The organism is Variovorax sp. UMC13, from assembly GCF_014170375.1.
GTDB lineage: Bacteria > Pseudomonadota > Gammaproteobacteria > Burkholderiales > Burkholderiaceae_C > Variovorax.
Window position 1 is genome coordinate 1 of record NZ_LZZW01000024.1, and the last position, 112,870, is coordinate 112,870.

The 112,870-nt window shown below is 69.3% G+C and carries 101 protein-coding genes, 1 tRNA gene and 2 pseudogenes (1 of these 104 cut by a window edge); 40 read left to right on the forward strand and 64 right to left on the reverse strand.

The window, feature by feature from the left end; genetic code table 11:
- Positions 1-250 precede the first annotated feature (250 nt).
- Positions 251-1,126 (reverse strand): SDR family oxidoreductase, encoded by an 876-nt coding sequence (locus A9977_RS19355; protein WP_310936167.1) that lies wholly within the window; start codon positions 1,124-1,126, stop codon positions 251-253.
- Between the two features lie 247 nt (positions 1,127-1,373).
- On the opposite strand from A9977_RS19355, the gene A9977_RS34650 reads away from it, so the two are divergent.
- Both A9977_RS34650 and A9977_RS19365 read left to right on the forward strand, forming a co-directional pair.
- On the forward strand, positions 1,374-3,944 hold the full coding sequence (locus tag A9977_RS34650; RefSeq protein WP_183026513.1) for an autotransporter outer membrane beta-barrel domain-containing protein: 2,571 nt from the start codon (positions 1,374-1,376) through the stop codon (positions 3,942-3,944).
- A gap of 125 nt (positions 3,945-4,069) precedes the next feature.
- Entirely contained in the window at positions 4,070-5,305 is a 1,236-nt protein-coding gene (locus A9977_RS19365) for an MFS transporter (protein ID WP_310936168.1), read from the forward strand.
- Here A9977_RS19365 and A9977_RS19370 read toward each other — a convergent pair.
- Complete coding sequence (locus tag A9977_RS19370) at positions 5,292-5,696, reverse strand: FKBP-type peptidyl-prolyl cis-trans isomerase (protein WP_183026514.1); 405 nt, start codon at positions 5,694-5,696, stop codon at positions 5,292-5,294. The genes A9977_RS19365 and A9977_RS19370 overlap by 14 nt on opposite strands.
- A 139-nt stretch (positions 5,697-5,835) precedes the next feature.
- Between A9977_RS19370 and A9977_RS19375 the strand changes: the two genes are divergently transcribed.
- Complete coding sequence (locus A9977_RS19375; RefSeq protein WP_183026515.1) at positions 5,836-6,084, forward strand: hypothetical protein; 249 nt, start codon at positions 5,836-5,838, stop codon at positions 6,082-6,084.
- Between the two features lie 28 nt (positions 6,085-6,112).
- Positions 6,113-7,042: a DUF6279 family lipoprotein gene (locus A9977_RS19380; protein WP_259652056.1), complete on the forward strand. Its 930-nt coding sequence runs from the start codon at positions 6,113-6,115 to the stop codon at positions 7,040-7,042.
- 7 nt (positions 7,043-7,049) lie between these two features.
- On the opposite strand, the gene A9977_RS19385 is transcribed toward A9977_RS19380, so the two are convergent.
- On the reverse strand, positions 7,050-7,763 hold the full coding sequence (locus A9977_RS19385; RefSeq protein WP_183026516.1) for a hypothetical protein: 714 nt from the start codon (positions 7,761-7,763) through the stop codon (positions 7,050-7,052).
- Positions 7,764-7,858: 95 nt separating this feature from the next.
- Here A9977_RS19385 and A9977_RS19390 point away from each other — a divergent pair, with 95 nt between their 5' ends.
- Positions 7,859-8,437: a peroxidase-related enzyme gene (locus A9977_RS19390; RefSeq protein WP_183026517.1), complete on the forward strand. Its 579-nt coding sequence runs from the start codon at positions 7,859-7,861 to the stop codon at positions 8,435-8,437.
- A gap of 10 nt (positions 8,438-8,447) precedes the next feature.
- On the opposite strand, the gene A9977_RS19395 is transcribed toward A9977_RS19390, so the two are convergent.
- Both A9977_RS19395 and A9977_RS19400 read right to left on the reverse strand, forming a co-directional pair.
- Positions 8,448-10,205 carry a phosphoethanolamine transferase gene (locus tag A9977_RS19395; RefSeq protein ID WP_405054692.1) on the reverse strand — a complete coding sequence of 586 codons (1,758 nt, stop codon included), beginning with the start codon at positions 10,203-10,205 and terminating at the stop codon, positions 8,448-8,450.
- 46 nt (positions 10,206-10,251) lie between these two features.
- Complete coding sequence (locus A9977_RS19400; protein WP_183026518.1) at positions 10,252-10,998, reverse strand: phosphatase PAP2 family protein; 747 nt, start codon at positions 10,996-10,998, stop codon at positions 10,252-10,254.
- Positions 10,999-11,124: 126 nt separating this feature from the next.
- Between A9977_RS19400 and A9977_RS19405 the strand changes: the two genes are divergently transcribed.
- Positions 11,125-11,799, forward strand: coding sequence for a response regulator transcription factor (locus tag A9977_RS19405; protein WP_183026519.1), 675 nt, complete (start codon positions 11,125-11,127; stop codon positions 11,797-11,799).
- Complete coding sequence (locus A9977_RS19410) at positions 11,796-13,154, forward strand: ATP-binding protein (RefSeq protein ID WP_183026520.1); 1,359 nt, start codon at positions 11,796-11,798, stop codon at positions 13,152-13,154. The genes A9977_RS19405 and A9977_RS19410 overlap by 4 nt, the downstream gene beginning before the upstream one ends.
- A gap of 19 nt (positions 13,155-13,173) precedes the next feature.
- Here the strand turns inward: A9977_RS19410 and A9977_RS19415 are convergent, their stop codons facing one another.
- A complete protein-coding gene (locus A9977_RS19415) occupies positions 13,174-13,596 on the reverse strand; it encodes a thioesterase family protein (RefSeq protein WP_183026521.1) in 423 nt (140 codons plus the stop codon).
- Positions 13,597-13,825: 229 nt separating this feature from the next.
- Between A9977_RS19415 and A9977_RS19420 the strand changes: the two genes are divergently transcribed.
- Entirely contained in the window at positions 13,826-15,526 is a 1,701-nt protein-coding gene (locus A9977_RS19420) for an electron transfer flavoprotein-ubiquinone oxidoreductase (protein ID WP_183026522.1), read from the forward strand.
- A gap of 18 nt (positions 15,527-15,544) precedes the next feature.
- Here A9977_RS19420 and cysE read toward each other — a convergent pair whose 3' ends face one another.
- Both cysE and A9977_RS19430 read right to left on the reverse strand, forming a co-directional pair.
- Positions 15,545-16,324, reverse strand: a complete 780-nt coding sequence (cysE, locus tag A9977_RS19425) for a serine O-acetyltransferase (RefSeq protein ID WP_183026523.1) — start codon at positions 16,322-16,324, stop codon at positions 15,545-15,547.
- A 34-nt stretch (positions 16,325-16,358) separates the two neighbouring features.
- Positions 16,359-17,108 carry an RNA methyltransferase gene (locus tag A9977_RS19430; RefSeq protein WP_183026524.1) on the reverse strand — a complete coding sequence of 250 codons (750 nt, stop codon included), beginning with the start codon at positions 17,106-17,108 and terminating at the stop codon, positions 16,359-16,361.
- Positions 17,109-17,301: 193 nt separating this feature from the next.
- Here A9977_RS19430 and A9977_RS19435 point away from each other — a divergent pair, with 193 nt between their 5' ends.
- The 3 genes from A9977_RS19435 to A9977_RS19445 are packed head-to-tail and all read left to right on the forward strand — an operon-like array spanning position 17,302 to position 21,697.
- Positions 17,302-18,354, forward strand: a complete 1,053-nt coding sequence (locus tag A9977_RS19435; protein ID WP_183026525.1) for an inositol monophosphatase family protein — start codon at positions 17,302-17,304, stop codon at positions 18,352-18,354.
- Positions 18,354-20,606: an FUSC family membrane protein gene (locus A9977_RS19440; RefSeq protein ID WP_183026526.1), complete on the forward strand. Its 2,253-nt coding sequence runs from the start codon at positions 18,354-18,356 to the stop codon at positions 20,604-20,606. Before A9977_RS19435 ends, A9977_RS19440 begins: the two co-directional genes overlap by 1 nt.
- The gene (locus A9977_RS19445; RefSeq protein ID WP_183026527.1) at positions 20,603-21,697 is read left to right on the forward strand and encodes a mechanosensitive ion channel family protein; all 1,095 of its coding nucleotides are present in this window, start codon (positions 20,603-20,605) and stop codon (positions 21,695-21,697) included. Before A9977_RS19440 ends, A9977_RS19445 begins: the two co-directional genes overlap by 4 nt.
- Here A9977_RS19445 and A9977_RS19450 read toward each other — a convergent pair.
- The 3 genes from A9977_RS19450 to A9977_RS19460 form a co-directional block, all read right to left on the reverse strand.
- A complete protein-coding gene (locus tag A9977_RS19450; RefSeq protein WP_183026528.1) occupies positions 21,694-22,095 on the reverse strand; it encodes a YgiW/YdeI family stress tolerance OB fold protein in 402 nt (133 codons plus the stop codon). The genes A9977_RS19445 and A9977_RS19450 overlap by 4 nt on opposite strands.
- 92 nt (positions 22,096-22,187) lie before the next feature.
- Positions 22,188-23,564 (reverse strand): ATP-binding protein, encoded by a 1,377-nt coding sequence (locus tag A9977_RS19455; RefSeq protein ID WP_183026529.1) that lies wholly within the window; start codon positions 23,562-23,564, stop codon positions 22,188-22,190.
- Positions 23,564-24,226, reverse strand: a complete 663-nt coding sequence (locus A9977_RS19460) for a response regulator transcription factor (protein WP_183026530.1) — start codon at positions 24,224-24,226, stop codon at positions 23,564-23,566. Before A9977_RS19460 ends, A9977_RS19455 begins: the two co-directional genes overlap by 1 nt.
- Before the next feature lie 115 nt (positions 24,227-24,341).
- Between A9977_RS19460 and A9977_RS19465 the strand changes: the two genes are divergently transcribed.
- Positions 24,342-24,917: a PadR family transcriptional regulator gene (locus A9977_RS19465; RefSeq protein ID WP_183026531.1), complete on the forward strand. Its 576-nt coding sequence runs from the start codon at positions 24,342-24,344 to the stop codon at positions 24,915-24,917.
- A 129-nt stretch (positions 24,918-25,046) separates the two neighbouring features.
- A complete protein-coding gene (locus A9977_RS19470) occupies positions 25,047-25,874 on the forward strand; it encodes a siderophore-interacting protein (RefSeq protein WP_183026532.1) in 828 nt (275 codons plus the stop codon).
- A 4-nt stretch (positions 25,875-25,878) separates the two neighbouring features.
- Here A9977_RS19470 and queG read toward each other — a convergent pair whose 3' ends face one another.
- Positions 25,879-26,946, reverse strand: a complete 1,068-nt coding sequence (gene queG / locus A9977_RS19475; RefSeq protein ID WP_183026533.1) for a tRNA epoxyqueuosine(34) reductase QueG — start codon at positions 26,944-26,946, stop codon at positions 25,879-25,881.
- Here queG and tsaE point away from each other — a divergent pair.
- The 3 genes from tsaE (at position 26,932) to A9977_RS19490 (ending at position 29,262) form a co-directional block, all read left to right on the forward strand.
- Positions 26,932-27,441, forward strand: coding sequence for a tRNA (adenosine(37)-N6)-threonylcarbamoyltransferase complex ATPase subunit type 1 TsaE (gene tsaE, locus A9977_RS19480; protein WP_183026534.1), 510 nt, complete (start codon positions 26,932-26,934; stop codon positions 27,439-27,441). The genes queG and tsaE overlap by 15 nt on opposite strands.
- Positions 27,438-28,862: an N-acetylmuramoyl-L-alanine amidase gene (locus A9977_RS19485; RefSeq protein WP_183026535.1), complete on the forward strand. Its 1,425-nt coding sequence runs from the start codon at positions 27,438-27,440 to the stop codon at positions 28,860-28,862. The genes tsaE and A9977_RS19485 overlap by 4 nt, the downstream gene beginning before the upstream one ends.
- Positions 28,863-28,998: 136 nt before the next feature.
- Positions 28,999-29,262: a glycine zipper domain-containing protein gene (locus A9977_RS19490; protein WP_183026536.1), complete on the forward strand. Its 264-nt coding sequence runs from the start codon at positions 28,999-29,001 to the stop codon at positions 29,260-29,262.
- Positions 29,263-29,411: 149 nt separating this feature from the next.
- On the opposite strand, the gene A9977_RS19495 is transcribed toward A9977_RS19490, so the two are convergent.
- A complete protein-coding gene (locus tag A9977_RS19495; protein WP_183026537.1) occupies positions 29,412-30,074 on the reverse strand; it encodes a DedA family protein in 663 nt (220 codons plus the stop codon).
- Between the two features lie 48 nt (positions 30,075-30,122).
- Between A9977_RS19495 and A9977_RS19500 the strand changes: the two genes are divergently transcribed.
- The 3 genes and pseudogenes from A9977_RS19500 to A9977_RS19510 all read left to right on the forward strand — a co-directional run bounded on the left by A9977_RS19500 (position 30,123) and on the right by A9977_RS19510 (position 32,815).
- Positions 30,123-30,623 (forward strand): GNAT family N-acetyltransferase, encoded by a 501-nt coding sequence (locus A9977_RS19500; RefSeq protein WP_183026538.1) that lies wholly within the window; start codon positions 30,123-30,125, stop codon positions 30,621-30,623.
- Positions 30,624-30,651: 28 nt separating this feature from the next.
- Positions 30,652-31,866: pseudogene (locus A9977_RS19505) on the forward strand (dienelactone hydrolase family protein).
- A gap of 10 nt (positions 31,867-31,876) precedes the next feature.
- Entirely contained in the window at positions 31,877-32,815 is a 939-nt protein-coding gene (locus tag A9977_RS19510; protein WP_183026539.1) for a LysR family transcriptional regulator, read from the forward strand.
- On the opposite strand, the gene A9977_RS19515 is transcribed toward A9977_RS19510, so the two are convergent.
- The 3 genes and pseudogenes from A9977_RS19515 to A9977_RS19530 form a co-directional block, all read right to left on the reverse strand.
- Entirely contained in the window at positions 32,812-34,173 is a 1,362-nt protein-coding gene (locus A9977_RS19515) for an MFS transporter (RefSeq protein ID WP_183026540.1), read from the reverse strand. The genes A9977_RS19510 and A9977_RS19515 overlap by 4 nt on opposite strands.
- A 38-nt stretch (positions 34,174-34,211) precedes the next feature.
- Positions 34,212-35,036 (reverse strand): annotated as a pseudogene (locus A9977_RS34770) (fumarylacetoacetate hydrolase family protein).
- A gap of 102 nt (positions 35,037-35,138) precedes the next feature.
- Entirely contained in the window at positions 35,139-36,926 is a 1,788-nt protein-coding gene (locus tag A9977_RS19530) for an IlvD/Edd family dehydratase (protein ID WP_183026543.1), read from the reverse strand.
- A gap of 158 nt (positions 36,927-37,084) precedes the next feature.
- Between A9977_RS19530 and mutL the strand changes: the two genes are divergently transcribed.
- From mutL to A9977_RS19560, 6 genes are all read left to right on the forward strand, one after another.
- Positions 37,085-38,968, forward strand: coding sequence for a DNA mismatch repair endonuclease MutL (gene mutL / locus A9977_RS19535; RefSeq protein WP_183026544.1), 1,884 nt, complete (start codon positions 37,085-37,087; stop codon positions 38,966-38,968).
- Between the two features lie 108 nt (positions 38,969-39,076).
- Positions 39,077-39,964, forward strand: a complete 888-nt coding sequence (locus tag A9977_RS19540) for an alpha/beta hydrolase (RefSeq protein ID WP_183026545.1) — start codon at positions 39,077-39,079, stop codon at positions 39,962-39,964.
- A 51-nt stretch (positions 39,965-40,015) separates the two neighbouring features.
- Entirely contained in the window at positions 40,016-41,245 is a 1,230-nt protein-coding gene (locus A9977_RS19545) for a multidrug effflux MFS transporter (RefSeq protein WP_183026546.1), read from the forward strand.
- Complete coding sequence (gene miaA / locus A9977_RS19550; protein ID WP_183026547.1) at positions 41,223-42,185, forward strand: tRNA (adenosine(37)-N6)-dimethylallyltransferase MiaA; 963 nt, start codon at positions 41,223-41,225, stop codon at positions 42,183-42,185. Before A9977_RS19545 ends, miaA begins: the two co-directional genes overlap by 23 nt.
- Positions 42,182-42,832, forward strand: coding sequence for an ABC transporter ATP-binding protein (locus A9977_RS19555; RefSeq protein WP_183026548.1), 651 nt, complete (start codon positions 42,182-42,184; stop codon positions 42,830-42,832). The genes miaA and A9977_RS19555 overlap by 4 nt, the downstream gene beginning before the upstream one ends.
- Positions 42,833-42,836: 4 nt before the next feature.
- Positions 42,837-43,529, forward strand: coding sequence for a type II CAAX prenyl endopeptidase Rce1 family protein (locus tag A9977_RS19560; protein WP_183026549.1), 693 nt, complete (start codon positions 42,837-42,839; stop codon positions 43,527-43,529).
- Between the two features lies 1 nt (position 43,530).
- Here A9977_RS19560 and A9977_RS19565 read toward each other — a convergent pair whose 3' ends face one another.
- Genes A9977_RS19565 through A9977_RS19595 form a run of 7 tightly spaced genes read right to left on the reverse strand, consistent with a single transcriptional unit; the run spans position 43,531 to position 51,012 of the window.
- Positions 43,531-44,496, reverse strand: coding sequence for a threo-3-hydroxy-L-aspartate ammonia-lyase (locus tag A9977_RS19565; protein WP_183026550.1), 966 nt, complete (start codon positions 44,494-44,496; stop codon positions 43,531-43,533).
- Between the two features lie 19 nt (positions 44,497-44,515).
- Positions 44,516-45,694, reverse strand: coding sequence for an acyl-CoA dehydrogenase family protein (locus A9977_RS19570; RefSeq protein ID WP_183026551.1), 1,179 nt, complete (start codon positions 45,692-45,694; stop codon positions 44,516-44,518).
- Positions 45,695-45,704: 10 nt separating this feature from the next.
- A complete protein-coding gene (locus tag A9977_RS19575) occupies positions 45,705-46,955 on the reverse strand; it encodes an SfnB family sulfur acquisition oxidoreductase (RefSeq protein WP_183026552.1) in 1,251 nt (416 codons plus the stop codon).
- Positions 46,952-47,605 carry a methionine ABC transporter permease gene (locus tag A9977_RS19580; protein ID WP_183026553.1) on the reverse strand — a complete coding sequence of 218 codons (654 nt, stop codon included), beginning with the start codon at positions 47,603-47,605 and terminating at the stop codon, positions 46,952-46,954. The genes A9977_RS19575 and A9977_RS19580 overlap by 4 nt, the downstream gene beginning before the upstream one ends.
- Positions 47,595-48,737, reverse strand: a complete 1,143-nt coding sequence (locus A9977_RS19585) for an ATP-binding cassette domain-containing protein (protein WP_183026554.1) — start codon at positions 48,735-48,737, stop codon at positions 47,595-47,597. Before A9977_RS19585 ends, A9977_RS19580 begins: the two co-directional genes overlap by 11 nt.
- Positions 48,734-50,134: an LLM class flavin-dependent oxidoreductase gene (locus tag A9977_RS19590; protein WP_405054693.1), complete on the reverse strand. Its 1,401-nt coding sequence runs from the start codon at positions 50,132-50,134 to the stop codon at positions 48,734-48,736. The genes A9977_RS19585 and A9977_RS19590 overlap by 4 nt, the downstream gene beginning before the upstream one ends.
- Positions 50,131-51,012 (reverse strand): MetQ/NlpA family ABC transporter substrate-binding protein, encoded by an 882-nt coding sequence (locus tag A9977_RS19595; RefSeq protein ID WP_259652058.1) that lies wholly within the window; start codon positions 51,010-51,012, stop codon positions 50,131-50,133. The genes A9977_RS19590 and A9977_RS19595 overlap by 4 nt, the downstream gene beginning before the upstream one ends.
- A gap of 151 nt (positions 51,013-51,163) precedes the next feature.
- Between A9977_RS19595 and A9977_RS19600 the strand changes: the two genes are divergently transcribed.
- Together A9977_RS19600 and A9977_RS19605 are read left to right on the forward strand one after the other, a co-directional pair.
- Positions 51,164-51,505, forward strand: coding sequence for a carboxymuconolactone decarboxylase family protein (locus tag A9977_RS19600; RefSeq protein WP_183026555.1), 342 nt, complete (start codon positions 51,164-51,166; stop codon positions 51,503-51,505).
- Between the two features lie 38 nt (positions 51,506-51,543).
- Entirely contained in the window at positions 51,544-54,090 is a 2,547-nt protein-coding gene (locus tag A9977_RS19605; RefSeq protein WP_183026556.1) for an FtsX-like permease family protein, read from the forward strand.
- A gap of 40 nt (positions 54,091-54,130) precedes the next feature.
- On the opposite strand, the gene A9977_RS19610 is transcribed toward A9977_RS19605, so the two are convergent.
- Positions 54,131-56,626, reverse strand: a complete 2,496-nt coding sequence (locus tag A9977_RS19610) for a penicillin acylase family protein (RefSeq protein WP_183026557.1) — start codon at positions 56,624-56,626, stop codon at positions 54,131-54,133.
- A gap of 174 nt (positions 56,627-56,800) precedes the next feature.
- On the opposite strand from A9977_RS19610, the gene A9977_RS19615 reads away from it, so the two are divergent.
- Positions 56,801-57,868: a lipocalin-like domain-containing protein gene (locus A9977_RS19615; protein WP_183026558.1), complete on the forward strand. Its 1,068-nt coding sequence runs from the start codon at positions 56,801-56,803 to the stop codon at positions 57,866-57,868.
- Here the strand turns inward: A9977_RS19615 and A9977_RS19620 are convergent.
- A complete protein-coding gene (locus tag A9977_RS19620; RefSeq protein WP_183026559.1) occupies positions 57,865-58,320 on the reverse strand; it encodes an Lrp/AsnC family transcriptional regulator in 456 nt (151 codons plus the stop codon). The genes A9977_RS19615 and A9977_RS19620 overlap by 4 nt on opposite strands.
- Before the next feature lie 142 nt (positions 58,321-58,462).
- Between A9977_RS19620 and A9977_RS19625 the strand changes: the two genes are divergently transcribed.
- On the forward strand, positions 58,463-59,071 hold the full coding sequence (locus A9977_RS19625) for a glutathione S-transferase (RefSeq protein ID WP_183026560.1): 609 nt from the start codon (positions 58,463-58,465) through the stop codon (positions 59,069-59,071).
- A gap of 395 nt (positions 59,072-59,466) precedes the next feature.
- Here A9977_RS19625 and A9977_RS19630 read toward each other — a convergent pair whose 3' ends face one another.
- From A9977_RS19630 to A9977_RS19680, 11 genes are all read right to left on the reverse strand, one after another.
- Positions 59,467-61,032, reverse strand: a complete 1,566-nt coding sequence (locus A9977_RS19630) for an amidase family protein (RefSeq protein WP_220811934.1) — start codon at positions 61,030-61,032, stop codon at positions 59,467-59,469.
- Between the two features lie 70 nt (positions 61,033-61,102).
- Complete coding sequence (locus A9977_RS19635) at positions 61,103-62,098, reverse strand: branched-chain amino acid ABC transporter permease (protein WP_183026561.1); 996 nt, start codon at positions 62,096-62,098, stop codon at positions 61,103-61,105.
- Between the two features lie 9 nt (positions 62,099-62,107).
- On the reverse strand, positions 62,108-62,983 hold the full coding sequence (locus A9977_RS19640; protein ID WP_183026562.1) for a branched-chain amino acid ABC transporter permease: 876 nt from the start codon (positions 62,981-62,983) through the stop codon (positions 62,108-62,110).
- A 42-nt stretch (positions 62,984-63,025) separates the two neighbouring features.
- A complete protein-coding gene (locus A9977_RS19645; protein ID WP_183026563.1) occupies positions 63,026-64,222 on the reverse strand; it encodes an ABC transporter substrate-binding protein in 1,197 nt (398 codons plus the stop codon).
- Between the two features lie 59 nt (positions 64,223-64,281).
- Positions 64,282-65,478 (reverse strand): ABC transporter substrate-binding protein, encoded by a 1,197-nt coding sequence (locus A9977_RS19650; RefSeq protein ID WP_183026564.1) that lies wholly within the window; start codon positions 65,476-65,478, stop codon positions 64,282-64,284.
- Positions 65,479-65,533: 55 nt separating this feature from the next.
- Positions 65,534-66,241, reverse strand: coding sequence for an ABC transporter ATP-binding protein (locus A9977_RS19655; protein WP_183026565.1), 708 nt, complete (start codon positions 66,239-66,241; stop codon positions 65,534-65,536).
- A gap of 1 nt (position 66,242) precedes the next feature.
- Positions 66,243-67,013 (reverse strand): ABC transporter ATP-binding protein, encoded by a 771-nt coding sequence (locus A9977_RS19660; RefSeq protein WP_183026566.1) that lies wholly within the window; start codon positions 67,011-67,013, stop codon positions 66,243-66,245.
- A gap of 183 nt (positions 67,014-67,196) precedes the next feature.
- On the reverse strand, positions 67,197-68,765 hold the full coding sequence (locus A9977_RS19665; protein ID WP_183026567.1) for a DHA2 family efflux MFS transporter permease subunit: 1,569 nt from the start codon (positions 68,763-68,765) through the stop codon (positions 67,197-67,199).
- Positions 68,766-68,785: 20 nt separating this feature from the next.
- A complete protein-coding gene (locus A9977_RS19670) occupies positions 68,786-70,147 on the reverse strand; it encodes an HlyD family efflux transporter periplasmic adaptor subunit (protein WP_183026568.1) in 1,362 nt (453 codons plus the stop codon).
- Between the two features lie 65 nt (positions 70,148-70,212).
- Positions 70,213-71,694, reverse strand: coding sequence for an efflux transporter outer membrane subunit (locus A9977_RS19675; protein WP_183026569.1), 1,482 nt, complete (start codon positions 71,692-71,694; stop codon positions 70,213-70,215).
- The gene (locus tag A9977_RS19680) at positions 71,691-72,218 is read right to left on the reverse strand and encodes a MarR family winged helix-turn-helix transcriptional regulator (protein WP_259652059.1); all 528 of its coding nucleotides are present in this window, start codon (positions 72,216-72,218) and stop codon (positions 71,691-71,693) included. The genes A9977_RS19675 and A9977_RS19680 overlap by 4 nt, the downstream gene beginning before the upstream one ends.
- A gap of 78 nt (positions 72,219-72,296) precedes the next feature.
- Here A9977_RS19680 and A9977_RS19685 point away from each other — a divergent pair, with 78 nt between their 5' ends.
- The 4 genes from A9977_RS19685 to A9977_RS19700 all read left to right on the forward strand — a co-directional run bounded on the left by A9977_RS19685 (position 72,297) and on the right by A9977_RS19700 (position 77,898).
- The gene (locus tag A9977_RS19685; protein WP_183026570.1) at positions 72,297-74,126 is read left to right on the forward strand and encodes an ABC transporter transmembrane domain-containing protein; all 1,830 of its coding nucleotides are present in this window, start codon (positions 72,297-72,299) and stop codon (positions 74,124-74,126) included.
- A gap of 408 nt (positions 74,127-74,534) precedes the next feature.
- Positions 74,535-76,067: an ATP-binding protein gene (locus tag A9977_RS19690; RefSeq protein WP_183026771.1), complete on the forward strand. Its 1,533-nt coding sequence runs from the start codon at positions 74,535-74,537 to the stop codon at positions 76,065-76,067.
- Positions 76,064-76,744 (forward strand): response regulator, encoded by a 681-nt coding sequence (locus A9977_RS19695; protein WP_183026571.1) that lies wholly within the window; start codon positions 76,064-76,066, stop codon positions 76,742-76,744. Before A9977_RS19690 ends, A9977_RS19695 begins: the two co-directional genes overlap by 4 nt.
- Positions 76,745-76,869: 125 nt before the next feature.
- Complete coding sequence (locus A9977_RS19700; protein WP_183026572.1) at positions 76,870-77,898, forward strand: hypothetical protein; 1,029 nt, start codon at positions 76,870-76,872, stop codon at positions 77,896-77,898.
- A gap of 111 nt (positions 77,899-78,009) precedes the next feature.
- On the opposite strand, the gene bamA is transcribed toward A9977_RS19700, so the two are convergent.
- The 26 genes from bamA to A9977_RS19830 all read right to left on the reverse strand — a co-directional run bounded on the left by bamA (position 78,010) and on the right by A9977_RS19830 (position 104,537).
- A complete protein-coding gene (bamA, locus tag A9977_RS19705; RefSeq protein WP_183026573.1) occupies positions 78,010-80,418 on the reverse strand; it encodes an outer membrane protein assembly factor BamA in 2,409 nt (802 codons plus the stop codon).
- A 74-nt stretch (positions 80,419-80,492) separates the two neighbouring features.
- Positions 80,493-80,930, reverse strand: a complete 438-nt coding sequence (locus tag A9977_RS19710) for a DUF1178 family protein (protein WP_183026574.1) — start codon at positions 80,928-80,930, stop codon at positions 80,493-80,495.
- A gap of 22 nt (positions 80,931-80,952) precedes the next feature.
- Positions 80,953-81,531, reverse strand: coding sequence for an NUDIX domain-containing protein (locus tag A9977_RS19715; protein WP_183026575.1), 579 nt, complete (start codon positions 81,529-81,531; stop codon positions 80,953-80,955).
- A gap of 3 nt (positions 81,532-81,534) precedes the next feature.
- Complete coding sequence (locus tag A9977_RS19720; RefSeq protein ID WP_183026576.1) at positions 81,535-81,843, reverse strand: DUF2818 family protein; 309 nt, start codon at positions 81,841-81,843, stop codon at positions 81,535-81,537.
- A 6-nt stretch (positions 81,844-81,849) separates the two neighbouring features.
- Positions 81,850-83,337, reverse strand: coding sequence for an NADH-quinone oxidoreductase subunit NuoN (gene nuoN, locus A9977_RS19725; RefSeq protein WP_183026577.1), 1,488 nt, complete (start codon positions 83,335-83,337; stop codon positions 81,850-81,852).
- A gap of 24 nt (positions 83,338-83,361) precedes the next feature.
- Complete coding sequence (locus A9977_RS19730) at positions 83,362-84,837, reverse strand: NADH-quinone oxidoreductase subunit M (protein WP_183026578.1); 1,476 nt, start codon at positions 84,835-84,837, stop codon at positions 83,362-83,364.
- Between the two features lie 25 nt (positions 84,838-84,862).
- Positions 84,863-86,893 (reverse strand): NADH-quinone oxidoreductase subunit L, encoded by a 2,031-nt coding sequence (gene nuoL / locus A9977_RS19735; protein WP_183026579.1) that lies wholly within the window; start codon positions 86,891-86,893, stop codon positions 84,863-84,865.
- A 12-nt stretch (positions 86,894-86,905) separates the two neighbouring features.
- Positions 86,906-87,214 carry an NADH-quinone oxidoreductase subunit NuoK gene (gene nuoK, locus A9977_RS19740; protein ID WP_183026580.1) on the reverse strand — a complete coding sequence of 103 codons (309 nt, stop codon included), beginning with the start codon at positions 87,212-87,214 and terminating at the stop codon, positions 86,906-86,908.
- On the reverse strand, positions 87,211-87,876 hold the full coding sequence (locus A9977_RS19745) for an NADH-quinone oxidoreductase subunit J (RefSeq protein ID WP_183026581.1): 666 nt from the start codon (positions 87,874-87,876) through the stop codon (positions 87,211-87,213). Before A9977_RS19745 ends, nuoK begins: the two co-directional genes overlap by 4 nt.
- 26 nt (positions 87,877-87,902) lie before the next feature.
- Positions 87,903-88,415, reverse strand: a complete 513-nt coding sequence (gene nuoI / locus A9977_RS19750) for an NADH-quinone oxidoreductase subunit NuoI (RefSeq protein ID WP_183026582.1) — start codon at positions 88,413-88,415, stop codon at positions 87,903-87,905.
- A 15-nt stretch (positions 88,416-88,430) separates the two neighbouring features.
- Entirely contained in the window at positions 88,431-89,507 is a 1,077-nt protein-coding gene (gene nuoH / locus A9977_RS19755; RefSeq protein WP_183026583.1) for an NADH-quinone oxidoreductase subunit NuoH, read from the reverse strand.
- On the reverse strand, positions 89,504-91,690 hold the full coding sequence (gene nuoG / locus A9977_RS19760) for an NADH-quinone oxidoreductase subunit NuoG (RefSeq protein WP_183026584.1): 2,187 nt from the start codon (positions 91,688-91,690) through the stop codon (positions 89,504-89,506). The genes nuoH and nuoG overlap by 4 nt, the downstream gene beginning before the upstream one ends.
- A 19-nt stretch (positions 91,691-91,709) precedes the next feature.
- Entirely contained in the window at positions 91,710-93,050 is a 1,341-nt protein-coding gene (gene nuoF, locus A9977_RS19765) for an NADH-quinone oxidoreductase subunit NuoF (RefSeq protein WP_183026585.1), read from the reverse strand.
- Positions 93,047-93,583 carry an NADH-quinone oxidoreductase subunit NuoE gene (gene nuoE / locus A9977_RS19770; RefSeq protein ID WP_183026586.1) on the reverse strand — a complete coding sequence of 179 codons (537 nt, stop codon included), beginning with the start codon at positions 93,581-93,583 and terminating at the stop codon, positions 93,047-93,049. The genes nuoF and nuoE overlap by 4 nt, the downstream gene beginning before the upstream one ends.
- Positions 93,580-94,833, reverse strand: a complete 1,254-nt coding sequence (locus A9977_RS19775; protein ID WP_183026587.1) for an NADH-quinone oxidoreductase subunit D — start codon at positions 94,831-94,833, stop codon at positions 93,580-93,582. Before A9977_RS19775 ends, nuoE begins: the two co-directional genes overlap by 4 nt.
- A 9-nt stretch (positions 94,834-94,842) precedes the next feature.
- Entirely contained in the window at positions 94,843-95,454 is a 612-nt protein-coding gene (locus tag A9977_RS19780) for an NADH-quinone oxidoreductase subunit C (RefSeq protein ID WP_183026588.1), read from the reverse strand.
- Between the two features lie 10 nt (positions 95,455-95,464).
- Positions 95,465-95,947 carry an NADH-quinone oxidoreductase subunit B family protein gene (locus A9977_RS19785; protein ID WP_140839331.1) on the reverse strand — a complete coding sequence of 161 codons (483 nt, stop codon included), beginning with the start codon at positions 95,945-95,947 and terminating at the stop codon, positions 95,465-95,467.
- 26 nt (positions 95,948-95,973) lie between these two features.
- Positions 95,974-96,333, reverse strand: a complete 360-nt coding sequence (locus A9977_RS19790) for an NADH-quinone oxidoreductase subunit A (protein WP_183026589.1) — start codon at positions 96,331-96,333, stop codon at positions 95,974-95,976.
- Between the two features lie 65 nt (positions 96,334-96,398).
- A tRNA-Leu gene (locus tag A9977_RS19795) sits at positions 96,399-96,483 on the reverse strand.
- A gap of 116 nt (positions 96,484-96,599) precedes the next feature.
- On the reverse strand, positions 96,600-97,007 hold the full coding sequence (gene secG, locus A9977_RS19800; RefSeq protein WP_183026590.1) for a preprotein translocase subunit SecG: 408 nt from the start codon (positions 97,005-97,007) through the stop codon (positions 96,600-96,602).
- A 32-nt stretch (positions 97,008-97,039) separates the two neighbouring features.
- The gene (tpiA, locus tag A9977_RS19805) at positions 97,040-97,789 is read right to left on the reverse strand and encodes a triose-phosphate isomerase (protein ID WP_183026591.1); all 750 of its coding nucleotides are present in this window, start codon (positions 97,787-97,789) and stop codon (positions 97,040-97,042) included.
- A 17-nt stretch (positions 97,790-97,806) separates the two neighbouring features.
- On the reverse strand, positions 97,807-98,805 hold the full coding sequence (locus tag A9977_RS19810; RefSeq protein ID WP_183026592.1) for an NAD(P)H-quinone oxidoreductase: 999 nt from the start codon (positions 98,803-98,805) through the stop codon (positions 97,807-97,809).
- A 96-nt stretch (positions 98,806-98,901) separates the two neighbouring features.
- Complete coding sequence (gene pnp / locus A9977_RS19815; protein ID WP_183026593.1) at positions 98,902-101,196, reverse strand: polyribonucleotide nucleotidyltransferase; 2,295 nt, start codon at positions 101,194-101,196, stop codon at positions 98,902-98,904.
- A gap of 217 nt (positions 101,197-101,413) precedes the next feature.
- Positions 101,414-101,680 (reverse strand): 30S ribosomal protein S15, encoded by a 267-nt coding sequence (gene rpsO, locus A9977_RS19820; protein WP_183026594.1) that lies wholly within the window; start codon positions 101,678-101,680, stop codon positions 101,414-101,416.
- A 390-nt stretch (positions 101,681-102,070) separates the two neighbouring features.
- The gene (locus tag A9977_RS19825) at positions 102,071-103,234 is read right to left on the reverse strand and encodes a pyridoxal phosphate-dependent aminotransferase (RefSeq protein ID WP_183026595.1); all 1,164 of its coding nucleotides are present in this window, start codon (positions 103,232-103,234) and stop codon (positions 102,071-102,073) included.
- A 19-nt stretch (positions 103,235-103,253) separates the two neighbouring features.
- Positions 103,254-104,537, reverse strand: coding sequence for a branched-chain amino acid ABC transporter substrate-binding protein (locus A9977_RS19830; protein ID WP_183026596.1), 1,284 nt, complete (start codon positions 104,535-104,537; stop codon positions 103,254-103,256).
- Positions 104,538-104,653: 116 nt separating this feature from the next.
- On the opposite strand from A9977_RS19830, the gene A9977_RS19835 reads away from it, so the two are divergent.
- The 3 genes from A9977_RS19835 to A9977_RS19845 all read left to right on the forward strand — a co-directional run bounded on the left by A9977_RS19835 (position 104,654) and on the right by A9977_RS19845 (position 106,621).
- Entirely contained in the window at positions 104,654-105,028 is a 375-nt protein-coding gene (locus A9977_RS19835) for an Hsp20/alpha crystallin family protein (protein ID WP_183026597.1), read from the forward strand.
- 278 nt (positions 105,029-105,306) lie between these two features.
- On the forward strand, positions 105,307-105,954 hold the full coding sequence (locus tag A9977_RS19840; RefSeq protein ID WP_310936170.1) for an alpha/beta hydrolase: 648 nt from the start codon (positions 105,307-105,309) through the stop codon (positions 105,952-105,954).
- Between the two features lie 79 nt (positions 105,955-106,033).
- On the forward strand, positions 106,034-106,621 hold the full coding sequence (locus A9977_RS19845) for a phospholipase D family protein (RefSeq protein WP_183026599.1): 588 nt from the start codon (positions 106,034-106,036) through the stop codon (positions 106,619-106,621).
- Positions 106,622-106,630: 9 nt separating this feature from the next.
- Here the strand turns inward: A9977_RS19845 and tsaD are convergent, their stop codons facing one another.
- Positions 106,631-107,686 (reverse strand): tRNA (adenosine(37)-N6)-threonylcarbamoyltransferase complex transferase subunit TsaD, encoded by a 1,056-nt coding sequence (gene tsaD, locus A9977_RS19850; RefSeq protein WP_183026600.1) that lies wholly within the window; start codon positions 107,684-107,686, stop codon positions 106,631-106,633.
- A 93-nt stretch (positions 107,687-107,779) separates the two neighbouring features.
- On the opposite strand from tsaD, the gene A9977_RS19855 reads away from it, so the two are divergent.
- From A9977_RS19855 to A9977_RS19870, 4 genes are all read left to right on the forward strand, one after another.
- Positions 107,780-109,033 carry a nitrate regulatory protein gene (locus A9977_RS19855; protein WP_183026601.1) on the forward strand — a complete coding sequence of 418 codons (1,254 nt, stop codon included), beginning with the start codon at positions 107,780-107,782 and terminating at the stop codon, positions 109,031-109,033.
- A 288-nt stretch (positions 109,034-109,321) separates the two neighbouring features.
- A complete protein-coding gene (locus tag A9977_RS19860) occupies positions 109,322-110,566 on the forward strand; it encodes a CmpA/NrtA family ABC transporter substrate-binding protein (protein WP_183026602.1) in 1,245 nt (414 codons plus the stop codon).
- 10 nt (positions 110,567-110,576) lie between these two features.
- On the forward strand, positions 110,577-111,488 hold the full coding sequence (gene ntrB, locus A9977_RS19865; protein ID WP_183026603.1) for a nitrate ABC transporter permease: 912 nt from the start codon (positions 110,577-110,579) through the stop codon (positions 111,486-111,488).
- Positions 111,485-112,297, forward strand: coding sequence for an ABC transporter ATP-binding protein (locus tag A9977_RS19870; protein ID WP_183026604.1), 813 nt, complete (start codon positions 111,485-111,487; stop codon positions 112,295-112,297). The genes ntrB and A9977_RS19870 overlap by 4 nt, the downstream gene beginning before the upstream one ends.
- A gap of 13 nt (positions 112,298-112,310) precedes the next feature.
- On the opposite strand, the gene A9977_RS19875 is transcribed toward A9977_RS19870, so the two are convergent.
- On the reverse strand, positions 112,311-112,870 hold the 3' portion of the coding sequence (locus A9977_RS19875; RefSeq protein ID WP_183026605.1) for a 4-carboxy-4-hydroxy-2-oxoadipate aldolase/oxaloacetate decarboxylase. It continues 88 nt past the right edge of the window; the window shows 560 of its 648 coding nt (coding positions 89-648); its start codon lies off the right edge, out of view — the gene reads right to left on this strand; the stop codon is at positions 112,311-112,313.

Below are 112,870 nucleotides of genomic sequence, written 5' to 3' on the forward strand. Positions count from 1 at the left end.
CACCCCCACCACACGCAGCCAAAGCCGCAATCAGCGCAGCGCAGCCCAGCGCGCGTCCCCACGATCTCGACGAACTCATCTTCAGCAACCTTTTTTTCATGTCGTTATGACCGCCAGGACAGCACGGCTGCCTGCGGCGGCCGCGAATCTTAGTGAGCGCACATGAAAGTAAGAAGATGTTTATTGCAATGGATTTTGCTGGGCCATAGCTTTGCCGGATGAGTCTGCGTCGGACACCGCGGTCCACGCTTCAACCCTGGGCATCTTCCATCTCGAAGGCCGGCACCCACCGGCCATCGACGTCGGTAAAGCCGTACGCGGTCGCGAGGTCGGCCACGCGCAGCACCTGGCCGGTGCGGGCGATCACCGCCGGGTCGGCCGCCAGTGCGGCCACGGCGCGGCCCAGGTAGCGGGGCGACTCGGTGCGCGCCAGCGCGGGCCGCTCGGTCCAGTGCGCCTCGTCGGTCTGGTGACCGGCCAACACGAACTCGGTGCGCATCCAGCCCGGCGACACGGCCAGCGAGGTGACCTGGTGCGCGCGCAGCTCCTGCGCCATGCCGAAAGCCAGTCGGGTCATCGCGGCCTTGGCCAGGTCGTAGTACAGGTTGCCGGCGATGTAGTGGCCGCGGTCCCAGAAGGTGGTGGTCACGATCAGGCCGCCGCGCTGCGCCACCATCCGTGGCGCCGCATGGCGGCTGGCCAGCAGGTGGTGGCGCACACCGTGCTCGAACATCGACTCCCAGCTCGACGACAGCGGCCGGGTCCAGAACGGCGCATCGAACACGCCGTCGAAGCTCTGGTGCCCGCCCCAGGCGTTGTTCACCAGCAGGTCGAGCCGGCTCTGCTCGCGCTGCACCCGCTCGAACAGCGCCGCCACCTCGTCGTCCCGGCCGTGGTCGCAGGCCACGGCGATGCCTCGCCCGCCCGCTTGCGCGACCTCCTCGGCGGTCGCGTCGATGCTGCCCGGCAGCGTCGCCAGTTGCGACGGCGCGAGCAGCTGTTCGTAGCCGGCGGCCGGCCGCTCGCGCGTGCTGCGGCCGGTGACATAGACCGTGGCGCCGGCCGCGCCCAGTTCGATCGCGATGCCGCGCCCGGCGCCGCGGCTGGCGCCGGTGACCACGGCCACGCGGCCGGCCAGGGGACGATGGGAGGGGGCATGGGGTTCCTTCGCAGCGGTCAGCCGGATCGAAACAGGTCTGGGGCCCGTGCGCAACCCGGAAATTCCAATGGTGTCTCAATTGTTAACGAGCACTCACAATGCAGCGACCATCCTGGCCGCGACACCTTGAGGAGCCCTCATGCCCGTTGACACGCAGCGCCTTCCCCTCCCCCTCACCACGACGCGCCGACCTGGAGGAAGACCGCGGGCCACGGTGGCCGCCGCACTGGCCGCCCTCACGGGACTGGCCGGCGGCACGGCCGAAGCCGCCTGCGGTCCCACGCTCTTCCCCGGCACCGGCGACAGCGTGGTCTGCCAGGGCAGCACCACCGGCGCGACCAACGTGCAGGCCGCGCCGGGCAGCACCGAGGTCACGATCACCGTCGACACCGGCGCCTCGCTGAGCACCAACGCCACCCAGGCGCTGGTGGTGGGCGACCGCAGCCGCATCACCAACAACGGCAGCATCACGGTCTCGGGCGGCGCGGGCGCCGCGCGGGCCGCCATGGCCGCGACCGGTGACGACAACGTGCTCACGAACAACGGCAGCATCCGCACCACCAGCGGCGGCACCGCGGGCATGGCCACGCCCTCGGGCAGCAGCACGCGCAGCACGCTGACCAACACCGGCAGCATCGCGACCACCGGCGGCAGCTCGCACGGCATCTTCACCTTCGGTCCGGGCAACACCGTGAGCAACAGCGGCAGCATCACGGTCAGCGGTACCGCCTCCAAGGGCGTGTACCTGCAGGGCGGCAACGGGGTGGCCAACGTATTGGTCAACACCGGCACCATTCGAGCCCTGGGCGCCAACACCTCGGCCACCGCGGGCTTCGCCGACGCGGTGCATGCCAACACCGTGGGCGCCGCCAGCTTCTTCTCGCGGGTGGAGAACCGCGCGGGCGGCGTGATCTCGAGCGCGAGTTCCTACGGCTACCGCGGGCAGAACGGCAACGACGTGCTGGTCAACGCCGGCCTGATCGAAGGCGCCGGCGGCGCGGCGCAGGACGGCGCGATCTTCATGGGCCCGCTGGGCACGGGCACGCTGATCCTGCAGACCGGCTCGGCGATCCGCGGCGCGGCCGACGGCGGCGGCGCGCGCAGCGACACCTTCCTCGAAGGCAGCGGCACGGTCGACAACACCTTCCGCAACTTCCAGAACCTCACGATGCGTGGCAGCGACTGGCGCTGGAGCACCGACGCCAGCTTCGCCAACAGCATCCGCGTCGAGAGCGGCCGCTTCGAAGTGACCGGCACACTGAGCAGCCCCGGCATCACCGTGCTGCCCGGCACGGTGGTCGCGGGCACCGGCACCTTCGCGGACAACGTGAGCAACCAGGGCAGCTGGCAGCCCGGGCCCGGCGCGGGCAACGGCTACGGCGCACTCACGGTGCGTGGCAACTACGTGGGCAGCGGCGCGCTGCTGCAGGTCCACAGCGTGCTCGGCAGTGACGGCTCGCCGGCCGACCGGCTGGTGATCGACGGCGGCACGGCCTCGGGCGACACGCGCATCCAGGTCCTCAACCGCGGCGGCGCCGGCGCGGCGACCGTGGCCGACGGCATCGTGCTGGTGCAGGCCGTCAACGGCGCGCGCACCACCGCGAATGCCTTCGCGCTCGCGCAGCCGGTCGAGGCCGGCGCCTATGCCTACCGCCTGTTCCGTGGCGGCGCCAGCGCTTCGACCGGCGACGCCGCGCAGAGCTGGTATCTGCGCACCAACGCACTGGCCGTGGGCGGCACCGTGGTCGGCTCGCCCGAGGAAGCCGCGACCGTGATCGCCGAGGCCGCCGCCGCCAATCCCGCCGCGCCGCCGCTGTCGGTGGCACCCGTCACGCTGTACCGGCCCGAGGTCGCGCTCTACAGCACGATCCCGATCGTCGTGCGCCAGCTCGGCATCGCGCAGCTCGGCAGCTTCAACGAGCGCCAGGGCGACACCGGCCTGCTGCTGCGCGACGCCAACGCGCCCGCCTCCTGGGCCCGCGTCTTCGGGCAGCGCACGAAGCAACAGCTCGATGGCGACACGCGCCCGCAGTTCGACGGTACGCTGAGCGGGCTGCAGCTCGGGCACGACCTGCTCTCGCGCCGCGGCGACGGCGGCAGCAGCGACCGCGCCGGGCTGATGGCCGGCTACACCCGCGGCAGCGGCGACGCGAGCGGCATGGCCGACGGCGCGACCAAGACCAAGGTCGGCCAGCTGGTGGTCGAGGGCTACAGCCTGGGCGCCTACTGGACCCACATCGGCGCCACGGGCTGGTACAGCGATGCGGTGCTCATGGGCACGCGCTACAAGGCCGATGCGCTGTCGACGCTGGGCCGGGGCGGCAAGCCACGCGGCGACCTGTTCACCGCCTCGATCGAGGCCGGCTATCCGGTGGCGCTGGGCGGCAGCGCGGTGCTCGAACCGCAGGCCCAGCTCATCTGGCAGCGCAGTTCGCTCGACGACATCGACGACGGCATCGCCACCGTCCGCTTCGACCACGACAACGCGGTGATGGCGCGGCTGGGCGCGCGGCTGCATGGCACGGTCGGCGCCACCGGCAGCTGGAAGCCCTACCTCAAGCTCAACCTGTGGCATACGCTGCGCGGCAGCACCGACGCGGTGTTCGGCGCCGGCGACACGGTACGGACGCAGCGCAACGCCAGCGCGCTCGAGCTGGGCGCGGGCATCACGGGCCAGGTCGGCAGCGCGGTCTCGCTGTACGCCGGCCTGTCGGCCACGCGCGCGCTGGGCGCCACGGAACTGCGCAGCGTGCAGGGCCAGCTGGGGCTTCGGGTCCACTGGTAGGGACGCCCGGGCGCCGCGATTGTTGGCGCCGGGGAAACACACTGGGGCCGTCCGGTGGCTTGGTCTGAAGCGCCGCGGTGCCCACACTCCAGGGTTTGCACATACGCCCCTCGGAGCCCCTCCCCGTGTCCCCTTCCTGCACCACCTGCGACGACAGCGTCGCCACCCCGGCGCTCGCGCCCGCCGCCGCGGCGCCCCGCTCGGCCTGGCTCGCGGTCGGCTCGATCGCCGTGGGCACCTTCGTGATGGTCACGACCGAGTTCCTGCCGGTCGGCCTGCTCACCGACATCGCGCGTGGCCTGAACGTGTCCGACGGCACCGCGGGCCTGATGGTCACGATGCCGGGCGTGCTGGCCGCCTTCGCCGCGCCGGCGCTGACCGTGGCCGCGGGCCGGCTCGACCGGCGCACCGTGGTGCTGGCGCTGACGGCGCTGCTGCTGGTGTCGAACCTGCTGGCCGCCTTCGCGCCCAGCTTCTCGACCATGCTGGTGGCGCGCCTGCTGCTGGGCCTGTGCGTGGGCGGCTTCTGGTCCTTCGCGCCGGCCGTGGGCACGCAGCTGGTGCCGCCGGCCGACCAGCCGCGCGCGATGTCGATGATCCTGGCCGGCATCTCGGTGGGCACAGTGCTCGGCGTGCCGGCCGGCGCGCTGCTGGGCAGCATCGCGGGCTGGCGCTCGGCCTTCGCGGCCTCGGCGCTGCTGACCGCGGTGGTGCTGGCGGTGCAGCTGTGGCTGCTGCCCGCGCTGCCGGCGCTGCGCGCCATCCGGCCGCGCGACCTGCTCACGCCGCTGACGCGCCGCCTGGCGGCCGTCGGCCTGGCCGCGGTGGTGCTGATGGTGGCCGGGCACTTCGCGGCCTACACCTACCTCAAGCCGCTGCTGCAACAGATCTTCGGCCTCTCGCCGGCACTGGTCACGGCCCTGCTGCTGGTCTACGGCGCGGCGGGCTTCGTGGGCAACTTCATCGGCGGGCGCATCGTGGCGCGCAGCCCGCTGACGGCGGTGATGGCCACCGCCCTGCTGCTGGCAGCTTCGCTGGCCGTCTCGACATTGATCGGCGCGGGCGTGGCCGCGGGTGCGGTGGTGGTGCTGGCCTGGGGCGTGGCCTTCGGCATGGTGCCGGTCTCGGCTACGGGCTGGATGCTCAAGGCGCTGCCCGAGGCGCCGGAAGCAGGCCAGGCCATGCTGGTCACGGCCTTCCAGGTCGCGATCGCCTCGGGCGCGCTGCTGGGCGGCCTGGCGGTCGACGGCCGGGGCATCGCGAGCGCGATGCTGCTGGGCAGCGTGCTGGTGCTCGCAGCCGCCGCGGTGGCGGCCGTGCTGGGGCGCGCGCCGCGCGCCGCCGCGCTCAGCGCCCCTTGACCGAGATCAGCTCGACCTCGAAGTTGAGCGTGGCGTTGGGCGGGATCACGCCGCCCGCGCCGCGCGCACCGTAGGCGATGGCCGGCGGGCACACCAGCTTGGCCTTGCCGCCGGGCTTCATCTTCTGCACGCCTTCGGTCCAGCAGGCGATCACGCCCGACAGCGGAAACTCGATCGGCTCGCCGCGCTTGTAGGAGCTGTCGAACTCCTTGCCGCTGTCGGGGAAGGTGCCGCGGTAGTGCACCTTGACGGTGTCGCTGGCCGTGGGCGAGGCGCCGGTGCCGTCCTTGAGCGACTGGTAGATCAGGCCGCTGGGCGTGGTGACCGGCGCGCTCTGGGCGAAGGCGGCCGAGGAAAGGCACAGGAGGGAAGCACACAGCAGAAATCGCACGGGGTTGTCCTTGGAGGGATGAAAGCCCCATTATTGCGGGCTGGCGTTGCGCCACCACAGGCAGGCGCGGCGGCGGCTGACAGGGCCGGCGCCCGGCAGCGTGTCTAGTCGAGGCTTGGATCAATTTCTGGAGAACCCGATGAAGAAAATGCTGTTCGTGCTCGCTGCCTCCCTCACCGTTTTGACCGCCGGCGCACAGGTCGGCAAGGCCGCCTCGGAAGCCACCGACGCCGCCAAGCACAAGATCGACGAGAAGCGCGCCGACAACGAGGCCAAGAAGAGCGGACCGGTGGGCAAGGCGGTCAACAACGTCAAGTCGGGCTACCACAAGAACCGTTCGCAGAACTCCGCCGACAAGGCCAAGAAGGCCTTGAAGGACGCGGGCTGATCCTTCCCCTTCCCCAGCAGGCACGTCCTTGAAGCGACCGCGGCTCTGGCCCCTGGCCCGGTGGTCGAGGGTCGGTTGCGCGCTGCTCCTGGGCGCGGCACTGGCGGGATGCAGCGCCGTCAAGCTGGCCTACAACAACCTGCCTGAACTTGGCTACTGGTGGCTCGACGGCTATGTGGACTTCAACAGCGGCCAGACGCCCAGGGTGCGCGAACAACTCGCGGCGCTGCTGGAAAGCCATCGGCGCAACGAGCTGCCGAAGTTCCAGTCGCTGCTCGAGAAGGCCGCGGCCCAGGCACCGACCGACGTGACGGCCTCGGAAGTCTGCGCGGTCGGCGACGAGGTCCGGGATCGCCTGCTCGCCACGGCACTCGAGGCCTCGCAAGCTGGCGCCGAACTGGTGGCCAGTCTCGACGAGACGCAGCTGCGCCAGGTCGAGCGCAAGTACGCGAAGAACAATGCGACCTATGCACGCGACTGGCTGGAACGCAGCGTGGCGCAGCAGCACCAGAAGCGCTACCAGGACTTCCTCGACCGCAGCGAGGATTTCTACGGTTCGCTCGACAGCGCCCAGCGCCAGTGGCTGCGCGAAGCGGTGGACCGCTCGATCTTCGACCCGCGCCGCGTCGACGCCGAGCGGCGCCAGCGGCAGCAGGAGTCGCTGGCGCTGCTGCGGCGCTTCAGCCGGCAGGCGGCGCCGGTGCCCGAGGTGCGCGCCGCCATCGACGCCTACGCGCAACGCGTCGCGCATCCGCCGGCCGGGCCGTGGCAGGCCTACCAGCAGGCCCTGCTGCAGGAAAGCTGCGCCAACATCGCGGCGCTGCACCAGCTCACGCGCCCGGACCAGCGCGAACGCGCCGCACGCCGGCTGATGGGCTACGCACGGGATGTGCGCGAGCTGATCGCCACGCCGCGTGCCACCCCGTCGCGCCTGCCGTCGGAACAGCTCGCGCCCTGAGGCCGCCTCAGTGGCCGTTGGCGGCGGACTCGTCGCGCGCGGGGTCCGCGTGCGTGCCGAAGCCGCCGCCCATGCCGCCACCGCCCTGCCCACCGCCCCCTTTGGCTGCGCCCTTCGCCGCGCCGCCAGCCCCGGCCCGCCCGCTGCCGCCACTGACGCGCAGCGGCCCCTGCTTGGGAATGGCCAGCGAGGCCGGGATGACCTCGAGGTCGAGCACGTCGCGGATGAAGCCGCGCAGGGACGCGACCAGCGCGGCGGTCTCGATCGGCCGGCCCGCCACCATGTCGTTGGCTGCCTCGGCGGCCATGCGCACCTGTTCGTGCGTGCCCAGCAGGATCACGTCGGAGAGCGCCGCCTCGACCGCGTCGCGCACCCGGCGACGGCGGTCCGAGCCGGTGTCCTCGCGCACCGTCGGCGCCACGGCCGTCACGCCCTCCGCGGCATCGAGCGCCGCCTGCGCGGCACCGGCGCGCGCACGCAGTTCGCGCAGATGACTCGGGTCGACCGCCAGGTCGCCGGTGAACGAGCCGCCCAGCGTCTTGTAGGCCGCGATCAGCGTCTTGAGCCGCTCGTTGATCTGGCGGTTCTGCCGCTCGCGCCGCTGCTGCACGCTGTGCATCACGACCAGGCGGATGCCGACCGCGATCAGCGACACCAGCACCAGGCCGAGCAGCGTGGAGAGCAGGCCTTGCCAGGAGCTGAAGTCGAGGGCGTTGCGCATGGTGTCGGGTGGAGGCGAGTGGACGGTCCTCGAGGGTAGACCTAAAAGGGGCCTCCACGCTGCCTATGATGGGCGATCAAACGACGGAGACACCCATGACATCACGCTACCCGCTGGCCGAACTGAAGGACCTGCCCGAGGACATCCGCACCGCCGTGCTCGCGGTCCAGGAGAAGGCCGGCTTCGTGCCCAACGTGTTCCTCGCGCTCGCGCGCCGACCGGCCGAATGGCGCGCCTTCTTCGCCTACCACGACGCGCTGATGCTCAAGGAGGAAGGCTCGCTGACCAAGGGCGACCGCGAGATGATCGTCACCACCACCAGCGCGGCCAACCAGTGCCTCTACTGCGTGGTGGCGCACGGCGCGCTGCTGCGCATCTACGAGAAGAAGCCGCTGGTGGCGGACCAGGTGGCGGTGAACTACCGCAAGGCCGACATCACGCCGCGCCAGCGCGCGATGCTCGACTTCGCGATGAAGGTCTGCGACCGCTCGCACGAGGTCGACGACGCGGACTTCGCCGCGCTGCATGCGCACGGCTTCGACGACGAGGACATCTGGGACATCGGCGCGATCACGGCCTTCTTCGGGCTGTCGAACCGGATGGCGAGCTTCACCGGGATGCAGCCGAATCCAGAATTCTTCCTGATGGGCCGCCTGCCAAGAGAAAAGAAATAGCCAGCGCGACTCAGGCCCCGGCGCCCTTGCAGCGTGCAAAGGCGTCGAGCGTGGGCTGGTAGGTCGGCGTCCTGAGGTCGAGCACGCCCAGCAGCGTGTGGTACAGGTTGTCGTGCGTGAGCTCCGCATCGCGGTCGTTGCGCAGGCAGGCGGTCGACAGGTGTTCACGCGCCTTCAGGCCCTCCCCGATCCACGCGACCATGGGCACGTGCTTCTGCACTTCGGGTGCGATGTTGTAGGGCAGGCCGTGCAGGAACAAGCCGTATTCGCCCAGCGACTCGCCATGGTCGCTCATGTAGAGCAGGCCGGTGTCGAAGTTTGGCGACTGGCTCTTGAGCCAGTCGATGGTGCGGGCCAGGAAGCGGTCGGTGTGGGCGATCGAGTTGTCGTAGGCGTTCATGAGCTCGCCATGGCTGCAGTCGGCCAGCACGTTGGTCTTGCACTCGGGCACGAAGCGCTTGGTCTCGGCCGACGAGCGCTTCGCATAGGACGGGCCGTGGCTGCCCATCTGGTGCAGCACCAGCAGCACGCCGCGCTGGCGCCGCTCGGCCGGCAGCGCCGCGATGCGCTGGTCGATGTTCTTGAGCATCACGTCGTCGAGGCACTCGTCGCCGTCGCAGAGCTTGCCCTTCGCTTCGGCGGACAGGCCAACGGCGGCCGAGGTGTGGGGCACGCGGTCGCACACGCCCTTGCAACCGGCCTGGTTGTCGATCCACAGCACAGCCAGGCCCGCGGCCTGCGCCACATCGAGCAGGTTCTCGTAGTCGTCCTTGCGGCCCTCGTAGCCCTTCTTGCCCAGCGAGGAGAACATGCAGGGCACCGAGGCCAGCGTGTTGGTGCCGCAGGAGTGCACGTTGCGCCAGCTCAGCACCTCGCGCGCCGCGAGTGCGGGCGTGGTGTCGCGTGCGTAGCCGTTGAGCGCGAAGTGATCGGAGCGCGCCGTCTCGCCCACCACCATCACGAACAGCGGCGGCCTGGCCTGCGCCGCGTAGCTCGGGCCCAGCGCCGCGCCGGCCGTGATGGGGATCAGCTTGCGGCTGCGCTTGAACAGCGGCCGGATGGCGGCCGTGCCGGCCGAGTAGACCGTGGCCAGCGGGTTCATCATGTAGCGCAGCGTGACGTGGTTGCGCATGAGCGGCGCGACTTCGCGCGACATCGCGGCCGTGGCGGCGATGCCCACCGCCAGCGTCGCGACCAACAGCGCGCCATTGCGCCAGATCTGGCTCCAGGTCCGCATCGGCAGCACGCGCACGCGCAGCAGCCACCAGGCGGGCAGCGCCGTCACCAGCAGCACGTTGAACAGCAGGCGCCAGCTCAGCAGGTCGCGCGTCTCGTGCATGTCGGTCTGCAGCGCGTTGGCGGCCATGGTGGGGTCGATCACCACGCGGTAGGTCAGCATGTAGTGCTGGGCCACGGCCGCGATCAGCACGACGAAGAACCACAGCGGCTTCATCCAGCGCGACCAGGCGGTGAGCGACAGCAGCGCCACGGTGCCGAAGCCGATCATCACGGCCATCGCGCCGACCGAACGCATGTAGACGCTGGGCGCGCCGCCGATGCGCGCGAGTTCCAGCCACAGCGCCCAGTTGGCCGCCAGCAGCAGGTAGAGCGAAAGACCGATCACCACCGCCTGCGCGGAGCGCGGTCGCGCCATCCAGGCATCGAGGGCCAGCAGCCAGGCGGGACGAGGGAGCGACAAGGCGGTCAGCGCGCGCGGCGGTGCGAGGGGCTCGAGTGGCAACGATGCCGTTGGAAGGGAAGCAGTCATCAACCGATGGTGAGAGGCAGGACTGAAACCTGCCTGAACGCCTCGTTCAGCATTCATTCAGCTTGGGCGCCACGGCGCGGGTGCGCCGAAGGCTGTGCGCGAGCAGGTCCCCGAGCCAGCCGACCGACCAGCAGAACCATGCGCTCCACAGCGTGTGGCTCATGTAATGCGCACCGCGCCACTGCTGCGCCAAGCCCAGCGCCAGCCCCAGGACCAGCGCGGCCGCGAGCCAGGAGGCGGCGGCGCGCGGCATGCGCCGCCGCAGCACGAACCAGCCGCCCACATAGGCGAAGGCCGCGGAGGCATGGCCCGCGGGAAAGCAACCGCCCGGACCGCCGTCGTGCACGCCCCAAGCCCAGTGAGAGACATAGGCCGCCGTGCCGCCGAACTCGCGCAGGTCCCAGGGGCAGCTGGAATGGCTGCCGCGCTTGACCAGCGACACGGCGATCACCGAGGCCAGCACGGTCAGCGCGAGCTGCACGCGCTCGGACCGCGCCAGGCGGCGCAGCAGGCCTAAGGGCCATCGGATGGCGGCCAGCAGGCCGGCCACGCACAGCCAGCTCAGCAGCCGCGGCGCCTCATGAAAGACGTTGATGAAGACCGGATCGTCGCGCAGTGCGAAGCCGTGCGCACCGCCGGCCCAGCGGGCCAGCGTGAGGTCGAGCCCGCTCGCGTCCCAGAGCAGCAGCGCGAGCAGGCCGGCGAGCGTGACGATGAGGACCCTGGACCTGCCGATCGAAGTGGCACCGAAGTCGAAGGAGGATGTGACGGGAATGTGGGAACTGAAGAACATGCACAACGGGCGCAAGGCCCATTCGGGAGAAGCCGGTCGACGATGGAGGCGAGCCTAGCGACGCAGGATGAACGGCGCCTGAAGCGCGCGCTTCGCTAGACTTGCGCTCTTTTGGAGGTGCCTTCCGTGCGCGTTCTGCTGGTCGAAGACGATGTCACGCTGTCCGAGGCGGTCTGCGGTTACCTGCGGGCCAAGGCCTTCGTGGTCGATGCCTGTGCCAGCCTGGCCGAGGCCTCGGCCGCGCTGCACTCGGCGCAGTACGCGGCGGTGCTGCTCGACCTGCACCTGGGCGATGGCGACGGCCTGTCGCTGCTGCCGCAGATCCGCGCCATCAAGGAGCGCCCGATCGTGATCGTGCTCACGGCGCGCGACCAGGTCTCCGACCGGATCCGGGGCCTCGATGCCGGCGCCGACGACTACCTCATCAAGCCCTACGACCCCGGCGAGCTGCTGGCCCGGCTGCGCGCCGTCGAGCGACGCCGCAGCGCGGCCAGCGCGCCGATCATCGAGCTGGGCGACCTGCAGATCGACCTGTCGCACGAGCTGGTGCGGCGCAACGGCATGCCGGTCGCGCTGACGCAGAAGGAGTGGTCGCTGCTGCGCGTGATGGCCACCCGGCCCGACCGCATCCACACGCGCGAGAACCTGCAGGACGCGCTCTACGGCTTCGACGACGAGGCCGACAGCAACACGCTCGAGGTCTTCGTCAGCCGGCTGCGCCGCAAGCTGGGCCGCAACCACATCCAGACCCTGCGCGGCCTGGGCTACCGGCTGGTCAACGCAGTCGGTGACGACGAGTGAACACCGCGCTCCCTGCCGCGTCGGCCCCGCGCCAGACCCTGGCCGGCCGCCTGATCCAGACGCTCATCCTGTGGGTCGGCGGGGTCTGGCTGCTGTGCGTGATCGGCGTGGTCTGGTATGTGGACCGCGAGATCAACTACAACTTCGACAACGAGCTGGTCGAGGTCTCGCACCGCATGTTCGACATCGCACTCGACGAGTTCGACCGTCGCGCCGGCGAAGTGCCCGACGGGAAGTTCCTCATCGCGCCGACGCCCACCTTCGCCGATGCCGCGGTGATGTTCCAGGTGGTCGACAAGAACGAGCGGGTGCTGCTGCGGTCGGCCGAAACGCCGGGCAATGTGTTCGACGTGCCGCTGGCCGCGGGCTTCTCCAACGACGAGGCCTGGCGCATCTACACGGTGCGCCATCCCAACCGCGACCTCTACCTGCAGGTGGCCGATCCGCTCGACGAGCGGCGCGTCACGCTCAACCGCACCCTGTTCGGGCTGATCATCCCGCTGGGCGCGGTGCTGCCGGTGCTGGCCTTGGTGCTGCGCAAGATCGCGCGCGAGGAACTGCAGGTGCTGCAGCGCCTGGCGGCGGAGATCGGCGAGCGCAGCGGCGCCGACCTGCGGCCGATCACCCTGCCCGGCCTGCCGCAGGAGCTGCAGTCGGTGGGCGACCATGTGAACCGGCTGCTCGATCGCCTGTCGCAATCGCTGGACGTCGAGCGCGCGCTGGCGGCCAACGCGGCCCACGAACTGCGCACGCCGCTGGCCTCGGCGCGGCTGCGGCTGCAGACGGCGCTGGAGCACGAGCTGCGGCGCGAGGACATCGAGGCCGCGCTCGATGCGCTGCGCGTGCTGAGCCAACGCACCGAGAAGCTGCTGCAGCTGTCGCGCGCCGAATCGGGTGCCTCCTTCTCGCGCGAGCGCGTCGACCTGGCGCAGCTGGCCGCGACCGTGGCGCAGGAGTTCTGGCAGGACGCGCGCGTGCTCGACCGGCTCGACCTGTCGGTGCCCGACAGCGGCGAGCCCCCCGTGGTGCTGGGCGACTTCGACGTGCTGGCGATCGCGCTGCGCAACCTGGTGGAGAACGCGCTGCGCTACGGCGGCGACGGCCCGGTGCAGCTCGCGGTCGAGGCCGACTGCTCGCTGGTGGTGCGCGACGCCGGTCCGGGCGTGAGCGAGGCCGCACTGGGCACGCTGCGCAAGCGCCATGTGCGCCACAGCGCCGAACACGCTGGCTACGGCCTGGGCCTGTCGATCGTCGCGACCATCGTGCAGAAGCACGACGCGCGCCTCGAGCTGCGCTCGCCACCCGCGGGCGCCGCCACGGGCTTCGAGGCCCGCATCGTGCTGCAGCCGGCCTGAGCCCGCGGCGCGTCGCGGCTCAGACCGTGACGATCTCGCGCAGCCAGTCGGGCAGGGTCATGGCCTTCTGCTTCGGGAAGTCGACCCAGATCGTGGTCGCGCCGCCGGCCGCGCAGACCGTCTCGGGCGCCTCGGCACGCGCCATCGTGGCCCAGCTCTCGAAGGTGGTGCGGCCCGGGTCGCTCACGTACATCTTCAGCAGCACGTCGCCCGGGTACTCGATCTGGCGGTAGAAGTTGCAGAAGGCATTGACGATCACCATGCCCTCACCCTTGGGGTCGGGCTCGAAGCCGATCGAGCGCATCCAGTCGATGCGCGCGGTCTCCATGTAGCGGAAGTAGGTGCCGTTGTTGAGGTGGCCCATGGCGTCCATGTCGCCCCAGCGGATGGGAATGGCGGTCTCGTAGACGAGCTTCTTGTGCTCGGGGATTTCAATCTTCATCGGGTAGCGCCTTGAGAAAACGGGAGGCTCGGGGCCAGGCTGCGCCCCCTTCGGAAGCGCGTTGCACATTGTCCACGCGTCCCCGCGGGGACTGCCGGTCGCGCAGGTGACGCTTACCCTGTGCAGCGCGCGCTCGGGGAGCGTGCAAGCAGCCGCATAAAATGTTGCAAGAACGTACGGCTCTGCGGTGCCGGGCCCACTCCCACCCTATCGACGAGACTTCCCACAAATGACCCACGACGAAATCCTTGCCCAGTTCGGACCCCGCGAAGCCATGGAGTACGACGTCGTCGTCGTCGGCGGCGGCCCCGCCGGACTCTCGACCGCCATCCGCCTCAAGCAACTGGCCGCGCAGAACGACAAGGAGATCTCGGTCGTGGTGCTCGAGAAGGGCTCCGAACCCGGCGCCCACATCCTGTCGGGCGCGATCATGGACCCACGCGCGCTGTCGGAACTGATCCCCGACTGGAAGGAACGCGGCGCGCCGCTGAACCAGCCGGTGACGGCCGACACCTTCCTGATGCTCAGCGAGAACGGCGCCACCCGCACGCCCAACTTCATGCTGCCGCACAACTTCCACAACGAAGGCAACTACATCGTCAGCCTCGGCAACGTGGTGAAGTGGCTGGCACAGCAGGCCGAGGAACTGGGCGTGGAGATCTTCCCCGGCTTCCCGGCCGCCGAAGTGCTCTACACCGAAGACGGCAAGGTGCGCGGCGTGGCGACCGGCAACCTCGGCATCGGCAAGGACGGCGAGCCGACCGAGAACTTCCAGCTCGGCATGGAACTGCTGGGCAAGTACACGGTGTTCGCCGAGGGCGCGCGCGGCCACCTGGGCCGCCAGCTGATCGCGAAATACAAGCTCGACGACGGCAAGGACCCGCAGAGCTACGGCATCGGCATCAAGGAGCTGTGGGAGATCGACCCCGCGCGCCACCAGCCCGGCCTGGCGATCCACACGGCCGGCTGGCCGCTGCCCTCGGACGTCTACGGCGGCTCCTTCGTCTACCACGCGGAGAACAACCAGCTGATCATCGGCTACGTGGTCGGCCTCGACTACCAGAACCCGCACCTGAGCCCCTTCGAGGAGTTCCAGCGCTTCAAGACGCACCCGCACATCCGCTGGTACTTCGAAGGCCAGGACAAGGGCCTGAAGGCGCCCAAGCGCCTGAGCTACGGCGCGCGCGCGATCACGGCCGGCGGCCTGCTCTCGCTGCCCAAGACCGTGTTCCCGGGCGGCGCGCTGGTCGGCTGCGAAGCCGGCTACCTCAACGCCAGCCGCATCAAGGGCAGCCATGCCGCGATCAAGACCGGCATGCTCGCGGCCGAAGCCGCCTTCGACGCCGTGACCGCGGGCCGCCAGCACGACGAGCTGGCCGCCTACCCGGCCGCCTTCGAGAACAGCTGGCTGCACACCGAGCTCAACAAGGCGCGCAACTTCAAGCAGTGGTTCAAGAAGGGCCTGACCGTGGGCACGGTGATGACCGGCATCGAGCAGTTCGTGCTGCGCGGCCACATCCCCTGGACCATCCACCGCACCGAGGCCGACCATGCGCGGCTCAAGCCCGCGGCCGCCTGCAAGAAGATCAGCTACGCGCGGCCCGACGGCAAGCTGACCTTCGACCGGCTCTCGAGCGTGTTCATCAGCAACACCAATCACGAAGAGAACCAGCCGGCGCACCTGACGCTCAAGGACGCGTCGGTGCCGGTGAAGGTCAACCTCGCGCAGTACGCGGGCCCAGAGGCGCGCTACTGCCCGGCCGGTGTCTACGAGTTCGTGCCCGACGAGGCCAACGCGGGCAAGGAGCGGCTGCAGATCAACGCGCAGAACTGCGTGCACTGCAAGACCTGCGACATCAAGGACCCGACGCAGAACATCGTCTGGGTCACGCCCGAAGGCGGCGGCGGCCCGAACTACGTGGGCATGTGAGCATGCGGGTCGGGGCCTTCACTTCCCGACCAGCTGCACCAGCTTCTCGGCCTCGAAGCGCTCGCTAAGCGCGGCGTCGCCGGGCACGCAGTCGGCCGCTTCGGGCTGGCGCGCCGACAACTTTTCGATCGCCTGCCAGATCAGCGCGATCTGGTGTTCCTGACCGGCCGCGCTGTCGATCAGGCCGCGCATGGCCTGCGACAGCGGATCGTCCTGTGCCGTGAGGCCATAGGCCGAGAAACCGCGCGCGGCGGTGTCGCTCACGTCGGCGCTGGCGCCACTGGTCGACACGATGATGCGCGCCGGGATGCCCACGGCCGTGGCGCCCGCGGGCACCGGCTTGGTCACGACCGCATTCGAGCCGATCTTGGCGCCGTCGCCCACGGTGAAGCCGCCCAGCACCTTGGCGCCCGCGCCCACCACCACGTCGCGGCCCAGCGTGGGATGCCGCTTGGCGCCCTTGTAGAGCGAGGTGCCGCCCAGGGTCACGCCCTGGTAGATGGTGCAGCCGTCGCCGATCTCGGCGGTCTCGCCCACCACCACGCCCATCGCATGGTCGAAGAACACCCGCTCGCCCAGCTTGGCGCCCGGATGGATCTCGATGCCCGTGACCCAGCGCGAGAACTGCGACACCCAGCGCCCGAGCCATTTGAAGCCATGGGTCCAACAGCCGTGCGCGACGCGGTGCAGCACCACGGCATGCAGGCCGGGGTACAGGGTGAGCACCTCCCAGCGCGTGCGCGCCGCGGGGTCGCGGTCGAGGATGCACTGGATGTCGGAACGCAGACGCGAAAGCATGGATCTTGTCGTGATATCGAAAGGGCCCGGGAGTCTAAGTCGCGCCGTCCTTGCGCGCGGCGGGCGGGGTCTTGGCGTCGGCCATGGCCTTGGCGATGCCGCGCAGGATGTGGATCTCCTCGGGCGTGGGCTGGGCGCGGTTGAACAGCTGCTGCAGCCGCGGCATCAGCTTCTTGGGCGCCTCGGGGTCGAGGAAGCCGATCTGCACCAGCGAGCGTTCCCAATGGTCGAGCATGCCGGCCACGGCCTTGGCATCGGCCGCCTGCGTGGGGGCGACCGACTCGGTGACCGGGAAACCGCCCAGCGCCAGCCGCCATTCGTAGGCGATCAGCTGGATCGCGGCGCCGAGGTTGAGCGAGCCGAACTTGGGATCGGCCGGGATGCTCAGCGCGACGTTGCAGCGGTAGACGTCCTCGTTGCGCATGCCGAAGCGCTCGGAACCGAACAGGAAGCCCACGTGCTGCGGCGGTTCAGCCTTGGCCAGCGGCTCGAGGTGCTCGCGCGGCGTGCGCGTGGGCGGGCCGAAGTCGCGCGGGATCATGGCGGTGGCGCACAGGTGCGTGACGCCGTCGAGCGCCTCGTCGAGCGTGTCGACGATGCGCGCGTTGGCCAGCACGTCGAGCGCGCCGCTGGCCCGCTGGATGGTCTCTTCGCGGCGCAGCACATTGGCCCAGCGCGGCGCCACCAGCACGAGGTCGTCGAAGCCCATGGTCTTCATGGCGCGCGCGGCGGCGCCCACGTTGCCGGCGTGGCTGGTCTGGATCAGGATGAAACGGGTGCGCATGGAAAACGAGGAGAAGGCGTGCGGGAGGGCCCCGATTAGAACGGAAGCGTCGCCATTCCCGCCCGCGCGGCGCCTCCCAAGGCCCGAAAAATGCACCGGATCGCGCCGGACCTGTAAAATCGCGGCCTTCCTGCGTCCCGCATCGCCCGGACGCCTCTTCAGGGCCCCTGCCCCCGCCGCTCTTCCACAATCCATGTCGTCGCCCAACCTCCATCCCATGCTCAACGTGGCCGTCAAGGCCGCACGCGCCGCCGGTGCCATCATCAACCGTGCCGCGCTCGACGTCGAAGCCGTTCGCATCTCGCAGAAGCAGGTCAACGATTTCGTGACCGAGGTGGATCACGCCGCCGAGAAGGTCATCATCGAGACCCTGCTCGCCGCGTACCCGGGCCACGGCATCCTCGCGGAAGAGTCGGGCAGCGAATACGGCGCCAAGGATTCTGACTTCGTCTGGATCATCGACCCGCTCGACGGCACCACCAACTTCATCCACGGCTTCCCGGTCTACTGCGTGTCGATCGCGCTGGCGGTCAAGGGCAAGGTCGAGCAGGCCGTGGTCTACGACCCGAGCCGCAACGACCTGTTCACCGCCACCAAGGGCCGCGGCGCCTACATGAACGACCGGCGCATCCGCGTGAGCAAGCGCACCAAGCTCACCGATTGCCTGATCTCCACCGGCTTCCCCTTCCGCACCGGCGACAACTTCAAGCAGTACCTGGCCATCATGGCCGACCTGATGCCCCGCATGGCCGGCCTGCGCCGCCCGGGCGCGGCGGCGCTGGACCTGGCCTACGTGGCCGCCGGCTTCACCGACGGCTTCTTCGAGACCGGCCTCAACCCCTGGGACGTGGCCGCGGGCTCGCTGCTCGTGACCGAGGCTGGCGGCCTGGTCGGCAACTTCACCGGCGAGCCCGAGTTCCTCGAGCAGCGCGAATGCCTGGCCGGTGCCCCGCGCATCTACGGCCAGCTGGTGCCGCTGCTCGCCAAGTACTCGAAGTTCGCCGGCGTCGACGAAAAGATGCGCGCCAGCCATCGCATGCGCCAGGTCGCGGCCAGCGCCGATCCCGAAGCCGACACCTCGGCTGACCTGTACGCCCGCACCACCAGCGCCAACCTGGACGCGGAAAACGCCGAAGGCGTCGACGAAACGCCCGCGGCCCCGGTCGCGCCGTCGCCGCGCAAGCTGACCCGCATCCGGCGCGACGCCGCCACGCCGCCCGCAGAGGGCGACCCCACCGCCCGCTGATGCAGGCGCCGCGCGCCGCCGTCCTGCGCACCCGCGCCGCGCTGCGGGTCGGCCTCAGCCACTACATCGCGAATGGCCTCTCGGTCGCCTTCGGGCTGTTCCTGATCTCGGCCGGCGTGCATTTCTGGCTGGGCGCGCTGGCCTCGGCGGCCGCGTCGGTCGGCGTGATCGTCACCGCGCCGCCCGACCTGCCCGGCCCGCGCCGCGGCAAGTTCCTGCAGATGCTGCCGGCCCCGCTGATCGGCCTGCCGCTGTTCTTCGCGGTTCAGCTGCTGCACGGCGCGCCGATCCGGCTCGGCCTGCTGATGGTGCCGGCCACCTTCTTCGCCTTCACCGCCATGGCCTGGGGCAAGCGCGGCATCCCGATCGCGATCGCGGTGATGTTCTCGATGATCTTCTCGATGGCCACGCACAAGCCCGAGAACCTCGACGAGGCGATCTACCGCACCCTGATCTTCGGCCTCGGCGCCGGGCTCTACGTGATCTACGCGACGCTGGCCAACCTCGCGCTCAACGGCCGCTACCGCGTGCAGGCCATGGCCGACGTGCTGCTGTCGCTGTCGGCGCTGATGCGCACCGAGGCCAGCCAGTTCAGTTCTCGCGAGGAATCGGGCGACGTGCGCGAGGTGCCCGCGCCCCTGCTGGGCCGCCTGCTGCGCGAGCAGGCCGCGCTGGCCGACCAGCTGCAGGCCACGCGCGACATCGTGCTCGAGTCGCCGCGCACGCCGCAGCGCCAGCGGCTCGCCGGCATGCTGGTGATCGTGCTCGAGATGCGCGACCACCTGCTGGCCAGCGAACTCGACCTCGAGGCCTTGCAGGCCAACCCCTCGCACGCGCCGGCCCTGAACGAAATGCGCCGCGTGCTCGAGGCGCTGGCCGACGACACCGCGGCCCTGGCCGATGCGCTGCTGCTGGGCCGGCGCCCCGAGGCGGTGGCCAACCGCCGGGCGCAGCTGATCGCGGTGCGCCCGCCCGAAGACAACAGCCCCGCCAGCGCCGCGGCCGGCCCCTCGGCCGCCATGCTGGCGCGCGGCCTGGCCAGCCGCATCGGCCACATCAACGACGAGGTGCTGCGGCTCCACGCCATGGCACGCGGCGAGGTGGCACCCGACCTGGCGGTGGTGCGCGCCAACTGGCACATGTTCGTCAGCCCCACGGCCTGGTCGTGGCGCCCCTTCCTCACGCTGTGGCGCTGGGACGCGCCGCCGCTGCGCCATGCGATCCGGGCCTCGCTCGCCATCGCCGCGGGCTACGGCGTGGCGCTGCTGCTGCCCTGGGGTTCGCACGATTACTGGATCCTGCTGACCATCGTGGTGGTGCTGCGCGGCAGCCTGTCGCAGACGCTGGAACGGCGCAACGCGCGGGTCGCCGGCACGCTGCTGGGCTGCGTGCTGGCGGTCGGCCTGCTGTCGGCCCATCCCTCGGCCCTCGCGCTGCTGGCGGCGACCGTGGTGGCGCAGGCGGTGGCGCACGGCTTCGCGGTGCGGCGCTACCTGATCACCGCGGTCGCAGCCACGGTGCTGGGGCTGGTGCAGGCGCACCTGCTCAACACCGGCGCGGCGCCGACCTTCGCGCTGTTCGAGCGCATCGCCGACACCCTGATCGGCGCCGCGCTGGCCTGGGCCTTTTGCTACGTGCTGCCCTCGTGGGAGCGCAGCCAGATCCCGGCGCTGGTGGCGCGCACGCTGCGCGCGCAGGCCCTGCACGCACGGCTCGCGCTGGGCCTGGGCCAGCTGCAGGCGGTCGACAGCAGCCCCGAGCTCGAATGGCGGCTGGCGCGCAAGGAAGCTTTCGACAGCCTCTCGGCGCTGGTGCAAGCCACACAGCGCTCGCTGTCGGAGCCGCGCGCGGTGCGCCCGCCGATCGTGCCGCTGGAACAGCTGCAGGCCCACAGCTACCAGCTGCTGGCCCAGCTGAGCGCGGTGAAATCGATGCTGGTGCTGCGCCGCGACCGGCTCACGCCGGCCGACATCGAAGGGCCGCTGCAGCGCACCGCCGCGCGCATCGAGGCCGCGATCGGCAGCACGCCCGTCGCCGGCAGCGACCTGCCCTCGGGCGCGCCGGCCACCGCGCTGGCCGGCCCGATCCCGCTGCCCGACCCCTTCGACAACGACATCAGCCCCTGGCTGCTGCGCCGGCTCGACCTGGCCACCGGCATCTCGGTGCAGCTGCGCGACGACGCGGCACGCATCCTGCAATCCCTTTCCGACGATTCTCCACCCCCCTCCGCACAAGGAACCCCTGAACGATGACCCAAGACATGCTGCTCGGCCACCCCTGGTTCGCTCCCCTCCTGTCCGCCCTGATCGCCGTCTTTCTCGCGCTGCTCGTGCACCGCGTCGCCTCGGCGGTGCTTCAGAGGGTGACGCGCCACACGCCGGTGCTGCATGCGCTTCTGGTCAACATCAAACCCGCGGCCCGGCTGGTGCTGCCGCTGCTGGCCCTGCAGATGGTCTGGCAGGCCGCGCCCGACGAACTGCGCTTCATCGCGGGCGTGCGGCACCTCAACGGGCTGCTGCTGATCGCCGCGGCCGCCTGGCTCGCGATCCGCGCGGTCAACGGCTTCGCCGACGGCCTGATCGCCAAGCACCCCTACGACGCGGCCGACAACCTGCAGGCGCGGCGCGTGCTCACGCAGACCCGCGTGCTGGCGCGCACCGCCAACAGCATGCTGCTGGTGGCCGGCGGCGCGATGATGCTCATGACCTTCCCCGGCGCGCGCCAGGTCGGTGCCAGCCTGCTGGCCTCGGCCGGCGTGATCGGTATCGTGGCCGGCCTGGCCGCCAAGCCGGTGTTCAGCAACCTGATCGCGGGCCTGCAGATCGCGCTGGCCCAGCCGATCCGCATCGACGACGTGCTGGTGGTCGAAGGCGAATGGGGCCGCGTGGAAGAGATCACCGGCACCTTCGTCGTGCTCAAGATCTGGGACGACCGCCGGCTGATCCTGCCGCTGAGCTACTTCATCGAGAAGCCGTTCCAGAACTGGACCCGGCACAACGCGCAGCTGCTGGGCACGGTGTTCGTCTATGCCGACTACGGCATGCCGCTGGAACCGCTGCGCGCCGAGGTCGAGCGCCTGGTGAAGGCCGCGCCCGAATGGGACGGCCGCTTCTTCAACCTGCGGGTGGTCGACACCACCGAGCGCGCGATGCAGATCCGCGTGCTGTGCACCGCGGCCAACTCGGGCCTGGCCTTCGACCTGCGCTGCACGGTGCGCGAGGGCCTGATCGCCTTCATGCAGCGCGAGTACCCGCAGTTCCTGCCGCGCCTGCGCGTGGAGGACGGCGATGCGGCCGCGCCGCGCGGCGCCGCCGCGCTGCCGCCGCAACAGCAGCCCGTCTAGGGCAGCAGGCGCAGCGACTCGACCTCGAACTCCGTCTTGCGCAGGCCCTTGTCGATCTCGCCCGTCAGCTCGACGCGCTGCTCGGCGCTGACCGGCTGGCCCGGCGGGAAATGCTTGGCCGAAATCTCGACCGTCATGCGGCCGCTGTCGTCGGCGAAGCTGTAGTTCTTGCCGCCGTCGTGCGACACGATGCGGCCCTGCAGCCGCGCGTACTGGTCGTCGCGGCCGGTCTCGAGCAGCTGCTTCACCGTCATCAGCGGCACCGTGCTGGGGCCGGTGTAGGTCGATGCGGCCTGGCCCTTGGCGGCGGGCGACGGGCCGGTGTACTGGGCCAGCACGGGCGCGGTGGCGCCCAGGATGCCGAGCGCGAGAACGAGGGCTGTAGCGGTCTTTTTCATGGTGTCACTCCTTGAGTTGAATGCCCGGCGCCGGAGGCACCGAAGGCATGAGCGCATTGAAACCGCCGAAGCTGAAGGCGATCTGATGCCGCTCAAGCGGCCGGAAAATCCATCACCACGCCCAGTCCCCGGCCCTCGATGCCGGCCTCGAAGCGCAACGTGGCGCCGTGCAGCGCCGCGATGCGCGCCACGATCGACAGGCCCAGGCCGCTGCCGGCCTGGCCGCTGCCCAGCACGCGGTAGAAGCGCTCGGTGAGCCGCGCGCAATCGGCCTCGGACACGCCCGGGCCCTCGTCGCGCACGCTGATGCGCACGCTGCCGTCGACGGACGTGGCCTCGACCTGCACGCGGCCGCCCGGCCCGCCGTAGCGCAGCGCGTTGTCGACCAGGTTGCGCAGCGCGCTCTCGAGCAGCGCGGGATGCGCCTGCAGCAGCAGGCCGCCGCCACCGCACTGCAGGGCCGTGCCCGGCCACGCGGCGGCCAAGCGGCCCATGAGCGCATCGAGATCCACCGCTTCCGTCACCAGGGCCTCCGGCCGCTCGGGGTCGAGCCGGGCCAGCGCGAGCAGGCTCTCGGTCAGCGCGGTGCAGCGGTCGACCTCTTCGCGCAGGCCCTGCAGGTCGACCGGCGCGCCGCCCGGCGCGGCCTGCTGCCGCTGCATCAGCTGGATGCGCATGCGCAGCGCGGCCAGCGGCGTGCGCAGCTCGTGCGCCGCATCGGCGGTGAAGCGCCGCTCGGCCTGCAGCGCATGACCCAGCCGGCCCAGCACCAGGTTGAGCGCCCGCACGATCGGCAGCAGTTCGCGCGGTTCCGCGTCGGCGGCCACTGGGCTCAGGTCGTCGGGCGACTTGGCCGCGATGCGTTCGGCGGTGCGCTCCACCGGCTGCAGCAGCCGGCGGATCGCGAACCAGCAGAAGCCACCGAGCAGCACCAGCAGGCACAGCATCGGCCAGACCAGGTCCTCGGCCATCTCCTCGAGCAGCTCGAGGCGCTCGTCCCAGGGCTGGCCGATCTGCACCTGCGCGCCGCCGTCGGCGGTCCGCAGCAGGTAGACGCGCCAGGCCCGGCCGTCGACCCACACGTTCTCGTAGCCCTTGCGACGATCGAAGGCGCGCGAGAAGGGCTGCGCGGGCGCCTCGTCGGCCCGGTGCAGCACGCGACCGTCGCGCGACACCAGTTGGTAGTGCAGTTCGAGCTTAGCGGCCTGGCGGCGCTCGTCCAGATCGCCGGGCACGCTGCTCGGCGCCTGCGCCGTGCCGAGCACCAACACCAGCCGCGCGCCCTCCTTCAGCGCATCGTCGAACACCTCGCTGGTCTCGCGCCAGGCCACGTGCACCACCACCGCCAGGCTCACCAGCCAGACCGCCACGCTGGCGCCGAGGACCGAGGCGATCAGCCGTCGGCGCAGCGAATAGGCGCCGCGCGCGGCACGGCGCGCGGCGCGCCAGCGCTGGAAACGGGCACGCATCAAGCCACCGCGCCCAGGCCGTAGCCCTGGTTGCGCACGGTCACGATGAACTTGCTGCCCAGCTTCTTGCGCAGGTTGTAGACATGCACCTCGATCGCGTTGCTCTCGACCTCCTCGCCCCAGCCGTAGAGCGCCTCCTCGAGCTGGGCGCGGCTCTGCACCTGGGCACTGCGTCGCATCAGCGCCAGCAGCACCGCGAACTCGCGCGCGGTGAGCGGCACAGGTTCGCCGTCGCGCGTCACGCGCTTGGCGGCCGGGTCGAGCTCGACGCCGCCATGGCGCAGCGTGGGTGCCGGCTCACGCGCCTCGCGGCGCAAGGCGGCACGGATGCGGGCCGAGAGTTCCTCCAGGTCGAAGGGCTTGACCAGGTAGTCGTCGGCGCCCAGGTCCAGGCCTTCGACGCGGTCTTCGAGCGTGTCGCGCGCGGTGATCACGATCACCGGGATCGCCGCCCGCCGCGCCCGCAGCGCCGCGAGCACCGCCTCGCCCGCCATGCCAGGCAGGCCGCGGTCGAGCAGCAGGCACTGGTAGTCGTGCGTGCGCAGCGCCGTGTCGGCCTGGTCGCCGCGGCGCAGCCAGTCGACCGCGTAACCGTCGAGCTGCAGCCACGACTGGACCGTGGCGCCAAGGGAGGGATCGTCTTCGACCAGGAGGATGCGCATGGCGCAAGGCTAGCGCAGCGCGATGAAGCGAATCTGAGGCGCCGGCGCGCGATCCGGTTGACTTAGACTCTATTTAGATATATCGTTATCAAATCAGATAGAACGAAAGAATCCCATGCGACATTCCCACTCCCACCATTCCCACGGCCACCATCACGCGCGCATGGCCCGCAGCGAACACGAGGACGGCCTCGGCGGCGGTCGCGGTCCCCGCGGCGGCGGCGGCCGGATCTTCGGCCACGGCGGCCTGCGCTTCGTGCTGCTGCAGTTGATCGCCGACAAGCCCAGCCACGGCTACGAACTGATCAAGTCGATCGAGGACCGGCTCGGCGGCGCCTACAGCCCCAGCCCGGGCACGGTCTACCCCACGCTCACCCTGATGGAAGAACTGGGCTACCTCACGGTCGAGGAAGCCGATGCCGGCGGCCGCAAGCGCTACCGCATCACCGACACCGGCCAGGCTTTCCTGGCCGAAAACCGCGCCACCGCCGACGCCATGCTGACGCGGATGAACGGTGGCGTCGATGGCGCCGGCCCGCGGGCCGGCCGGCCGCCGCAGGTCATGCGGGCCATCGAGAACCTCAAGCTAGCCATGCGAATGCGACTCGCGCGTGAAGCGCTGACGCCGGCGCAAGCCAATGCCTTCGCCGCGGTGCTCGACCACGCCGCACAACAACTTGAACAGATTTGACCCACCCCCGTTGCTTGCCCACTGCGTGTGGCCGCCTCCCCCCTCAAGGGGGCCACACCGGCGGCCCGGCAAAGCCGGTTCCGCGGTGTGTCTGGCCAAGACCTGTTTCGCCTTTCATGGAGTTTTGATTTGAACGACACCACCAATGCCTCTTTCCCCGACCGCACACCGCAACGCGTGCGGCACCCGCTGCGCTTCCGTGAACTCGAAGTGCGGCAGGTCCAGCGCATCACGCCGCACCTGGTGCGCGTCACCGTCGGCGGCGACGCGCTCGAGGGCTTCACGAGCCCGGGCTTCGACGACCACGTGAAGCTCTTCTTCCCCGACGAGCAGACCGGCGTGCTCGCGCTGCCGACCGCCGGCCCCGAGGGCCCGATCTGGCCCGAGGGCGGCAGGCCCACGATGCGCGACTACACGCCGCGCCGCTTCGACGCCGCCGCGTGCACGCTGGAGATCGACTTCGCGCTGCACGAAGCCGGCCCGGCCACGCGCTGGGCCGAGCGCGCCGCGCCCGGCCACCGTCTCGGCGTGGGCGGACCGCGCGGCTCCTTCATCGTGCCGATGGCCTTCGACTGGCACCTGCTGATCGGCGACGACACCGCGCTGCCCGCGATCGCGCGCCGCCTGGCCGAGCTGCCGAAGGGCGCACGGGCCGTCGTGCTGGCCGAGGTCGAGAGCGAAGCCGATCACGTCGATCTGCCCAGCGAAGCCGACGTCGCCATCACCTGGGTGCACCGCTCGGGCGCCGCCCGCGGCACGCCACCGCTGCTGGCGGCGCTGCATGCGGCACGCCTGCCCACCGGCGCCTTCCATGCCTGGATCGGCTGCGAATCGGCGCACGCAAAGGCGCTGCGCGCCCACCTGATCGACGAGTGCCGCGCCAACCCGAAGTGGATCCGCGCCTCGGGCTACTGGCGCGACGGCAGCGCCGGCACGCACGACTCGCACGACGAGTAAGAACTCAGTCGGCCTGCGCCAGCGCCCATCCCACGTGCTCGCGCACCAGCGCGCTCGGGTGCTCGGCGCGTGAGGCCAGCGCCTCGGCCGCGTCGGCCTCCCCGGCGCGCAGCGCGTTGCCCAGTGCGACCGCGATGTTGCGCAGCCAGCGCTCGTGGCCGATGCGGCGGATCGGGCTGCCTTCGGTGTGGCGCAGGAATTCTTCCTCGCTCCACGCGAACAGCGCGCCCAGCGTGCGGCCGGTCAGGCCCTCGCGCGCATCGAAGTCGGGCAGCGCGCTCTTCTTCGCGAACTTGTTCCAGGGGCAGATCAGCTGGCAGTCGTCGCAGCCGTAGATGCGGTTGCCGATCAGCGGCCGCAGCTCGGCCGGGATCGCGCCCGGATGCTCGATGGTCAGGTAGGAGATGCAGCGCCGCGCGTCGAGCCGCTGCGGCGCGACGATGGCCTGGGTGGGGCAGACGTCGATGCAGGCGCTGCAGCTGCCGCAGTGCGGCGTGACCGGCGCGCTCTCGGGCAGCGCCATGTCGACGTAGATCTCGCCCAGGAAGAACATCGAGCCCGCGTCGCGGTCCAGCACCAGCGTGTGCTTGCCGCGCCAGCCCTGGCCGCTGCGCGAGGCCAGCTCGGCTTCGAGCACCGGCGCCGAATCGGTGAAGGCGCGGTGGCCGAAGGGGCCGACCTCCTCGGCGATGCGCGTGGCCAGCGTCGCGAGCCGGTTGCGCAGCACCTTGTGGTAGTCGCGGCCCCGCGCATAGACCGACACGATGGCCTCGCCCGGCCGCTCGAGCCGCGCGAATTCGACGGCCTGCCAGTCGGCTGGCGTGGCGCGCGGCAGGTAGTTCATGCGCGCGGTGATCACCGACACCGTGCCCGGCACCAGCTCGGCCGGCCGCGCGCGGCGCGTGCCGTGGGTCGCCATGTAATGCATCTCGCCATGGAACCCTTGGGCCAGCCATTGCATCAGACCCGGCTCGGCGCTCGACAGATCGACGCCCGCGATGCCGATTTGGGAGAATCCCAATTCCCGGGCCAAGGCCTGAATACGAAGAACGAGTGGATGGCTGCCGATCACCTGCCGATTGTAGAAACGCCCGAGGCGAAGCTCGCCACGCTGACCTGGCGCAGCGAGGCCGACACCGAGGCCTTCGCGCGCGCCCTCGCGGCGGCGCCCGGATTGCGCGATGCCTTCCTCGCGCTGCACGGCGACCTCGGGGCCGGCAAGACCACTTTCGTTCGCCATCTGCTGCGTGCGCTCGGCATCGCGGGACGCATCAAGAGCCCGACCTATGCCGTGGTCGAGCCGCACGAGGCGCCCGACGGATTGCTCATCTTCCACTTCGACTTCTATCGCTTCAGCGACCCGCGCGAATGGGAAGACGCGGGCTTTCGCGACATCTTCGCGGGCCCCGGCCTCAAGCTGGCCGAATGGCCCGACAACGCGGCCGGTCGACTGCCGCCTGCAGACCTCACCCTTAGGATCGACACCATGACCGACGACACCCGCACCGTGAACCTCCGCGCCGGCACGCCCCGCGGCAAGGCCCTGCTGGACGCCGCCGCTGCATGAAGAAGGCACAGAACCCCGACGGCGCACCGCGCCGCACCTTCCTCAAGGCCGGCAGCCTGGTGCTGCTGCTGGGCGTGCAGGAGATCGCGCGCGGCGCCACCATCATGGCGGTGCGCGTGTGGCCCGCCACCGACTACACCCGCGTCACCATCGAGTCCGACGGCCGGCTGCAGACCCAGCAGCTCGTGGTCGGCAGCCCGCCGCGGCTGGCGGTGGACATCGAGGGCATCGAGCTCAACCCGGCGCTGCGCGACCTGGTGGGCCAGATCAAGCCCGGCGACCCGTACATCAACGGCCTGCGCGTGGGCCAGTACGCACCGAACGTGGTGCGCATCGTGTTCGACCTCAAGCAGGCGGTGCAGCCGCAGGTGTTCTCGCTCGCGCCCATCGCGGCCTACCGGCACCGGCTGGTGCTCGACCTCTATCCCGAGCAACCCGTCGACCCGATGGAGGCGCTGATCGCCGAGCGGCTGCGCGACGCACCGCGCGCGGGCAGCGCCGTCGCGGCCGCGCCGCCCGCGGCCGACCCGCTGGGCGACCTGATGGCGCAGCAGGCGACGCGGCCCTCCGCTCCGCAGCCCTCTGCGCCGCCGCAGGTGGCCGCGGCGCCCGCCAGGCCGCCGGTCGCGCCCGTGCCGCCACCCGTGGCCCCGCCGCCACCGCCGCCGCGCGTGGCCGCCACGGCGAGCCGCACCGACCGCATCATCATCGTGGCGCTCGACCCCGGCCACGGCGGCGAGGACCCCGGTGCCATCGGCCCCAACGGCACGCGCGAGAAGGACATCGTGCTGCAGGTCGCGCACCGGCTGCGCGACCGCATCAACGCGGGCAACGTCAACGGCAGCCCGATGCGGGCCTTCCTCACGCGCGACGCCGACTTCTTCGTGCCGCTGGGCACGCGCGTGCAGAAGGCGCGGCGCGTGCAGGCCGACCTGTTCGTGAGCATCCATGCCGACGCCTTCACCACGCCGGCCGCGCGCGGCGCCAGCGTGTTCGCGCTGAGCCAGTCGGGCGCCTCGAGCAGCGCGGCGCGCTGGCTCGCGAACAAGGAGAACCAGGCCGACAAGGTGGGCGGGCTCAACGTGGGTGCGCACGAGGTGCAGGTGCAGCGCGCGCTGCTCGACATGAGCACCACCGCGCAGATCAACGACAGCCTCAAGCTCGGGAGCGCGATGCTGGGCGAGATCCGCAACATCGGCGCGCGGCTGCACAAGCCGCAGGTCGAACAGGCCGGCTTCGCGGTGCTCAAGGCGCCGGACATTCCCAGCGTGCTGGTCGAGACGGCCTTCATCAGCAACCCGGAAGAGGAAGCCAACCTGCGCAGCACCAAGTACCAGGAAGACCTGGCCGATGCGCTGATGCGCGGCATCCAGCGCTACTTCGCGCAGAACCCGCCGCTGGCGCGCAGCCGGCAGCTGTAGGACCGGTGGGCCCCGGGCCCCGCCGTGTCTCGCAAGGATGCCGCGCCCTCTCGCGCAGGGGGGCGCGGCCTGCGCCTACAACGGAATGCAGAGGCAGCCAGAGAATGGACGCATCACTCCTTGAAAGGTGCACACCATGAAGACACGTCTCTGGACCACGGCGGCCGTCGCCGCCACCGTCATGACTCTGGCCGGCTGCGCCGGCAACGGACCCAACCAGAACCTCGGCGTCGCAGGCGGCGCGGTCGGCGGTGCCCTGCTAGGCAACGCGATCGGCGGCAGCACGGCGGCCACCGTCGGCGGTGCCGCCATCGGCGGCCTGGTCGGCAACGAAGTGGGCCGCAATGCGGACCAGCGCAATCAGCAGCGCTACTACCCCAACAACGGGCCCCGGTACTAACTCTCCCCCGAGGCGTCGCGCACTTCGTGTCGCTAGCCCTCCCCCTTCCGGGGACGATACCGGCGGCCCGGCATAGCCGGTTCCGCGGTATCCCTGGAACAGTCAGAAGCGCGCCTCGGCGCGCTTCTTCCGTTTCGGGTGGTCGCTGCTCAGGGGTTGATGGTTGCCCGGGCCTTCTCGGCCCGGCCGGCGCGCCAGGCGCCGAAGATGGCGATCAGGCCGGGGATCAGGATCAGGCCCCAGATGATCTTTTCGAGGTGCTCGCGCACCAGCGGTAGGTTGCCGAAGAAGTAGCCGGCGGTGGCGATGCCCAGCACCCAGATCAACGCGCCCACCACATTGAAGAGCGTGAACTTGCCGCGCTCCATGGCAGCGACGCCGGCCACGAAGGGGGCGAAGGTGCGGATGAAGGGCATGAAGCGCGCGAGGATGATGGTCACGCCGCCGTAGCGTTCGTAGAAGCCATGGGCCTGGTCGAAGGCCTTCTTGTTGAAGAAGCGCGAGTCCTCCCACTGGAAGACCTTGGGCCCGAAGTAGCGGCCGATGGTGAAGTTGCACTGGTCGCCCAGGATCGCAGCGGCGATCAGGATCACACACGCGATCGGGAAGCTCATCAGGCCGATGCCGCACAGCGCCCCCACGATGAACAGCAGCGAGTCGCCGGGCAGGAAAGGCATCACCACGACGCCGGTCTCCACGAACACGATGGCGAAGAGCAGCGCATAGACCCACGGCCCGTAGGCGATCACGAAAGCCTCCAGGTGTTTGTCGATGTGAAGGATGAAGTCGACGAGAAAGCTGATGATTTCCATGGGCGCGGATTATCCTTGTTGAACCCGAACGCTCCGTGAATCCCCCCAATGCTGCACATCCGCGCCGCCACCGAGGCGGACTGGCCCGCTCTCTGGGCCGTCCTCGAACCGACCTTCCGCCGCGGCGACACCTACTCCTACCCGCCCGACATCACGGAAGAACAGGCGCGCAAGTCCTGGATAACCGTGCCCACCGCGATCTTCGTGGCCTGCGACGACCAGGGCACGGTGCTCGGCACCTACGCGATCCGGCCCAACCAGCCGGGCCAGGGCGCGCACGTGGGCAACTGCGGCTACGTGGTGTCCGACACCGCGCGCGGCCTGGGCGTGGCCTCGGCCCTGTGCGAACACTCGCAGCAGGAGGCGCTGCGCATGGGCTTCTGCGCGCTGCAGTTCAATTTCGTGGTGTCGACCAACGAGGGCGCGGTGCGGCTCTGGCGCAAGATGGGCTTCGCCATCGTCGGCACCTTGCCCGGCGCGTTCAGGCATCCGACGCTGGGCTTCGTCGATGCCTACGTCATATTCAAGCAGCTGAAGCGACCCGAATGAGAAACCACCCCACCCGGAGACACGCACGATGACAGGCACCTACATCCAGATGAACGCCGCCGACGGCAGCAGCACCTTTCGCGGCTACCTCGCACTGCCCGAAGGCGGCACCGGCCCGGGCCTGGTGATCGCCCAGGAAATCTTCGGCATCAACCACACGATGCGCGAGGTGGCCGACTACTACGCCGAGGAAGGCTATGTGGTGCTGGTGCCCGACCTGTTCTGGCGCCAGGAGCCGAACGTCGAACTCGGCTACAGCGAGGCCGACTGGCAGCGCGCCTTCGCGCTCTACGGCGGTTTCGACGAAGCCAGGGGCATGTAGGACATGCAGACCGCCATCGACGCACTGCGCGCCCGCAGCGAAGTGACCGACAGGAAGGTCGGCGTGCTGGGCTTCTGCCTGGGCGGCAAGCTGGCGTATCTGGCGGCCTGCCGCACCGATGCCGATGCGGTGGTCGGCTACTACGGTGTCGGCATCGACGCCGCGCTCGACGAGGCCGACAAGATCCGCTGCCCGCTCACGCTGCACATCGCCGAGCGAGACGGCTTCTGCCCGCCCGAGGCGCGCGAGCGCATCGTCGCCACGCTCAAGGGCCGGCCGGGTGTGTCGCTGTACGTCTACCCCGGCATGGACCACGCCTTCGCGCGTGCCGGCGGCGAGCATTTCCACAAGCCCTCGGCGCTGATGGCGCACGATCGCAGCATCGCCACGCTCAAGGGCGCGATCGGCCCGCACTACGACCTGTCGGCGCTGTGGGACAAGCACTGCGAGTACGAGTTCGGCACCCGCAACGTCGACGACACCATGTCGACCATGGTGCCCGAGCCTTATGTCAACCACATCCCGACCATGACCGGCGGCGTGGGCTACCGGGCGCTGCACGCCTTCTATACCAACCACTTCGTCAACAGCAACCCGCCCGACACCACGCTGACCTCGATCTCGCGCACCGTCGGCGCCACGCAGGTGGTCGACGAACTGCTGTTCTGCTTCACCCACACCACCGAGATCCCGTGGATGCTGCCGGGCGTCGCGCCGACCGGCAGGCGCGTCGAGGTGCCGCTGCTCGCGGTGATCAAGTTCCGCGGCAACAAGCTCTACCACGAGCACATCTACTGGGACCAGGCCAGCGTGCTGGTGCAGGTCGGCCTGCTCGACCCGAAGCTGCTGCCAGTCGCGGGCATCGAGACCGCGCGCAAGCTGCTGGACGAGAAGCTGCCTTCGAACACGCTGCTCGCGTGAACACCGGCGGATGAAGAAGGTCGACCCGCGGCTGCTGCAGGCCTTCGTGGCGGTCGCGCGCGAGGGCTCGGTGTCGCGCGGGGCGCAGCGCCTGTTCCTCACGCAGCCCGCGGTGAGCCTGCAGTTGAAGGAACTGGGCGCGCTGGTCGGGCTGGAACTGTTCCAGCGCACGCCCACCGGCCTGCTGCTCACGCGCGACGGCGCGGCCCTGCTCCAGCACGCCGAGCATGCGCTCGAAGGGCTCAACGACTTCGTGCTGGCGGCGGAACGCATGAAGGGCGGGGTGCGCGGATCGCTGCGCATCGGCACCATCCTCGATCCCGAGTTCACGCGGCTCAGCGCGCTGCTGGCGGAACTGGTGGCGCTGGCGCCCGAACTCGAGACCGAACTGCACCACGGCACCAGCGGCGAGGTGCTGGCCAGGCTGCTCGACAAGGAGCTGGACATCGGCTTCTACCTGGGCGACCCGAACGCGAGCGACCTGCCGCAGGCCAGCCCGGCGGCGCGGCGCAGCGCGGGCCGGAGCTTCCACTCGCAGGTGCTGAGCCCCTTCTCCTACCAGGTGATCGCCCCGCCCGGCTGGGCGCCGCAGGTCATGGGCCGCGACTGGCCCGACCTGGGCCGCCTGCCCTGGGTGCTGGCCCCGGCGAGTTCCTCGCACTCGCGCCTGCTGGCGCCGGTGCTGCAGGCGCACGGCTTGGTGCTGAAGAAGGCTGCGCAGGCCGACCAGGAGTCGTCGATGCTCGCGCTGGTGCGCGCGGGCGTGGGCATCTCGCTGGCGCGCGATGCGGTGGCGCTGCGCGCCAGCCAGCACGACGGCGTGGTGATCGCCGACCGGGTCGGCATCGACAGCGACCTGCGCTTCGTCTGCCTGGCCGCATCGCTCGAGCGCCCGGAAGTGGACTGCGCGATGCAGGCCCTCTCGCGCGCCTGGCGGCTCGCGCGCTAGGCCTTGGGCAGAATGCCGCCGGCGCCCTCGCGCACCGCCATGCGCTCGCGCGGCACGGCACGCGTGGCGGCCACCACCGTGCGCCAGCCCCTGGGCATCAGCGCCAGCATCAGGGCCGCCAGCAGCGCCGCGCTGCCCAGCGCGTAGAGCCCGGCGGCGGAACCGCCATGGTGCTGCTCGACGTGGGTGCGCAGGCTGGGCGCCACGAAGCCGCCCAAGTTGCCGATCGAATTCACCAGCGCGATGCCGGTGGCGATGCCCAGCCCCGACAGGCGCTCCGACAGGAAGGCATAGAAGATCGGCGTGCCCGACAGGTAGGTCGAGGCGCCGACCGACAGCGCCGCGATCGCGAAGATCGGTGAGCCGTGCGCCGACAGGCACACGCAGACACCGAAGACCGTGTAGAGCGAGGCCACGGTGACGCGGCGCCGCTCGTGGTGCCGGTCCGACCAGCGCGTGACGAAGAAGACCACGAACAGCGCCAGCAGCCAGGGGATGCTGGTGACCAGGCCCACCGTCAGCCCGATCTTCTGGCCCATGATCTGCGCCACCTGGGTCGGGAGATAGAAGATCAGGCCATAGGCCGCGATCTGCACGATGAAGAAGTTGAGCGCGAAGAACATCACCTTCGGGTTGCGCAACGTCTGCCACACCGTCTGCGGGCTGTGGACCGACTTCTTCGCCGCTTCCTCGTCGAGCACCGCCTGCAGCGCGTTCTGCTCGGCCGGCGTGAGCCACTTCGCATGCTGCGGCCGGTCGACGATCACGAAGAAGGCGACGAGGCCGACCACCACCGCCATCACGCCCTCGATCAGGAACATCCATTCCCAGCCCTTGAGGCCGCCGATGCCGTGCATGTCGAGCAGCGCGCCCGAGACCGGCCCGCCGATGACCAGCGCCCCCGCGAAGCCGAACAGCAGGATGCCGTTGGCCTGCGCCCGCACCTGGGCCGGGAACCAGTAGGTCTGCGTCAGCAGCACGCCCGGATAGAAGCCCGCCTCCGCGATGCCCAGCAGAAAGCGCAGCGCATAGAAGGACGTCTCGGTGGTCGCGAACATCATGGCCGAGGCCACGAGCCCCCAGCTCACCATGATCCGGCTGAGCCAGATGCGCGGGCCGACGCGCGAGAGGATCACGTTGCTCGGCACCTCGAAGAGCGCATAGCTCACGAAGAAGATGCCGGCGCCCAGCGCGAAGGCGCTGTCGCTGATGCCGGTGTCGATCTGCAGCGCGCTCTTGGCGAAACCGACATTGACCCGGTCGAGGATCGACATGATGTACATCACGATCAGCATCGGCAGCAGGCGCCATCGCGCCTTGCCGACGGCCGCGGTGACCAGGGTGCTGTAGGGGCTCATTCTCTTGTCTCCTGTTGTTCTATTGATCGGGCCCGGGCTCAGCCGCGTGCGAACGCGCCTTCGACCGGATTCGTCACCGAGCCCAGGCCGTCGATCTCGACCGTCACCACGTCGCCCCGCTTGAGGAAGCGCGGCGGCTTGAGGCCCAGCCCGACGCCGGCCGGCGTGCCGGTGAGGATCAGGTCGCCGGGCTCGAGCGTGATGGCGCGCGACAGGTAGGCGACCAGATAAGGCACGGAGAAAATCATCTCGCGCGTGTTCGAGGACTGCACCGCTTCGCCGTTGACCAGGCAGCGGATGCCGAGCGCCTGCACGTCGGCGATCTCGTCGCGCGTGACCAGCGCGGGCGCCAGCGGGCAGAAGCCGTCGAGCGACTTGCCGCGCACCCATTGCGCCTCGCCCAGTTGCACGTCGCGCGCACTCACGTCGTTGGCCGCGACATAGCCAAAGACATGCAACAGCGCATCGGCCTCGCTGACGCCGCGGGCACGGCGGCCGATCACGACACCGAGCTCGGCCTCTCAGTCGACCTGCGCGGTGAAGCCTTCGGGCCAGGTCAGCGCATCGCCGTCGGCGGCGAGCGTGTTGGTGAACTTGGCGAAGATCACCGGCTTGTCGGGGATCGCGAGGCCGGTCTCGATGCAGTGGTCGCGGTAGTTCGCGCCGACGCAGAGGATGTTCCTCGGCACGAAGGGCAACCCCGGTTTGACACTGGCCAGCGGCACGGCCTCACCCACGTCGCGCCAAGCCGCGCCCGCCACGATGTCCTGCATGCACCGTGCATCGACGAACTGCAGCGCATCGCCCTCTTTCACATGGCCCACGCGCAGGCCGTCCTGCGTGGGAACGCTCATCCATTTCATGTTGACTCCGGTTGGATTGAAAAAATACGGGGTGCGCGCGAGGGCACGCCGGGGCCGTACGGCCGTCGGCGTCTGCGTGCCCTGCGCACGCAGAGGGTTTGCCTAGTGATTGCGGCGCGGAATGCCCGCCGTCTGCGCCACGCGCTGGTACTTGGTCGCGGGCTTGAGCACCATGCCTTCGGACAGCGTGTCCACCATCGCGCGCTGGATTTCCTGCCACGGCGTCTGGCTCGCCGGGATCGGGTAGCCGCCTTTCGCTTCCAGCTGACGGGACCGTTCCTGCAGTTCCTCGTCGCTCACGAGCATGTTGACCGTGCGCTGCTTCAGGTCCACGCGCACCCGGTCGCCGGTCTGCAGCAGGGCCAGGCCCGCGCCCGCCGCGGCTTCGGGCGAGGCGTTCAGGATCGAGGGCGAACCCGAGGTGCCCGACTGCCGGCCGTCGCCGATGCAGGGCAGCGCCGAGACGCCGCTCTTGAGCAGGTGCGCGGGCGCGCGCATGTTCACCACTTCCGACGAACCCGGATGCCCGATGGGGCCGACCCCGCGCATGAACAGGATGCACGAGGCATCGATGTCCAGCGCCGGGTCCTCGATGCGGCGTTCGTAGTCTTCCGGGCCGTCGAAGACGATCGCGCGACCGACGAAGGCGTCGAGGTCGCCGGGCGCGCTGAGGTAGCGCGCCCTGAACTCGTCCGAGATCACGCTGGTCTTCATGATCGCGCTGTCGAACAGGTTGCCCGACATCACGAGGAAGCCGGCGTTCTCCCGCAGCGGCGCCTCGAAGGGCCGGATCACGTCGGCGTCTTTGATCCGTGCCTCGGCGCAGTTGGCGGCCAGCGTCTTGCCGTTGACCGTGAGCGCGTCGTCGCGGATCAGCCCGTGGCGATGCAGTTCCGCCACCACGGCCGGCACGCCGCCGGCGCGGAAGAACTCCTCGCCCAGGTACTTGCCGGCCGGCTGCATGTCGAGCAGCAAGGGCACGTCGAGCCCCACGGTCTCCCAGTCTTGAATCACCAGGTCGACGCCCGCGTGCTTGGCCACGGCGATCAGGTGGATGGGCGCATTGGTCGAGCCGCCGATGGCCGAGTTGACGACGATCGCGTTCTCGAAGGCCGCGCGCGTCAGGATGTCCGAGGGCTTGAGGTCCTCGCGCACCATCTCCACGATGCGGCGGCCGGTCTCGTAGGCCATCTGGCCGCGCTCGCGGTACGGTGCCGGAATGGCCGCGCAGCCCGGCAGGCTCATGCCCAGCGCTTCGGCCAGCGCGTTCATGGTCGAGGCCGTGCCCATCACGTTGCAATGGCCGATCGAGGGCACGGTGGAACCGACCAGGTCGATGTAGCCCGGGAAGTCGATGCTGCCCTTGGCGAACAGCTCGCGCGCCTTGAACAGCGTGGTGCCGGTGCCGGTGCGCTCCCCATCGTGCCAGCCGTTGAGCATCGGGCCGCCCGAGAGAACGATGGCCGGGATGTTCGCGGTGGCCGCTGCCATCAGCGCGGCCGGCGTGGTCTTGTCGCAGCCGGTGGTCAGCACCACGCCGTCGATCGGGTAGCCGGTCAGCGTCTCGACCAGGCCCAGGTAGGCCAGGTTGCGGTCGAGCGCGGCCGTGGGGCGGCGGCCGTTCTCCTGGATCGGGTGCATCGGGAACTCCATCGCGATGCCGCCCATCTCGCGGATGCCCTCGCGCACGCGCAGCGCCAGCTCACGGTGGTGGCGGTTGCAGGGCGTGAGGTCGGAGCCGCTCTGCGCGATGCCGATGATGGGCTTGCCGGACTGCAGCTCTTCCCGGGTGAGGCCGTAGTTCAGGTACCAGGCCAGGTGGAGCACCGAGAGTTCGCTGTGTTCGGGGTTGTTGAACCACGAGGCGGAGCGGAGGGGGCGGGGGGTCATTGCGGTCTGTCTCCTGTGCGTTGTCGTTGTGCGGCCGGAGCTTAGGTGGGCGATTCTTCGAGCGCCAATGAGATCGGTTGCGAGGCCGTATAAGCGTTCCAAATACACCCGATGCCCCGTCGGGTCCGCTGGCTTGCCCGCGCTTCTAGAATGCCCCGGTGAGCGCCCTTCCCTCTTCCAGCCCCCTGCCCGAACGCCGCCCGATCCGCGAGCTGCCCGACGAACTGATCAGCCAGATCGCGGCCGGCGAGGTGGTCGAACGGCCGGCCTCGGTGGTGCGTGAACTGGTCGACAACGCACTCGACGCCGGCGCCACGCAGGTCACGCTGCGGTTGTCGGCTGGCGGCGTGCGGCTGATTTCGGTGGAAGACGACGGCGGCGGCATTCCGCGCGAGGAGCTCAGCGTGGCGCTGCGCCGCCATGCCACCAGCAAGATCGCCAGCCTCGACGACCTCGAGACCGTGGGCACCATGGGCTTCCGGGGCGAGGCGCTGGCGGCCGTCAATTCGATCGCCGAACTCACGCTGCACTCGCGCGCCCGCGGCGCCGACGCGGCCTATGCGCTCGACGGCCGCACCGGCGAACTGCGCCAGGTCGCGCGTGCCGAGGGCACCACGGTCGAGGTGCGGGAGCTGTTCTATGCCACGCCCGCGCGCCGCAAGTTCCTCAAGACCGACGCCACCGAACTCGCGCATTGCGTGGAGGCGGTGCGCCGCCACGCGCTGGCACGGCCCGACGTCGGCTTCTCGGTCTGGCACGAGGGCAAGCTGGTCGAGCAATGGCGCGCCACCGGCACGCGCGATCCGCGGCTGTCGGACGCGCTGAGCGAGGATTTCGTGGCGAGGAGCGTCGCGGTCGACCACGAGCGCGGCGCGGTGCGCGTCGAAGGCCGGGCCGGCATCCCCGATGCGGCGCGCTCGCGCGGCGACCAGCAGTTCTTCTACGTCAACGGCCGCTTCGTGCGCGACAAGGTGCTCAACCACGCGGTGCGCAGCGCCTACGAAGACGTGCTACACGGCCAGCGGCAGCCGGTCTATGCGCTCTACCTGACCATCGACCCGGCCCGGGTCGACGTCAACGTGCACCCGACCAAGATCGAGGTGCGCTTCCGCGACGGCCGCGAGGTGCACCAGGCGGTGCGCCACGCGGTCGAGAATGCGCTGGCCGCACCGCGCGCGGGCGACGCCGAGGCACCGGCCGCCGTGCCGCTGTTCTCGCCGAGCTCGGCCGCCCCGGCCCCCAGCCTGCCCGCCTGGACCCAGCCGCGCATGCATTTCGCGGCCGAGCGCGGCACGGGCGACCTGGCGGCGATGTGGCCCTCGGCACCCGCGACCACACCGCAAACCACGGCCGACACGGCCATCGACGCGCCCGCGCCCTGGTCCGCGCCACGGCCGCAGCCCGCGGTGACGGCGCAGGCCGGTGCCACCGCGCCGCCTGCCGCCGACAGCGAACCCGTCTGGCCCCTGGGCCGCGCGCTGGCGCAGCTGCAGGGCATCTATATCCTGGCCGAGAACAGCCAGGGGCTGGTGATCGTCGACATGCACGCGGCGCACGAACGCATCGTCTACGAACGGCTCAAGGTCCAGCTCGAGGGCGCCGCCATCAGCAGCCAGCCGCTGCTGATTCCCGCCACTTTCGCCGCCACGCCGCAGGAAGTGGCGACCGCCGAGGCCTGCGCCGAGGTGCTGGCCACGCTGGGCCTGGAGGTCGAACCCTTCTCGCCGCGCACCTTGGCGGTGCGCGCGGTGCCGGGCACACTGGCCGAGGGCGACCCGGTCGAGCTGGCCCGCAGCGTGCTGGCCGAGCTGGCCCAGCACGATGCCAGCACGGTGGTGCAGCGGGCCCAGAACGAGCTGCTGTCGACCATGGCCTGCCACGGGGCAGTGCGGGCCAACCGCCAGCTCACGCTGGACGAGATGAACGGCCTGTTGCGCCAGATGGAGGCCACCGAGCGCTCCGACCAGTGCAACCACGGCCGGCCCACCTGGCGCCAGTTGAGCGTGCGTGAGCTCGACGGACTGTTCCTGCGCGGCAGGTAACAGAACCAATACAAGGGTTTCCGAGGGTCAGCGAAGCGGCGGGCACGCACGTTGCATGGTCTTCTGGTCGGAACTTTCCGCCTACCTGACCTGTCTGTCACCCCACGCATGAAACATTGGTCCCTGTTCGCCACGGCCACCGCCCTGATCGCCCTGCTGGCCGGTGGCTGCTCGACGCTCGACGAGCGCCAGCGTGAATGGATCTTCCAGCCCAGCGACCGCAGCTGGGGCAATTCGGAAGCCATGACCCAGGGCATGGAGGATGTCTGGATCGATTTCAGCTCCTCCGTGACCGGCGAGCCCGCCCGGCTGCACGGCCTCTGGCTGGGCGGCGCCCCGGAATCGGTCGACACCCCCGTGCTGCTGTACTTGCACGGTGCACGCTACAACGTGGCCGGTTCGGCCCCGCGCATGCGCCGGATGCACGAACTGGGCTTCTCGGTGCTGGCCATCGACTACCGCGGCTTCGGCAAGAGTTCGGCCGGCCTGCCGTCCGAGGAAACCGCCCGCGAGGACGCCCGCGCCGCCTGGACATGGCTGGCCGCGCGCCACCCGCAACAGCGTCGTTACATCTTCGGCCATTCGCTGGGCGGCGCCATCGGCATCGACCTGGCCGCGCACGTCAACGACGAGAGCGGCACCATCGTCGAGAGCACCTTCACCTCGATCGCCGACGTGGCCAGCAGCTTCAAGTGGGGCTGGCTGCCCTTCGGCCCTTTCATCACCCAGCGCTTCGAGGCCATCACCAAGGTCAAGGACATCGGCGCGCCGCTGCTGGTGGTGCACGGCACCGCCGACAGCCTGATCAACCCCACGCTGGGCCGCAAGCTCTACGAAGCCGCCCGGGTGCCCAAGATGTTCGTGCTGGTCGAAGGCGGTTCGCACCACAACACCAATTCGGTGGGCGCGGCCCAGTACCGGGCGGCCCTGTCGCAGCTGTTCCGCATGAAGCCGCCGGGCACCGAGGTGGCCGAGCTTCGCACGCACGGCCTCTGAGCGGCCCGCCGGCCCGGAATTCCGACGCCGGCTTTTGTTACCCTCGGGCGCATGCCGCCTTCCTCCCTTGCACCGGCGGCCGCGCCGGTCGCGTCGCCCGCGCTGATCGTCCTGACGCTGGCCCTGCTGCTGGGCATCCAGCCCGTCACCACCGACCTCTACCTGCCCGCCCTGCCGGCCCTGACCGCCGGCTTCGGCGCGCCCGTGGCCCATGCCCAGCTCACGCTCACGGCACTGCTGCTGGCCTTCGGGCTCTCGCAGCTGCTGCTGGGCCCGCTGTCCGACCGCTATGGCCGCCGGCCGGTGCTGCTCTGCGGCCTGGCTGCCTATGTCGTGGCGGCGGTGGGCGGCGCGCTGGCGCCGTCGATGGAATGGCTGATCGGCTGGCGCACCCTGCAGGGCGCCGCCATGGGCGCGGCCGTGATGGCGGCCCGCGCCATCGTGCGCGACCTGTACCTGCCGGCCGAGGGCGCGCGCGTGATGTCGCGTGCGCTCACCGGCCTGGGCGTGATCGCCTGCCTGTGCGCGCCGCTGGGCGGGCTGCTGTCGGACCTGGCCAACTGGCGCGTGGCCTTGCTGGCGCCGGCGCTGTTCGGCGCCGGCACGCTGGCGCTGGTCGCGCTGCGTTTCGAGGAGTCGCTGGCGCGGCGCAACCCCGAGGCGCTGGCGCCGCGCACGCTGCTGCGCACCTGGGCCATGGTGCTGCGCCACCCCACCTTCCTGGCCTTCTGCGCGCTCACCACCGCCTCCTATGCGGTGCTGTTCACCTTCCTCGCGGCCTCTTCCTTCGTCTTCATCCAGGTGCTGGGCCTGACGAAGACGCAGTACGGCCTGGTGATGCTCTGGAACTCGCTGGCCTACATCGCCGGCACCTTCGTCTGCCGATACTGGCTGCCGCGCCATGGCGTGCGCGGCAGCATCGCGCGCGGGGCGGTGCTCACGCTCAGCGGCGGCACGCTGATGGGCGGCCTGGCGCTGGCCGGTGTGCAGTCGGTGGCCGCGATCGTGGGCCCGCTCACGCTGGTGATGCTGGGCCACGGCGTGCACCAGCCCTGCGGCCAGAGCGGCGCGGTCGGGCCCTTCCCGCAGGCCGCCGGTGCCGCATCGGCGCTCAACGGCTTCGTGATGATGCTCGCGGCCTTCGGCATCGGCGGCTGGCTGGGCACGCACCTCGACGGCACGGTGCGGCCGCTGGCCTATGGCATGTGGTTCTGGAGCGTCTGCATCGCGCTGATCGGCTGGACCCTGGTTCAGAAGTATGGAGAAGCCCGTGGCGAATGACACCCAGGCGCCATCGGCCACGCGCTTCGCCGCCCTGGCCGGCCCCACCGCCGCCGGCAAGACCGCGGCTGCGCTCGCGGTGGCGCGGCGCCGGCCGGTGGAGATCGTCAGCGTCGACTCCGCGCTGGTCTACCGCGGCATGGACATCGGCACCGCCAAGCCCAGCGCGGCCGAGTTGGCCGAAGCGCCGCACCACCTGATCGACATCCGCGACCCGCGCGAGGCCTACAGCGCCGCCGCCTTCGTGGCCGACGCCACCCGGTTGATCGGCGAGATCAACGCCCGCGGTCGCCTGCCGCTGCTGGTGGGCGGCACCATGCTGTACTTCAAGGCACTGGCCGACGGCATCGACGCCATGCCCGCGGCCGACCCCGCGGTGCGCGCGATGCTCGAGGCCGAGGCCGCGACCCACGGTTGGCCCGCGATGCATGCGCGCCTGGCCGCGGTCGACCCGGTCACGGCCGCGCGGCTCGCGCCCAACGACAGCCAGCGCCTGCAGCGCGCGCTCGAGGTCTGGCACAGCAGCGGCCTGCCGCTGTCGCATTTCCATGCGGCCGCCGACAAGGTCCGCGGGCCGCAGGCCGCGGCCTTCGTGTCGCTCGAAGCCACCGAACGCAGCTGGCTGCACGGCCGCATCGCCGAACGCTTCGACGCCATGCTGGCCGGCGGCTTCCTGGCCGAGGTCGAGGCGCTGCGCGCGCGCGGCGACCTGGTGGCCGACCTGCCCTCGATGCGCTGCGTGGGCTACCGCCAGGCCTGGGAGGCGCTCGACGGCGACTGCCCGATGACCGAACTGCGCGAACGCGGCATCGCCGCCACGCGCCAGCTGGCCAAGCGCCAGATGACCTGGCTGCGCAGCATGCCGCAGCGCCAGGTGGTCGCGGCCGAAGCGCCCGACGCCATCGCGCAGGTGGTCGACCGCATCATGGGCATCGCATGACACTGCACATCGAAAACCTGGCCAAGCGCTATGGCGACGCGACCGTGTTCGCCGAGGTCTCGCTCACGGTGGCGGCGGGCGAGTTCGTCGCCATCGTGGGCGAATCGGGCGTGGGCAAGTCGACCCTGCTCAACTGCATGGCCGGCCTCGACACCTGGGACGCCGGGCGCATCGTGCACGACGCCACCGACATCGGCGCGCTCGACGCCGAAGCCTGCGCGATCTGGCGCCGCAGCCAGGTAGGCTTCGTGTTCCAGGCCTTCCATGTGCTGCCGCATCTGGACGTAGCGCAGAACGTGGGCCTGCCGCTGATGCTGCTGGGCCGGCGCGACGAGGCGCGCGTGGCGCGCATGCTGGAAGTGGTCGGCCTGGCCGGGCTCGGGGCGCGGCTGCCGCAGCAACTGAGCGGCGGCCAGCTGCAGCGCGTGGCCATCGCGCGCGCCCTGGTGCACCGCCCCGCCCTGCTGCTGGCCGACGAGCCCACCGGCAACCTCGACCCGACCACCGCGGCCAAGGTGATGGACGTGCTGCTGGCCCAGACCCGCGAGCACGGCGCCTCGCTGGTGCTGGTCACGCACTCCGAGGCGGCGGCGGCGCGGGCGGATCGCGTGCTGCACCTGACATCGCAAGGGATCGTGCGTGCGTGACACGGTGAACGAGGTCCTCGGTGAAGTGAGGATGCTCCTTCACCGTGGCCTGCCGACCGAAACGCTTCGTTCTTCACGCTTCCTCTGGACTCGCCTGGCCGTCGTACTGACGTTGATGCTGGGCAGCGCCATGGTCCTCGGCACCCTCGCGGAAAGACTGGGCCTCGCACGCGAGATGATCTTCCTTGGCGCGGGCTCAGATCCGCTCACGTGGCGCGTATGGCTGCTCGGCGTCGTGCTGGCACCGGTGACCGAAGAACTCGTCTTCAGAAGCGGATTGAGAAGCGCGACCATGGCCGTCCTGCTGCTGTGGTCATTGCTGCTGCTCATCGCGCTCGTCAGTCCCCAGCGCCCTGCGATGCTCGGTCTGCTCGCGTTGTTCACCGTGGGCGCGCTTCTGTCGCTTCTGAACGCACAAAGACGCAGGGCCTTGCTGCCCTGGGTCCACCGTGTACTGCTTCGCCATCGTGCCCTGTGGGTGCACCTGTCCACGGTCTCGTTCGCATTGGTCCATCTCAGCAATTGGCAAGTGATCTCCGGCGCGCCCATTCGTGCCGTGGTGCTGGTGCTGCCTCAACTGGTGACCGGGTACGGACTCGCCTACATCTGCATTCGCATGGGCTTGCGCTGGTCCATCCTTGCGCATGCCTTGTTCAATGCTTGCGTTTTCGTGATGGAAACCGTGGCTTCGCCCTGATTCACTCGCCCGCCAGCAGCGCCGCGTAGCGCCCCAGGTCCACGTTGCCCCCGCTCACGATCACGCCGACCCGTGCGCCCGGCAGCGTGGCCGCGTCCTGGCAGGCGCCGGCGAAGGCCAGGCCGCCCGTGGGTTCGACCACCATCTTCATGCGCTCGGCGAAGAAGCGCATCGCGTCGACCAGTTGCGCGTCGCTCACGGTGCGGATGTCGTCCACGTCGCGCCGGATGATGGCGAAGGTGTGCTGGCCCAGGTGCTGGGTCTGCGCGCCGTCGGCGATGGTGCGCGGCGTCTCGATGTGCACGATGCGGCCGGCGCGCAGCGACTGCTGGCCGTCGTTGCCGGCCTCGGGCTCGATGCCGTAGACCTTGCAGCCGGGCGACAGCGCACGCGCCGACAGGGCCGAGCCGCTGAGCAGCCCGCCCCCGCCCAGGCACACGTAGAGCGCATCGAGCGGGCCGGTTTCCTCGATCAGTTCCTTCACCGCCGTGCCCTGGCCGGTGAGCACGTCGGGATGGTCGTAGGGCGGGATCAGCGTCATGCCGCGCTCGGTCGCCAACTGCTGCGTGAGCGCCTCGCGGTCCTGCGTGAAGCGGTCGTAGAGCACCACCTCGGCGCCGTAGCCGCGGGTGGCGGCCAGCTTGGCGGCCGGCGCGTCCTGCGGCATCAGGATCAGCGCGGGCATGCCCAGCAGCCGGGCCGACAGCGCCACGGCCTGCGCGTGGTTGCCCGAGGAGAAGGCGATGGCGCCGGCCTGGCGCTGCGCCGCGTCGAAGCGCGACAGCGCATTGAAGGCGCCGCGGAACTTGAACGCGCCCATGCGCTGGAAGTTCTCGCATTTGAAGAAGAACTGCGCGCCCCAGCGCGCATCGGCGGTGGCGGAGCGCAGCACGGGGGTGCGGTGGGCATGGCCTTCGAGCCGCGCGGCGGCGGCGACCACGTCGTCGTAGGTGGGCAGTGCAGTCATGCCGCACAGCTTACCAAGCTCAGGTGTAGAGCGAAGGCACGGGGGCCTCGTCCTTGAGCGCCCAGCGCCCCAGCATGTTGAGCTTGTAATCCAGCGGATCGTGCAGCGTGTGGGTGCGCGCGTTGCGCCAGAAGCGGTCGAAGCCCAGCGAAGCGTGCGTGCCGCGCGCACCCACCACCTCGAACAGCTCCTGGCTCGCGTACAGGCCCGCGCGATGCGCCACCACCTTGGCCTCGGCCACCGCGATCGCGACCGCGGCGCGCTCGTCCGCGGTGAGGGCCTCGCCCTTCACGTAGGCCGCATCGAGCGCCTGCGCGGCGCGGTCGGCCAGCGCCTCGCCCGCGGCGACCTGCACCTGCAGTTCGCCGAAGCGGTTGAGCGTGTAGGGGTCGTCGGTGGCATGGGCGACGCCCGAGCTGACCCAGGGTCGCGCGTTCGTGTGCGCCCATTGGCGCGCTTCCTGTCGTGCACCGATGGCGATGCCCAGGTAGAGGTTGACCAGCACCAGCTGGCCGATGGTGGTGCGCAGCGTGTGGAAGGCCGTGGGCACGGCGTCGCTCGCGCGGATCACGTCGCGCGCGGGCAGCGCCACCTGCGTGAAGACCACCGCGTTGCTGTCGGTCTGGCGCTGGCCGATCGGGTCCCAGTCGTCGAGCACCGCGATGCCCGGCTGCTGCGTCGGCACGATGCCCAGCAGCATGGGGCCGCCCGCGGCCGGCACGGCCGAGAGCGTCATGTAGCTGGAACCCGTGGTGCCCGAGCAAAAGCTCTTGGTGCCCTCGAGCACCAGGTCGCCACCGGGGCCCTCGTGCGCCTCGAGCCGGCGATCGATGGGGTTCATCGCATTGCCCCACCAGCCCTGCTCGCGCACCGTGGCCGAGAGCCAGCGCTGCTGCTGGTCCGGCGTGCCGTAGATGGCCACGGTCGCGACCTGCAGGTGGTGGAAGGCCAGCACATGGGCCAGGGCGCTGTCGACCGCCGCGATGCGCCGCACGGTCGTGAAGACGCTGCGCCAGTCGAGGCCGCGGCCGCCGAAGGCCTGCGGCACGGCGTCGTTCAGCAGGCCGTGCGCGCGGATCAGGGCCTTCTCGGCGGCGGCATGGCCGCCCTCGCGGTCGCGGGCCACGGCGGTGGCGCGCAGGGCATCGAGCAGCGGCTGCAGGTCGTCGACGGGCGGATGGGGCAGGCGGGCGTTCATGAATGAGAGGCTAGAACCAGAGATGGTGCGGCGGCAGCTTGCCGTTGAGGAAGTGGTCGCCCAGCGCGTGGTATTTCCAGCGCACCGGGTCGTGCAGCGTGTGGGTGCGCGCGTTGCGCCAGTGGCGGTCGAGGCCGTGCTCGGCCACCGTGCTCTGCGCGCCGGCCAGTTCGAACAGCTTGCTCGCGGCCTGCAGTGCGACTTCGGTGGTCAGGATCTTGGCCTCGGCCACGGCCAGCGAGGCTTCGCCGGCCTGCTCCGGCGTCGAGACCGCGGGCGTGTCGTCGAGCGCGCGCGCGGCGCGTTCGAGCAGCGCATCGGCGGCGCGCAGCTGCACGCGCAGGCGCCCCACCTCGCTCAAGGTGAGCGGGTCGGCGCTGGCGAGGTCCACACCGCTGTCGATCCAAGGCCGCGCACGCGTGGTCACGAAATGGCGCATGTCCTCCAGCGCCGCATGGGCGATGCCACCGTCGATGGCGGCCTGCAGGATCTGCGAGAAGGGGCCGGCCAGCGTGGGCCGCGCGAAGCGCGTCGAGGGCACGAGCTGCCAGGCCTGCACCGCCACCTGGGCCAGCGTCACGCTGCCGCTTGCCGTGGTGCGCTGGCCGAAGCCCGACCAGTCGTCGATCACCGCCAGGCCCGGCGCGCCGCGCTCGACCATCGCCAGCCAGGGCTTGTCCTGCGCATCGCGCGCCGACACCGGAATCCAGTCGGCGAACAGCGCGCCGGTCGAGAAGGCCTTGCGGCCATCGAGGCGGAACGCGCCCTCGCCCGCCGCGGCGTCGGCCACCAGGCGGGTGCGGGTCTCGCGCACGTGGCGGGTGCCGACCTCCGACACCGCATTGCCCAGCCGCGCGCCGCGCAGCAACTCGGCGAAGAAGAAATCCTGCTGCGCGGGGCTGCCGTCGAGCCGCAGCGCGCACACCACGCTGTAGTGGTTCTGCGGAATCTGGGCGATCGAGGGGTCGGCCTGCGCGATGCGCCGGAACACCTCGACCAGCGTGACATGGCTGACGTCCGCGCCGCCATGGCTGCGCGGCACGGTCAGTGCCCAGAGGCCGCTCTGCGAGAAGGCGTCGACCTCGGCATGGGGCAGCAGACGGTCGCGATCCCGCGCGGCGGCGCCGGGCGCGATCGCGGCGGCGAAGGCGGCCGCGGCCTCGAGCGCCTCGGCGTCGTTGCGGATGACGTGGGCATCGGGCCGCGTGAAGGCGCGCGCACGGCGCGGCCGGTGCTGGTTGTCGTGGCTGCCGTGGCTCATGCCCTCTCCCTTCGATTGACCCGGCGCGCCAGCGCGTCGCCGCTCCATTGCACCGCGCCGACCAGCACGATCAGCAGCGCGATCACTTCCAGCATCACCACGGTGTCGAAGCGCTGGTAGCCGTAGCGGATCGCCAGGTCGCCCAGCCCGCCGCCGCCCACCGCCCCGGCCATGGCCGAGGAACCGATCATCGTGACCACCGTCAGCGTGAAGCCCGCGATGATCCCCGGCAGCGCCTCGGGCAGCAGCACGTGGCGCACGATGTGCCAGCGCTTGCAGCCCATGGCCTGCGCCGCTTCCACCAGGCCGCGATCGACCTCGCGCAGGCTCACCTCGACCATGCGCGCGAAGAAAGGCGTCGAGGCGATCGACAGCGGCACCACCGCGGCCCACAGGCCGATCGAGGTGCCGACGACCCAGCGCGTGAACGGGATCAGCGCCACCAGCAGGATGATGAAGGGGGCCGAGCGCAGCACGTTGACCACGCTGCCCAGCACCCGGTTGACGCCGGGCCGCGCATAGATGCCGCCCGGTGCGGTGGTGGTCAGCACCACCGCGATCGGCACGCCGGCCACGAAGGCGAAGGCGGCCGAGACGCCCACCATCAGCAGGGTCTGCAAGGTCGCGTTGATGAACATGTCAAGCAGCATGCGCGGCTCCTTCTTTTTCCTCTTCTTCGCGCACACCCAGCACCGTGACCTGGTCGACCAGGCCGGCCAGCGCATGGCGCAGCGCATCGGCCGTGCGCAGCGAGCTGCGCGCCGACAACACCACGCGGCCCAGCGGCCGGCCTGCGATGCGGTCGATGCCGCCGTGCAGCAGCTGCAGCGGGCCGCCGAGGGCCAGCGCCAGCGCGCCGAGTTCGAACTCGCGCCCGTGCTGGCCGTTGAGCCGCAGGTCCAGCAGCACGGTCGCACCGGGCGCCAGCGCCTCGCCGGCCTGCACCGGCCGCAGCCCCTGGCGCAGTTCGGGCGGCAGCTCGTGCAGCAAGGGCTGCAGCAGCGCGCGCGTGGCATCGCCCTGCGGATCGCCGAACACGCGCCAGACCTCGCCCAGCTCGACCAGCCGGCCCTTCTCTAGCACCGCGACGCGGTCGCAGATCTCGCGGATCACCGCCATCTCGTGGGTGATCAACACCACGGTCAGGCCAAGCCGGCGGTTGATGTCGCGCAGCAGCGCCAGGATCGATTGCGTGGTCTCGGGATCGAGCGCCGAGGTGGCCTCGTCGCACAGCAGCACTTCCGGGTCATGCACCAGCGCACGCGCGATGCCCACGCGCTGCTTCTGGCCGCCCGAGAGCTGTGCCGGGTAGGCGTCCTTCTTGGCCGCCAGGCCCACCAGCTCGAGCAGCGCGCCGACCTTGCGCGCGATCGCCTCGCGCGGCACGCCGGCCACGCGCAGCGGCAGCGCGACGTTCTCCCACACCGTCTTGGCCGACAGCAGGTTGAAGTGCTGGAAGATCATGCCGGTGCGGCGGCGCAGCTTGACCAGCGCGTCCTCGTCGAGCGTGCCGACGTCGGTGCCGTGCACCACCACGCGGCCCTCGGTCGGCGACTCGAGCCGGTTGACGGTGCGCAGCAGCGTCGACTTGCCCGCGCCGCTGCGGCCGATGATGCCGAAGACCTCACCGGTCTCGATGCGGAAGTCGATCCCGGCCAGCGCCTGCGTGCGCCCCGCCGTGCCTTCGTAGTGCTTGCCCACGCGCTCGAACACGATGCTGGCGCTGCGCGCCGCGCCGGTGTCATGCGCTGCCACGTGGCGGATCTCGGACAGGTCGGTCATGCGGAAGCAGGAGAAAAACGGAAGGACGCGGCCGCGTGCCGATCGGGCAGGCGATCGGTGCCGAAGAGCTTGTGGCGCAAAGTGCCGGGCGTGTAGGCCGTCTTGTAGACGCCACGCGCGCGCAGCTCCGGCACCAGCAGGTCGACGATGTCGGTGAAGCACTCGGGCACCACGGTGCGGATCAGGTTGAAGCCGTCGACGTCGGCTTCGCGCACCCACGACTCCAGTTCGTCGGCCACCTGCTCGGCCGAGCCGACGATAGGCGTGTGGCGGCTGCCCAGCACCATCTGGTCGAGCAGCCGGCGCGGGGTCCAGACCTGGCCGCCGCTGCGGGTGGTGACCGATTCGAGAAAGGACTTGAGCGCCTGCGTGTCGGGGTTGACGATGGGCGCATCGAGGTCGAAGCGCGAGAAGTCGATGCCGGTCTGGGCCGAGAAATGCGCCAGGCCGGCCTCGGGGCTCGCGTGGTGCCGGTACTCGGCAAAACGCTCTCGCGCCTCGGCCTCGGTCGCGCCCACCACCACGATGGTGCCGACGAAGAAGCGCAGGTCCGCGCGGCGCCGGCCCAGCGCCACCGCGCGCGCCGTGATGTCGGCGATGGTCTCGCGCGCCTGGGCCTTGGTGCCCGAGACGAAGATGCATTCGGCATGGCGCGCCGCGAAGTCCATGCCACGCTTGGAGGCGCCGGCCTGGAACAGCACCGGCGTGCGCTGCGGCGAAGGCTCGCTCAGGAAGATGGTGTCGGCCTGGTAGTAAGGGCCTTCGTGGCGGATGCGGTGCACCTTGTCGGGCCGGGTGTGGATGCGCGCGGCGCGGTCGTGCACCACGGCGTCGTCCTCCCAGCTGCCTTCCCAGAGCTTGTAGGCCAGTTCCATGAAGTCGTCGGCACGGTCGTAGCGCGCGTCGTGGCCCAGCTGCTGCGTCTGGCCGGCGGCGCGGGCCGCGCTGTCGAGGAAGCCGGTCACGATGTTCCAGGCGACGCGCCCCTCGCTCAGGTGGTCGAGCGTGCTCATGCGGCGCGCGAACAGGTGCGGCACCTCGTAGGACTGGTTCACGGTCACGCCGAAGCCCAGGTGCTCGGTCACGTGCGCCATCAGCGGCACCAGCAGCAGCGGGTCGTTGATCGGGTGCTGCACGCCTTCGCGCAGCGCCGCGTCGGGGCGGCCTTCCCAGACGTCGTTGGCGCCGATGATGTCGGCCAGGAACAGCGTGTCGAAGCCGCCGCGCTCCAGCGTGCGGGCCAGCTCGGCCCAGTAGCGCGAAGTGCGGTAGGCCCGCGAGTCGTCGCGCGGATGGGTCCACAGGCCGTGGGCGATGTCGCCGATGCAGTTCATGTGCACGGCGTTCAACAGAATGGGCCGCGCCGCGGCGCCGCGCGCCCCTGCCACTCCGCTCACTTGGCGGGGGTCGCGTTCAGCGCGGTCTTCTGTGCGTTGGCCTGCGCCGTCTCCCACGGGAACTCGACCAGGCCGTCGAAGGCCGTGCGCACCGCGGCCTTCACTTCGGCGCTGTTCTGGTAGATGGCGATGAACCTGCGGATGCGCGGGTCGTTGGCGCGCTCGGGCTTGGCGGCCCAGACGAAGCTGTACTTGCTGTTGTCCTTCTCGCGGTAGATCGGCTTGTGCACGTCGAGCCCGGCGATCTTGACGAAGGTCGCGTAGGTCACGGCGGCATCGAGGTCGTCGAAGGCGCGCGCGATGGCCGGGCCGTCGATCTGCAGGATCTGCAGCTTGCGCGGGTTCTCGCTCACGTCTTCCAAGGTCGAGGTGGTGCTGCCGCCGTTCTTGAGCTTGATCAGGCCGGCCTCCTGCAGCACCAGCAGCGAGCGCGCGGTGTTGATCGGGTCCTGCGCGATCGCGATCTTGGCGCCGGTCTTGATCTGGTCCAGCGAGGTGAGCTTCTTCGAGTAGAGGCCGACCGTGGTGGTGTAGCCGCCCGCGATGGGCACCAGGTTGTAGCCGCCGGCCTTGTTCGACTGCTCGAGGAAGGGCTTGTGCTGGAAGTGGTTCACGTCGACCTCGCCACTGGCCACGGCCGAGTTGGGCGTGCGCCAGTCGCTGAACTCGATGATCTCGACGTTCAGGCCCTGGGCCTTGGCCTGCTGCGCCGCGATCTCCAGGCCGCGCGTGGCCGGGCTGGTGGCGGTCGCGACCTTGAGCGGCTTGTCCTGCGCGAAGACGGGCGCGCCCAGCGAGGACAGCGCCGCGGCGGCGAGGAAGGCGCCGCCGAAGCGGCGGGTGAAGGCGAAGACGGACGAGGGCATGGGTTTCTTCATGGACGACTTTTCTGGCAGGCGGCCGCGGGCGGGCCGCGAAATGGACCCGCGAACTTAAGGCCTCGTCGCCATGCGGACAACGAAGCTTTCAGCCCTTGCTTATGCGGATTCCTTCTTTGTCACGCGCGCGCGATGCCCCTGCAATCGCCGCATGAGCCGAGACAACGAAGAACGCATCGACTGGACCCGGAGCGCGCGCATGCAGGCGCTGAAAGAGCTCGCGCCCGAACCCTTCGCGGCCTTCGCCGCCTTCGACAAGGCGGTGTTCGCGCCCGGCCACCTCGAACCCAAGATCAAGGAGCTGATCGCGGTCGCGGTCACGCACGTGACGCAGTGCGAGTCCTGCCTCACGCTGCATGTGAAGAACGCACGCAGGCTCGGCGCCACCGAGGGCGAGGTCGCCGAGGCGCTGTGGGTCGCGGCGCAACTGCGCGCGGGCGGTGCGATCGGCCAGTTCGGGGCCACGCTCGCGGCCCTGAAGCAGGGCGACTGAGGCCACGACAGGCGGCGGGCTGGCGCGACAATGGCGCCATGCGCGCGCTGCTTCTCACTTTTTCCTGGCAGGAGCTGCGCCACCACCCGTGGCGCAACGCGGCCGCCGTCGTCGCGGTGATGCTCGGGGTGGCGCTGGCCTTCTCGGTGCACCTGATCAACGCCTCGGCGCTCGACGAGTTCTCCAGCGCGGTGCGCTCGGTCAACGGCCAGCCCGACCTCGAACTGCGCGCCGCGCAGGGCAGCTTCGACGAAGCGCTGTTCGCGCAGGTCGCGCGCCATCCGCAGGTGGCGCTGGCCAGCCCGGTGGTCGAGATCCCCGCGAGCACGCTGGCCGCCGACGGCGCCCGGCTGCCGCTGCGCATCGTGGGCGTCGATGCGCTCGCGCTGCCCACGCTCGCGCCCGCGCTGATGCCCGTGCCGGCCCAAGGCGCGGTGCGCTTCGCGCTCTTCGCACCCGACCAGGTCTTCCTCAACGCCGCGGCGCGCAACGCGCTGGGCCCGGCCGCGACACAACTCGAGGCGCAGGTCGGCACCCAGCGCCACCCCCTGCAGATCGCGGGCACCGTGGCCGCGGGCGGCAGTGCGCTCGCGGTGATGGACATCGCGGCCGCGCAGGAACGCTTCGGCCGGCTCGGCCAGCTCACGCGCATCGACCTGCGGCTGCAGGGCGGCATCGACCGCGCGGCCTTCATCCGCTCGCTGGAGGGCGCGCCCGGCTGGCCCTCGAACGTGCGCATCGCCGAACCGGGCGATGCGGCCGAGCGCGTGAGCAACCTCTCGCGCGCCTACCGCGTGAACCTCACGGTGCTGGCGCTGGTCGCGCTGTTCACCGGCGCCTTCCTGGTGTTCTCGGTGCTGGCGCTCAGCGTGGCCAAGCGCGCGCAGCAGTTCGCGCTGCTGGGCGTGCTGGGCCTGACGCCGCGCGGCCGGCTGGCGCTGGTGCTGGCCGAGTCGCTGATCCTCGGCGTGGTCGGCAGCCTGGCGGGCATCGCGCTGGGCGCGGGCCTGGCGGTGTTCGCGCTGCGCGTGCTGGGCGGCGACCTGGGCGGCGGCTACTTCGCGGGCGTGGCGCCCACGCTGCACTGGCGCTCGGGCGCCGCGCTGCTCTACGGCGGGCTGGGCGTGGCCGCGGCGCTGGTCGGCGGCTGGTGGCCCGCGCGCGCGGCGCAAGCGCTGCCCGAGGCGCAAACGCTCAAGGGCCTGGGCGCGGCGCCCGCGCGGCAAGGCGCGCGCGTGCTGCCCTTCGTGCTGCTGCTGGCCGGTGTGGCGCTGGCGCAGATGCCACCGCTGTTCGACATCCCGGTGGCCGCGTACTTCTCGGTCGGCCTGCTGCTGGTGGGCGGCATCACCGCCCTGCCCTGGCTGATCGCGCTGCTCTACGACCGCATCGCGCCGCTGTTCGCGCAGCGCGTGCTGCCGATGCTGGCCATCGAGCGCGCACGCCGCATGCGCGGTACCGCCGCGGTGGCGGTCAGCGGCGTGGTCGCGAGCCTGAGCCTGGCGGTAGCGCTGACCGTGATGGTCGCGAGCTTCCGCGATTCGGTCACCCGCTGGCTCGACGTGGTGCTGCCGGCCGACCTCTACCTGCGCGTGGCCGGCGCCAGCGCGGCCGACGACGCGGCCTTCACGCCGGTCTTCGTGCAGAAGCTGGCGCGCTTGCCCGGCGTGGCGCGCACCGGCACGCAGCGGCTGCGCCCGCTGCTGCTCGACCCCGCGCGGCCGGCCGTGACCCTGATCGCGCGCAGCCTCGACGACGGCGCCGCGCGCACGCTGCCGCTGGTGGGCGAGGTGCTGCCCGTGCCCGCGGGGCAGATCGGCATCTATGTGAGCGAGGCCATGGTCGACCTCTACGGCGCAAAACCGGGCACGGTGTTCGCGCCGCTGGCGCAGGCGCTCGGCACGCCCGCGGCCGGCCAGCGCTTCTTCGTGGCCGGCGTGTGGCGCGACTATGTGCGCCAGTTCGGCGCGATCACGATGGACGCGCGCGACTTCGAACGCCTGACCGGCGACGCCGGTGCCAGCGACGTCGCGCTGTGGCTGGCGCCCGATGCGGTCGACACCGAGGTGCAGTCCGCGGTTCGCGCGCTGGCGTCGGCCGAGCCCGGGCTGTCGGATGCGCTGGAGCTGGCCTCGGTCGGCCAGATCCGCGCCACCTCGCTGCGCATCTTCGACCGCAGCTTCGCCGTCACCTACTGGCTGCAGGCCGTGGCCATCGCCATCGGCCTGTTCGGCATCGCCGCCAGCTTCAGCGCGCAGGTGCTGGCGCGCCGCAAGGAGTTCGGCCTGATGGCGCACCTGGGCTTCACCCGGCGCCAGGTGCTGGCGGTGGTGGCGGGCGAAGGCGCGGCCTGGACCGCGATCGGCGCGGTCGCCGGCCTGGGCCTGGGGCTCGCGGTGTCGGTGGTGCTGGTGAAGGTGGTCAACCCGCAGAGCTTCCACTGGAGCATGGACCTGCTCGTGCCCTGGCTGCGCCTGCTGGCGCTGTGTGCCGCGGTGGTGGCGGCCGGCACGCTGACGGCGTGGCTGGCGGGGCGGGCTGCGGCGGGCAAGGACGCGGTGTTGGCCGTGAAGGAAGACTGGTAGCGCAGTCTTCCCCTCGCGGCAGGCACCGGCCCTCGACCCGTCAACGCCCCGGCGTCAACTGGATCCGCTCGACCGTCTCCCGCTCCACCGCGGAACGCGAATAGACCAGCGGCACGTACTTGCCTTCGAGCCACAGCGGCGCCAGGTCCCGGTAGTTCGGACTGTCCGGATTCCCCGACTGCCCCGGCGCGTTGATCACGCGCGAAGCGTCCCAATTCCCCACGTCGAGCACCATGCGGAAGGACGCGCCCGCGGTCAGCTTGTAGTCGCTGGCGCGGTAGGTGGCGGCCATCGGGGTGAAGGCCGAGCCGGACATCGGCCAGTCGCCCACATCCAGCTTCTTGCGCGCGGCCGCGTCGACCACGCCGCCGAGCGGATGGCGGAACTCGGCGCGGTGCAGGGCGCCCCACTTCCAGGCCGCCGTGTCGGGGCCCAGCTTGGCCGTGAGTTCCTGCATCGCGAGCGGCAAGGTCGTCAGCAGCAGGGCATCGCGCTGCGCGTTCGTGACCCAGCCGGCGGGGTTCTCGAGCAGCATCACCATGCGCGTGTTGTCGCCGGGCGTGGCCAGCGCGGCGGCGGCATCGCCCGCGCCGGCCTTGAGCACGGCCGCGCGCAGGGGCTTGCTGCTCCAGACCTCGTACAGCGCGGCGGCGGCGCTGTCGCGGTCCATCGCGCCGTTCCAGCCCTGCAGCAGGCGCAAGGCCGACGCGGTCTGCGGATCGTCGCTGCGCAGGCCGGCCAGCAGCTTGAGCAGCCGCTGCGCGGGCGTGGCGACGATGTCGTTCTGCATGCGCTCCGAATCCTCGAGGGTGAAGCGCGTGCCTGCCGCCGCCTTGGCCGCGAACAGTTCCTTCAGGCGGCGCGCGCGGGCCGCATCGCTCCATTCGTAGCCCACGCCCTTCTTCGCGGCCGGGTGGTCGGGCGGGATGTTGTTCTCGTTGGCGGTCACCACGTAGCCGCGCGCGGGGTTGAACTCCGACGGCAGTTCGTCGCCGTTGCGAAAGCCCGACCACTCGTAGCGCCCGTCGCCCGGCACCGGCATCAGCCCGTCCCAGTTGGGGCGGATCGGCGTCAACCCGCCGGGAATCCAGCCGACGTTGCCGCTGGTGTCGGCATAGACCTGGTTCTCGCCCGGTGCGCCCCAGCGGTTCATGGCGGCACGGAACTGGTCCCAGTTGCGCGCGCGCATGTAATCCATCGATCCGAAGTACGGCGCCATGCCGGGCTCCAGCCAGGCGGCGCGCAACGCGAATGCGCGCTGCTTGCCGGGCTCGGCCAGCAGCACCGGGCCATGGCGCGTGAAGCTGTTGACCACCTCGCGCGGCGTGCGCTCGCCCTTGACCGCGATGCGTTCGGTCACGCGCGTCATCGGCTCCCAGCGGTCCTGGTAGCGGTATTCGTTGGGATTGGCCGGGTTGAGCTGGTACACGTACAGGTCTTCCTGGTCCATGTAGAAGCGCGTGAGGCCGAAGGCGATGGTGCCGTTGTGGCCGATCGACAGGCCCGGCAGGAAGGGCTCGCCCGCGCCGATGGCGTCCATGCCGGGTGCGCTCAGGTGCGTCATGTAGCGCAGGCTGGGCGCGCCATGGGCGCGGTGCGGGTCGTTGGCCAGGATGGGCCGGCCGGTGGCCGTGAGCTGGGGCGCGATCACCCAGTTGTTGCTGCCGTAGGCGCCGGTCGGGTCGCCCTGCGAGGCCTGCTGCGCGTCCTCGCGCTGCCTTTCGGCTTCGGCGCTGCCCGGCAGCAGCGCCACCGGCACGACCGCCGCGCCCGCGTTCATGCCCAGCCGCGTGTTGGCCTTGGTGAAGACCGGCCCTTCGGTGGCGCGCAGGTAGGCCGCGCGCAATTCGGTGGCCGGGATGTCGCAGGGATCGAGCCCCGGCGGCACCTGCGGCGTGACGGGCGGGTCGAGCTCGCGGCGCAGCCAGTCGGCCTTGGCACCGGCCGGGCCGGCGCAGAACGCACGCGCGCGTTCGATCTCGGAGGTGAAGTTGAGCGTGAGCCCGTGGTGGCGGATGCGCACCACGTCTTCGGCCGACCAGGTGGCCGGCTGGTAGCCGAGCAGTGCGAACTCGGCCGGCAGCAGCGCGGGCTGCGCCTGTACCTGCGCCACGTAGGCGTTGACGCCCGCGGTGAAGGCCTCGGCCACGCGCTTGGCGTCGGAGCCGTAGGCGAGCCACTCGCGGTACATGTCGCCGCGGTAGAGCACGGCGCGCGCGGCGCGGTCGCTCTCGACCCAGTCGGGCCCGAAGTCCTTGGCCATCTCGCCCAGGCCGCGCTTGCGCCACAGGTCCATCTGCCAGAGCCGGTCGCGCGCGGCGATGAAACCCTGCGCCACGAAGGCGTCGTAGAGCGTGCCCGCATAGAGATGCGGCACGCCCCAGCGGTCGACCAGCACCTCGGCGGGCTTTTCCAGACCGGGAATGGCGAAGGACGAGGAAGGCCGGTTCGGTGTGTTGACACCGGAAGGGCTGCTGGCGCAGCCGACCAAGGCCAGGGCCGCGAGCGCCACGGCGCTCAGCTCGATTTTTTTCATGTTTGACTTTGTCTCCTGCCGCGTAGGCGGCAGGGCACAGTATCCCGATTCGGCGGCCTGGCGCGTTCCGCACAAACCATGACTTGTAGACTGGCGCCGATATGCAGTCCCCCTCTTCCTCCTCCCCTCGCCGCCGCTGGCCCGGCGGCGCGTCAACACGCTGATGGCCGCCTGATGTTTTCGCCACCCTTGCTGTCGCGGCGAAGCCTGTTGTTCGCGGCGCTCGCGGCCGGCCCGCTGGCGGCCTGGGCCTTGCCCGAGCGCACGCTGCAATTCCCACGCGACTTCGGCAGCCATCCCGAGCTGCACACCGAGTGGTGGTACGTCACCGGCCATGCGAAGAACGCCGCGGGCCGTGAATTCGGCTTCCAGGTCACCTTCTTCCGCTCGCGCATCGATGCCACGCAGGCCATGCGCTCGGCCTTCGCGGCCAAGCAGCTGGTGTTCGCACATGCGGCCGTGACCGACCTCGAGGGCCGCGTGCTGCTGCACGACCAGCGCATCGCCCGCGCGGGCTTCGGCGTGGCGCAGGCCAGCGAGGCCGACACCGACGTGCGCATCCGCGACTGGTCGCTGGTGCGCGAGAACGGCGTCTATGCCGCGCGCATCCCGGCCGGCGAGTTCGCGCTCGACCTGCGCTTCACGCCCACCCAGCCGGTGCTGCTGCAAGGCCGGGCCGGCCTTTCGCGCAAGGGGCCCGAAGAGGCGCAGGCCAGCTATTACTACAGCGAGCCACAGCTCGCGGCGCAGGGCAAGCTGACGCTCAAGGGCCAGCCGTTCGAGATCGCGGGCAAGGCCTGGCTGGACCACGAATGGAGCGAGGCGCTGATGCACCCCGAGGCCGTGGGCTGGGACTGGATCGGCATGAACCTCGACGACGGCAGCGCGCTCACGGCCTTCCACCTGCGGCGCGCCGATGGCAGCGCGCTGTGGGGCGGCGGCTCGTTCCGACCGCGCGACGGCACGGCGCGCATCTTCGGCGACGGCGAAGTGCACTTCGACATCGTCAAGACCTGGACCAGCCCGCGCACGCAGGCGAAGTACCCGACCCAGTGGCGGGTGCAGACGCCGTCCGGCAATTTCGAGGTGCGCGCGCTGCTCGACGACCAGGAGCTGGACAGCCGCGGCTCGACCGGCGGCGTGTACTGGGAGGGCCTGAGCGACCTGCTCGATGCGCAGGGGCGGCGGGTCGGGCGCGGGTACCTGGAGATGACAGGGTATGCGGCGCCGCTTCGTCTCTAAACCAGACGCCCCGCCGCCAGCACCGTCGCCGTCTTGCGCACCGGGCTCGAGAGCACCAGCGAGGTCGTGACGCCGCCGTGCCGCGCGAGCGCGTCCACCACGCGCTCGAGGTCCTGTGGTTCGGCGATCGCACAGCGCACGATGAAGCAGTCCTCGCCGGTCACGCGGTCGGCCTCGAGGACCTCCGGCATCTGTTCGAACAGGGCGATGTACTTCCGGATGCCCTCGTGCGTGGTCTGGATCCGGATGATCGCCTGCAGGCCGATGCCGATCGCGCGCAGGTTGACGCGCGCGCCGTAGCCTTCGATCACGCCCGCGTCCTCGAGCTTGCGCACGCGCTCGCTCATCGCGGGCTGCGAGAGGCCGATGCGCTTGCCGATCGCGGCCAGGCTCTGGCGCGCGTCGCGTTGCAGGGCCTCGAGGATCAGGCGGTCCTTCTTGTCGAGCTTCATGGGAATGAGGTGATGGGATGCCGATGATCCATCGGTTCTACAGGTCGATTTCCGATGGCTTGCGCTGGGAAGCGCGCCCCCCATTCTCTATCGTCGGGCCAAGCTCGCCATGTGGCGCGAGGACCCTTGCGAAAGAAGGACCATGGAACTCATCGGCATGCTCGACTCGCCCTACGTGCGGCGCGTGGCCGTCACGCTGCATCTGCTGAAGCAGCCCTTCGTGCACCGGCCGATCTCGGTCTTCAGCAACTTCGATTCGTTTCGCGCGATCAATCCGGTGGTGAAGGCGCCCACGCTGGTCTGCGCCAACGGCCAGGTCCTGATGGACTCGACGCTGATCATCGACCACGTCGAAACCGTCGCCGGACGCAGCCTGATGCCGGCCGACCCCAGGGCACGCCAGCGCGCACTGCGCATCGTCGGACTGGGGCTGGCGGTGTGCGAGAAGGCGGTGCAGATCGTCTACGAGCGCCAGCTCCGTCCGCCGGAGAAGCTGCATGCGCCCTGGATGGAACGCGTGAAGCAGCAGCTGGACGCCGCCTGCGCGCAACTGGAGGCCGAGCTGGCGGCCCGAGCGCCGGCGCTGGAAGCCACGACGATCGACCAGGCCGGCGTGACCAGCGCCGTCGCCTGGCGCTTCACGCAGGAGATGGTGCCCGGCGACGTCGACGCGCGGTCGCATCCGGCGACGGCCCGCCATGCGCGGGCGGCGGAAGGCCTCGAGGCCTTCCGGGCCGCGCCCTTCGCCTGAGGCGCGGCGCGGCTCAGGGCTGCGCCGGCCTGGCCGCCGCGGCGCCCACACAAGGTTGAACGACCTTCTTCAGGCCGTCGTTGTCGCGCGGCAAGGAGAAGGTGGCGGTCAACGGCTTGTCACCCGCCTTGGCGGGAGCCAGCGACAGCTTGAGCGGCTGGCCGCGTGCGGCGTCGCTGGCCCAGTAGGCCAGTTCGTCGCGCGGTGGACAGCGCAGCGCACCCGACCCGCAGGAAGGCCCGGGGCCGCGGGAGGATGCGGAGGAAATCTTTGTTCATGGAAGCAACGGATAAGGTGTTGACGACAAGAGGCTCTGCGCGGACGGCCCCGTGCAGGCATCGAAAGCTGTGGGGAGCGGTATCGCGACGGCGGCGCATCGATGGTGGCCGCAGGCGCTAAGGCAGGAACTTCGGATTGCGCCGCGCCCGCGTGGCCTGCTCGAATGCATAGGCCACGCCGAGCAGTGCAGGCTCGCTCCACTGCGTGCCCAGGAATTGCACCGCCAGCGGCATGCCGTCACTGTCGACGCCGCTCGGCACCACGATAGCGGGATAGCCCGCCATGGCGCCGCCATGGCCGCCGTACTGGTCGCTGGCCAGCATATCGAGCGCATGGCGCTGCAGCACGCCATCGATGGCGGCGCGTGCATCGCCTTTCTGCTGCGGGCCCAGCGTCGACAGTTCGGCATCGCTGTCCGGGTCGGCCAGCAGGTCGGCCGCGAGCTGGATCAGGCCCTGCGGGTAGGGCTGGCCGCTGCCATCCAGCGGCGCCGTGCGGTTGAAGGCGATCAGGTCCTGGAGGCTCCGGATCGGGAGCCCTGGCCGCGTCGCCAGATAGGTGCTGAGGCCGCGGCCGAAGTTGGCCGCCAGCAGGGGCACCTCGTACTCGGCCGGGGGATTCGGCATCTGCACCGGCACCAGCACCGCGCCGGCGGCCCGCATGGCGGCCAACGCCTGGCCGAAGTTCGATGCTTCGCCAGGTGTCCTGTCTTGCGGATAACCGATGCGCCGTCCAGCCAGGCCATCGGTTTTCAGGAAGCGCGTGAAGTCGCCGCTGTGCAGGCCCGCGTCACGCGTGGCGCCGTCCGCGGCATCGCGGCCAGCCATCACCGACAGCAGCAGGGCCGCATCGCGCACCGAGCGCGCCATGGGCCCTGGCGTGTCCTGCGCCTCGGAGATGGGAACGATGCCCGTGCGGCTCGCGAGGCCCAGGGTGGGCCGGATGCCGACGACGCCGTTGGCGGCGGCCGGACACAGGATCGAGCCCTCCGTCTCGGTGCCCAGCGCGATCGGCGCGAACCCGGCCGCGATGCCGACGCCGGAGCCGCTGCTCGATCCGCAGGGGTCCCGGTCCAGCACATAGGGGTTGCGGGTCTGGCCGCCCCTTCCGCTCCATCCGCTGGGCAGACTGGCGTCGCGGAAGTAGGCCCATTCGCTGAGGTTGGTCTTGCCCAGGATGACCGCCCCCGCATCGCGCAGCTTCCTGGCGACGAAAGCGTCGCGTGTTGCCGGCGCGCCCACCATCGCGAGCGAGCCGGCGCTGGTCTGCATGCGGTCACCGGTGTCGATGTTGTCCTTCAGCAGCACCGGGATGCCGTGCAGCGGGCCGCGCAGCCTGCCACTCGCACGCTCGGCGTCCATCTGGTCCGCCAGGCGAAGGGCGTCGGGGTTGAGTTCGATGACCGCCTTGAGCGTGGGGCCTTGCCGGTCGAGCCGGGCGATGCGGTCGAGCAGGTACGACGTGATCGCATGCGAGCTCGTGCCCTGGGACATGCGCTGCGAGAGCTCGGTGATGTCCATGTACTCGAGGCCATCGAGCGAGGCCCCTGTGGTGCCGGGACCGCCGCCCCCACCACTGCTACCGCCGCCGCATGCGGCCAGGGCCAGGCTCGCGCACAGGAGCCAGGCATACCGGGTTCTTTTGGACAAAGCGCTGCCGCGCGGAATTGAATCGCTGTTCATGGTTGCTCCCTGATTTTGAGGCCGGGAGCATACCGAATCCGGCGGGGGACGCCGCGAGGGCGTCGCTGACTCAGTGCGGCGTCTGGCGGTGGGCCCGCCGCCGCTCGATGAACGCGATGATCTCGCCCATGATCCCCTTGCGGAAGGCCAGCACGCAGATCACGAAGATCAGGCCCGTGACCATGGTCACCGACTCGCCCAGCGTGTTGAACCAGTCGACCGTGGTCAGGCGCGCCAGGAAGTTGCCCAGCTCGCCGATCTTGTTCTCCAGCAGCACCACCACCGCCGAGCCCACCAGCGGACCCGACAGCGTGCCCAGCCCGCCCACCAGCGTCATCAGGATCACCTGGCCCGAGGCGGTCCAGTGCACGTCCGACAAGGTGGCGAAACCCAGCACCAGGGTCTTGAGCGAGCCCGCCAGGCCCGAGAGCGCGGCCGAGATCACGAAGGCCAGCAGCTTGAAGCGGCTCACGTCGTAGCCCAGCGAGAGCGCGCGCGGCTCGTTCTCCTTGATGCCCTTCAACACCTGGCCGAAGGGCGAGTGGATGGTGCGCACGATCAGCAGGAAGGCCGCCACCACGATCACCAGCGCCACGTAGTACATGGTCAGGTCGTTCGACAGGTCGATCAGGCCGAAGAGCTTGCCGCGCGGCACGCCCTGCAGGCCGTCCTCGCCGCCGGTGAACTTGGCCTGCAGCGCGACGAAGAACATCATCTGCGCGAGCGCCAGCGTGATCATCGCGAAGTAGATGCCCTGGCGCCGGATGGCCAGGATGCCGAAGACCCAGCCCAGGAAGGCGCCGGTGAGCGTGCCTGCGACCAGGCCCAGCTCGGGCGTCAGGCCCCAGACCTTGATCGCATGGCCGGCCACATAGGCCGAGCCGCCCAGGAAGGCCGCATGGCCGAAGGACAGCAGGCCGGTGTAGCCCAGCAGCAGGTTGAAGGCCGCGGCGAACAGTGCGAAGCACATGAGCTTCATCACGAACACCGGGTAGGCACCGAAGAACGGCGCCGCGACCAGCGCGACGAGCAGCAGCAGGTAGATGGCAAGAGAGAGCTTCTTCATGGCCGCTTCTTATTTTTCTTTGCCGAACAGGCCGGCGGGGCGGATGAGCAGCACGATGACCATGATCACGAACACGACGGTGGACGAAGCCTCGGGGTAGAAGACCTTGGTGAAGCCCTCGATCACCCCCAGGCCCAGGCCGGTGAGGATGGCGCCCATGATCGAGCCCATGCCGCCGATCACGACCACCGCGAACACCACGATGATCAGGTTCTGGCCCATCAGGGGCGAGACCTGGATCACGGGCGCGGCCAGCACGCCGGCGAAGGCCGCCAGGCCGGCGCCGAAGGCGTAGGTCAGCGTGATCATCAGCGGCACGTTGACGCCGAAGGCCTCCACCAGGCGCGGGTTTTCGGTGCCGGCGCGCAGGTAGGCGCCCAGGCGGGTCTTCTCGATCACGTACCAGGTGGCGAAGCACACGACCAGCGAGGCCACGACCACCCAGGCGCGGTAGTTGGGCAGCACCATGAAGCCCAGGTCGGTGGCGCTGGACAGGGCCTCGGGCGCGTCGTATTGCAGGCCCGAGACGCCGTAGACCGAGCGGAACACGCCCTCGATCAGCAAGGTGAGGCCCAGCGTGAGCAAGAGGCCGTAGAGGTGGTCGAGCTTGTAGATCCAGCGCAGCAGCAGGCGCTCGATCAGCACGCCGAAGGCGCCGACGACGATGGGTGCGGCGATCAGCATCACCCAATAGTTGACGCCCAGGTACTCCATCGCCATCCATGTCAGGACGGCGCCGAGCATGAACAGCGCGCCGTGCGCGAAGTTGATGACGTTGAGCAGGCCGAAGATCACCGCCAGCCCGAGGCTCAGGATGGCATAGAAGGAGCCGTTGACCAGCCCCAGGAGGAGCTGGCTCAACAGGCCGGGAAGGGAGATGGTCATAGAGGTCTCAACGAACCCGGGCGCCGGAGCGCCCGCGGAAAATCACTTCCACAGCGCGCACTTGCTCTCGGCCTTGGTCGTGTAGACGTCCTCGCCCTTGAGCTTCTGCACCACCTTGTAGTAGTCCCAGGGCTCCTTCGACTCGGCCGGCGACTTCACCTGCATCAGGTACATGTCGTGCACGAAGCGGCCGTCGGCGCGCACCGTGCCCTTGGCATAGAAGTCGTCGATCGGCGTCTTCTTGATCTGCGCCATGACCGTGTCGGCATCGGTGCTCTTGGCGGCCTGCACGGCCTTCAGGTAGGTCATGGTGGCCGAGTAGTCGGCGGCCTGGATGTCGGTGGGCATGCGCTTGGTCTTCTCGAAGAAGCGCCGGCCGAAGGCACGCGTCTTGTCGTCGAGGTTCCAGTCCCAGCTGGTGGTGAGCAGCAGGCCTTCGGTGTTCTTCAGGCCCAGGCTGTGCACGTCGGTCACGAACACCAGCAGGCCGACCATCTTCATGCTCTTGGTGATGCCGAATTCCTTGGCCGCCTTGATCGCGTTGATGGTGTCGCCGCCGGCATTGGCCAGCGCCAGCACCTGGGCCTTGGAGTTCTGCGCCTGCAGCAGGAACGAAGAGAAGTCGGAGGTGTTGAGCGGGTGCTTGACGCTGCCCACCACCGTGCCGCCCTTCTCCTTCACGACCTTGGTGGCATCGGCTTCCAGTGCCTGGCCGAAGGCGTAGTCGGCGGTCAGGAAGAACCAGCTCTTGTCGCCGCGCGCGATCACCGCGCTGCCCGTGCCCTTGGCCAGCGCCACGGTGTCGTAGGCGTAGTGCACGGTGTAGGGGCTGCACTGCTCGTTGGTGAGCGCCGAGCTGCCCGCGCCGTTCACGATGAACACCCGCTTCTTCTCCTGCGCCACCTTGGCCATGGCCAGGCCGGTGCCCGAGCTGGTGCCGCCGAACAGCATGGTCAGGCCCTGCGTGTCGATCCACTCGCGCGCCTTGGAGGCCGCGATGTCGGCCTTGTTCTGGTGGTCGGCCTGCAGCAGCTCGATGGGCATGCCGTTGACCTTGCCGCCGAAGTCGTCGATGGCCATCTGGATCGCGAGCGCGCCGTTCTTGCCCTCCACGTCGGCGTAGAGACTCGACATGTCGGTGATGAAACCGATCTTGACCTTCTCCTGGGCCTGCGCGGCGCCGGCGGCCGCGAGGCAAGTGGCGACGAAGCAGGCGGAGGCGATGAGCGTGCGTTTCATGGGGTGGTTCTCTCGGGTTGACTGGATGGAGGAGAAAGGTCGGGGGCCGCGTCAGCGGCTCACTTCCAGAGTGCGCACTTGGTCTCGGCCTTGGTGGTGAAGACCTGGTCGCCCGGCAGCGTCTTGAGCACCTTGAGGTAGTCCCAGGGCTTCTTGGATTCGGCCGGCGACTTCACCTCGACCAGGTACATGTCGTGGATGAAGCTGCCGTCGGCGCGGATCTGGCCCTTGCCGTAGAAGTCGTCGATCTTCATGCTCTTGAGCTGCGCCATCACCTTGTCGGAGTCGGTGGTCTTGGCGGCGGCCACGGCCTTGAGGTAGGTCATGGTGGCCGAGTAGTCGGCGGCCTGCACGTCGGTCGGCATGCGCTTGGTCTTCTCGAAGAAGCGGTTGGCGAACTTGCGCGTGTCGTCGTTCAGGTCCCAGTACCAGCTGGTGGTGTGCAGCAGGCCTTCGGTGTTCTTCAGGCCCAGGCTGTGAATGTCGCTCAGGAAGACCAGCAGGCCGGCGGTCTTCATGCTCTTGTTGATGCCGAATTCGCGCGCCGCCTTGATCGAGTTGACGGTGTCGCCGCCCGCGTTGGCCAGGCCCAGGATCTGCGCCTTGGAGTTCTGCGCCTGCAGCAGGAAGGACGAGAAGTCCGAGGCGTTGAGCGGATGGCGCACCGAGCCCACCACCGTGCCGCCCTTCTCCTTCACCACCTTGGTGGTGTCGGCCTCGAGCGCGTGGCCGAAGGCATAGTCGGCGGTCAGGAAGAACCAGCTCTTGCCGCCGCGGTCGACCACCGCCGCGCCCGTGCCCTTGGCCAGCGCCACGGTGTCGTAGGCGTAGTGGATGGTGTAGGGGCTGCACTGCTCGTTGGTGAGCACCGAGCTGCCCGCGCCGTTGTTGAAGTACACGCGCTTCTTCTCTTCCGCCACCTTGGCGGTGGCCAGCGCCACGCCGGAATTGGTGCCGCCGAAGACCATGGTCACGCCGGCCGTGTCGATCCATTCGCGGGCCTTGGAGGCGGCGATGTCGGCCTTGTTCTGGTGGTCGGCCACCAAGAGCTCGATGGGCTGGCCCAGGGCCTTGCCGCCGAAGTCGTCGATGGCCATCTGGATGGCGGTGGCGCCGCCCTTGCCTTCGAGGTCGGCGTAGAGGCTGGACAGGTCGGTGACGAAACCGATCTTCACTTTTTCCTGGGCCTGCGCGGCGCCCGCGCCCAGGACGAGGATGCCGACGGCGGCGGCGATGAGGCCGAGTTTCTTGTTCATGTGCTTGTCTCCTGGAGGAATATTTTTGGGGAAAGGATCGGAGGATGCGGCGGCTTCAGACGCCCAGCAATTCGTTGAGCACGGGCATCTTGGCCTCGAGCTGCGCAGCGCCGAAGGTCTCGACGATGCGGCCGTGCTCCATCACATAGAAGCGGTCGGCCAGCGGTGCCGCAAAACGGAAGTTCTGCTCGACCATCACGATGGTGTAGCCCTTGGCGCGCAGCATGGTGATCATCCGCGCCAGTGCCTGCACGATCACCGGCGCCAGCCCTTCGGATATCTCGTCGAGCAGCAGCAGCCGCGCGCCCGTGCGCAGGATGCGCGCCACCGCCAGCATCTGCTGCTCGCCACCCGACAGCCGCGTGCCCTGGCTGTGGCGACGCTCGGCCAGATTGGGGAACATCGCGTAGATCTCCTCGACCGACATGCCCGGCGCCGCGCCCTTGAGCGCGGGCGGCAGCAGCAGGTTCTCCTCGGCCGACAGGCTCGCGAAGATGCCGCGCTCTTCCGGGCAGTAGCCGATGCCCAGGTGGGCGATGCGGTGCGTGGCCATGCCGATGGTTTCCACGCCATTGACCTGGATGCTGCCCTTGCGCGCACCCGTCAGGCCCATCACCGCGCGCATGGTGGTCGTGCGGCCCGCGCCGTTGCGGCCCAGCAGCGTGACGACCTCGCCCGGCTGCACCACCATGTCGACGCCGTGCAGCACATGCGATTCGCCGTACCAGGCCTGCAGGCCCTTGATTTCCAACGCAGCCGTCATGTCAGTGGGCCCCTTGCAGTTGGCCGTCCGTCGTGCCCATGTAGGCCTCCATGACCTGCGGGTTCTTCGAGACCTGGGCGTAGGGCCCTTCGGCCAGCACCGCGCCGCGCTGCAGCACCGTGATGGTGTCGGCGATGGTCGAGACCACGCTCATGTTGTGCTCGACCATCAGGATGGTGCGGCCCGCCGACACGCGCTTGATCAGTTCAGCCACGCGGTGCACGTCCTCGTGGCCCATGCCCTGCGTGGGTTCGTCCAGCAGCATCAGCTCGGGCTCCATCGCCAGCGTGGTGGCGATCTCGAGCGCGCGCTTGCGGCCGTAGGGCAGGTTCACGGTCTGTTCGTCGGCCAGGTCCTCGAGGCCCACCTCGGCCAGCAGCGCGCGGGCGCGTGCATCGAGCGGCTTGAGCGACTGTTCGCTCTTCCAGAAGTGGTAGGAGGTGCCCAGCGCGCGCTGCAGGCCGAGCCGCACGTTCTCCAGCAGCGTGAGGTGCGGGAACACGGCCGAGATCTGGAACGAGCGGATGATGCCGCGCCGCGCGATCTGCGCGGGGCGCTCGCGCGTGATGTCCTGGCCGTTGAAGAGGATGGTGCCCGAGGTGGGCTCCAGGAACTTCGTGAGCAGGTTGAAGCAGGTGGACTTGCCCGCGCCGTTGGGGCCGATCAGCGCGTGGATCGAACCCCGCACGACCTTCAGGTCGACCTTGCTGACGGCCGTGAAGCCCTTGAATTCCTTGGTGAGCTGGCGAGTCTCGAGAATGATGTCGCTCATCTCGCGCGGGCGTCCAGGGGGAGGCGTTGAAAGTCGGTCATGCGATCGGTCCGTGCGCCCACTGTGAGCGCGACCGAATTGTTCGCGGAGCCTCTTCCCCTGCCTACTGGGGCAAATGCCTATGCTGCACTGCAACCCGGATGCGTTGTGGCACCCGGGTTGTCAGCGCCATGTCAGTTCATCTCAGTGCGCACCGGCCGCGGCATCGGAGGCACCACCGCCCATCTGCGGACGCGCCAGCCAGATCAGCGGGATCAGGAAGATGAACAGCACCGCCGAGGCGTAGAACACGTCGTTGGCGGCCAGCATGAAGGACTGCTGGTCGATCATGCGGTTGAGCTGGCCCAGCACCTGGTCGCTGCTGAAGCCGCTGTTGCCCAGGTTGGCGATCGCGGCGGTCGCGGTCGGATTGCCCAGGTTGATCGACTCCGCGAGCTGCGCATGGTGCACGGTCGCGCGGTCGTCCCACACCGTGGTCACGATCGAGGTGCCCATCGCGCCCGCGGTGATGCGCAGGAAGTTCGACAGCCCCGAGGCGGCCGGGATCCGGTCGGGCGTGAGCCCGGACAAGGTCAGCGTCACCAGCGGGATGAAGAAGAAGGCCATCGCCACGCCCTGGATGATCGTGGGGATCATGATGGTGCCGATGTCGGCCTGCGTGTTGAAGTTCGAACGCATCCACAGCACCAGCGCGAACACCAGGAAGGAGAAGGTCGCATAGCGCCGCGGATCGACCTTGGCCACGGTCATGCCCACCAGCGGCGACAGCACGATGGCCAGCGCGCCCACCGGCGCCAGCACCATGCCGGCCTGGGTGGCGGTGTAGCCCATGTACTGCTGCAGCCACAGCGGCAGCAGCACCACGTTGCCGAAGAACAGGCCGTAGGCCACCGCGGTCGCGACCGCGCCCGACCAGAAGTTGCGCCGCTTGAACAGCGACAGGTCGACCACCGGATGCTTCTCGGTCAGCTCCCACACCAGGAAGAAGGCGAAGCCGACCACTGCCACCACGGCCATCGTCACGACCTCGGCCGAGTGGAACCAGTCGAGCTCCTTGCCCTTGTCGAGCATCAGCTGCAGCGCGCCGACCCAGAGGATCAGCAGGCTCAGGCCGATGGTGTCGATCGGCAGGTTCTTGGTGGGGCTGTCGCGCTTGCGGTAGATCGCCCAGGCGATGGTCACGGCGGCCATGCCGACCGGGATGTTGATGTAGAAGATCCAGGGCCAGGAGATGTTGTCGGTGATCCAGCCGCCCAGCAGCGGCCCCATCACCGGCGCGACCAGCGTGGTCATGGCCCACATCGCCATCGCCAGCCCGGCCAGCGCGCGCGGATAGCTCGCCAGCAGCAGCGTCTGCGACAGCGGGATCATCGGTCCGGCGACGAAGCCCTGCAGCGCACGGAACGCGATCAGCGTGGTCATGTTGGGCGCGAGCCCGCAGAGCCAGGAGCTGAGCACGAACAGGATGATGCTGGCCATGAACAGGCGCACCTGGCCGAAGCGCTGCGTGAGCCAGCCGGTGAGCGGCACCGCGATGGCGTTGGCCACCGCGAAGCTGGTGATGACCCAGGTGCCCTGGGTCGAACTGACGCCCAGGTCGCCCGAGATGGCGGGCAGCGACACGTTCGCGATCGACGAGTCGAGCACGTTCATGAAGGTCGCGGCCGAGAGCGCGATCGTGCCCCAGATGCGGGCCGAGCCCTCGAGCGGCGGATGGGCCAGGGGAGCGGCAGAGGCGGGAGCGGTGGCCATTGCGCGTGTGTCCGTGGCGCTCAGCCGTGCGTGGCCTGGCGCATCGCCAGCGTGGCGCCGCGACCGCTCTGCGCGGCCGGATGCAGCGCGCCCTTGTCGGTCTCGTCGGCCACCGGCTTCTTCGCTTCAGTGCGCGCCTGCACCGGACGGCCCAGGTTGGCCGCGATGATGCGGTCGACCTCGGCATCGGCGCCGCGATCGGAGCTCGCATAGACCTGCGTCTGCGCGAAGGCGGTGGTGCGCGGCGCATCGGCCAGCGACTTGCCGTCCTTCTTCGTCACGTCGATCTCGGCGACCATCGACAGGCCCACGCGCAGCGGGTTGGCCTTGAGCTGCTCGGGGTCGAGCGCGATGCGCACCGGCACCCGCTGCACCACCTTGATCCAGTTGCCGGTGGCGTTCTGCGCCGGCAGCAGCGCGAAGGCCGCGCCGGTGCCGATGCCCAGGCCCGCGACCTTGCCGTCGTAGGTGACCTTCTTGCCGTAGAGGTCGGCGGTGAGCTTGACCGGCTGGTCGATGCGGATATTGCGCAGCTGGACTTCCTTGAAGTTGGCATCGACCCACAGCTGGGTCAGGGGCACCACCGACATCATCGGCGTGCCGGCGGCCACGCGCTGGCCCAGCTGGACCGTGCGCCGTGCCACGTAGCCGTCGACCGGTGCGGGCATCGCGACACGCTGCGTGGCGAGCCATGCCTCGCGCACCTTGGCCGCTGCGGCCTGCACGCTGGGGTGCTGCTCGACGCTGGTGCCTTCGGTGAGCGATTGGTTGCTGGTGAGCTGCTCGCGTGCCGACAGCACGCCGGCCTGGGCCGCGGCCAGCGCGCTCTTGGCGTTGGCGACCGCGGTCTCGGAATGGTTGAGTTCTTCCTTCGACACCGCGCCGTTGCCGGTCAGCGCCTGCCGGCGCTGGAGGTCGTCCTGCGCGCGTGCGATGTCGCTCTGCGCCTTGACGATGTCGGCCTGGCGCAACGTGACCTGCGCGGCCAGCGAGCCGTTGTTGGCGTAGAGCGTGCGCACCTGGCGCACGGCCTGGCCCAGCGCCGCTTCCGACTGCTCGAAGGCCAGACGGGCATCGGCCGGGTCGAGTTGCACCAGCGGTTGGCCGGCTTTCACGAAGTCGGTGTCGTCGGCCATGATCGACATCACGGTGCCTGCGATCTGCGGCGTGATCTGGATCACGTTGCCCTGCACATAGGCGTTGTCGGTGTCTTCGTAATGGCTGGCGACCAGCCATTCATAGAGGCCCCAGCCGCCACCGGCGACGATCACCACCGCGGCCAGCGCGGTGAGTGCGCGCCGGCGCTTGTTGTTGCCGGCGGGCGCGCCTGCCTCCGCTCCTTGCGGGGCGGGGGCGGCGGCGACTGCATTGTTGTTGTCCATTTTCAGTGTCCTTCCGATGCGGGATATGTGAGGTGCGCGCGGCGTGAGTCGCGCGCGGAAATCGTTCAGGGATGGGTGGGTGCGGTACCGGCCACGGCCACGCTCGGCTGCCAGCCGCCGCCCAGCGCGCGCGCCAGGCCGACCTGCGTTTCGAGCGCACGCGCGGCCAGGTCGACCGCGAGGCGACGTTGCGCCAGCACCGCGGTCTCGGCGGTCAGCACGTTGAGGTAGTTGCCCAGGCCGGCGCGGTAGCGCTGCACGGCGATCTCGTAGGCGCCCTCGGCCGCGGCCTGCGCATCGCGCTGCTGCACCTGCTGGCGGCCCACCGACTGCGCGCTGCTGACCTGGTCGGCCGCATCGCGCACCGCGTCGAGCACGCTGGCGTTGTAGCTCTCGATCGCGGCATCGAGGTCGGCCGCCTTGCCGCGCAGGTTGGCGCGCAGCCGGCCGCCCTCGAAGATCGGCAGCCGTATCGCGGGGCCGAAGCCCCACTGGCGGCTGTCGCTCTTGAGCAGGTTGTCCAGGCCCAGGCTCTGCGTGCCCACGAAGGCCGTGAGGCTCACGTTGGGATAGAACAGAGTCTTGGCACCGGCCACGTCGCCGCTGGCCGCTTCGACGCGCCAGCGCGCCGCCGCGATGTCGGCACGGCGGCCGAGCAGGTCGGTCGGGATGTCGGCCTGCAGCGCGATCGCGTGCAGCGAGGCCAGGCTGGGCGCCTCGAGCGCCTGCGAAGCACCGGGCCGCGCCACCAGCGCGTCGAGCGCATGCCGGGCCAGCGCGATCTGCTCATCGAGCGCCTCGATCTGCTGGCGCGCCTCGGGCAGGCCGCCTTCGCTCTGGCGCAGCTCGAGCCGCGTGTCCAGGCCGGCGGACACCCGGTCGCGCACCAGCTTCAGCGTCTCGTCGCGTTGGGCCAGCGTGCGCTTGGCGACGATCAGCTGTTCGTTCAGGCGGGCCCACTGCACGTAGGCACGCGCCACGTTGCTGGCCAGCATCACGCGCGCCGCATCGGCCTCGGCCGCGGCCGCATTGGCGGTGCCCATCGCGCTGTCGAGGGCCGCGCGGTTCTTGCCGAAGAAGTCGAGTTCCCAGCTGCCATTGAGCTGCAGCGTGCCGATCTCCTGGATCGACCCGCCCAGCGGCGCCGGGTAGATGTAGTTGCTGCTGAAGCGCTGGTGCGAGGCGTCGAAGGCGCCGTTGACCTGCGGCCGATCGGCGGCCTCGGCGGTGGCGATGGCGGCGCGGGCACGCGTGAGGCGCGCCTGCGCGACCGCGAGGTTCGGGTTGCCGGCCAGCGCCTCGTCGATCAGCGCATTGAGTTGCGCATTGCCGAAGCCGGTCCACCAGCGGCTGTCGACCGGGTTGGCGGCCAGCGTGCCTTCATGCTGCGCGACGGCGCGCTGCAGGCCGAGCGAATCGGCATCGCGCAGCTTGGCGGTCGAGCCGATGCCGGACATGTCGGCACAGCCGGCGAGGCACAGTGCAAGCACGGCGGCCGCGACCGGCAGCGCGCGGCCGGCCAGGGATGGGAAAGCGAGGCGGTTCATTTCTTTTCTCCACGGGTCGACAGGACCTGTGCGTTGTCGAGGATGCGGCGCAGATAGCTCTTGAGTTGCTCCCACTCGGCTTCGGAGAAGCCGGCGAGATGCTGGTTCTGGACCCGGCAGAGGATCTCGGGCACCTGCTGCGCGGCGGCCCGGCCCTCGTCGGTCAGTTCGATGTTCACCACCCGCCGATCGGCCACCGAGCGCACGCGCCGGCACAGGCCCTTGGTCTCGAGCCGGTCGAGCAGGCGTGTCATCGCACCCGCGTCGAGCAGGCATTCGCGCGCCAGTTCGGCCACCGTGGTGGCGGTGCCCATGTGCAGCTTGTGCAAGGGGATCCACTGCGGATAGGTCGGGCCGCCGGGCTCGGACATCTGGCCTTCGACGGCCTGGCTCACGGCCGTCATGATGCGCCGCATCATGTAACCCACGCTCTCTTCCGGGCGGTACAGGTCCGCCGAATAGAAGGCAGGGATGGCCGGCGGAGGCGGCTCCGGGTCGGTCGGTCGTTGGGTGTCGTCGTTCATCGGGTCCGGATATTAGTTGCTTAGGCAATTACTGTCAAGGCTGCCTTTGCAGGGGCAACCGGTCGGTAGAATCGCGCCATGGCTGTTTCCGTCTCCCGAACCTCCGAAAAAGGTTCACCCAAATCCCTCTCCGGGCTCTTCCCCTTCCTGCGCCCCTACCGCTGGCAGATCGCCCTCGCGGGGGTGTTCCTGGTGGCCGCGGCCGGGGCCACGCTGGTGTTCCCGCTGGCCCTGCGCAGCCTGATCGACGGCGGGCTGGTGAGCAGCGACAAGGGCGCCCAGACCATGGCGCTGCGCGACCATTTCTTCGCGCTGTTCGGCGTGGCGGTGGCGCTGGGCCTGTTCTCGGCGGCGCGCTTCTACACGGTGAGCTGGCTGGGCGAGCGCATCACAGCCAACCTGCGCAACGCGGTCTATGCGCATGTGCTGCGCCAGAGCCCGGTGTTCTTCGAGACCACGCAAACGGGCGAGGTGCTGTCGCGCCTGACGGCCGACACGACGCTGGTGCAGACGGTGGTCGGCTCCTCGCTCAGCATGGGGCTGCGCAACGCGGTGATGGGCATCGGCGCCCTGGGCATGCTGGTCTGGACCAACCCCTACGTGATGGGCCAGGTGCTGGGCGTGCTGGTGCTGGTGGTGCTGCCGAGCATGTGGTTCGGGCGCCGCGTGCGCAAGCTCTCGCGCGCCAGCCAGGACCGCGTGGCCGATTCCAGCGCCATCGCGGCCGAGGTGCTCAACGCCATCCCCGTGGTGCAGAGCTACACCGCCGAGGCGCGCGAGGCCGCCCGCTTCGACACCTCGACCGACAACGCCTTCCTGACCGCGGTGCGGCGCGCCAAGGCGCGCTCGGTGCTGGTGGCCTTCATCATCATCGCCACCTCGGCCGCGCTGCTGTGGGGCCTGTACCAGGGGACGCAGGCGGTGCTGCAGGGCACCATCACGGCCGGCCACCTGGGCGAGACGGTCGTCTACGTGATCATCCTGGCCAGCGCCGCCGCGGTGCTGGGCGAGGTCTACGGCGACCTGCTGCGCGCCGCTGGCGCCACCGAGCGCCTGATGGAACTGCTGCACGCCAGGTCCGCCATCGCCTCCCCTGCCCAACCCGTGACGGTGCCGCTGGCCCCCGGCGGCAGCACCATCGCGCTCGAAGGCGTGAGCTTCCACTACCCCTCGCGGCCCGCCACCCCGGCGCTGCGCGATTTCAGCCTGCGCGTGGCGCCCGGCGAGACCGTGGCCCTGGTCGGCGCCAGCGGCGCGGGCAAGAGCACGGTGTTCCAGCTGCTGCTGCGCTACTACGACCCGCAGTCCGGCAGCCTGCTGCTCGACGGCGCGCCGCTGGATGCGCTGGCGCTCGACGACCTGCGCCACCGCATCGGCCTGGTGCCGCAGGACGCGGTGATCTTCTCGGCGACCGCCTTCGAGAACATCCGCTACGGCCGGCCCGAAGCCAGCGCCGACGAGGTGCATGCGGCCGCGCGCGCGGCCTTCGCCGACGATTTCCTACGCGCCCTGCCCGAGGGCTACGACACCTTCCTCGGCGAGCGCGGCGTGCGCCTGTCGGGCGGCCAGCGCCAGCGCATCGCGATCGCGCGGGCCATGCTCAAGAACCCGCCGCTGCTGCTGCTCGACGAGGCCACCAGTGCGCTCGACGCCGAGAGCGAACGCATGGTGCAGGCCGCACTCGAATCGGCCATGACGGGCCGGACCACGCTGGTGATCGCGCACCGGCTGGCCACCGTGCAGAAGGCCGACCGCATCATCGTGCTGGACCAGGGCGAGATCGTCGAGCAGGGCACGCACGCGGCGCTGGTGGCGCGCGGCGGCGTCTATGCACGGCTGGCGGCCTTGCAGTTCACCACCACCGAAGCCGCACCGGCGCCGGCATCCACAGCGGCCGTGCCGGGCTGAAGCGACGGCGGCGGCTCCGCCGTTCGGCAGCCGCCGTGGCACCCTGCGCTCGACGAGCGCAGGGATGACCCCCTCCCCTGTTTCGGAATCAGCCGCAGTCCCGACCTGTGCGAACGCAACGCCGCGCGCGAGGGATGTTTCCGGCTTCACCTTCTCTTTACCCACCGGACACCGCGTGGGCGCACGCGGCGATTCCAATGCAGTCGCCGTGCACCGGATCGCCCCTCCCTCCAGCCCTCCACGTCGCCCTGCGGCCGGGCTGCCGCATCCCCTGAGCGCACCGCCTGCTTCTCCCAGATTTCTCCGAGAAGTGCCCGCATGATCGATCTGCCCACCACGGCGCGGTCGCTTCGGCCCCGACCGGCTCCCAACCCTTCCGCTCCCTCCGCCTTGCGCCCTGCTTCCGTCCTGCCACGCCTGACCCTGTCGAAGAAGGTGTTCATGGCGATGGCGACGCTGCTCGCGCTGCTGCTGCTGATCTTCACCACCTTCTCGATCGTCGGCCTGCAGCGCGGGCTGGGCCCCTACGTGGCCGAGATCGAGGTCCGGCGCATGGACTGGCTGGCCGAGGCGCTGCAGAAGAAGTACGCGAGCGACGGCAGCTGGGAGCCGCTGCGTGCCGATCGGTCGGCCTGGATACGGCTGCAATGGGGCGAGCATGCGCTGTCCGGCCCGTTCGCGGGCGAACGCCGGCTGCCGCGCTGGTACGACCGCCGGTTGCCGGCCGATGGGGGCGCCGCGGCCGAAGGCCCGCCGCCGTTCGAACCCCTGTTCTTGCGCGGCCGTTCGCCCGACGAGGGGCCGCGCGGCGGGAACGACGCGATCTACCAGCGGCTGGGCGTGACCGATGCCGCGGGCACCCATGTCGCCGGCGCCAGGGTCGACCTGGCCTCGGCCGCGCGACTGCCGCTGCGGCACCTGGGCCACACCGTCGGCTACCTGGTGCTGGCACCGACCCAGGTGCTCGAGAGCCAGGCCGACCGCGCCTTCCTCGCGCGCCAGGCGGGCTTCATCGCGCTCACCGGCCTGGTCGGCCTGGCGCTCGCACTCGCCCTGTCGTGGTTCGTCACGCGCCGCTGGCTGCAGCCGATCGACGCGCTCTCGCAGGGCGCGCAGGACATCGCACGCGGCCGGCTCGACACGCGCGTGGCCGTGCGCGGCAACGACGAACTCGCGATGCTGGGCCAGACCTTCAACTCGATGGCCGAGCGCCTCGACACCGTCGAAACCTCGCGCCGCACCTGGCTGGCCGACGTGGCCCACGAACTGCGCACGCCGCTGGCGGCGATGCGCGCGGAGATCGAGGCGCTGCAGGACGGCGTGCGCCAGTTCGACGATCGCACCGCGCTGCGGCTGCACCGCCAGGTGATGCGGCTCGGGCAGTTGGTGGACGACCTGCGCAGCAGCATGCGCGAGCCGGAGCCGCACGGACCGCATGCATCCGGCGCGGCTTTCGCGCCCATCTATCCACTGGCCCTGCTGGCCGAGGCCGTCGAGATGATGCGCGGGCGCTTCGCGCAAAGCGGCCTCGTGCTCGACAGCAGCCAGCTCGCGGCGCTCACCATGCAGCCCGCGGTCGACGGCGATGCGCCACGGCTGCACCAGGTCTTCATGAACCTGCTCGAGAACAGCCTGGGCTACACCGACGCCGGTGGCAACCTGCGCGTAAACGCGGCGATCGAGGGCAGCGGCGCCGGCGCCCGATTGCAGATCCGCTTCGACGACAGCGCGCCTGGCCCGCAGGCCCACGAGATGCCACGCCTGTTCGAGCGCCTGTTCCGCGGCGAGGCCTCGCGCAGCCGCGAGACCGGCGGCTCGGGGCTGGGGCTGTCGATATGCCGCACCCTCGTCGAAGCCCACGGCGGCACCATCGACGCCTCGCACTCGCCCCTGGGCGGGCTGCGCATCCGCATCACCCTGCCCCTGAGCGCCCACCCATGACCCGCATCCTCATCGTCGAAGACGAGCAAGACATCGCCTCGGTGCTGCGGGACTACCTGCGCCACGACGGCTACGACACCGAGCACCTGGCCGACGGCCAGCAGGCGCTCGAACGCATCCAGGCCGATCCGCCCGACCTCACGCTGCTCGACGTGATGCTGCCCGGGCTCGACGGCCTGGGCGTGCTGCGCGGTGCACGGGCCTGCACGCAGGCGCCCGTGATCATGCTGACCGCGCGCGCCGAGGAGATCGACCGGCTGATCGGCCTGGAGCTGGGTGCCGACGACTACATCTGCAAGCCCTTCTCGCCGCGCGAGGTGGTGGCCCGTGTGCGCGCGGTGCTGCGCCGCACCGCCGCGAACGCGCCGCACGCCAGCACGCAGGGGCCGCTGGTGCTCGACGAGACCGAGTGGAACGCGAGCCTGCACGGCCTGCCGATGCAGCTCACGCGGCGCGAGTTCCGGCTGCTGCAGGCGCTCGCGCGCCATCCGGGCCGGATCTTCTCGCGCGGCCAGCTGCTCGAGCTGGCCTACGAGCTGGTCGACGACGTGACCGAGCGCGCCATCGACAGCCACATCAAGAACCTGCGCCGCAAGCTCGGCGCCGCCTCGCCGGACCACGACTGGATCCGCTCGGTCTACGGCATCGGCTTCTCGCTCGAAGCGCCCGCGCGCTGAAGCCCGGGCCCGCGCGCCGCTTCCCACATTCCTCCGAATTCGGTGGCCACAGTGAAGGCTTCACCACACAGGAGCCGAAGGATGAACCCCGGAGATTGCATGCGGGCGATCGGCCGCGCACGGCCATGAAGACCTCGCTGCCCTTCGCGGCGTTGATGGGCCTGTCGATGGCCATCGGCGCCCAGGCCAACCTGAGCCGCGCACCGTCGCTGCGAGAACCCGGCGCGATGGTGCGCAACGCCCCTGCCGCGGCACCGGCGCCATCGCCCTTGGCCGGCGACGGCTGGTGGCGCGGCTTCCAGGACGACACGCTGGGCACGCTGATCCTCGCGGCCCGGCATGCGACGGCCTCGACGACCGGCAGCCGCCTGCTGCTCACCGGCGATGCGCCCGCGCTGCCGCCCGAGATGAAGGTCGCGGCGGCCTACGTGAGCCTGCAGGCCGACAGCATCGGCCTGGACCTGATCGGCGAAGCCTCGGCCGCGGCGCGGCGCGAGCTGCCGCTGGTCGAGGCCGGGCCCGCGGGCGACGCCGACCGCGCGCTGATTGGCGTCCGGCTGGCCGACGCCGACCGTGCCGCCGCCACGATCCGTGCGCGCCGCGATGCATCGATCGCGCTGCTGTCGGCGCTGTGCGGCATGCCGGCCGCCACGCTCACCGAGGTGGTCGCGCCGGCCCTCGCGCAACACCGGATGCCGCAGTTCAACGCACCGCTGCCGCAGCGCGATGCCGACGACTGGCTGATGCAGCGCCAGGACGTGGCGCTGGCCGGCGCGCTGCGCGACGTGAGCCCGCCCACGCAACGGCAGGCCTCGGAGGCGAACTTCTCGCTGGTCGTCGCGCGCGCCCAGGAGGAGATCGCCGACGCCATCGAGGCGCTGGAGGCGCAGCGCGCCAGCACCGCGGCGCTCTACACCCGGGCCGCCGAGGTGCGGGTGGTCTTCGACGCGGCGGTGGCGCGGCAGCGTGACGGCCAGGCCTCCGAACTCGAGGTGCTGGAGCGCTACCAGCAGTTCCTGCTGTACTCGCAGCAGCTCAGCAGCGCCAGCGGCTCGCTCGCGCTCGGCTGGATCGCGCTGCTCTGCCAGCTGCAGGGCGCGCTCGACGTGCAGCCGCCGGCGCCCACGCGCAGCGCGCTCGCCAACCTGCTCTGAGCCGCATGGACTTCCTGCGCGCGCTCGAGGCGGTGTGGCAGGCCCTGGTGGCCCTCGCGCACCTGATCGGCCGGCTGCTCGACCTGCTGCCCTGAGCGCCGCGCGGCCCGCTTAGAACGAGGTGCCGATCTGGAACTGGATCTTCTGCGTGCGGTCGGCCACGATGCCGTTGGCTTCGTCCAGCCGCTGGTAGCGGATCGGCACCGCATAGGCCAGGCGCAAGGGCCCCAGCGGCGAGATCCAGCTCACGCCCAGGCCCACCGAGGCGCGCAGGCTCTGCTGGGCCTTCCACTGCGCGTCGGTGAGGCCCGGCGTGCGGTCGGCGAACACGTTGCCGACGTCGAAGAAGGAATAGAGGCGCAGCGTGCGGTCGTTGCCCGCGCCAGGGAACGGCGTGCTCAGTTCGGCGTTGAAGATCGCCTTCTTGGTGCCGCCCAGCGCGCCCTGGGTCACGCTGTCGAGCGGACCCAGCGCGTTCTGCTCGAAGCCGCGGATCGAGCCCAGGCCGCCCGCATAGAAGTTCTTGAAGATCGGAAACGCGGTGCCGCCCAGCGCGCGCGCATAGCCCAGCTGCCCGTTGATGGCGAAGGTGTACTGCTTGTTCAACGGGAAGTACTGCTGGTACTGGTAGGTGCTCTTGAGGTAGCGCAAGTCCGAGCCCACGCCCAGTTCCAGGTTCGCGCTCTGCAGCCGGCCGCGGGTCGGCACCAGCGCGCTGTCGCGGTCGTCGCGCGCCCAGCCGACGGTGAGCGGCACGCCGAGGATGCTGTCCCGGGCGCAGCTCACGCTGGGCACGGTGCCCGTGCACTGGAAGTAGTCGAGGTAGGCCTGCGGCGTCGCGGTGTAGACCGACACGCCATCCACCACCGTGTAGGTGCCGTTGGTGCCGGGCGTGAAGCGGTAGCGCTCGAGGCCGATGCCGAAGAAGACGGTGTCGACCTCGCCGAAGGGCACGCCGAACTTGACCGAGCCCCCCTCGCTCACGAGCTTGTAGTTGCCGTCGGCTTCGTAATAGGGCCGCGTCGAGGTCTGGAACACGTTGAGCGTGCGCGAGATGCCATCCATCGTGAAGTACGGGTCGGTGGCGGTCAGCGACACCGTGCGGTTGTACTTGCTGGTGTTGACCTGCAGACCCAGGTAGTTGCCGGAGCCGAACACGTTCTCCTGCGTGATGCCGAAGGTCAGCGACACCTTCTCGCTGCTGGAGAATCCGGCGCCCAGCTGCAGGCTGCCGGTGGGCTTTTCGACCAGCGTCACGACCAGGTCGACCTCGTCGGGCGAGCCCGCCACTTCCTGCGTCTCGACGTTCACGTCGGTGAAGAAGCCCAGGCGGTCGACCCGGTCGCGCGACAGCTTGATCTTGTCACCGTCGTACCAGGACGCTTCGTACTGCCGGAACTCGCGCCGGATCACTTCGTCGCGCGTGCGGTTGTTGCCGCCGATGCTCACCCGGCGCACATACACGCGCCGCGACGGCTCGGCCTTGAGCGTGAGCGTCACGCGGTTGTTCGTGCGGTCGATCTCGGGCTGCGCCTCCACGCGCGCGAAGGCGTAGCCGAAGGTGCCGAAGTAGTCGGTGAAGGCCTTGGTCGTGTCCGTCAGCTGCTCGCCGTTGTAGGGCTGGCCCGGCTTGATCGTCACCAGCGACTTGAACTCCTCCTCGCGCCCCAGGTAGTTGCCGTCGAGCTTCACGCCCGCGACCACGAACTTCTCGCCTTCGGTCACGTTCACGGTCACCGTCAGGTCCGAGCGGTCGGGCGAGATCGCGACCTGCGTCGAATCGATGCGGAACTCCAGGTAGCCGCGCGTGAGGTAGTAGGAGCGCAAGGTCTCCAGGTCGGCGTTGAGCTTGGCGCGCGAGTACTGGTTGGACTTGGTGTACCAGCTCAGGTAGCCGCCGCTGTCCTGGTCGAACAGGCTCAGCAGCGTCGATTCGCTGAAGGCCTTGTTGCCGACCACGCGCACTTCGCGGATGCGCGCCGGCTCGCCTTCGGTCACGGTGAAGGTCAGGTTCACGCGGTTGCGCTCGATGGGCGTGACGGTCGTCACGACCTCGGCGTTGTAGAGGCTGCGGCTCACGTACTGGCGCTTGAGCTCCTGCTCGGCGCGGTCGGTCAGGGCCTTGTCGTAGGGGCGGCCGTCGGCCAGGCCAACTTCGCGCAGCGCCTTCTGCAGCGCCGCCTTGTCGAATTCCTTGGTGCCGACGAAGTCGACGTCGGCCACGGTCGGGCGCTCCTCCACGATCACCACCAGCACGTTGCCGCTGACGTCGAGCCGCACGTCCTTGAACAGGCCCAGCTCGAACAGCGCGCGGATCGTGGCCGAGCCGCGTTCGTCGCTGTAGGTGTCGCCCACATGCAGCGGCATGGTGGCGAACACCGTGCCGGGCTCGACGCGTTGCAGGCCTTCGATGCGGATGTCGCGCACCGCAAAAGGTTCGACGGCCTGGGCGGCGGAGCAGGCCCAGGTGCAGGCCATGACGGCGACGGTGCGCGTCAGGCGCGAATGGAAAAGGCACATGCCCGCATGATCGGGAGCGACTGCGGAGAAATCTGGGAGAAGACGCCGGCCATGGCGGCCCGCGCCTCAAACGGTCAGTGCGAGCTTTCCTTGAGCGCCGCCGGCAGCACCAGCGAGACGAAGGGCACGCCCTCCTCCCGCAGCGCCTCGGCCTGCTCGGGCGAGGCCTGGCCGCGGATGCCGCGCTCCTCGGTCTCGCCATAGTGCATCTTGCGCGCCTCGTCGGCGAAGCGCTCGCCGACGTCCTCGGTCTTGGCCATGACCTCGCGCACGGCACGCATCCAGCGCGCCTCGGGGGAATCGACGGCGGGGGTCTGCGGGGCGGCCGGTGCGGGCGCGGTGGCGCCGCTCAGGTTCAGGCGCGGCGCCGACAGCAGCTTGGTGATCGCGGTGTCGGCACAGATCGGGCACGCGACCAGGCCGGCCGCGAGCTGCGACTCGAAGGCTTCGCTGGACGCGAACCATCCTTCGAAGCCGTGGCCATGTGCGCATTGCAGGTCTAGAACCTTCATGCGCGCATTATCGGCCGGGGTCTCAACTTGCCGCTGCGGACCAGTCGAGCGTCCATGCGCCGGACAGGACGTTCTGCAGCCAGATGGCGCAGGTCAGCGTCTTGGCATCGGTCACGCTGCCGTCGCGGCAGCCGTCGAACAGTTCCTGCGGCGTGGACGTGAACACGTCGACGAACTCGCCATGGTCGAGCTGGCGCTCGCCCAGCACCAGGCCGCGCGCGAAGTAGATGTGGATGATCTCGGTCGAATAGCCGACCGCCAGGTGCATCAGGCCGGCCCGGGCCCATTCGCGGGCGGTGTAGCCGGTCTCCTCGAGCAACTCGCGCTGGCCGCAGACCAGGGGGTCCTCGCCCGCATCGAGCTTGCCGGCCGGGAATTCGGTCAGGACCTGGCGCACCGGGTAGCGGTACTGGCGCTCCAGCACGATGCGGCCGTCGTCGAGCAGCGGCACCACCACCACCGCGCCGGGATGGATCACGTACTCGCGCGTGGCGGTGTGGCCGTCGGGCAGGCGCACGGTGTCGCGCTTGGCATGCAGGAAGTTGCCCTCGAACAGCGACTCGCTGGCGATGCCCTCTTCCTTCAGATGCGATTCATCCATGGCTCAGTTCCTGTGCTTGAGAAGGTAGCGCCAGGTGAAGCCCGGAAACGCCAGCACGATGAACAGCGAGGCTGTCACCGCATAGAACTCCCAGCCCTGCGGGGCGATCTGCCCCACGCGGCGCTCGAACAGCAGGCCGATGCCGCCCACGACGAAGTAGAGCAGCACCAGTTCGGCCAGGCGCACCGCCAGCGACTTCTTCGCGGCCGCGCCCACCGGCACCAGTGCCAGCAGCCGCTCGTTGACGAAAGGCAGGTTGGCCGCCGCCAGCGCGAGCAGCAGCACCAGCCAGACCGAGGCGCTTTGCGACACGCCGGGTCAGTTGGCCAGCGTGGCCACGATGGCCTGGGCGCACAGCGTCATCAGGCCGCCGGGCACGATGCCCAGGATCAGGATCAGCGCGCCGTTGAGCGTCAGCACGAAGCGCACGTCGCGCGGTGCCGACACGGTGGTGGCCGTCACCGGCGCGTCGAAGTACATGACCTTGACGATGCGCAGGTAGTAGAAGGCGCCGATCAGCGACATGATCACCGCGAACACCGCCAGCCCGATGTAGATGGCCTGGCCCGACGCGATCAGCGCCTGGAGCACGGCCAGCTTGGCGTAGAAGCCCACCAGCGGCGGCAGGCCGGCCAGCGAGAACATCGCCACCGCCATCACGCCGGCATACAGCGGGCTGCGCTGGTTGAGGCCGGCCAGGTCGGTGATCTCTTCGCTCTCGAAGCCTTCGCGCGCCAGCAGCAGGATGATGCCGAAGCTCGCCAGCGTGGTCAGCACGTAGGTGATGACGTAGAACATCGACGCGCTGTAGGCGAACTGGGCGTTGTAGGTGTTGCCGTTGACCACGCCCGCCACCAGGCCCAGCAGCATGAAGCCCATCTGCGCGATGGTCGAGTAAGCCAGCATGCGCTTGAGGTTGGTCTGCGCGATGGCGGCCAGGTTGCCCACCACCAGCGAGGCCACGGCCAGCACCGCCAGCATCTGCTGCCAGTCGATCGCCAGCGGCAGCAGGCCTTCGACCAGCAGGCGGATGATGATCGCGAAGGCGGCCAGTTCGGGCGCGGCGCCGATCACCAGCGTGATCGCGGTCGGCGCGCCCTGGTAGACGTCGGGCACCCACATGTGGAAGGGCGCGGCGCCGACCTTGAAGGCCAGGCCGGCCACGATGAACACCAGGCCGAACACCAGCACCTGGTGGTCCACCTTGCGGCTCGCGACGGCCTTGAACACCTCGTTGATGTCCAGCGAACCGGTGGCGCCGTACATCATCGACATGCCGTAGAGCAGGAAGCCGCTGGCCATCGCGCCGAGCACGAAGTACTTCATGGCGGCTTCGCTTGCGACCGCGTTCTCGCGCCGCAGCGCGACCAGCGCGTAGCTCGACAGCGTGAGCAGTTCCAGGCCCAGGTAGATCAGCAGGAAGTTGCTGCCCGAGATCATCACGAACATGCCCAGCAGCGAGAACATGCTCAGGGTGAACATCTCGCCGCCGCGCAGCATGCCGCGGTCGGCCGCGTAGGGACGGCCGTAGACCAACGTCACCATCAGCGCGACGCTGGCGAAGCACTTGAGCCAGTTGCCCATCGGGTCGCTGACCACCATGCCGCCGAAGCCGTAGACAGTTTGGCCATGGACGGCGGCCATGCCGGTAAGGAAGGCCACCACGGCCAGCGTCAGCAGCGTGAGGATGTAGGTACGGGTGCGGCGGGCGCCGGTGGTCGACAGATCCACCAGCGCAATGATGCAGGCCATGACCAGCAGCACCACTTCGGGGTAAATCGCCATCCAGCTGAGTTTGTCAATCATCTCGTTCTCTTGTTCAGCGTGGACTCAGGGCAGCTTCGACTTGGCGACGTGCTGCAGCAGGTTGCCCACGGAGGCGTCCATCACGTCGGTGAAAGGCTTGGGATAGAGGCCCATCCACAGCACGGCGATCGCCAGCAGCGACATCATCAGGAATTCACGGGCATTGAGGTCCTTGAGCTCCTTGACGTGGTCGTTGCCGACCGGGCCGAGGTAGACGCGCTTGTACATCCACAGGGTGTAGGCGGCGCCGAAGATCAGCGCGGTGGCGGCACCGAGGCCGATCCAGAAGTTGGCCTTGACGGCACCCAGGATCACCATCCACTCGCCCACGAAACCGGCGGTGCCCGGCAGGCCGCAGTTGGCCATGGCGAACAGCAGCGCGAAGGCGGCGAACTTGGGCATGGTGTTGACCACGCCGCCGTAGTCGGCGATTTCACGCGAATGCACGCGGTCGTAGAGCACGCCGATGCCCAGGAACATCGCGGCCGACACGAAGCCGTGCGCAACCATCTGGACGATGCCGCCCGAGACGCCGAGGTCGTTGAAGATGAAGAAGCCCAGGGTCACGAAGCCCATGTGGGCGACCGACGAATAGGCCACCAGCTTCTTCATGTCGCGCTGGACCAGCGCCACCAGGCCGACGTAGATCACGGCGATCAGCGACAGCGCGATCATGAGCCAGGCCCATTCACGCGAGGCATCGGGCGCGATCGGCATCGAGAAGCGCAGGAAGCCGTAGGCGCCCAGCTTCAGCATGATCGCGGCCAGCACGGCCGAGCCGCCGGTGGGCGCCTCGACGTGCACGTCGGGCAACCAGGTGTGGACCGGCCACATCGGCACCTTCACCGCGAAAGCGGCGAAGAAGGCGAAGAACAGGAAGCTCTGCGCCCCACCCGCCAGCGGCAGCCGGTGCCAGCTCAGGATGTCGAAGCTGCCGCCCGACTTGTTGTACAGGTAGATCAGCGCGACCAGCATCAGGAGCGAGCCGAGCAGCGTGTACAGGAAGAACTTGAAGGCCGCGTAGATCTTGTTCGGGCCGCCCCAGATGCCGATGATCAGGTACATCGGGATCAGCGTGGCTTCGAAGAACACGTAGAACAGGATGCCGTCGAGCGCGGCGAACACGCCGATCATGAAACCCGAGAGGATCAGGAAGGCGCCCATGTACTGGTTCACGCGCTCGGTGATCACCTGCCAGGCCGAGATCACCACGATCACCGTGATGAAGGAGGTCAGCAGCACCATCCAGAGCGACAGGCCGTCGACCCCGAGGTGGTAGTTGACGTTGAAGCGCTGGATCCAGCTGAACTTCTCGACGAACTGCATCGACGCGGTGCCGAGTTCGAAGCGCGTGTAGAGCGGCACCGTGACCGCGAAGCTCACGAGGGCACCGATCAAAGCGGTCCAACGCACGAGGTTCGCGCGATCGTCCCGACCGAAGGCCAACAGCAGGACGCCGAACGCGATCGGCACCCAGATGGCAAGGCTCAACAAACCCATTTTTCTTTTTCTCCAGCGAGAGCGCTTACTTGTTGAACCATACGAAGTACGTCATGAGCACGAAGATGCCCAGCAGCATGGCGAACGCGTAGTGATAGATGTAGCCGGACTGGAACCAGCGCACCACGCCCGCGAGGCGGCCGATGGCTTTCCAGGAACCGTTGACGATCGCGCCGTCGATGACGGCCTGGTCGCCGCCCTTCCAGAAGGCGGTGCCGAGGGCCCGGGCGCCGCGCGCCACGATGTTCTCGTTGATCCAGTCGAGGTAGTACTTGTTTTCCAGCAGGCGGTAGACCGGGCCGAAGGCGCGCTTGATCGCGGCCGGCAGCGCCGGGTTGACCATGTACATGTAGTAGGAGAGCACCACGCCGGCCAGCGCCAGCCAGAAAGGCATCGTCGTCAGGCCGTGCACCGCCATCGCCCAGGGGCCGTGGAAGGCTTCGGCCATCTCGCGCATCGCATGGTGCTTGTCGAGATTGAAGAAGATCGCGTCCTTGAAGAAGTCGCCGTAGAGCATCGGCTGGATCGTGAAGTAGCCGATCACCACCGAGGGGATCGCCAGCAGCACCAGCGGCAGCCAGACCACCCAGGGCGACTCGTGCGGCTTGGCGTCATGGCCGTGGCCATGGTCGTCGTGGCCATGGTGATCGTCGTGGTGCGCGTCCGGGTTCTGGTCGTAGCGTTCCTTGCCGTGGAAGACCAGGAAGTACATGCGGAACGAATAGAAGGCGGTCACGAACACACCCGCCAGCACGGCGAAGTTCGCGAAGCCGGCGCCCCACAGGTGGCTTTCGTGCACCGCCTCAATGATGCTGTCCTTCGAGTAGAAGCCCGAGAACAGCGGCGTGCCGATCAGCGCCAGCGAGCCCAGCAGCGAGGTGATCCAGGTGATGGGCATGTACTTGCGCACGCCGCCCATCCAGCGGATGTCCTGGTTGTGGTGCATGCCGATGATCACCGAGCCCGCGCCGAGGAACAGCAGCGCCTTGAAGAAGGCGTGGGTCATCAGGTGGAACACCGCCACCGAGTAGGCCGAGGCGCCCAGCGCGACCGTCATGTAGCCCAGCTGCGAGAGCGTCGAGTACGCGACCACGCGCTTGATGTCGTTCTGGATGATGCCCAGGAAGCCCATGAACAGCGCGGTGATCGAGCCGATCACGAGGATGAAGCTCAGGGCCGTGTCGCTCAGCTCGAACAGCGGCGACATGCGCGCCACCATGAAGATGCCGGCCGTGACCATGGTCGCGGCGTGGATCAGCGCGGAGATGGGGGTCGGGCCTTCCATCGAGTCCGGCAGCCAGACGTGCAGCGGGAACTGCGCGCTCTTGCCCATCGCGCCGATGAACAGGCAGATGCAGATCACGGTCACGAGCATCCACTCGGTGCCCGGGAAGCTCAGCTTGGCGAGTTCGTCGGCCTTGGCGAAGGCCTCGCCGTAGTTCAGCGTGTTGGCATAGGCCGCGATCAGGCCGATGCCCAGGATGAAGCCGAAGTCGCCCACGCGGTTGACCAGGAAGGCCTTCATGTTGGCGAAGATCGCGGTCGGCTTGTTGTACCAGAAGCCGATCAGCAGGTACGACACCAGGCCCACGGCTTCCCAGCCGAAGAACAGCTGCAGCATGTTGTTGCTCATCACGAGCATCAGCATGGAGAAGGTGAAGAGCGAGATGTACGAGAAGAAGCGGTTGTAGCCTTCGTCTTCTTCCATGTAGCCGATGGTGTAGATGTGGACCATCAGCGACACGAAGGTCACGACGCACATCATCATGGCGGTCAGGCCATCGACCAGGAAGCCGACTTCCATCTTCAGGCCGCCGACGACCATCCATTCGTACAGCGTGGCGTTGAAGCGCGCGCCGTCGACGACCACGCTCTTGAGCGTCATCGCGGAAATGATGAAGGCCACCAGCACGCCGAGGATGGTCAGCGAATGGGTGATCTTGCGGCCGATGTGGTTGCCACCGAATTTCGTGCCGAACAGGCCCGCCAGCACGGCGCCGACCAGCGGCGCCATCGGAACGGCCAGCAATGTGGATGCGGAGAGGGTTGCGCTCATGGTCGAGTCTTCTTATCCCTTGAGCGTGTTGAGTTCGTCGACATTGATGCTCGACTTGTTGCGGAACAGCAGCACCAGCAGCGCCAGCCCGATGGCCGACTCGGCCGCGGCCACCGTCAGGATGAAGAACACGAAGATCTGGCCGTGCATGTCGCCCAGGTAGTGCGAGAAGGCCACGAAGTTCATGTTGACCGCCAGCAGCATCAGTTCGATGCACATCAGCAGCACGATCAGGTTCTTGCGGTTCAGGAAGATGCCGACGACCGACATCGCGAACAGCATCGCACCGAGCGACAGGAAATGAGGGAGGGTCAGAGTCATGCCTTCTTCTCCGGAGCGGCAGCGGCCGTCGGGGCCGGTTCGGGCGCGGGCGCAGGCGGCGGCGCGGGTTGCGTCGCGTCGAGCTTGACCAGCTGCAGGCGGTCGCGCGACTTCACGCGGATCTGGTCGCCCACGTCGATGAACTTGGTGTCCTTGCGCTGGCGCAGCGTGAGCGCGATGGCGGCGATCATGGCCACGACCAGGATCACGGCCGCGATCTGCACCGGGTAGAGGTACTCGGTGTACATCAGGATACCGAGCGCCTTGGTGTTGGAGCCGCCGGCCGTCATGGCCGCCTGCGTCGCGGCCGGCTGACCGCGGAAGCCGCCCATGAGCACGTAGGCCATCTCGAGCGCGATCACCACGCCGATCAGCGCCGCCAGCGGGAAGTGCCGCCAGAAGCCCTGCCGCAGGCTGTCCATGTTGAGGTCGAGCATCATCACGACGAACAGGAACAGCACCATCACGGCGCCCAGGTAGACCAGGACCAGCACGATGGCCAGGAACTCGGCCTGCAGCAGCAGCCACACGGCCGATGCCTGCGAGAACGCGAGCATCAGGTAGAGCACCGCATGCACGGGGTTGCGCGCGGTGATGACTCGGAAGGCCGCGAACAGCAGCACCAGCGAGAACAGATAGAAGAAGCCAGTCTTGACGTCCATGGATTTTTTCTTTGGGGCGTCTGCCGTTAACGGTATTTCGCGTCGGCGGCCTTGTTGGCCGCGATCTCGGGTTCGTAGCGGTCACCCACGGCGAGCAGCATTTCCTTGGTGAAGTACAGGTCACCGCGCTTTTCGCCGTGGTACTCGAGGATGTGCGTTTCGACGATCGAGTCGACCGGGCAGCTCTCTTCGCAGAAGCCGCAGAAGATGCACTTGGTCAGGTCGATGTCGTAGCGCGAGGTGCGGCGCGAGCCGTCGTCACGCACTTCGGACTCGATGGTGATCGCGACCGCGGGGCACACGGCCTCGCAGAGCTTGCAGGCGATGCAGCGCTCTTCGCCGTTTTCGTAACGGCGCAGTGCATGCAGGCCGCGGAAGCGCGGCGACAGCGGGGTCTTTTCTTCGGGGAACTGGACCGTGATCTTGCGACGGAACGCGTAGCGACCCGTCAGGACCATGCCCTTGAACAGTTCCGTGAGCATGAAGCTCTTGAGGAAGTCCTTGACCGAAAAGGAGGAAGCAGCAACAGCTGAAGACATCGTGTGTTTCTCCGCTTATTTCCAGATGTTCCAGGGCGTCTGCATCCAGCCCCCGACCACCAGCAGCCACACCAGGGTGACCGGAATGAAGATCTTCCAGCCCAGACGCATGATCTGGTCGTAGCGGAAGCGCGGGAAGGTGCCGCGAATCCAGATGAAGAGCGAGACCACGAAGAAGGTCTTGATCCCCAGCCAGATCCAGCCCGGAATGAAGTCGAGGAAGCCGATCGGCGACAGCCAGCCGCCGAGGAACATCAGCGCGGCCAGGATCGACACCAGCCACATGCTGGCGTACTCGGCCAGGAAGAAGATCGCGAAGCCCATGCCCGAGTACTCGACCATGTGGCCGGCCACGATTTCGGCTTCGCCTTCGACCACGTCGAAGGGGTGGCGGTTGGTCTCGGCCACGCCGGAGATCACGTAGACCACGAAGATCGGCAGCAGCGGCAGCCAGTTCCACGACAGGAAGCCCAGGCCCATGTCGGCGCCCATGCCCTTGCCCTGCGCCGCGACCACGTCGCCCAGGTGCAGGCTGCCCGTGACCATGATCACCACGACCAGGCAGAAGCCCATCGCGATTTCGTAGCTCACCATCTGGGCCGAGGCGCGCAGCGCGCCCAGGAAGGCGTACTTCGAGTTCGAGGCCCAGCCCGCGATGATCACGCCGTAGACCTCGATCGAGGTGATGGCCATGATCAGCAGAAGGCCCGCGTTGACGTTCGCGAGGATCGCTTCGGGACCGAAGGGGATCGCGACCCAGGCGGCCAGCGCCGGCATGATCGCCATGATCGGGCCGAGGCGGAACAGGCCCTGGCTGGCGGCCGTCGGGCTGATGATTTCCTTGGTCAGCAGCTTGACCGCGTCGGCGATCGGCTGCAGCAGGCCCAGCGGGCCGACCCGGTTGGGGCCGTGGCGCACCTGGATGAAGCCCAGCAGCTTGCGCTCCCAGAGCGTCAGGTAGGCGACCGCGCCCATCAGCGGCGCGAGCACGCAGATGATCTTGATCAGGGCCCAGATCACTGGCCAGCCGCCCACGGTCCACCAATGGGCCGAGATCAGGCCCTGGCCGAAGTTGAAGATCGAATCGATCATGCCGCCACCTCTTCCACCGCGGGATGCGGGCCGGGACGGACACCGGTCGCCGCATGGCGCCCGCGTGCGTCGGCCGTCAACTGCAGCGACGTGGCACGGCGCACGAGGCCGTCCAGTTGGTAGATCGAGGCGGTCACCGGCGCGGCCGCGGCCGTGGCCGGTGCGGCCAGGTCGAGGTTCGCGGGCGCTTCGTTGTTCAGGCGTTCGGCCGCCACGTGCGTCACGGCATCGGCGCCGCGCACGCTGGCCAGCACTTCCTGTGCGGTCTCGAAATCGAAGCCCGGCACGCCCAGCAGGTTGGCCAGCACGCGCAGGACCTTCCAGCCCGGACGCGCCTCGCCACGCGGCTTGACCACCGCGTGGAAGCTCTGGATCCGGCCTTCGGCATTGACGAAGGTGCCCGGCGTTTCGGTGAAGGGCGCGATCGGCAGCAGCACGTCGCTGATCGCGAGGTTGGCCTTGAAAGGGCTCAGCGTCACGACCATCTGCGCATGCTCCAGACCGGCGGCCGTGCGAGCACCGGCGGCCGAATCGAATTCGGGTTCGTTGTTGAGCAGCAGCACGGCCTTGAGGCCGCCCGCCAGCATCTGGCCGGCGTTAAGACCGCCCTGCCCTGGCAGCGCGTTGACCCACTGCGCGCCGACGGTGTTGGCGGCTTCGGTGAGGTAGCCGACGCTGGCGCCGGTCTGCGTGCCGATCCACTGCGCGAGCGCCAGCAGGCGCGAGGCGTCCGCATGGTGCGCGGCGGCATTGCCCAGCAGGATGGCCTTGCGTTCGCCGCCGATCAGCGACTGGGCGAAGGCCTTGGCTTCGTCGGTGGCGTGGCCTGCGGCGGGTGCGGCCACGCCCTTCTCGGCACCGATGGCGCTGGCCACGTCGGCCAGGGCCTGCAGCCAACCGTCGGCGGCCACGTTCGTCACGCCGGCCAGCGACAGGGCCCAGGCGTCACGCGATGCGAGCTCGTTCGCCGAGGCGATCACGCTCACGGCGGCTCCCTTGCGCACGGCCTGGCGGATGCGCTGCGCGAACAGCGGATGGTCCTTGCGCAGGTTCGAGCCCACGACCAGCACGCGCTGCAGGTTCGACAGCGAGGCGATCGAGGTGCCGAGCCAGCGGACGCCGGCGCTGGCCGTGAAGTCGGCGTGGCGCAGGCGGTGGTCGATGTTCTCGCTGCCCAGGCCGCGCACCAGCGCGCCGGCCAGGGCCAGTTCTTCCACCGTGCTGTGCGGGCTCACCAGCGCGCCGATCGCGGCGGCGCCGTGGTCGGTCTTGATCTGGCGCAGGCCGTTGGCCACGTACTCGAGCGCGGTCTGCCAGTCGACGGTCTGCCATTGGCCGCCCTGCTTGAGCATGGGCTGCGTGAGGCGCTCGTCGCTGTTGAGCGATTCGTAGGAGAAGCGGTCGCGGTCGGCGATCCAGCACTCGTTGACGTCTTCGTTCTCGAGCGGGACGACGCGCATCACCTGGTTGTTCTTGACCTGGACGATCAGGTTGGCACCGGTGGAGTCGTGCGGGCTCACCGACTTGCGGCGCGACAGCTCCCAGGTGCGGGCGCTGTAGCGGAAGGGCTTGCTGGTGAGCGCGCCGACCGGGCAGATGTCGATCATGTTGCCCGACAGCTCGGAGTCGACGGTCTCGCCGACCACGGTCGTGATCTCGGAATGCTCGCCGCGGTGGATCATGCCCAGCTCCATCACGCCGGCCACTTCCTGGCCGAAGCGCACGCAGCGGGTGCAATGGATGCAGCGGCTCATCTCTTCCATGCTGATGAGCGGGCCCACGTCCTTGTGGAAGACCACGCGCTTCTCTTCCTCGTAGCGCGAGGTCGAGCCGCCGTAGCCCACGGCCAGGTCCTGCAGCTGGCATTCGCCGCCCTGGTCGCAGATCGGGCAGTCGAGCGGGTGGTTGATGAGCAGGAACTCCATCACCGATTGCTGGGCCTTGATGGCCTTCTCGCTCTTGGTGCGGACGATCATGCCCTGGGTCACGGGCGTGGCGCAGGCTGGCATCGGCTTGGGCGCCTTCTCCACGTCGACCAGGCACATGCGGCAGTTGGCCGCGATGCTGAGCTTCTTGTGATAGCAGAAGTGCGGGATGTAGGTCCCCGCCTTTTCGGCCGCATGCATGATCATGCTGCCTTCGATGATGTCGACCTTCTTGCCGTCGAGTTCGATTTCAACCATATGTGTCGCGTTTTCGTGCTCAGGCTTGGGCCGGCGTCTTGGGGACGTAGCCAGGGATCAGCGCCTCGAACTCGTGGCGGAAGTGCTTGATCATGGCGCGCACCGGCATGGCCGCGGCGTCGCCGAGTGCGCAGATGGTGCGGCCCTGGATGTTGTCCGCGACCGAGTTGAGCAGGTCCATGTCGTTGGCCTTGCCCTGACCGTTGTGGATGCGGTCGACCACGCGCCAGAGCCAGCCCGTGCCTTCGCGGCAAGGCGTGCACTGGCCGCAGGATTCGTGCATGTAGAAGTACGAGAGGCGCTTGAGCGACTCGACCATCGAGCGGCTGTCGTCCATGACGATCACCGCGCCCGAGCCCAGCATCGAGCCGGCCTTGGCGATGGAGTCGTAGTCCATGGTGCAGGCCATCATGATGTCGGCCGGCAGCACCGGCGACGACGAGCCGCCGGGGATCACGGCCTTGAGCGTGCGGCCCTTGCGCACGCCGCCGGCGAGTTCGAGCAGCTTGGAGAACGGCGTGCCCATGGGCACTTCGTAGTTGCCCGGCAGTTCGACGTCGCCGCTGACCGAGTAGATCTTGGTGCCGCCGTTGTTCGGCTTGCCGCACTCGAGGTAGGCCGGACCGCCGTTGCGGATGATCCAGGGCACCGCCGCGAAGGTCTCGGTGTTGTTGATGGTGGTCGGCTTGCCGTACAGGCCGAAGCTGGCCGGGAACGGCGGCTTGAAGCGCGGCTGGCCCTTCTTGCCTTCCAGCGATTCGAGCAGCGCGGTCTCTTCGCCGCAGATGTAGGCACCGAAGCCGTGGGCCGCGTGCAACTGGAAGTTGTACGTGCTGCCCATGATCTTGTCGCCGAGGTAGCCGGCGGCGCGCGCCTCTTCCAGCGCTTCCTCGAAACGATCGTAGCTCTGGAAGATCTCGCCGTGGATGTAGTTGTAGCCCACGCTGATGCCCATCGCGTACGCCGCGATGGCCATGCCTTCGATCACGATGTGCGGGTTGAACTGCAGGATGTCGCGGTCCTTGCAGGTGCCCGGTTCGCCTTCGTCCGAGTTGCAGACCAGGTACTTCTGGCCCGGGAACTGGCGGGGCATGAAGCTCCACTTGAGGCCGGTCGGAAAACCCGCGCCGCCGCGGCCGCGCAGGCCCGAGGCCTTGACTTCGGCGATCACCTGATCGGGCGTCAGGCCCTCGGTCAGGATCTTGCGCAGGGCCTGGTAGCCGCCACGCGCTTCATAGTCGGCCAAGCGCCAATTGGTGCCGTCGAGGCCTGCGTAGATCTGCGCACCGATGTGGCGATCGTGGAAGCAGGTCTGGACACCGGTCGCCTGGAACTGCGACAGGACTTGTTCGGGCGTCATGCGGCGTCTCCCTTCGACGAGGCACGCAGGCCGTCGATGAGTTGGTCGAGCTTGTCGTTGCTCATGAAGCTGCACATCGTGCGGTCGTTGACCAGCATCACCGGCGAATCGGCGCAGGCGCCCAGGCATTCGCTCTGCTGCAGCGTGAACAGGCCGTCGGCGGTGGTGCCACCCATCGAAATGCCCAGCTTCTTCTCGAGGTGCGCGAGCGCGGTCGCGCCGTCACGCAGCTGGCACGGCAGGTTGGTGCAGACGTTGAGCTTGAAGCGGCCCGTGGGCTGCTGGTTGTACATGTTGTAGAAGGTCGTGACTTCGTGCACGGCGATCTGCGGCATGCCGAGGAAGTCGGCCACGACCTTCTCGCTCTCGAGGCTCACGAAGCCCTGCTCCTGCTGCACGATGGCCAGGCAGGCCATCACGGCGGACTGCGCCTGCTCGGCCGGGTACTTGGCGACTTCGCGCGCGAAGCGCTCCAGGGCGTGGGCGGACAGCGGCTTCGCGGCCGCCGGGGTGCTGGTGTTGGGATTGCTCATCGATCGATTTCTCCGAACACGATGTCCAGGGTGCCGATCACGGCCACGGTGTCCGCGATCATGTGGCCGCGCGTCATTTCGTCGAGCGCTGCCAGGTGCGCAAAGCCGGGTGCGCGGATTTTGAGGCGGTACGGCTTGTTGGCGCCGTCGCTCACCAGGTAGATGCCGAACTCGCCCTTGGGGTGCTCGACGGCCGCATAGGCCTCGCCTTCGGGCACGTGGAAGCCTTCGGTGAAGAGCTTGAAGTGATGGATCAGCTCTTCCATGTTGCCCTTCATCGACTCCCGCGCAGGTGCTGCCACCTTGTGGTTGTCGGTGATGACGGGGCCGGGGTTCACGCGCAGCCAGTCGACGCACTGCTTGATGATGCGGTTGGACTGCACCATCTCTTCCATGCGCACCAGGTAGCGGTCGTAGCAGTCGCCGGTCTTGCCCACGGGGATGTCGAAATCCATGCGGTCGTAGACGTCGTAGGGCTGCTTCTTGCGCAGGTCCCAGGCGATGCCGGAGCCACGCAGCATCGGGCCCGTGAGGCCCAGGCTCAGTGCGCGCTCGGGCGTCATGACGCCGATGCCCACGGTGCGCTGCTTCCAGATGCGGTTGTCGGTCAGGAGCGTGTGGTACTCCTCCATGTGCTTCACGAAACGCTTCGTGAAGTCATCGATGAAGTCGAGCATCGAACCCTGGCGGTTCTCGTTCATGCGCTCGAGGGCCTTGGCGTTCTTGATCTTGCTGACCTTGTACTGCGGCATCGTGTCCGGCAGGTCGCGGTAGACGCCGCCCGGACGGAAGTAGGCGGCGTGCATGCGCGCGCCCGACACCGCTTCGTAGATGTCGAACAGGTCTTCGCGCTCGCGGAAGGCGTAGATCAGGATGGTCGAGCTGCCGCAGTCGTTGCCGTGCGAGCCGAGCCACATCAGGTGGTTCAGCAGGCGCGTGATCTCGGCGAACATCACGCGGATGTACTGCGCGCGGATCGGCACCTCGATGCCCATCAGCTTCTCGATCGCGAGGCAGTAGGCATGCTCGTTGGACATCATCGACACGTAGTCGAGGCGGTCCATGTAGGGCAGCGACTGGATGTAGGTCTTGCCTTCGGCCAGCTTCTCGGTCGCGCGGTGCAGCAGGCCGATGTGCGGGTCGGCGCGCTGGACGACTTCTCCGTCGAGCTCGAGCACGAGACGCAGAACGCCGTGGGCGGCAGGATGCTGGGGCCCGAAGTTGAGCGTGTAGTTCTTGATTTCAGCCATGTCAGTGCGTCAGTGCAGTCCGCCGCCGTAGTTCTCTTCGCGGATCACGCGCGGCGTGACCTCGCGCGGCTCGATGCTCACCGGCTGGTACACCACGCGCTTGAGTTCTTCGTCGTAGCGCATCTCGACGTGACCCGACAGGGGGAAGTCCTTGCGGAAGGGATGGCCGATGAAGCCGTAGTCGGTCAGGATGCGGCGCAGGTCTTCGTGACCTTCGAACACGATGCCGTACAGGTCGAAGGCTTCGCGCTCGAACCAGTTGGCCGAGTTCCAGAGGTGCATCACCGAGGGCAGCACGGGGAAGTCGTCGTCCTCGCAGAAGGCCTTCACGCGCACGCGCTGGTTCAGGCTCACCGACAGCAGGTGCGAGACCGCGCAGTAGCGCAGGCCGTCCCAGTCGGTGTCGCGGTAGGCCGAGTAGTCGAGTCCGCAGATGTCGATCAGCTGCTCGAATTTGCAGCCGGGCGCATCGCGCAGCAGCTGCATGGCGGCCAGGTAGTCGGCCGCCTTCACCACCAGCGTGACTTCGCCGAGCGCCACGGTGATACGTTTCACCTTGTCGCCCAGGGCCAGGGAAATGGTGTCCTTCAGGACATCAGGATCGATCGCGAAAGCTGTCATGGGGTTCCCGTCAGGCACGGGCAATGGTGTTGGTGCGACGCACCTTCTGCTGCAGCTGGATGATTCCGTAGATCAGCGCTTCGGCCGTCGGCGGGCAGCCGGGCACGTAGACGTCGACCGGCACGATGCGGTCGCAGCCGCGCACCACGGAATAACTGTAGTGGTAGTAGCCGCCGCCGTTGGCGCACGAGCCCATCGACAGCACCCAGCGCGGCTCGGCCATCTGGTCGTAGACCTTGCGCAAAGCGGGCGCCATCTTGTTGCACAGCGTGCCGGCCACAATCATCAGATCGGACTGGCGCGGACTGGCGCGGAACACCTCGGCGCCGAAGCGGCCGATGTCGTAGCGCGCGGCGGCCGCGTGCATCATTTCGACTGCGCAGCAGGCCAGACCGAAGGTCATGGGCCACAACGAGCCTGTTTTGGCCCAGTTCACCACCGAATCGTAGGAGGTGGTGACGAAGCCTTCTTTGAAAACGCCTTCAATGGCCATGGCTGTACCTTGTTGCCGTTGTACGGCTATTCCCAGTCAAGCGCACCCTTTTTCCATTCGTAGGCGAAGCCCACGACGAGGATCGCCAGGAAGATCACGACCGCCCAGAAGCCCGCTGCACCCACTTCCTTGAGCGCCACGGCCCAGGGGAAGAGGAAAGCGATTTCCAGGTCGAACAGGATGAAGAGGATGGCCACCAGGTAATAGCGGACATCGAATTGCATGCGGGCGTTTTCGAAAGCTTCGAAACCGCACTCGTAGGGGGAGTTTTTGGCCGCGTCGGGCCGGTTCGGACCCAGGATGTAGCCGAGGACCTGGGGGGCGATGCCTACCCCGATACCGACCAGAATAAACAACAGGACGGGGAGGTAGGAATCGAGGTTCATCAGGGTTCTATCACCGCTTGACATCGACAAGAGCCTGCTTTGCGCTGACTCCTGCCGATGAGATTTGGTGCGGTCGGCGAGACTCGAACTCGCACAGCTTTCGCCACTACCCCCTCAAGATAGCGTGTCTACCAATTTCACCACGACCGCGGTTTTCTGCTGCCCGGATGGCATGAGGAACCCAGAGGGTTTTGGCTTTCCGGTGCAGATTTAGAGTTTACCCTGAAATGCAGCCTTTTTCACTTGAGGCTGCATTGTCACAAAGATTATTTGCCGGGAATCTGAGCCGCGCCCGATGCAGGGGCCGCGGGTGCCGACGCAGGGGCCGCGGGCGCGGGCAATGCCGACGGAATCTGCGAGGCCGAACCCGAGGCGCCAGGCGCCGGCGCACCCACCGCCGCGCGCTCCAGCAGGCTGTTGCCGCCGGCCGAGGGACGGGCATGGCTGAAGTAGGCCAGCAGCAGCGTCGTCACGAAGAAGACCGCCGCCAGCACGGCCGTGGTGCGCGACAGGAAGTTGGCACTGCCGCTGGCACCGAACAGGCTGCCGGCACTGCCGCTGCCAAAGGCCGCGCCCATGTCGGCGCCCTTGCCGTGTTGCACGAGGATCAGGCCGATCATCGCGAGAGCGGTCAGCATCTGCACGCCGACGAGGATGTTGAGGACCAGGTTCATATCTTGTTTACTCCTAAGGGGACGCCGTGCGCTCAGCGCGCGGCGGCAATGATTTGCAGAAAGTCGGGGGCCTTGAGCGATGCGCCGCCGATCAGGCCGCCGTCGATGTCGGGCTGCGACAGCAGTTCCGCGGCATTGGCCGCGTTCATGCTGCCGCCGTAGAGGATGCGGATGCCCGCGGCATGCTCGCTGGCCGCATGGTGCAGTTGCGCACGCAGCACCGCATGCACGCCCTGCGCCTGCTCGGGCGAGGCCGTCTTGCCGGTGCCGATGGCCCACACGGGTTCGTAGGCCACGACGATCTCGCTGATGCAGTGGCCGTTGACGTGGATCACCGCCGCCAACTGGCGCTTGACCACCTCTTCCGTGCGCCCTGCTTCGCGCTCGGCCAGCGTCTCGCCGACGCAGACGATCGGCGTGATGCCGCGCGCCAGTGCGGCGGCGGTCTTGGCGGCCACTGCTTCGTCGCTCTCGCCGTGGTACTGGCGGCGCTCCGAGTGACCCACGATCGCATAGCGCACGCCGAACTCGTTGAGCATCGCGGCCGACTGCTCGCCCGTGAAGGCGCCCTGCGGCTGCGCGGAGACATCCTGCGCGCCCAGCGCGATCGGCGTGCCCGCGACCTTGGCCTGCACCTGCGCCAGGTACGGCGCCGGCACGCAGACCGCCACGTCGCAGTTCGGCGCACCCACGCCCTGCAGCAGTGCGTCGAGCAGCGCTTCATTGGCAGCCAGGCTGCCGTTCATCTTCCAGTTGCCGGCGATCAGCTTCCTGTTCGTCATCGTCTTGTTCGTTCCGTTTACCAGGTCAGCACGATCTTGCCGATGTGCTGGTTCGATTCCATCAGGACATGCGCCTGCGCCGCGCCGCTGGGTTCGCCCACCGCCGCGAAGACGCTGTGGACGACCGGCTTGACCGCGCCGCTGGCCAGCAGGGGCCAGACCTTGGCACGCAGGGCCTGCGCGATCGCCGCCTTGAAGGCGATCGGCCGCGGCCGCAGGGTCGAGCCCGTGACCGTGAGCCGGCGCCGCAGCACCAGGCCGGCGTTGATCTCGGCCTTGAGGCCACCCTGGACACCGATGATGACCAGGCGGCCGTCCTCGGCCAGGCATTCGATCTCGCGCGCCACGTAGGCACCGGCGACCATGTCGAGGATCACGTCGACGCCCTTGCCGCCGGTGAGCGCCTTGGCCTCGGCCGCGAAGTCGGCGGTGCGGTAGTTGATGGCGTGGTCCGCGCCCAGCTGCAGGCAGGCCGCACACTTCTCGTCGCTGCCGGCGGTGGCGATCACGGTCGCGCCCAGCGCCTTGGCGAGCTGGATCGCGGTCACGCCGATGCCGCTGGTGCCGCCCTGGACCAGCAGCGTCTCGCCCTTCTGCAGGCGGCCGCGCTCGAACACATTGCTCCAGACGGTGAAGAAGGTCTCGGGCAGCGACGCCGCCTCGGTGTCGCTCCAGCCCTCGGGCACCGGCAGGCATTGCGCGACCGGGGCCACGCACAGCTCGGCATAGCCGCCACCCGCGACCAGCGCGCAGACGCGGTCGCCCACGGCCAGGCCGGCCTCGGCCAGCGCCTTGGCATCGCCCGCGACGATCGTGCCCGCGACCTCGAGGCCCGGCAGATCGGAGGCGCCCGGCGGCACCGGGTAGTTGCCGGTGCGCTGCAGCACGTCGGGGCGGTTCACGCCGCTCGCGGCCACCCGAATCAGCAGCTCGCCCTCGCCCGCGACGGGATCGGGACGCTCGACGGCGCGCAGGACGTCCGGCGCGCCGAAGGATGTGATTTCAATGGCTTTCATGGGTCTTCCTGACGGCAACGCCCGCCTCCATTGGAGTCGGGCGCCACGGTGGAAAAAAGGACGCAAGCGGCACGGGCCGCTGCGTCCGCATCCGCATCAACCTTGATGGTCGCCGCGCGGGGCGTCTTGCGACGACTGCTCGGGCTGCTGTTGCTGCGGCTCGCCGTTGCGGTCGCCGTTGCCTTCGAAGCGCGGCGCGCGGTCGCCGCGCGGGGGACGCTCGCCACGTTCGCGGCGCTCGCCACCACGGTCGCCACGGTCTTCGCGCGGTGCGCGTTCCTGGAACTCCATGCCGGCCGGACGCTCGGTCAGGGCCTTCATGGACAGCTTGACGCGGCCCTTCTCGTCGGTCTCGAGCACCTTGACCTTGACGATCTGGCCTTCGCTCAGGTAGTCGGTCACCTTCTCGACGCGTTCGTGCGCGATCTGGCTGATGTGCAGCAGGCCGTCCTTGCCGGGCAGCAGGTTGATCAGCGCGCCGAAGTCCAGGATCTTGGTGACCGGGCCTTCGTACACCTTGCCGATTTCGACTTCCGCCGTGATCTGCGCGATGCGTTGCTTGGCCGCCTCGGCCTTTTCCGGATCGGTCGACGCGATGGTGATGGTGCCGTCTTCGTCGATGTTGATCTGGCAGCCGGTTTCCTCGGTCAGCGCACGGATCACCGAGCCGCCCTTGCCGATCACGTCGCGGATCTTCTCCGGATTGATCTTCATGGTGAACAGGCGCGGTGCGAAGTTCGAGACCTCGGTCTTGGCCTCGCCCATGGCTTCCTGCATCTTGCCCAGGATGTGCATGCGCGCTTCCTTGGCCTGCGCCAGTGCGACCTGCATGATTTCCTTGGTGATGCCCTGGATCTTGATGTCCATCTGCAGCGCGGTGATGCCGTTGGTGGTGCCCGCAACCTTGAAGTCCATGTCACCCAGGTGATCTTCGTCGCCCAGGATGTCGGTCAGCACCGCGAAGCGGTTGCCTTCCTTGATCAGGCCCATGGCGATGCCGGCCACGTGGGCCTTCATCGGCACGCCGGCGTCCATCATCGACAGGCAGCCGCCGCAGACCGAAGCCATCGACGAGGAGCCGTTGGACTCGGTGATTTCCGACACCACACGGATCGTGTAGGGGAACTCTTCCTTGTTCGGCAGCACCGCGACGAGCGCGCGCTTGGCCAGGCGGCCGTGGCCGATTTCGCGGCGCTTGGTCGAGCCCATGCGGCCCACTTCACCGGTGGCGAAGGGAGGCATGTTGTAGTGGAACAGGAAGCGGTCTTCGTACTCGCCGGCCAGCGCGTCGATGCGCTGTGCGTCGCGTTCGGTGCCCAGCGTGGTGATGACCAGCGCCTGGGTTTCGCCACGCGTGAACAGGGCCGAACCGTGGGTGCGCGGCAGCACCGAGTTGCGGATCTCGATCGGGCGCACGGTGCGCGTGTCGCGGCCGTCGATGCGGGGCTCGCCTTCGAGGATCTGGCTGCGCACGATCTTCGATTCGATCGCGAACAGCAGGTCGCTGACCTTGCCCGCGTCGAAGGGCTCGCCGCTTTCCTTCAGGGCCGCCAGCACGCCGGCATTGGCTTCGCGCAGGGCTTGCGTGCGGGCCTGCTTGCTGCGGATCTGGTAGACCGCGCGCAGCTTCTCTTCGGCCAGGCCGTTGACCTTGGCGACGAAGGCTTCGTCTTCGGCCGGAGCGACCCAGTCCCACACCGGCTTGCCGGCGTCACGCACGAGTTCGTGGATGGCGTTGATCGCCACGTTGGCTTGCTCGTGGCCGAACACCACGCCACCCAGCATGACTTCTTCGGACAGTTGCAGCGCTTCGGACTCGACCATCAGCACGGCCGCTTCGGTGCCGGCGACGACCAGGTCCATCTGCGAGTCCTTGCGCGCGGTCTGGCCCGGGTTCAGCACGTACTGGCCGTTGATGTAGCCCACGCGGGCGGCGCCGATCGGGCCGCTGAAGGGGATGCCGGAAATCGACAGCGCGGCGGACACGCCGATCATGGCGGCGATGTCGGCGTCGACTTCGGGGTTGAGCGACAGCGTGTGGATGACCACGTGCACTTCGTTCAGGAAACCTTCGGGGAACAGCGGGCGGATCGGACGGTCGATCAGGCGGCTGGTCAGGGTCTCGTGTTCGCTGGGCTTGGCTTCGCGCTTGAAGAAGCTGCCGGGGATCTTGCCTGCGGCGTAGGTCTTCTCGATGTAGTCGACGGTCAGCGGGAAGAAGTCCTGGCCGGGCTTGGCCGACTTCGAAGCCACGACGGTGGCGAGCACGACGGTGCCGTCGATGTCGACCTTGACGGCGCCGCTGGCCTGGCGGGCGATCTCACCGGTTTCCAGGACGACGGTCTTGTCGCCCCATTGGAAGGACTTGGTGACTTTGTTGAAGAGGCTCATGTTTTGCTCCTGTTGTAGGGCGGCGACCGGTCGGATTGACAGGACCCGCGGGGTTGGAGCGCCGCTCAGAACACGATGCCATTCCAGTGAAGCTCGGCCTCGAACTTCATTGGAATGACACAGCTTCGCTCTGTTGTGGCACTCCGAAACTTGATCGCGAAGTAAAAAACGCCTGAGCTAGCGGACTAACCCAGGCGTTTTTTTCATGCGATCCGGATTACTTGCGCAGACCCAGCTTGGCGATCAGCGCGGTGTAGCGGTCGGCATCGCGGGACTTGAGGTAGTCCAGCAGCTTGCGGCGACGGCTCACCATGCGCAGCAGGCCGCGGCGACCGTGGTGGTCCTTGGCGTGCGTCTTGAAGTGGGGGGTCAGCTCGTTGATGCGAGCGGTCAGCAGTGCGACTTGCACTTCCGGGCTGCCCGTGTCGTTGGCGGCGCGGGCATTGTCTTTGACGACTTCGGCCTTGATGGAGGCTGCGATCATTGGATTTTCCTTGTGTTCCGGGATGTTTGACTTGCGGTGTGCGCTGGAACTGCATGCACCGTGCGCCTTGCGGCATGCAAAGCCCTGGGATTATAGCCCGCCCCCGAGGCGGCGCGCACTTCGTGTCGCTTGCCCTCCCCCTCACGGGGGCGATGCCTGCGGCCCGGCGGAGCCGGTTCCGCGGCATCCCACGAACGGACGCTCGCCTTCGGCCTCGCTGTGGGGACGGGGTCAGGGGCGGTTGTTTTGCAGCCAGGTCTCGAGGCGGGCGACGCACTTCGTGTCGCTTCGCCCTCCCCCTCACGGGGGCGATGCCTGCGGCCCGGCGGAGCCGGTTCCGCGGCATCCCACGAACGGACGCTCGCCTTCGGCCTCGCTATGGGGACGGGGTCAGGGGCGGTTGGTTTGCAGCCAGGTCTTGAGGCGGGCGACGCCTTCGACCAGGCGCTGGGGGTCCCTGGAGGCGAAGCACCAGCGCAGCCAGCCCTGGGCTTCGGGGGCGAAGGCGTTGCCGGGGGCCAGGCCGAGGCCGGCTTCGGTGACCAGGCGCTTGGCGACGGCCAGGGAGTCGTCGAAGCCGTCGAGCTTGAAGAAGGCGTACATGCCGCCCTTGGCGGGCGCGACCTGCACGCCGGGGATCTCGGCCAGCAGGGGCACCAGCACGTCGCGGCAGGCCTTGAGGTGCGCCACGACGCGGGGCGTGATGTCGGGGCCGTGTTCGATGGCCGCGATGCCGGCGCGCTGGGTGAAGACGCTGGTGCAGGAGGTGTTGAACTCGATCAGCTTGCCCATGCCCTCCATCAGCGACGCAGGCAGCACCAGCCAGCCCAGGCGCCAGCCGGTCATGAGGAAGCTCTTGGAGAAGCTGTGGGCCACGACCAGCCGGTCCTCGGGCGTCGCCACGTCCAGGAAGCTGGGCGCGCAGGCCTTGGCGGTGGGTTCGAAGTAGAGGCGCTCGTAGACCTCGTCGGCCAGGATCCAGGTGCCGGTGTCGCGGCAATGGGCGAGGATGGCGGCCTGCTCGTCGCGGGTCAGCGTCCAGCCGGTCGGGTTGTTGGGCGCATTGACGATCAGCAGCTTCGTGCGTGGCGTGATGGCGACGCGCAGCGCGTCGAGGTTCAGCGTCCACTCGCCGCCCACCGGCTCGAGCGCCACGGTGCGAACGGTCGCGCCCATGATCGCGGGCTGCGCGACCAGGTTGGGCCACACGGGCGTGACCGCCACCACCTCGTCGCCGGCATCGACCAGCGCCTGCACCGCCAGCATCAGCGCGCTGACGCCGCCCGAGGTGACCGCGATGCGCCCGGCGTCGACCGCCGGATGCAGGCTGCTGGTGTAGCGCGCGATGGCTTCGCGCAGCTCGGGCAGGCCCAGGTTGTGGGCGTAAAAGGTCTCGCCCTTCTGCAGCGAGTCGATCGCGGCCTGCCGAACCACCTCGGGCGTGACCTCGTCGCTCTCGCCGAACCAGAAGGCGAGCACGTCGTCGCGGCCCAGGCCGGCGTTGGCGACCTCGCGGATCTTGGAGGCTTCGAGGTCGTGAATGGCTTGGCGCATGTCTTGTTTCTCCTGGCCCTCAGGGCCGTTGCATCCTGCAGATGGTAGGCATTTCCGCGCGCTCCGCCGCGACGGTCTTCACCACGCGGAAGCCGTAGCCCGAGCCCTCGACGTCGAACTTCACACCCGGCGCGCCCTGGCGGTCCATCACGCCCACCACCAGCTGCTGCTGGAACTGGTGGTCGGCCGCGCGCATGCGGCCGCGCTGGCCGGCCAGCGTGACGTCGGCCCGCTCCATGGCGCGCGCCACGGCGACCGTGTCGACGCTGCCCGCGCGCTCCATGGCCTGCGCCAGCGCCTCGATCACCAGCTGCATGCGCATGTGCACATAGTCCTCCGACGGCTTGGGGAAGCGGGTGCGGAAGGCCCGGTAGAAGTCCTCCGAGGCCGCGGTCTGCACGTTCGGCAGCCAGTCGGCCACCGCGATCACCCGGCCGATGCCCGCATCGCCGATGGCCGCGGGCGCGCCCAGCGCGTTGCCGTAGAAGGTGTAGAAGCTGCCGTTGAAGCCGGCCTCGCGCGCGGCCTTGACCAGCAGCGTGAGGTCGTTGCCCCAGTTGCCCGTGACCACCGCCTGCGCGCCGCTCGCGAGGATCTTGCTGGCATAGGGCGCGAAGTCCTTGACCCGGCCCATGGGATGCAGCTCGTCGCCCACGATCTGAACGTCCGGGCGCAGCACGCCGAGCTGGCGCCGCGACTCGCGCAGCACCGCCTGGCCGAAGCTGTAGTCCTGGCCGATCAGGTAGACGCGCTGCAGCGCGGCCTCGTCCTTGACCACGTCCATCAGCGCCGTCACCCGCATGTCGGCATGGGCGTCGAAGCGGAAGTGCCAGAAGCTGCAGCGTTCGTTGGTCAGCACCGGGTCGACGGCCGAGTAGTTGAGGAACAGCACGCGCCGCTGCGGGTCGCGCTCGTTGTTCTTGTCGATGGCGTCCAGCAGCGCCGCGGCCGTGGCCGAGGAGTTGCCCTGCAGCACGATGCGCGCGCCGTCGTCGATCGCGGCGCGCAGCGCCGACAGGGCCTCCTCGTTCTGGCCCTTGCTGTCGTAGCGCACCAGTTCCAGCCTGCGCGCGCCGCCCGGCAGCTTGACACCGCCGCGCGCGTTCACGCGCTCGACCGCCCAGAGCAGGTTGCGGAACACGGCCTCGCCGGTGTTGGCGAAAGGCCCGCTCATGCTTTCGATCAGGGCCAGCCGGATCGGGCCTGCCGCCGCGCCCTGGGCCACCGCCGGCAGGGCCGCCGCGCATAGCGCCGACGCGGCGAATTTCAAGGCCTGGCGGCGCCAAATAAAGCTCTGGTTCATTCTCTTGAAAGGCCTGGCCCCATGCCTAGATGGGGAGCAAGCGGCACTCATGTCAAAGGCCGCGCAGTGTAAGGGACACACCTTCTTGTCCCGCCGTGTACATCAGGAGTTTCACCATGTTCTTCGCACCCGCCGTCCGCACCGCCCGCTTCGTTCCGCGCAGCCTCGACCGCAGCTTCGAACGCTTCGTCAACGACGCCCTCGTGAGCGGCGCGCAACGCTCGCTCAACGTCGAGCAGGACGACACCAGCTGGACCCTCACGCTCGACGTGCCCGGCCTGTCGCGCGACGACCTCAGCATCGGCATCGAGGCCTCGGTGGTCCGCATCGAAAGCAAGGCCGACGCCAAGCGCCAGTTCAAGGCCGCCTACGAGCTGCCGCAGGAAATCGATGCTGCCACCAGCGAAGCCAAGCTCGAGAACGGCGTGCTGTCGCTCAAGCTCGGCAAACTGGCACCGGTGCGCAATGTGCACTCATTGACCATCAACTGAGCGCCATCCACCGCTTTCAGGCAGCGCTGTCAAGCCGTTGATCCGAATCAAAAGCAGGCGATCCGCAAAACGGCCACATTTCGTGGTCGTTTTTTTATGCTTCAATGTGAAATGAATGTAAAACATCACGGTAAGTGCATGTTTTATAGAACCTTTTTACTATTTTGAAGTCGCGGATCCGCTGAGCTTCCTCTTCCAGCGGGCCCCGATACAAGGGGTCACCGTTGGACACACATTTACACGCCGCTCGCCCTGGCACCCGCTCGGACACGCTTCTGGTGTTCCTCCCCGGTGCCTTCCTCGAACCCGAAGCGTTCGAGCGTGAGGGTTTCCTGAGCGCCGTGCGGGCCCACGATGTGGCGGCCGATGTGATGCTGGTCGATGCCAACGTCTCCTACTACTACGACCAGAGCTTCGTGCAGCGCCTGCACGATGACGTGCTGGCACCGGCGCGCCAGGGCGGCTACCGCAAGATCTGGCTGGTGGGCATCTCGATCGGCGGCTTCGGCGCACTCACCCACGAACTGGCCCGACCCGGCCTGATCGACGGCATCGTCGTGCTGGCCCCCTACCTGGGCCGCCGCCCGATCGGCGCCGAGATCCAGAAGGCCGGCGGCCTGCGGGCCTGGAAAGCGCCCGAGAAGCCGTCCGACGACGAAGTCGACCGCAAGCTCTGGCCCTGGCTGCAGCAGTACGCGAGCCCCGAACTCGCCGCCACGCTGCCGCCGCTCTACCTGGGCTACGGCCTGGCCGACCGCTTCGCGCCCAACCACCAGCTGCTGGCCGAGGTGCTGCCGCAGGGCCATGTGTTCACCACCGAGGGCGGGCACGACTGGCCGCAGTGGTCGCGTCTGTGGCGCAGCATGCTCGACGTGCTGCCGCTGCCCAAGCACGAAGAGACCGAAGCACTGCTCGCCTGCGCCTGAGCGTTCCCGGCGCGCACGGCCCCACAATGGGCGCCGGGCGGCGCGGAGGTGCGACCGCACCTTCAGGGAGAACGATCACATGAAGTGCCTTCCAGGCCTCGCCCTTCTTCTCACCGCGGCGCTGACGGCGCCCGTCCATGCCGCGGGCCATCCGGTTCCGCTGCCCTCCTCCGGCGCCAGCGCCGAAGTCTTCTTCTCGCCCGGCGCCGACTCCGACCGCGCCATCGCGCATGCCATGGACGCGGCGCACCGGCGGGTCTGGATCGCCGGCTACTTCTTCACCTCCTCGACGATCGCCAAGGCCGTGGCGCAGGCCCATGCGCGCGGCCTCGACGTGCGGGTGGTGCTCGACAGCTCGCAGGCCACGCACCAGTACTCGAGCGCGACCTACTTCCACCACCAGGGCGTGCCGCTGTGGATCGATGCGCGCTACCCGGTGATGCACCACAAGTTCGTGCTCGTCGACGCCGACACCGTGGGCTTCGGTTCGATGAACTTCACCCGCGCCGGCTCGCAGCAGAACGCCGAGAACTTCAACCTGTTCCGGGGCTGGCCGCAGCTGGCGGCCACCTATGCGCAGGAGTTCGAGCGGCTGCAGCAGGAGTCGGAACGCTACCGGCCCGGCATGCGATTCGACAAGACGGGCGGCGGCGAAGACCGGCCCTGAACGAAGCGCTCAGGCCACCGCGCCTTCGGGCGTGCGCACCAGGCTGTCCAGCGGCCAGCGCGGCTTGACGTCGAAGGCGTAGACCTCGGTCGGCCGCTGCATGCCGGCCTGCAGCCGCATCGCCGCGGCCATCGCGATCATGGCGCCGTTGTCGGTGCACAGGTGCAGTTCGGGGTAGTGCACCCGCACGCCGCGCCTGGCGCAGGCCGCGTCGAGTTGCGCGCGCAGGTCGCGGTTGGCGCCCACCCCGCCGGCCACCACCAGCCGCTTCAGGCCGGTCTGCGCCAGCGCCGCCAGGCTCTTCTTGAGCAACACTTCGACGATCGCGGCCTGCGTCGCCGCCGCCAGGTCGGCCTTGCGGGCCTCGAGTTCGTCACCGAGCTTGCGCGCCTGCGTCATGACCGCGGTCTTGAGGCCGGCGAAGGAAAAGTCGAGGTCGCCGCTGTGCAGCAACGGCCGCGGCAGCTTGAAGGCGGCCGGGTCGCCCTGCTCCGCCAGCTTGGCCAGCCAGGGGCCGCCTGGGTAGGGCAAGCCCATGAGCTTGGCCGACTTGTCGAAGGCCTCGCCGGCGGCGTCGTCGATGGTCTCGCCCAGCATCTGGTAGCGGCCGACGCCGTCGACCCGCATCAGCTGGGTGTGGCCGCCCGACACCAGCAGCGCCACGAAGGGGAACTCGGGCGCATCGGCGCTCAGGAAAGGCGACAGCAGGTGGCCCTCGAGGTGGTGCACGCCCAGCACCGGCTTGCCCAGCGCCGCGCCCAGCGCGCAGGCCACGCCCGCGCCGACCAGCAGCGCGCCCGCCAGGCCGGGGCCGCGGGTGTAGGCCACGACGTCGACGTCGGCCAGCCGCCGGCCGGCCTCGTCGAACACGCTCTGCGCCAGCGGCAGCACGCGACGGATGTGGTCGCGGCTGGCGAGTTCGGGCACCACGCCGCCATAGGCCTGGTGCATGGTGATCTGGCTGTGCAGTGCGTGGGCGCACAGGCGCGGCAGTGCGTTTGCCTGCGTTTCCACCAGCGCCACGCCGGTTTCGTCGCAGGACGATTCGATTCCGAGTACGAGCATGGGTCGAGTGTAGGGGGCGCCCGCTTTCGAGGCACGGTTGTTGCTGCATGCCCCTGCGAGACCGCCCCGCGACCGCGCCCACCCTGACCCACGATGACCTCCGGACTGACATTCCTGATCGCCGCCCTGCGCTGCGAAATCGACGCGCTCGACCAGCTCGGCCGCACCAGCGCGCTGGTGGCGACGATCGCGCGGCTGGTCCACGCCCTGCAGCGCGAACGCGGCATCTCCAACGTCCTGCTGGGTTCGGGCGGGCGCCGCTTCGCCGAGGAGCGGGCGGCCCAGGTGGCGGCCTGCAAGGCCCTCGAGCAGCAGGTGCGCGACGGCTTCGACCGGCTCGAAGCCGACCCGCGCCGCCTGCACAACGGGGCGCGCCTGTTCAGCCGCATCGCCGCCGTGCTGCCCGGGCTGGACGCCCTCCCCGGCCTGCGCCAGCGCATCGGCGGCCTGCAGTTGCCGCCGGAACAGGCCACCGCCGCCTTCGTCAAGCTGGTGGCCGGCCTGCTGGGCGTGGTGTTCGAAGCCGCCGACGGCGCCACCGACCCCGAGATCTCGCGCCTGCTCGCCGCGCTGTTCAACTTCATGCAGGGCAAGGAGTTCGCGGGCCAGGAGCGCGCCTGCGGCGGCGCGGCCTTCGCCTCCGGTCGCAACGAGGGCGAGCGCCAGCAGCGCTGGCTGCACCTGATCGACTCGCAGGAGCGCTGCTTCCAGGTGTTCTCCAGCTTCGCCGGCCCGGCCCTGGAAGCCCAATGGCTGGCCGGCCTGCCGCCCGCGCAGACGGCCGAACTCGAGCGGCTGCGCCGCATCGCCTGCGCGGCCCCGGCCGGCGCGGCGCTGGACCCGGAACTCAGCGCCGTCTGGTTCGACTGCTGCACGCGGCGCATCGACGCCATGCAAACCGTCGAGGAGCGGCTCACGGCCGACCTGCACCAGCTGTGCGAGGCCAAGACGGCCCATGCGCGCGCCGAGCTGCAGGCCCACGAGGCGCTGCAGGCCCAGCTCGCGACGCAAGCCCCCCTGCCCCCGACCGCCTTCTTCGACGAGGCGGCGGCCGGCGCGGCCGAGGGGACGCCGCCCTACGGCCGCCAGCTCGAGCGCTCGATCCTCGACATGGTGCAGGACCAGTCGCAGCGGCTGCAGGCCATGCGCGACGAACTCGACACCGTGCGCGCCTCGCTCAACGAGCGCAAGGTGATCGAGCGCGCCAAGGGCCTGCTGATGGCGCACCGCCGCCTGAGCGAGGAAGAGGCGCACAAGATGCTGCGCCAGACCGCGATGAACCAGAACCGCCGGCTGATCGACGTGGCCGAATCGGTGCTCGCGATGGCCGAGTACCTCGAAGGCTGAGCCGCCCCCGAAATGGTGCAGCGCACTGGAAGCGTGCCCGTCACCAGGGCACAGGTCACGGCGCCTCCTCTGTAGTCCCGCAGGTACACCCTGGCACGGCGCTTGCGTGGCACTGGGCACAGACCCCCGAGGTCTCCAGGCGGGCGGCATCCAACGGCGGATGCCTCCCACCGCACCGGACAAAGGCGTCCGTATCCCGCAGAGGCTCGTTTTCTCGAGCCTGCCCTGCGCGATGCGGACGCCTTTTTTTTGTTTTCCGTTCCTGCCATCTCTTCCGGAGTCCGCCCCATGTCCGATCTGCTGAAAACGAAGTTGAGCCGCCGCCACGTGCTGCAGGCCGCCGCCCTCGGTGCCGCCGGCATCGACCCCGCCCTGCGCGCGCTGGCCTATGCCCAGGGCTCCGACAAGCCGGAGAAGGAGGAAGTGAAGATCGGCTTCATCCCGCTGACCGACTGCGCGAGCGTGGTGATGGCCTCGGTGCTGGGCATCGACCGGAAGTACGGCGTGAAGATCGTGCCGAGCAAGGAGGCCAGCTGGGCCGGCGTGCGCGACAAGCTGGTCAACGGCGACCTCGACATGGCCCACGTGCTCTACGGCCTGGTCTACGGCGTGCACCTGGGCGTGAGCGGGCCGAAGAAGGACATGGCGGTGCTCATGACCCTGAACAACAACGGCCAGGCGATCACGCTGTCGAAGAAGCTGGCCGACAAGGGAGCGGTCGATGCGCCCTCGCTGGCCAAGCTGATCGCCAAGGAAAAGGGCGACTACACCTTCGCCCAGACCTTCCCCACCGGCACCCACGCGATGTGGCTCTACTACTGGCTCGCCTCGGCCGGCATCGACCCGTTCAAGGACGTGAAGAACATCGTGGTGCCGCCGCCGCAGATGGTGGCCAACATGCGCATCGGCAACATGGACGGCTACTGCGTGGGCGAGCCCTGGAACCAGCGCGCGATCATGGACGGCATTGGGGTCACGGCCATCACCACCCAGGACATCTGGAAGGACCATCCCGAGAAGGTGCTGGGCTGCACCGCCGACTTCGTGAAGAAGTACCCGAACACCGCGCGCGCCGTGACCGCCGCGATCCTCGAGGCCGGCAAGTGGATCGACACCGGCCTGCAGAACAAGAACAAGATGGCCGAGACCATCGCCGACAAGAGCTACGTCAACACCAGCGTGGACGCCATCAACCAGCGCATCCTGGGCCGCTACACCAACGGCATGGGCCGGAACTGGGACGACCCGAACCACATGAAGTTCTACAACGACGGCGCGGTGAACTTCCCCTACCTGTCCGACGGCATGTGGTTCCTCACGCAGCACAAGCGCTGGGGCCTGCTCAAGGAGCATCCGGACTACCTCAAGGTCGCGACCGACATCAACCGCATCGACATCTACAAGCAGGCCGCCACGGCCAGCAAGACCCCCGTGCCCGCCTCGGCCATGCGCAGCAGCAAGCTGATGGACGGCGTGGTGTGGGACGGCAGGGAGCCGAAGAAGTACGCCGAATCCTTCAAGTTGCATGCCTGAGGAGAACACCATGGTCAGTGCCGTCTTTCATTCGCCGCTCGATGCGTCGCCTCCTCTGCCGCGTGCGGGCGAAGGCGCCGTGCGCGCTGAACCCGCGCCCCATCCGCTGCCCCGCGTGAAGAAGGCGCGCAGGCCCCTCGACCTGCGCGCCTTCTGGATGCGCGTGCTGCCGCCGCTGGTCGGCTTCGGCCTGCTGCTGCTGGTGTGGGAGCTGATCGCCATGAACAGCAGCACCGGTTTTCCCTCGCCGCTGGTGACGGGCAAGCAGGCGCTGGCCGTGTTCGCCGATCCGTTCTACAGCAAGGGCCCCAACGACCAGGGCGTGGGCTGGAACGTGCTGGCCTCGCTGCAGCGCGTGGCCCTGGGCTTCGGCCTGGCAGCGCTGGTGGGCATTCCGGCGGGCTTCGCGATCGGCCGTTTCGAGTTCCTCGCGCGCATGTTCAACCCGCTGATCAGCCTGCTGCGGCCGGTCTCGCCGCTGGCCTGGCTGCCGATCGGCCTGCTGGTGTTCAAGGGCGCCAACCCGGCGGCGATCTGGACCATCTTCATCTGCTCGATCTGGCCGATGGTGATCAACACCGCGGTCGGCGTGCAGCGCGTGCCCACCGACTACATGAACGTGGCCCGGGTGCTCAACCTCAGCGAATGGAAGATCCTCACCCGGATCCTGTTCCCCGCCGTGCTGCCCTACATGCTGACAGGCGTGCGGCTGGCCGTGGGCACCGCCTGGCTGGTGATCGTCGCGGCCGAGATGCTGACCGGCGGCGTAGGCATCGGCTTCTGGGTCTGGGACGAGTGGAACAACCTCAACGTCGCCAACATCATCATCGCGATCTTCGTGATCGGCGTGGTCGGGCTGGTGCTCGAGTTCGCGCTGATCAAGGTCGCCACCGCGTTCACGTTCGAAGAGGTGAAGTCATGAACGAACTGCAGAACAGCCGCTTCATCGAGATCAGCGACGTCGAACAGACCTTCAAGACGCCCAAGGGCAGCTTCCAGGCGCTGCGCGACATCCACCTCACGGTCGCCAAGGGCGAGTTCGTGGCGCTGATCGGCCACTCGGGCTGCGGCAAGTCCACGCTGCTCAACCTGATCGCCGGCCTGACCCAGCCCACGCAGGGCACGCTGCTGTGCGCCAACAAGGAGATCGCCGGGCCCGGCCCCGAACGCGCGGTGGTGTTCCAGAACCACTCGCTGTTGCCCTGGCTCAGCTGCTACGAGAACATCTTCCTCGGCGTGGAGCGGGTGTTCGCCGCCACCGAATCGAAGGCCCAGCTCAAGGCGCGCACCGAGGCCGCGCTGGCGCTGGTGGGCCTCACGCCCGCCACCCACAAGCGGCCCGGCGAGATCTCGGGCGGCATGAAGCAGCGCGTGGGCATCGCTCGCGCGCTGGCGATGGAACCCAAGGTGCTGCTGATGGACGAGCCCTTCGGCGCACTCGACGCGCTGACCCGCGCCCGCCTCCAGGACGAACTGCTCGCGATCGTGCAGAAGACGCGCAGCACGGTGGTGATGGTCACGCACGACGTCGACGAGGCCGTGCTGCTGGCGGACCGGATCGTGATGATGACCAACGGCCCCTCGGCCACCATCGGCGAGGTGCTGCCGGTGAATCTGCCGCGCCCGCGCAACCGCGTCGAACTCGCCGAAGACCGCGACTACGTGCACTGCCGCAAGGCGGTGATCGACTTCCTCTACACGCGACAGGGCCACGTAGAGAAGGCGGCCTGACGAGCCCTCCCCGCTAGCGCAGGCCGAGTCGGTCCAGCGCCGGCTGCAGGCCCAGCAGCTCGATCGTCGAGGTGCCGCGCTCGATGGCCAGGCGCTGCGCCCGCTCCTTGTCTTCGCGCGCCAGGCTGTTCGCCAGCGCCGCCGCCACCTCGTCCTGCGGCACCACGACCAGGCCGTCGCGGTCGCCGACCACGATGTCGCCCGGATGCACCAAGCTCCCGCCCATGGCCAGCGGTGCGTTCAGCACGCCCGGCTGGTTCTTGCCCGTGCCCTTGATCGACAGGCCGCGGCAGAAGACCGGGAAACCCAGGCCCACGATGGCGCTGGCGTCGCGGACGCAGCCGCTGATGACCAGGCCCGCGATGCCCTTGTGCATGGCCTGCAGCGTCAGGACGTCGCCCCAGGGACCGGCCTCCATGAAGGCCTTGGCGTCCACCACCAGCACATCGCCGGGGCGGGCCTTCTGCACCGCCAGATGCAGGATCAGGTTGTCGGCGGGCCGGGCGTCGACGGTGAAGGCCGGCCCCACCAGGACGCTGCCCGGATCGAGCGGCTTCAGCCCGCTGTCGAGCG

Coding starts and splice junctions, on each gene's coding strand:
- A9977_RS19375 (WP_183026515.1), top strand. CDS start 5,836: ATGAAGAAAATGCTGTTCGTGCTCGCTGCCTCCCTCACCGTTTTGACC.
- A9977_RS19385 (WP_183026516.1), bottom strand. CDS start 7,763: ATGCGCAACGCCCTCGACTTCAGCTCCTGGCAAGGCCTGCTCTCCACG.
- A9977_RS19390 (WP_183026517.1), top strand. CDS start 7,859: ATGACATCACGCTACCCGCTGGCCGAACTGAAGGACCTGCCCGAGGAC.
- A9977_RS19395 (WP_405054692.1), bottom strand. CDS start 10,205: ATGACTGCTTCCCTTCCAACGGCATCGTTGCCACTCGAGCCCCTCGCA.
- A9977_RS19400 (WP_183026518.1), bottom strand. CDS start 10,998: ATGTTCTTCAGTTCCCACATTCCCGTCACATCCTCCTTCGACTTCGGT.
- A9977_RS19415 (WP_183026521.1), bottom strand. CDS start 13,596: ATGAAGATTGAAATCCCCGAGCACAAGAAGCTCGTCTACGAGACCGCC.
- A9977_RS19420 (WP_183026522.1), top strand. CDS start 13,826: ATGACCCACGACGAAATCCTTGCCCAGTTCGGACCCCGCGAAGCCATG.
- cysE (WP_183026523.1), bottom strand. CDS start 16,324: ATGCTTTCGCGTCTGCGTTCCGACATCCAGTGCATCCTCGACCGCGAC.
- A9977_RS19430 (WP_183026524.1), bottom strand. CDS start 17,108: ATGCGCACCCGTTTCATCCTGATCCAGACCAGCCACGCCGGCAACGTG.
- A9977_RS19435 (WP_183026525.1), top strand. CDS start 17,302: ATGTCGTCGCCCAACCTCCATCCCATGCTCAACGTGGCCGTCAAGGCC.
- A9977_RS19440 (WP_183026526.1), top strand. CDS start 18,354: ATGCAGGCGCCGCGCGCCGCCGTCCTGCGCACCCGCGCCGCGCTGCGG.
- A9977_RS19445 (WP_183026527.1), top strand. CDS start 20,603: ATGACCCAAGACATGCTGCTCGGCCACCCCTGGTTCGCTCCCCTCCTG.
- A9977_RS19450 (WP_183026528.1), bottom strand. CDS start 22,095: ATGAAAAAGACCGCTACAGCCCTCGTTCTCGCGCTCGGCATCCTGGGC.
- A9977_RS19455 (WP_183026529.1), bottom strand. CDS start 23,564: ATGCGTGCCCGTTTCCAGCGCTGGCGCGCCGCGCGCCGTGCCGCGCGC.
- A9977_RS19460 (WP_183026530.1), bottom strand. CDS start 24,226: ATGCGCATCCTCCTGGTCGAAGACGATCCCTCCCTTGGCGCCACGGTC.
- A9977_RS19465 (WP_183026531.1), top strand. CDS start 24,342: ATGCGACATTCCCACTCCCACCATTCCCACGGCCACCATCACGCGCGC.
- tsaE (WP_183026534.1), top strand. CDS start 26,932: ATGGCTGCCGATCACCTGCCGATTGTAGAAACGCCCGAGGCGAAGCTC.
- A9977_RS19485 (WP_183026535.1), top strand. CDS start 27,438: ATGAAGAAGGCACAGAACCCCGACGGCGCACCGCGCCGCACCTTCCTC.
- A9977_RS19490 (WP_183026536.1), top strand. CDS start 28,999: ATGAAGACACGTCTCTGGACCACGGCGGCCGTCGCCGCCACCGTCATG.
- A9977_RS19495 (WP_183026537.1), bottom strand. CDS start 30,074: ATGGAAATCATCAGCTTTCTCGTCGACTTCATCCTTCACATCGACAAA.
- A9977_RS19500 (WP_183026538.1), top strand. CDS start 30,123: ATGCTGCACATCCGCGCCGCCACCGAGGCGGACTGGCCCGCTCTCTGG.
- A9977_RS19510 (WP_183026539.1), top strand. CDS start 31,877: ATGAAGAAGGTCGACCCGCGGCTGCTGCAGGCCTTCGTGGCGGTCGCG.
- A9977_RS19515 (WP_183026540.1), bottom strand. CDS start 34,173: ATGAGCCCCTACAGCACCCTGGTCACCGCGGCCGTCGGCAAGGCGCGA.
- A9977_RS19530 (WP_183026543.1), bottom strand. CDS start 36,926: ATGACCCCCCGCCCCCTCCGCTCCGCCTCGTGGTTCAACAACCCCGAA.
- A9977_RS19540 (WP_183026545.1), top strand. CDS start 39,077: ATGAAACATTGGTCCCTGTTCGCCACGGCCACCGCCCTGATCGCCCTG.
- A9977_RS19545 (WP_183026546.1), top strand. CDS start 40,016: ATGCCGCCTTCCTCCCTTGCACCGGCGGCCGCGCCGGTCGCGTCGCCC.
- miaA (WP_183026547.1), top strand. CDS start 41,223: ATGGAGAAGCCCGTGGCGAATGACACCCAGGCGCCATCGGCCACGCGC.
- A9977_RS19555 (WP_183026548.1), top strand. CDS start 42,182: ATGACACTGCACATCGAAAACCTGGCCAAGCGCTATGGCGACGCGACC.
- A9977_RS19565 (WP_183026550.1), bottom strand. CDS start 44,496: ATGACTGCACTGCCCACCTACGACGACGTGGTCGCCGCCGCCGCGCGG.
- A9977_RS19570 (WP_183026551.1), bottom strand. CDS start 45,694: ATGAACGCCCGCCTGCCCCATCCGCCCGTCGACGACCTGCAGCCGCTG.
- A9977_RS19575 (WP_183026552.1), bottom strand. CDS start 46,955: ATGAGCCACGGCAGCCACGACAACCAGCACCGGCCGCGCCGTGCGCGC.
- A9977_RS19580 (WP_183026553.1), bottom strand. CDS start 47,605: ATGCTGCTTGACATGTTCATCAACGCGACCTTGCAGACCCTGCTGATG.
- A9977_RS19585 (WP_183026554.1), bottom strand. CDS start 48,737: ATGACCGACCTGTCCGAGATCCGCCACGTGGCAGCGCATGACACCGGC.
- A9977_RS19595 (WP_259652058.1), bottom strand. CDS start 51,012: ATGAAGAAACCCATGCCCTCGTCCGTCTTCGCCTTCACCCGCCGCTTC.
- A9977_RS19600 (WP_183026555.1), top strand. CDS start 51,164: ATGAGCCGAGACAACGAAGAACGCATCGACTGGACCCGGAGCGCGCGC.
- A9977_RS19605 (WP_183026556.1), top strand. CDS start 51,544: ATGCGCGCGCTGCTTCTCACTTTTTCCTGGCAGGAGCTGCGCCACCAC.
- A9977_RS19610 (WP_183026557.1), bottom strand. CDS start 56,626: ATGAAAAAAATCGAGCTGAGCGCCGTGGCGCTCGCGGCCCTGGCCTTG.
- A9977_RS19615 (WP_183026558.1), top strand. CDS start 56,801: ATGTTTTCGCCACCCTTGCTGTCGCGGCGAAGCCTGTTGTTCGCGGCG.
- A9977_RS19620 (WP_183026559.1), bottom strand. CDS start 58,320: ATGAAGCTCGACAAGAAGGACCGCCTGATCCTCGAGGCCCTGCAACGC.
- A9977_RS19625 (WP_183026560.1), top strand. CDS start 58,463: ATGGAACTCATCGGCATGCTCGACTCGCCCTACGTGCGGCGCGTGGCC.
- A9977_RS19630 (WP_220811934.1), bottom strand. CDS start 61,032: ATGAACAGCGATTCAATTCCGCGCGGCAGCGCTTTGTCCAAAAGAACC.
- A9977_RS19635 (WP_183026561.1), bottom strand. CDS start 62,098: ATGAAGAAGCTCTCTCTTGCCATCTACCTGCTGCTGCTCGTCGCGCTG.
- A9977_RS19640 (WP_183026562.1), bottom strand. CDS start 62,983: ATGACCATCTCCCTTCCCGGCCTGTTGAGCCAGCTCCTCCTGGGGCTG.
- A9977_RS19645 (WP_183026563.1), bottom strand. CDS start 64,222: ATGAAACGCACGCTCATCGCCTCCGCCTGCTTCGTCGCCACTTGCCTC.
- A9977_RS19650 (WP_183026564.1), bottom strand. CDS start 65,478: ATGAACAAGAAACTCGGCCTCATCGCCGCCGCCGTCGGCATCCTCGTC.
- A9977_RS19655 (WP_183026565.1), bottom strand. CDS start 66,241: ATGACGGCTGCGTTGGAAATCAAGGGCCTGCAGGCCTGGTACGGCGAA.
- A9977_RS19660 (WP_183026566.1), bottom strand. CDS start 67,013: ATGAGCGACATCATTCTCGAGACTCGCCAGCTCACCAAGGAATTCAAG.
- A9977_RS19665 (WP_183026567.1), bottom strand. CDS start 68,765: ATGGCCACCGCTCCCGCCTCTGCCGCTCCCCTGGCCCATCCGCCGCTC.
- A9977_RS19670 (WP_183026568.1), bottom strand. CDS start 70,147: ATGGACAACAACAATGCAGTCGCCGCCGCCCCCGCCCCGCAAGGAGCG.
- A9977_RS19675 (WP_183026569.1), bottom strand. CDS start 71,694: ATGAACCGCCTCGCTTTCCCATCCCTGGCCGGCCGCGCGCTGCCGGTC.
- A9977_RS19680 (WP_259652059.1), bottom strand. CDS start 72,218: ATGAACGACGACACCCAACGACCGACCGACCCGGAGCCGCCTCCGCCG.
- A9977_RS19685 (WP_183026570.1), top strand. CDS start 72,297: ATGGCTGTTTCCGTCTCCCGAACCTCCGAAAAAGGTTCACCCAAATCC.
- A9977_RS19695 (WP_183026571.1), top strand. CDS start 76,064: ATGACCCGCATCCTCATCGTCGAAGACGAGCAAGACATCGCCTCGGTG.
- A9977_RS19700 (WP_183026572.1), top strand. CDS start 76,870: ATGAAGACCTCGCTGCCCTTCGCGGCGTTGATGGGCCTGTCGATGGCC.
- bamA (WP_183026573.1), bottom strand. CDS start 80,418: ATGTGCCTTTTCCATTCGCGCCTGACGCGCACCGTCGCCGTCATGGCC.
- A9977_RS19710 (WP_183026574.1), bottom strand. CDS start 80,930: ATGAAGGTTCTAGACCTGCAATGCGCACATGGCCACGGCTTCGAAGGA.
- A9977_RS19715 (WP_183026575.1), bottom strand. CDS start 81,531: ATGGATGAATCGCATCTGAAGGAAGAGGGCATCGCCAGCGAGTCGCTG.
- nuoN (WP_183026577.1), bottom strand. CDS start 83,337: ATGATTGACAAACTCAGCTGGATGGCGATTTACCCCGAAGTGGTGCTG.
- A9977_RS19730 (WP_183026578.1), bottom strand. CDS start 84,837: ATGGGTTTGTTGAGCCTTGCCATCTGGGTGCCGATCGCGTTCGGCGTC.
- nuoL (WP_183026579.1), bottom strand. CDS start 86,893: ATGAGCGCAACCCTCTCCGCATCCACATTGCTGGCCGTTCCGATGGCG.
- nuoK (WP_183026580.1), bottom strand. CDS start 87,214: ATGACTCTGACCCTCCCTCATTTCCTGTCGCTCGGTGCGATGCTGTTC.
- A9977_RS19745 (WP_183026581.1), bottom strand. CDS start 87,876: ATGGACGTCAAGACTGGCTTCTTCTATCTGTTCTCGCTGGTGCTGCTG.
- nuoI (WP_183026582.1), bottom strand. CDS start 88,415: ATGTCTTCAGCTGTTGCTGCTTCCTCCTTTTCGGTCAAGGACTTCCTC.
- nuoH (WP_183026583.1), bottom strand. CDS start 89,507: ATGATCGATTCGATCTTCAACTTCGGCCAGGGCCTGATCTCGGCCCAT.
- nuoG (WP_183026584.1), bottom strand. CDS start 91,690: ATGGTTGAAATCGAACTCGACGGCAAGAAGGTCGACATCATCGAAGGC.
- nuoF (WP_183026585.1), bottom strand. CDS start 93,050: ATGACGCCCGAACAAGTCCTGTCGCAGTTCCAGGCGACCGGTGTCCAG.
- nuoE (WP_183026586.1), bottom strand. CDS start 93,583: ATGAGCAATCCCAACACCAGCACCCCGGCGGCCGCGAAGCCGCTGTCC.
- A9977_RS19775 (WP_183026587.1), bottom strand. CDS start 94,833: ATGGCTGAAATCAAGAACTACACGCTCAACTTCGGGCCCCAGCATCCT.
- A9977_RS19780 (WP_183026588.1), bottom strand. CDS start 95,454: ATGACAGCTTTCGCGATCGATCCTGATGTCCTGAAGGACACCATTTCC.
- A9977_RS19785 (WP_140839331.1), bottom strand. CDS start 95,947: ATGGCCATTGAAGGCGTTTTCAAAGAAGGCTTCGTCACCACCTCCTAC.
- A9977_RS19790 (WP_183026589.1), bottom strand. CDS start 96,333: ATGAACCTCGATTCCTACCTCCCCGTCCTGTTGTTTATTCTGGTCGGT.
- secG (WP_183026590.1), bottom strand. CDS start 97,007: ATGAACCTGGTCCTCAACATCCTCGTCGGCGTGCAGATGCTGACCGCT.
- tpiA (WP_183026591.1), bottom strand. CDS start 97,789: ATGACGAACAGGAAGCTGATCGCCGGCAACTGGAAGATGAACGGCAGC.
- A9977_RS19810 (WP_183026592.1), bottom strand. CDS start 98,805: ATGAAAGCCATTGAAATCACATCCTTCGGCGCGCCGGACGTCCTGCGC.
- pnp (WP_183026593.1), bottom strand. CDS start 101,196: ATGAGCCTCTTCAACAAAGTCACCAAGTCCTTCCAATGGGGCGACAAG.
- rpsO (WP_183026594.1), bottom strand. CDS start 101,680: ATGATCGCAGCCTCCATCAAGGCCGAAGTCGTCAAAGACAATGCCCGC.
- A9977_RS19825 (WP_183026595.1), bottom strand. CDS start 103,234: ATGCGCCAAGCCATTCACGACCTCGAAGCCTCCAAGATCCGCGAGGTC.
- A9977_RS19830 (WP_183026596.1), bottom strand. CDS start 104,537: ATGAACCAGAGCTTTATTTGGCGCCGCCAGGCCTTGAAATTCGCCGCG.
- A9977_RS19835 (WP_183026597.1), top strand. CDS start 104,654: ATGTTCTTCGCACCCGCCGTCCGCACCGCCCGCTTCGTTCCGCGCAGC.
- A9977_RS19845 (WP_183026599.1), top strand. CDS start 106,034: ATGAAGTGCCTTCCAGGCCTCGCCCTTCTTCTCACCGCGGCGCTGACG.
- tsaD (WP_183026600.1), bottom strand. CDS start 107,686: ATGCTCGTACTCGGAATCGAATCGTCCTGCGACGAAACCGGCGTGGCG.
- A9977_RS19855 (WP_183026601.1), top strand. CDS start 107,780: ATGACCTCCGGACTGACATTCCTGATCGCCGCCCTGCGCTGCGAAATC.
- A9977_RS19860 (WP_183026602.1), top strand. CDS start 109,322: ATGTCCGATCTGCTGAAAACGAAGTTGAGCCGCCGCCACGTGCTGCAG.
- ntrB (WP_183026603.1), top strand. CDS start 110,577: ATGGTCAGTGCCGTCTTTCATTCGCCGCTCGATGCGTCGCCTCCTCTG.
- A9977_RS19870 (WP_183026604.1), top strand. CDS start 111,485: ATGAACGAACTGCAGAACAGCCGCTTCATCGAGATCAGCGACGTCGAA.